We start from the raw sequence: 115343 nt of genomic DNA on the forward strand, positions 1-115343 counted from the left end.
CCACCAGCGCCGCCTCGATTTCCGCGGGCTCGATCCGGTAGCCGCGCAGCTTCACCTGGCGGTCGCGCCGGCCGAGGTAATGCAACGCGCCGTCATGCGCCCAGTAGCCGACGTCGCCGCTGCGGTACATGCGGGCGCCCGGCTCGCCGCCGTAAGGATCGGGCACGAACGCGGCCGCGGTCAGGTCCGGCCGGTTCGCGTAGCCGTGCGCGACGCCGAGCCCTGCGATGTAGATGTCGCCCGCCGCGCCGGGAGGCAGCGGATTCAGCGCGTCGTCGAGCACGTACACCGACGTGCCCTGGATCGGCATGCCGATCGGCACCGTGCGCCCCGCCGCCGGCGCGTCGCGCACCGGGTACGCTGTCGCGAACGTCGTGGTCTCGGTCGGCCCGTAGCCGTTGACGACCTGCCCGCGTTCGAGCAGCGCGCGGGCGCGCTCCACATGCGGCAGCGACAGCACGTCGCCGCCGCAGACGAGGTAGCGCAGCCGCCGCAGCGCGTCCGACGCGTGATCGACCATCGCCGCGAACAGACCGCTCGTCAGCCACAGCATCGTCACGCGCGCGTCGACCAGCAACGGCCCGAGCTGGTCCAGCGACGCGTCGCGTCCGGCCGGCACCACGAGCGACGCACCGTTCAGCAGCGCGGTCCAGATTTCGAAGGTCGACGCGTCGAACGCGGTCGGCGCGAACTGCAGGAACACGTCGTCCGGCGTCACGTCGAGATAGGTCGGCCGGTACGCGAGCCGCAGGATCGCCCGTTGCGGCACGATCACGCCCTTCGGACGATCGGTGGTGCCCGACGTGTACATCAGGTACGCCGGCATCTGCGCCGGCAGCCCGCTCGCGACGAACGCGCCGTCGCGCGCGGCGATCTCGTCGTCGTGGTCCTCGAGGACGATCAGGTTCAGATAGCCGTCACGCAGTGCATCGGTGCGCGCCACCACGTCCTCGCGCGTGACGATCACGCTCACCTGGCTGTCGTCGAGCAGGAATCGCAGCCGGTCCGCAGGATAGCGGCTGTCGAGCGGCACATACGCGCAGCCCGCGTTGAGCACCGCCAGCATCGCGACGATCAGCTCCGCGCCAGGCTCGAGACACAGGCCGACGGTCGAGCCCGGCGACACGCCGAGATCGCGCAGATGATCCGCCAGCCGGTTCGCGCGGGTGTTCAGCGCGTGGTAGTCGAGCGTCGCGTCGCCGTGGCGGATCGCAGGGCGACCCGGATGCTGCCGCGCAAGCGCGTCGATCACCGCGCCGATCGAGTCGGGCAGCGGCTGCCCGAGCGGCCGGCTCTGCCAGCCGCGCAGCGCGTCGAGCGTCGCCGCGTCGCCGCGCGCGAGCGTGCCGAACGGCGCGTCCGGCTGCGCGGTCAGCGCGTCGAGGTACTGCACATAGGTGCGCGACAGCCGCTCGATATCGGCGGCCTCGAACAGGTCGGTGCGAAACACCGTGCAGCAGCGTACGCCGTCGGACGTCAGCTCGGCGAACAGCGTCAGGTCGAACTGGGCGTAGCGGTACAGGTCGTCGCGCACCGTCATCGCCGGCATCCCGGCCGCCGTCGCCCGCTCGGCGGCGCCGGGCACCGCGCCTTTCATGTCCTGCAGCACGAAGTTGACCTGGAACAGCGGGCTGCGCGCGGAATCGCGCGCGACGCCGACCTGCTCGACCACCTGGTCGAACGACACCGCCTGATGCCGCAGCGCGTCGGCGACGGTGTCGCGCTCGCGCTCGACCAGCGCGGCGAACGTCGCGCAACCTTGCCGCGCGGTGCGCAACGCGAGCAGGTTCGCGAAGAAGCCGACGATGCGCTCGCTGCCCGGATGCACGCGGTTCGATGCGGTCGTGCCGATGCAGAAGTCGTCCTGGCCGGCGTAGTCTCCGAGCAGGCAGCGCCACGCGGCCAGCATCACCGTGAACAGCGTGCCGCCCTGCCGCCGCGCCAGCGCCTCGGCCCGCGCGCGCACGGCGGCGGGAATCGCGAAGAACACCAGCTCGCCGTCGTGCGCGCGCCGTGCCGGGCGCGGCAGCGCGAACGGCAATTGGAGCGTCGTCGCGCCCGTCAGCCGGCCCTGCCAGTAGGCGAGGCTCGGCGCGCTGTCCGCGGCACCGCGCGCCTGCTGCCACAGCGCATAGTCCGCATACTGCGGCGCGTCGCTGGCGGGCGGCTCAGGCGCGCGACCCGCCAGCCGCGCCGCATAGGCCGACCACCAGTCGGCCAGCATCAGCTCCAGCGACCATCCGTCGACGATCAGATGATGGGCGGTCAGTACGAGAATCTGCCGGGCGTCGCCGAGACGATGCAGCGACACGCGCAGCAGCGGCCCGTGCGCGAGGTCGAACCGCTGCGCGATTTCGGTCGTGATCGCGCGCGCGATCTCCGCGTCGGTCACATCCGCCGCGTGCCGATGCACCGGCAGCGACGCGGCCAGCTCGGCATGCACGCGCTGGTACAGGCGGCCTTCGCGCTCGTCGAACGTCGTGCGTAGCGCCTCGTGCCGCGCCACCACGTCGCGCAGCGCCGCCTGCAATGCCGCTTCGTCGAGCGTGCCCGCGATCTCCAGCACGTGCGGCACGTGGAAATGGCCGGCGCCGCCGCTGATCGCCATCTGCACCCACATCCGCAACTGCTCCGCCGACGCGGGCAGGTCCGCCGGCCGTGCCTGGCGGGTGATCGCGTCGCGGCTGCCCGCGCCACGCTGCCTGCCGAATGCTTCGAGCAATTGGCGACGCTTGTTTTCGGTGGAATCGTTATGCGACATCAAACCAGCTCTCCCGACGATGAAAACACTGTAAGTAGTTCGTCCATGTCGTCCGGCGCGAGACGATCGAGCAGCGCGTCGAGGCGGTCCTCCTGCTGGGCCTTCTGGCCGAGCGCCACCAGCACTTGCGCGCTGAACCGGTCGAGTTGCGGCGCGCCGAACAGCAGCGGCGGCGACAGCAGCAACCCGTAGCGGCCATTGAGACGCCCGATCAACTGGATCGCTTGCACGGAACTGCCGCCGAGCATGAAAAAATGGTCGTCCGGTCCGATATCGGCGACGTCCAGCACGGCCGACCACTCCGCGGCGACCTCGGCCTGGAACGGCGTCTTCGTGCGCACGTCGGCGCCGTGCGCGCGCGTCTCGAGCGCCGCGTCGGCGAGCTGGGCCAGGCGCTTGCGGTCGATCTTGCCGGCCGGCAGCAGCGCGATGCGCTCCACCACGTCGATGCGCGCCGGACGCATCGCGTCGGGCAGCCGTGCGGCCAGCTCCGCGTGCAACGCGTCGACCGGCCAGTTGTCCCATCCCGCGGCCGGCTCGACGAATGCGTGCAGCAGCCGCACGCGCCCCTGCACCCGCACCGGCACCACCGCGCACTGCGCGATGCCCGGCAGCGCCAGCAGGCACGCCTCGATCTCGCGCAACTCGATCCGGTTGCCGTTGAGCTTGACCTGCTCGTCGCGCCGGCCGAGGTAATGCAGCTCGCCATCCTCGCCGAACATCGCGATGTCGCCGGTGCGGTACATGCGTGCACCCGGACGGCCCGCGTACGGATCGGGCACGAAGCTCGCCGCGGTGAGATCCGGGCGGCCGACGTACCCTTGCGCGAGGCCCGCGCCGCCGATGTACAGCTCGCCCGCGCTGCCGGGCGCGCACGGCTCGAGGCCCGCGTCCAGCACGTACAGCGACACGTTGTCGATCGGCCGGCCGATCGGCACGCCCGCGCACGCATGAGCGTCGCCCGGCGTGCAATGCCACACGGTCACGTCGATCGCGGCCTCGGTCGGCCCGTACAGGTTGACGAGCCGTACCCCCGGCAGCAGCCGGTGGAAGCGCTCGGCCTGCTCGGCGAGCAATGCCTCGCCGCTGCAGACGACCAGTGCGAGATCCGGGAAGACCTGCCCGCACGCCGTATCCAGGAACGCGTTCAGCATCGACGGCACGAAGTGCGCGACAGCGATGCGCGCATCGCGCAGCAGCACCGCGAGCCCGGCCGGGTCCTTGTGCAGCCCGGGCGGCGCGATCACCAGCGCATGCCCGCTCTGCAACGTCCACAGGAATTCCCAGACCGACACGTCGAAAAAGTACGGCGTCTTCTGCAGCACGCTCACCGGCGCGGTATCGGGCAGCAGCGAACCGTGCCAGTCGAGCCGGTTGACCAGCGCGCGATGGGTGTTGGCGACGCCCTTCGGCGCGCCGGTGGAGCCGGACGTGTAGATCACGTACGCGATCCCGTCCGGGTGAATGCGTTGCGGCGGCAGCGGTTCGGCGGCGAGCCAGATCGCGCGCTCGTCGAGCGCATGCCGTGCGACCGGCCCGGCCGGCAGGTTCGCCAGCAGGTGCCGCTGCGTGAGCAGCAGCGCGAGGCCCGCATCGTCGACGATGCGCCTCAACCGGTCCGGCGGTGCAGCGGGATCGAGCGGTACGTAGGCCGCGCCCGCGCGCATCACCGCGAGGATCGCCAGCACCATCTCCGTCGAGCGCTCGCAGCACAGCCCGACGAGCGCCCCCGGCGTCACGCCGCGCGCCGCGAGAAAGCCCGCGAGCCGGGCCGACATCACATCGAGTTCGCGATAGGTCAGTTGCTCCGCGCCGAACCGGACGGCCGGCGCATCCGGCGTCGCGACGCACTGCGCGGCGAAGCGGGCCGGCCAGTCCGTCGCGTCGATCGGGCGCGCGGGCCCGTGCCAGTATTGCGCAAGCCGTGCGCGCTGCTCGGGCGCCAGCAGGTCGACCGCGAGCGCCGGCTGCGCATCGTCGTCCAGGTACGCGCGCAGCAGTCGGCCGAAACGTGCGGCGAATTCGCCGACCCGCGCCGGCGGCAGGCAGCCGGTGTCGTATTCGAGATTCACGTGCAGGCCGTCGTGCGTCAGCTGATACGCGAAGTTCAGGTCGAACGGCCGCTCGGCGGCGACCACCGGCAGCAATTCCGCGTGCACGCCGTGGAAGGCGAGCGGCGCATCCTGCACGAAGAACGCTTCCGTCACGCCGACGTTGAAGACGGGCGTGTCGGCCAGCGAACGCGAGCGCCGCAGCGCCGTCACGAGGTCGGTCAGCGACAGCTGCTGATGGCGCTTGCTTTCCGCGCGCCGGGCGGTGGTACGCGCGACGATGTCGCGGAACGTGTCGCCAGGCCGTAGAGAAAAGCGCATCGGCAGGTTGTTGACGAAGCATCCGCTGGCGTCGTGAAACCCCGGCGAGCGCATGTTGACGGGATAGGTCACGACCAGCTCGCGCACGTCCTGCCAGCGGGCCAGCGCGATCGCGAACAGGCTCGACAGCACGAGAAACGGCGTCGAGCGGCTCGCGCGGGCCCGTGCGCGCAGTCGGCGGATCGTGTCCGCGTCGAAACGCATCGGGTGGATGCGCGCGTCGCGCGGCCCCGCCGATGCCGCCGTGTCGAACTCGACCCCGAGCGGCGCATGCGCGAGCGCGCCGAGCCAATAGGCCAGATCTTCATCGTAGCGCGGCGACGCGCGGTACGCGGCTTCGAACGCGAGCTGCTCACCGAGATCCCGCAACGTGCACGCGGGCGCCGGGCCCGCGCCGAGTGCGTGGTTGTACAGCGCCGTCAGCCGCTGGTTGATGTACACCGCCGAAAACGCATCGGAGATGATGTGCGGAAAGCTGAGCACGAGCCGGTGCGCATCGGCATCCTCGCGCAGCAGCGCGAAGCGGAACAGCGGCGCGTCGTCGAGCGCGAACACGTGCGCCGCCCGCGCGGCGATCCATGCGTCGGCCCCGGCGGCGTCCAGCGACGGCGCCGCCCGCGCGTCGCGGTAGTCGAGCGCGACCGCCACCCGGTCGTGCACGTCCCTCACCACGCGAGTGCCGTCCATCCGGAACGTGCTGCGGCATCCTTCGTCATGCTCATGGACGAACGCGTCCAGTGCGCGCCGCAGCGCATCGCGATCCAGCGGCCCCGACAGGCGGTAGACGAGCGCGGTCGTGTAGGCCGACGAGTGCGGATTGAGCTGCCACTCGAGCCAGAAGCGGTACTGATAGGCTGAAAGCGAAGTGGTACGCATGGTAGCCCCTGTCTGGATACATGAAGGACGTGAAGGACGGCGCGGCGAGTCGATCCCGGCGCACCGCGCGTCAACGGGCCGCGTGGTGCGCGACGTCCGTTTCCGCGAAGTGTTCGGCGATGCAGTGGCGCAGCCGCGGGCCGAACACGGCAGCGATGTCGTCGGCCGAGTACGGCGCAATGACGTCGTCGATGCCGAGCGCACGGTCCACTTCCTGCTGGAGTCGCGTGAAGATTCGCTGCGCGGCCCGCTCGTCGTGCAGGTACGTATTGAGCGCGGCCGCCGTCGCGTGCGCCGCCGCCGCGTCGAGCCCGTGCGCGGCGAACGCGTCGACCGACCATTCGTCCGCGTCGCGCGGCGCGTCGCGCATCGCGTCGACTTCGGCCAGCAGGGCGGACCCGTCGGCGCCGAGCGTCGCCACGCACATGCGGTCCGCCGCGGCGACGAGCTGATTCAGCCCGGCCGTCATCTGGCGCAGCACCGTGCCCGCCGGCCATTGGCGCGCCCGCGCGATCTCGGCTTCGTCCCCCTGCAGCAGCATCGCGAGATCCTCGCGCGCGATCTCGTGCGCGAGCGGGCTCGTGTGTTCGGTGGACCAATCCTCGAAACGCGCCAGCGCGTCGCGGAACGCTTGCGTGCGCGCCTGACCGGGCACCGCGTCGAGCGCGACGATCAGCGCGCGCAACTGCTGCGCCGCACGCACCGCGAACAGGTATTTCTCGGCTTCGAGCTTCAGGAACGCCGTCGCGTAGCGGTAGAAGCCGGGCTCGGCCGCGCTCGCGTCGGCGCCCGCCAGCGACGCCGGCTCGATCATCGCGCGATAGGCCTGCTCGACCATCGTCTGCGGCCCCGCGCACACCGAGTTGCGGCCGACGAGCAGGCCCGCCGCCTCGGCGATCACGTAATACGCGTCGCTGGCGAGGCACGGCGCGGCCGGATCGCCGCCCGATGCCATCCGCTTGATCAGCGAGATATGCACGATCCGGTGCATGCCGAGCGAGATCCGGTAGATGATCGACGGCACGACGGGAATGCTGTCCGGGTCGGCCGGCTGCTCGCGCCGACGGATCAGGTAGGCGGGCAGCAATTGGCACAGCTTGCTGATGAACCACAGGTCGAGCATCGACACCTCGCCGTCGTGGCCGCGCAGCCGGCAATACCCGTCGCGCAGCGTCGAGATGGTCGGCAGCACCAGGTGCCAGTGGTTTCCGAACTGCCGCAGCGACGAGATGTTCATCGGCAGCGCGTGATGAAACCGGCTGCCCTCGTACTCGCAGCGCGCGGCCTCGATCTCGATGCCGTCGCGCGATTCGGCCGGCGCGATCTCCTCGCCGAGCGGGCGAAAGAAGCTGTCGCGATAGGCGACCATCGAGCCCAGCATCGAGCGCCAGTAGAACTCCGGTTTGTCGAGCGCGCGCGGCCCGTGATAGCCGGTCGCGTACAGCGCATCGATGACGGTGAAATCAAACTCGTTCTGCATCATGGCTTCCTGAAGAGACACGGCCGCCGGCACGGCGGGCCGATAGAACGAACGGCGCGGCGACGGCGCGTCAGCGCGGCATCGACATCGGCTTGCCGGCCGTGTCGGCCGCGCGGCGCCACCGGCGCGCGAGCGCCTGCCACAGGCTCGCGAGCTCGACCCGGCAGAAGGTCCGCACGGCGCGCGGCGACCACCACCAGTAGTTCACGTTGATCGAATCGCTCAGCGATTCCACGTAGTGCCACCAGCCGGGCGGCAGGTACAGCACGTCGCCCGCCTCGAGCACGAAGTCGTGGCGCGGCGCCGACTGCACGCGCGGAAACAGCACCGGGTCCGGGTCGCTCATGTCCACCGGGCTGAAGATCACCGGCAGATCGCGGCGCTGCCGGTAATACACGTTGGCGGACTGCTCGGGCGCGAACAGCACCCAGCGCTTGCGGCCGTACACCTGCACGTTCAGGTTCTCGTGCCGGTCGAAATGCATCGGCGACGAAATCCCTTCCGGGCCGAGCCAGAAGCCCGGCCGCAACACCAGCCTGCGCCTCAGCCACTGAGGCATCCAGCCGGGAAAGCCGTGCTGCTCGTGCAGCGGCACGATGTCGTCCTTCAGCTCCGGCGCCGTCGAATAGATCGCCGCGTAGGTGATGTACGCGGTGCGGGCGCTGCCCTGCGCCTGCATCGCGCGGATCGTCGCGCCCAGGCGCGCGGTTTCGTAGCGGCGCGCGCCCAGGTAGAGGTCCGGCCGGGTCGGCGTCGGCGACAGCTGCGACGTCTCCACCGTGATCTCGTGTTCGCCGTAGCGCTCGACGAAGAAATCCGGCGTCCAGCGCGTGCGCGCGGGCCACGCGTCGATGAATCCTTCCAGCACGGCCGGATGCTTCAGTCCGGCCAGAACGTCACGCATGCTCCGGCTGCCGTCGTAGCGAATCCGCGGCATCGGCACAATCTTGCTGCCAGTCATCGTGGGGCTCCTGTCGACAGGAAAATCAGGACACCTGCCAATCGCCGTTGTGCCGAAGCACGTCGCCGGGCAGCCAGCGGATCACGCGGGTGGTGGCGCCGAGCGTGTCGAGGCGCGCGTCGATCTGGTCGAGCGTGTCGGCTTCCGCCGGCTCGCCGTTGATCCAGCCGATGTCGTCGATCTCGGCGGCGATGCCGCAGAACCCGTTCGCATACGGCGCGAACGCATGGGCGCCGGCGCGCGCGCAAAGCTCGCCGATGCCGGACGGGCCGAGCGTGATGGACGGGCCGTCGCCCGCTTCCGCGATGCGCGGCAGGCGCTGCAGGTCGGTCATCGGCAGCACCATCCAGAACGTGAACAGGCCCTGCCAGAACGGCGCCTTGCGCATCTCGCGGCAGCAGCTCAGGACCAGGTCGGGCCGGCCGCGCCGGGCGACGGACCGATCGATCACGTCCATCACCGAGCCCTTCGCGTCATCGCCGCTGTCGACGAGCAGAATCACCGAGAACTGCGGCGTCGTGACCCGGTAGCAATTGCCCCAGTTGCGCACGTCGTGCGGCGGCACGGCCGCGCCGATGGTCGGCTGCTCGCCGTAGAACGGCAGGATGTCGATCTCGATGTCGCCGATCCGCACCGTCTCGCCCCAGCCGGGCGCGAGCACCGTCTGCCCGACGTCGCGCAGCGACTGCTGCATGTCGTCCTGCGCCAGCAGCGATGCGACCGGGATGTGCGGCACGATGACCGGCACCGATCCGTCGCCGCCGTGCCGCAGGATGGTCGGGATGTGCCAATGGTCGAGATGCCCGTGCGTCACGAGCATGCCGTCGATCTGCCGGGCCAGGTTGGACGGCGCGCGATCGAGATCGGGCAGGCCGACGTTGCCGCCGATCGCGAGGCTGATCGGGTCGGTCAGCAGACGGGTGGTTTCGGATGCGATCAGCAGCGACGCGTGTTCGAGCCGCTGGATGCCGGGGCCGTCGAACGCCGGCCATGCCAGCCCCGCGTCGCCTTTCGGCCGTTCACAGCCGAGCAGGCGAGGGTCCGCGTACAGCTCGGACAGCGGCTGCCAGCGGTTGCGCTGCAGCGCGTCGCGCAGCGCATTCGCGAGCTGCGGCACGTCGCCGGCGGCGGTGTCGAGCACGATCGGCTCGCCGCCCTGCGGCGCCAGCGCGAGCGTCCAGCGGTCGCGGCGCTGATGCAGATCGTAGAGCAGCGCACGGCTCGCGATACAGCCGCCGGCCGCCACCGAATCCGGATCGAACAGTTCGGCCAGAAACGGATAGCGCGCAATCGCATCGCGCAACAGCGCGGCACAGGCGGCCGGTTCGAATTTCGCTTCCATGAATTGCTGCATGAGCGCGTCCTGCCGCTCGATCAGCAAGCCCAGATCATGCGCGCGCGAAGCCAGAATGCCTGTATTGAGGAAGACCCCCAGGCGATCATCGACTGACATGGTGTGTTTTACCCTCGGATTCTCTCGGCGAAACGCAAACGTGCTCCCGCGCGCGCCGTTACCGGGCCGCGAAATGCCGCATCGTTCCTTTATCTTTTATTGCGCGCTCGTGGCGCGAAGCGTCGATAATTATCTCGACAGTGCGGCCCGCACGCTCAATGGGCGCATGTCGGTCCAGTTGGCGCCGATCCATTCGAGGCAGGCATCCCGGTTTCCCGACGGGCCCACCGCCCGCCAGCCTTCCGGCACATGCTTGTCGTCCGGCCAGATCGCATATTGTTCCTCGTGATTGACGACCACTTTGAAAACGGCATCGTTTTGCGGCGTTTCGGCTTCCATGTCTCTCTCGTTTCAATAATCGATCACGCGTGTCACACGCACCACATAATTCGATATTTCGATAAGAACAGCGCGCCCGGCAGCACCGGGCGACGACTCAAGCACGCTAAAAATCGAAGCGAACCGACTTTACCATAATCCATCTTAAATCAATTACATTTCTATTGCATGAAAACAGGATAAATAATATTCTTCGGCAACCAATAATCCACCCAATTGTTTCATAAATATGCGAACAGATAGACGGAATATGCCTTTTCGAATAAATCGATAATCGGCCCAATTGTTTTGTATTTTGTTTGATTCGTTTTTAGGCGGAGTTCAGAAGCATGGTCTTGCTAGCCAGTACTCTCACCATTCCGCTCGCGCGCCCGACGGCGCGGCATCGGCTGCTGGTGTTCCATCACGCGTGCGGCGCGGCGGCCAATTACTATCGTTGGGGGGCGTCGTTCCCGGAAGACGTCGAGGTGTGGCTCATCGAGCTGCCCGGCCGCGGCCGGAGTCTGGGCGCTCGCGCGATCGATACGTTGCCCGAACTGATCGACTTCCTGCGCGCGCTGCGCCCGCTGTTGCCGCGCACCTATTCGGTGTTCGGCCACAGCATGGGAGCCTTGATCGCATACTGTTTCGCGTGCGACATGGCGCAACACGGGCATCCGCCCGCCTGGCTCGGCGCCTCCGGCGCCGATGCGCCGTTCTACCCGCATCGCCACGCGCACCGCGATGGCATGCCGGTCCATTTGCGCACCGACGCCGAGATCGTCGACTATGTCGTGTCGCTCGGCGGGACGCCCCGCGAAGTGGTGGAACACGACGCGCTACGAGCCATGCTGCTGAAGCTGGCCAAGGCGGATTTCCGCGTCGTCGAGCGGTTCTTCCCGCTGCCGTCCGCGACCGCGCTACCCTGCCCCGTCACGGTTTTCTCCGGCCGCGACGACACGTTGCTGAGCCCGGCCGGGCAACGTGACTGGTTGCGTGCGTCGCACCACACGGTCAATTTCCGCGAGTTCGATGGCGGGCACTTCTTTCTTTTGGACCATCCGGCCGCGGTTCGGCACGCAATCGGCCAGGCGTTGGCGCAGGCGGGGCAGCGCGACACCGATGATTGCGCGATACCCCAGCCATAGGGCGGGCGACCCGCTTGCCGTCATCGACCGTTGCGGAGATGCGCCGGGCGATCGCGACGCGCCCCGACTCGCGATCACATGCTCTTGATCGCCGTGCCTTGCGCGGTCACTTCGACGAAGTGATCCGCCGGCATCGGACGCCCGAGCAAGAAGCCCTGCAGCGAATTGCAGCCGAGCCGGGTCAGGAACTGCTGCTGCGCGGTCGTTTCCACGCCCTCCGCGACGATCTTCAGGTCGAGTGCCCGACCGAGCGCGACGATCGCGGAAATGATCGCGGCATCTTCGGTATCGTGTTCGAGATCCCGGATGAATCCCCGGTCGATCTTGAGCTCGCTGGCCGGCAAGCGCTTGAGATACAGCAAGCTCGAATAACCGGTGCCGAAGTCGTCGATCGAAATTCGCACCCCCATGTCGTGAAGCTGCTGCAGGATTCTCAGGCTGGCGTCGGCATCGCGCATCGCGGTCGATTCGGTGATCTCCAGCGTCAGGCAGTGCGGCTCCAGCGCGTGCCGCTGCAATGCGGCCTCCACGACCCGGATCAGGCTCGCGTGACCGAACTGCAACGGTGACAGGTTCACGGCCATCGTCCAGTCGGTTCGGCCCGCATCGCGCCACGCGCGCATCTGCCGGCACGCCTCGTCCAGTACCCATTCGCCGATCGGCACGATCAATCCGGTCTTTTCCGCAATCGAGATGAACTGATCGGGCGACATGAGGCCGCGCGTCGGGTGCTTCCATCGCAACAGCGCCTCGACGCCCATGATCGGTCCATCGGGCACTTCGAACTTCGGCTGGTAATGCAGGACCAGTTCATGCCGCTCCAGCGCCAGACGGAGTTCCTGCACGATTTTCAAGTGCTCGCGGACATTCGCGTTCATCGATGCCTCGAAGAAGCAGTACGCATCTCGGCCGAGCGCCTTGGCGTGATACATCGCCGCATCGGCATTGGTCATCAGCTCGCGGAAATCGCTGCCGTTGCCGGGATAGAGCGCGATACCGATGCTGGCCGACACGCGCAATTCGTGTTCGGACACGTGGAACGGCGCCCGAATCACCGCCAATACCTTGTCCGCCACGTCGGCCGCGTCGGCGGGCTCGTTCACGGCCACGACGAGCACGAACTCGTCGCCGCCCAGACGGGCAATCGTGTCCTGCGAGCGCAGGTTCGCGCCGATGCGCCGAGCCACGTCGACCAGCAACAGATCGCCGACATGATGACCATAGGCGTCGTTGACGGCCTTGAATCCGTCGAGGTCCATGAACATCAGCGCGAAACACCCGTGCTCGCGGTCGGTGCTCTGGATCGCCTGGTCGATCCGGTCTTCGAGCAGCACGCGGTTGGGGAGCTTGGTGAGGGTGTCGTGCAGTGCCAGATACGTCAGCTCCTGGTTCGCTTCGGCCAGCGAGGTCGCCAGTACCGCCGTGCGGGCTTCCAGACGCAGGTCGAGGACCGAAACGATCAGCGCGATGGCGAGTATCGCCAACGTGGCCACGACGATGACGAGCGCCAGCCCGCCGGGATCCATGCTGGAGCCGGCGGCCCCGCAGATGCTGCCCAGCGGGAACCGGGCGGCCGCCATTCCCGTATAGTGCATGCCGGCGATGGCGGCGCCCATCAGGACCGCCGCCCCCAGATTGAGCAGGCGCACGCGAGACGAAGCGGTTCGCCGAATGAATACGATCCACAGCACGGCGCCCGATGCGACGACGGCAATCGCGACCGACAGGCAGACGAGCAACGGGTCGTACCGGATACCCGGCGACATGTGCATCGACGCCATGCCCGTGTAATGCATGCCCGCTACGCCAGTCCCCATCAACATCGCGCCGCCGCCGAGCCGGTGCCATCTGAGCGTGCCCCGACAGACGAGCCACAGCGCAACCGTGGAGCAGCCGATGGCGATCAGCAACGAAAGCACCGTCATGGCCGGATCGTATCCCAGTGGAATCGGCAACGCGAAGGCCAGCATGCCGACGAAATGCATCGACCAGATGCCCGCCCCCATCACGCTGGCCGCGCCTACCAGCCACCCATGTGCGGCGCGCCCGCCGGCCGTCTTGATACGCCCGGCCATGTCCAGCACGGTGTAGGACGCCAGGATGGCGATCAGGAGCGAAAGAAGAACGAGCAACGCGTTATAACTTGTCGGCAGCATTGTTATTTACAGATCGCTTTCGATTTGGCGTAACGAGACCCCCGGCCAGCCGGGGGCTTCGCGGATTCGCGGGAAAGTTGGGCACAATCGGAAAGCGGTGTCCGAAGGAATGGACCGGTGGTGTGACGCGTCAGGCGATTCCGACGACGACCGCTTGCAGCGGCGGATCATAAACGCGCCCTCCCGTTCAGGGAAGGATTTAGCGCTGCGGGGCGCTGGAGGAGGCGGGACGGAATCAGAACGTGTGGCGAATGCCGGCCGCGAACGTGTTGCCGGTGGGGCGAGCGCTCAGCTTGTCGTAGGAGTAAATCGCGTAGATGTCCGTGCGTTTCGACAGCAGGTGGTTGTAGCCGACAGACGCGGTGTTCCGCAGGCTGCGGGCCGCTTCGGTCGGGCCGGACCGCTTCGTGCGCGCCCACTCTGCAAGCAGGAAGTCGGCCGGCGACAACGGGATCGACACACCCGCCTCGTAAGTGTGGCTGCCGGTCGGCGTACGCGCGTCGCTTGTCATCGCCCACGCGCCGTAGAGCGTGACGATCTTGAAGTCGTATGCCGCGCCCGCCAGATAGGCGTACTGCGCGCCGACCGGCCCTGCCGCGGTATAGCGCACGCGCTGGCCCGACAACACGGCCGTGAGACCGTGCCCTCGATAGTTCAAGTGAACGCCGAGGTTACCGACGCCAGGCGAGCCCGCCACGCCGCCAAGACCATAGATGACGGTGGCGCCGAACCCGTTGAAGTCCGGCGTCGTGTACTTGACGGTGTTGTTCCACACCGTATCGCCGATGATCGTCCCGCCATAGTTGGTCACGAACGTCTGCAGGACGAGTGGAGAGAAGACGGTCGAGGATCCGAACGGATTGACGACGGATTCGGCCGTATAGGCCGGGTTTCTTTGTCGCCCGAAGGTCAACTGGCCGAAGTCGCCTTGAAAGCCCACGTACGCATTGCGCGACCAGAACGGGTCCGCCGCACTGCGTCCCAGCGCGCCGTTGGCGGGTTGAAAGAAGCTTTCGAGGACGAAAATGGCGCCGACGCCGCCGCCAAGATCTTCCTTGCCGCGGATTCCCCAGAACGACGTGGTCAGCCCGCCGCTTCCCATCAGTACCGTGGACCGCGGCGTATCGCTGCGTTTGATGCTCCCGACGTAGGTGCCGATGAGGCCATAAAGCTGAACCTGGGAGCCGCTGTCTGCGTGTGCGCCGCCGGAGGTCCATACCAGACCGGCGCCGAATATCGCCGTCGCGCCGAGCGTACCGACAACGCGCCGGGCGGCCACGCGCACCACGACCTGTCGTGTCTTTTTCATTTCGGTTGTCTCCATTCATATTTTTTGAGCGGCCTTTTCCGCGGCAATCCTGTCAGCAGTACTGATGGACTACTCTTTGACGGCGGCGCTTGTTGCGAGCATGTCGCTGAAGCCACGGGCGTGACGAGCGACGAAACGCCTTCCCTCGAGGCTTCTCAGGGAAAGGCGCCGTCAGGCATGCAAGTGACTACGGGGAAATCTCTTCGAGCGAACGATTGGTCGTCTCGACCATTCGCGCGGCGACGACGAAGCCCACCGCACTGACCACGGCAAACATGACGAATACCGCGGCGATGCCTCTTCCGGTCAATACGACGCCGACGATCGCCGGCGCGGCGGCAGACGCCGCGCGCAGCCACGAAGTCGCGAGACCGGTGCCGATCGCGCGCATCCGGGTGGGATAGATTTCAGGGGTGTACAGGTACAGAAGGACCGTGGTCGTGGCCATCACCGCATAGGCCGACGATCCGAGCAACATCACGGACCACGCGCTGCCCGCGCCATGAATGCCCAGTGCGGCGAGCAGGGCCGCGCTGATGATGAAGCAGGCCATTGCCCACCGGCGGCGTCCGACCCGATCGATCAGCAGCGCGCAGGCAAGCACGCCGCACGTACTCAGGACGTTCGAGATCGACGCCATCTGAAGCGACGCTTGCAGCGGCAGATGGTAGACCGTCTTGTAGAGGCTCGGCAGCCAGTTGTTGATGCCATTGGCCACGAAATAAGCGCTCGCCCACAGCAGCCACACGACGACGGTGCGGCCCCGGTAGAACGGCGAGAACAGTTCCTTCCACGTTCCCTTCCGCTTCGACTGTCGTCCGGTCATAAGGCCCGACACGCGCGCGTCCACCTCGGCCCTTTGAGTCTGCGTGTCGAGGTTGCGCTTCGTCGTGCTGGCTTCCAGCCGCTCGATGATGCGCTCGGCCTTATCGAACCGCCCGCGTGAAACGAGCCAGCGCGGCGATTCCGGCAGGCGTGCGATCAGGATCGCGACGACCATGCCGGGAATCCCGCCGATCAGGAACATATATTCCCAACCGAAGCGCGGGACGACGAACGCACCGAGCTGCGCGGCCGCGAGCAGGCCCAACGGGAAAATCAGTTCGTACAGGATGAAGAAGCGTCCGCGGCCGTGCGCTTGAGACAGCTCGTTGATGTACGTGGCGGCCACGGGCACTTCTCCGCCCACACCGATGCCTTGCAGGAAACGCATCAGAAACAGCATGTGAAAGCTGCCGGTGAACGCGCATACGACGCTCATGGCCGACATGACGCCCACCGCAATGGTGGCGCTCGGCACGCGCCCCAGGCGCTCGGCCAGCCAGCCGAACACCAACGCGCCGACGACCTGCCCAAGATAGCCGGCAGCGATCAGCACGCCGATCTGGCCGGGAGAAAGATGCCAGAGGCCCACCAGTACGGGCAGCACGAAAGCAAGCGACAGTGCGTCGAACGCATCGAACAGGGTCGCGCTGCCCATGACGATCCGTGCCCGGGTGTGCCACGTGCAAAACGGCACGTTCTCGATGCGGAACAGCAGGTTCGCCGCCCGCAGTTGCTCGCTCATGGGACGCGTTTCGCTCGCGGATCGACCAAGGTCGACGCCGCAGGCGGTCGAAGGGGTGTTCATGCTGTCTCCTGAAAAGCTGCATTTTATGAACCTTCGGCTTGCTTCTTGTTGTGCGGCACCGGTCACGTTTCTTGGTGGTTTTCCGCGACATCGGCGCCCTTTTTATCATTTGCCGAGCCTGTCGGCGGCGGCGTGCGCGACGCGGTTTCGCGCGCCGCCCCGACTGCTCGACGCCGACGGCAAGCGGACGGCGCTGCGCCGTCGTCATCCGGCTATGGACGGGCCACGCCCGAGTCAGTCGACGAGGCCGGCCGAACGAAGCGCGTCCGCGATTTCGACGTCCGCGCCTGGCGCGAGCGGCAGCAGCGGCGAGCGCACGGTGGCGTGCTGGAGGATGCCGCGGGCCACCAGACCGTGCTTGAGCGCGACGGTGCCTTCCATGTGCGACCCGCGGTGATACACGTTACGCGTCACCGGCAGCAGGCGATCGTGAATCGCGCGGGCGGCCGCGTAGTCTTTCGCCTTGCCCGCCTTGATCAGTTCGACGAGCGGCTCGGGAGCCAGGCTGCCGTAGCCGACGAGCGCCCCGTCGACGTCGAACATCGTGTGCAGCAGATACTCGTCGTGGCAGGTGAGGATTTGCAGTTCCGGACGCTCGCGTCGGATGATCGGAATCTCGACGTCCCAGCGACGCATGTTGCGCACGCCGTTTTTCATCGCGAAGACGCCCGGTTGCGCGGCGATCTCCAGCTGCGTGTCGAGGTTGTAGGTCGCCTTGGTGGCGTCCGGGTACTGGAACAGGATGAGCGGCAGCCCGCTGCCTTCGTGGATGGCGCGGTAGCGATCCTGCGGCGCACCTTTCTGATAGCCGAAGCGCAGCCAGCCGTGCGACGGATAGACCAGACCGGCCGACGCGCCGGCCTCGACCGCGCGCTTCGCCTCTTCCACCGCCACTTCCGTGCCTTCGAGCGTGATACCGGCGATCACCGGAATCCTGCCGTCGACGGACTTCACGAAGCTTTCGATGACTTGAGCCTGTTCTTTCTGCGAGAGGAACGTGCCTTCGCCGGCGTGTCCGAGCACCGTCAGGCCTTTGACGCCTTCGATGCCGCCAAGCCACGCGCCCAGCCGTTGAATTGCCGCATGGTCCACCGCGCCCTCGCGGGTGAAAGGTGTAACGGGTGCCGGGACCAAACCGCGCAGATCGATCGCTTTCATGACGTCTCCAAATGTGAGCTTTTCCGCTCCTCTTTCCGGGAGGAGAGCCCGCCGTCCGTTTCGCATCGAACCGGAACGACGGTGCATGCGTTGCAGTGTAGGGACGCACGACCCATGCGAGAACGGCGCAATTGCGCATTTCAGCTATACTGATTTGACATATCTACGGGAGGCTTCGCGGTGGACTATGCGGCCTGGAAGCTGTTCATCGACGCGGCGGAACTCGGGAGCCTGAGCAAGACGGCCATTGCTTACGGGACCAGCCAGCCTCACATCAGCCGGCAGATCGTCGAGCTCGAGCAGTACTGCGGCGGCCGTCTGTTTCAACGGACTGGGCGCGGCGTGGTGTTGACCGAGTTGGGCGCGCGTATCGCGCCGCGTGTGAGGGCGTGGCTTGCCAGCACGGAGCAGTTGTCCAACGACATCCGCAGCACGGCGGGCGAGCCGATCGGCGTGGTCAGGCTCGGGATCCTGCCCTCCACCGCCCATCCCCTTGTCAGCACCCTTTACCATCGGCTTCGCGAGCGTTACCCGCTGGTGCAGTTACAGGTGCGCGAGGGTCAAGGAGCGTTGCTGGAAACCTGGCTGGAGAACGGCAGCGTCGATCTCGCCATCCTGTTTCGAAATAGTCCGACGCCGAGAAACGGCGACGAATATCTGGTCGAGGCCGCGACGTACCTGGTGGGGGCGGAAGGCGATCCGTTGACCAGTCAGCCCACGATCGCTTTTTCGAGGCTCGATGGCATTCCGCTGGTCTCTTTCTGCCGCCCCAATAGCTGGCGCGAGCGGCTCGAACAAATCGCGGGCGAACATCGGGTGTCGCTGAATTTCGCGGCGGAAGCCGATTCTCTCAGCCTGCAGGGGCACATCGTCGCCGATGGCGGCATTCATGCGTTGCTGGGCCCTTACGCGATCGCCAATCTCGAACGGGAATGCCGGTTGCAAGCGTCGATGGTGGTCGATCCGTCCGTGCCGCGCTTCATTGCACTTGCCATGTCGCCGCACGGCGAACTGACGCTGGCTTGCCGCACGGTCATGCAGCTCACGAAGGAAATCGCCCGGTCGCGCACGCTCTCGTCGGATCTTCGGTTGGGTGTGTCCGCCGCGTTCCTGCGGTCAATTTGAGCGGCTCGGCACAGTGCGTTCGCAGTCCGGATCGAGTGAGGATGTCGATCTCGGCGATGCGCTGCGTGTGGTCGGGCGCCGACTTGCGCGGCGAACGGCGCGGTGCGCGATTTCTCCATCCGCGCCGCCCATCTCGCGCCGACCTTTAGTACGACTTGCCGCCCACCGTCGCCGCTTCCAGTTCGCGCGTGATGATCTGCGTGCCGCCGACGTTGGCGACCGACTTGACCAGACCGACGCCCGGCGCGAGCCAGTCGTCCGCGGTCGTGTTGCTCGTCAACGCCGAGTTGGTGAAGGTCTCCGTGGTGTGATAGTGGCAAGCATTCGCGAAGACCTTGCCGTTGCGGAGGCTGACCGTTTCGCGCGCGACGTACGTCCGCTGGATCGAGACGGACGTTTGCGCGCCGCCCGACGGAACGACGGGCGTATCCACGTAATTCACCGTCTCGCTTCCCGCGAGCCCGATCGTCTCGACATAGGGCGGCGAGTTCACGTCCCGCAACACGAGCGTGCTGCCGCTGTAAACCTCGCCGCCGTAGTTCGTGCGTACGCCGTTGCCGACGAGGTAGTAGTGATTGGTCTGAATCGGCGAACCGGGCGTCGTTTCGGCCTGCTGCACGAGCGCCACGCCGTTGAACGTCGCCGGCGCGTAAGTCCGCGTGTACACGCCGTTGTCGACCGACGGGCTCTGCGACGTCGCTTGCGTATACATGTGCAACTGCACGGTATCGCCTTGCTGGTAAATCGGATCACAGTCGACGTTCGACGCGGTCGGCGAGCCCGGATTGCCGCCGGATGTGCCCGTGGTCGGCGTCCCGCCGCTGCCGCCGTTGTTGCTCGTCCCCGATCCGCCTGACGAAGCCGGCGAGGAATTGTCGTCGCCACCGCAAGCGGTGAGCGCGAGGCAGGTCAATGCGATCAGTGCAACGGCTTTCATCGGGATCACCTTCCAAACGAACGGGACGAACGAAGCCCGTACGCGCGAATCACGCCGCGCGCACCGACCATCAAGAATCAAGAATCAAGAATCAAGAATCAAGAATCAGAAATCGGGAGTCGGCCGGCGGCCGGCGGCCTCCGCCGGCCCGGCGACGTCAATTGACCTGCAGTTGCCCACCGCGGCCCAGTCCGCCCTTGACGTCCTGCGCCTTGTAGCTGCGCAGCGCGACGACCATCTTGTTGTAGGCGTCGATGAACGCGACGACCGTCGCCTTGCCTTCCGGCGTCGACGAGAAGCCCGCCAGCGCGCCGCCCACCCCGCCGCCGAAGCCGCCCAGCGCCGCACCGTAGTTGGTCGCCGTCGAGCTGCCTTCCGACGCCGCGATCTGCACCGCCGAGCGCACGTCGAACAGCGTCAGCGTCACCACCGACGCCTTCGTCTGCAGGTGGCCCGCCACCGCCGCCACCGCGCTGTTGCCGATCAGCCCGCCGATCATGCTGCCGATCCCGCCGATCGGCGAATCGTTGATCACGATCTGCGGTTCCATGTAGTAGTCGGCCGCGACGCGCTGGCCCTTCTGCTGCTTCGAGCCCGCGCGGTATTCGCCCGAGTTGCGCTGCAACTGCGTGATGCGCGACAGGCGCGCGTCGCTCTTCTGGTTGCCGATCGACGTGATCACGAAGCAGTTCGACTGCTGCACCGCCAGCCGCAGCAGCGGATCGATGCTCGTCACCTTGGTCGCGCTGCCGAACTGGCCCCACCAGTCGGCGTTGCGGCCGTCGTCGACCGCGATCGTGCCGAGCGGCGACGGGCAGCGCTGCAGTTGCGAATCGGCACCGGCGCTCGCGCCGCCGGCCGCCGCGCCCGTCACGCCGGCGTTCTGCCCGCCGGGCGTCACCACGCCGCCGCAACCCGCGACGGCCGCGCCAAGCGCTGCAACCAGCGCGCCTTGAGTGAGACGTTGGGAAAGGTTGGTCTTCATGTCGTTATCGATCGATTAGCGTCGTTGTTCGGCTTATGTGTTCGTGCGAACTTCGATAAGCCCCCCGGCGTGGCGCGCGATGGTGGTCTCCCCGCTGCCGCCCCGTTGCTCGATACCCGGTCAGTAGTACCAGTACGTCTGCTGCCAGACGCCGTAGTACGGATAGCCCGAGTACCAGTAGCCGTAATAGACGTCACGCCATTGCGTGCGCCATTTCCAGTCTTCTTCGTCTTCCTTCTTGGCCTTGCGTGCAAGGTCGAGCAGCTTCTTCGATTCCTTGTCGCCGCGGCCGGCCGCGATCGACAGCCACTTCTCCGCTTCGCGCGCATCCGAGCCCATTTCCTCGAGACCGAACAGGTAGAAACTGCCGAGCGCCTTCTGCGCGTTCAGGTCGCCGCGTTCGGCGGCCTCGCGCATCCACTTGAGCGCCTGGTAGCTGTCCTGGCGCACGCCGTCGCCGCGGAAATAGCGCAGGCCGAGGTCGTAGGCGGCCTTCGGCTGGGTCTTCGCGGTTTGCTTGAGCGCGGCGATGCGTGGATCGTCCCGGTCTTCCGCATCGTCCCTTTTTTGATAGGAGACCTGATCTTTAGGGCGATAGGAACAACCTGTGTCGTCGCAGATCCGTACCGTGCCGGCGGTAACCGACGGATCCTGCGCGCACGCAGCCAGCAGCAACAGCAGCCCCGGTGCGAGTAAACGGCGATACATGGGTACTTTCCTCACGTTTCATTGGCGCCGTATTGCTTCGCGCGCTCGCCCGCGAGCATGCCCCCGGCGGGGCGACGCGCAGCGAAGACGTTCCGCGGGCTCGCACACCGAGGCTCTCTCAGGTTCTCTTTTCGGCTTGAAACATCGTTGCAGCGTCCGATGCGGCGGAAAGCAGCAAGCGGGACGCAGCCCCGTGTTCCGCCTCCTGAATCCCCGCAATACTGATCGATGCTTTCTGGATTCAAATGATACATATCGGTCTATCCAATAGTCAAGATGACTTGATGACCGGCGCCGCACGCGAAGATCGCCGGGCGACAATGCGATCCGACCGCGCCGGGAGGCCGATTTCGTCGAACAGCATGATGCTAGAATAATCGGTCTATGCTGCTGAAACATCGAGGAGGAAGCCGTTCGTGCGAGCCAACAAACGCCAGCTGGTGGTAGACAAAGCGACCGAACTGTTCTCCAGGCACGGATTCCATCCGGTGGGCGTCGACTGGATCATCGACGATTCCGGTGTCGCCCGCATGACGCTGTACCGGCATTTTGCGAGCAAGGACGAGCTGATCCGCGAAGTGCTGGTCCAGCGCTACGACCTGATCGTCGGCAGCATCGCCGCGCAATTGCAGCACGTCGCCGATCCGGTCGAGCGCGTCAAGACCATCTTCGACTGGTACGCGGCGTGGTTCAGGACACCCGAATTTGCCGGCTGCCTGTTCGAGCGCGCGCTGGCCGAATTCGGCACCGCTTATGCGCCGATCTCGGACGTCGCGATCCGCTATCGCCGCAAAATGGTCGAATGGATCGCGGAACTGATCGAGGCGCTCGTACCGCCCGAAACCGCCAACCGGCTGGCAACGGTCTTCATGATGCTGCTGGACGGCGCCACGGTCGAGGCACGGGCGTTCAACGATTCCGCTGCTGCCGCGCGCGCGTGGCAAGCCGCGCACGCCCTTCTCCAACAGGCGATGCACGCGACGGTTCCGGCCGCCGACGGTGCGGCTAGCCCGACGTAACGCAGGTCGCGCGCCGTCGTATTGCAGGCAAACCGTCGGTGGGAAGGCGCCGGGCAAGGTCGACGCAGGCGACATCGCGAAGTCGAACGGGCCGTAACGCCCGCCCGGGCCGCCAGTGCGCGACGCGCCCGACCAGGCACGGCGATTGCGCCTGCTGGACTCCCGGGAGGCCGCGATCATGAACGACAACGATTTTCTCCAGCCGGAGCCGACGGAGCCCGCCCCGAATGCGGCCACGTGGGTCCGGCGTCTCGGTCCCGGCCTCGTCACCGGCGCCGCCGACGACGACCCTTCCGGCATCGGCACGTATTCGCAGGCGGGTGCGCAGTTCGGCTTCGAATTGCTGTGGGCGCTGCTGTTGACGTACCCGCTGATGACGGCCATCCAGCTGGTCAGCGCGAGAATCGGCCGCGTGACGGGCAAGGGTCTCGCGTCCAACATGCGCACGCACTATCCGCGATGGCTGCTGTACGGGACGGTCGTGCTGCTGATCACGGCCAACGTGATCAACATCGCCGCCGACCTGTCGGCCATGGGCGCGGCCGTCAATTTGTTGCTGCCCGGCCCGCAACAGCTCTACATCGTGTGCCTGGGCGGCGTGTCGGTCGTGCTGCAGGTGTTCGTTCCGTACGACCGCTACGCGCGATTGCTCAAATGGACCGCGCTGACGCTGCTGGCGTATGTCGCGGTCGCCCTCATCGTGCCCGTCAGCTGGGCCGAGGTCGGCCGCGCGATCGTGCAGCCCCATGCGCAACTGACCGCCGCTTATCTGACCACGGTCGTCGCGGTGCTCGGCACGACCATCAGCCCGTATCTGTTTTTCTGGCAGGCGTCTCAGGAAGTCGAGGAATTGCGCGCCGCGCCGAACCAGCGGCCGCTGCGACGCATGCCGCGTCAGGCGCCCGCGCAGTTGCGCCGGATCAGCTTCGATACGTGGTTCGGCATGGGCGTCTCGAACGTGATTGCGTTCTTCATCGTGCTGACGGCGGCGGCCACGCTGAACGCGCATCACATCGACGTCAAGACTTCCGCGGACGCCGCGCGGGCGCTCGAGCCGGTTGCCGGTCACTTCGCGTACGTGCTGTTCGCGCTCGGCATCGTCGGCACCGGCCTGCTGGCGCTGCCGGTGCTCGCGGGATCGGCCGCGTATGCGGCGGCCGGCACGTTCCGCTGGCGCAACAGTCTCGCGTTGCAGCTGGGCGTCGCGCCCGAATTCTATGCGGTGATCGTGTTGGCGATCGTCGGCGGAATCGCGTTCACGTTCACGCATTTCGACCCGATCCGCGCGCTTTACTGGAGCGCCGTCATCAACGGGGTAAGCGCCGTGCCGATCATGGTCGTGATGATGCTGATGGCGCGAAGCAGACGCGTCATGGGGGAGTTCGCCGTCAGCGGCACGCTTGCGTGGGGCGGATGGATCGCGACGCTCGCGATGGCGATCGCGGCGCTGGGCGTGTTCGTACCGGGATAAAGCCTGCGGCGCGGTTGGCACGGCTCGCTGCGCTCACTCCAGTTCGCCCCTGTTTATCGCCGTGCCGACCGCATTGCGCAGCACGTCCGCGAGCCGCTGGTTTTCGTCGATGCGGGCCTGTTCGATCGCGACGTCCTCGGCGTTGCCCGTGCGGCGCGCCCATTCCTGGCGCTCGCGCGCAAAGATCATGCGCTCGTGAACCGCGCGGATGGCCCCCCATATCGCATCCTCCGCTTTCCGGGCCTCGGCGTCGTCGAGTGAAAGCACGGAGAACGCATGCCCGGTATGGCATCGATATCGCAACGGCCGTTCGTCGCGCATGCGCCAGAGCACGCCGTTGCAACTGGGGCACGTGAGGGCGGAACGCGTCCCGATCTCGTCAAGCAGTCCCGGGTCGACGAGGCCGTCCTCTGCTATCCGGCTCTCATGGTCCAGGTCGCGCAAGTCTGCCATTTTCCGCTGCTCCTTCACACATGCGCCGTAGACCGCTGCATGAATGGTCCCCGGCAGTTCCCCGGCTTTTGCGACCGCATCGGCTCCCGTCGCGGCCAGCGCGCTGCGCGGCATCGACGGCGCTTCGCATTCGTCGGGGTCCTGAACGATACCGTAGCCGCCCCGTGCGCGAATCGCCGCCAGGCCGGCCGCGCCGTCATCGAGATCGCCGCTGAGGACGACGCCGATCGCACCGGCGCCATATTCGCGGGCGGCAGACCGGAACAGCGGATCGGCGGCCGGTCGGGCGAAGTTCTCGGCCGCGGTATCGAGCAGCCATAGATTTCCGTCACGCACGATCATGTGCCGGTCGGGCGGCGCCACGTAAATTCTGCCCGCTTGCGGCGGTTCCCCTTGTAGCGCCACGCTCGCATCCAGCGTACCCCATCGCGACAGCAGCTCCGGCAACATCGTCCGATGTCGACCAATATGCTGCACGATGCAAATCGGCACCGGAAAATCCGCGGCGACGCCGGCCACCAGCGTCCGGAGGACCGGGAGACCGCCTCGGGACGATGCGATTACGACGATATCTCGACGATCCATAGACCCCCCTTTGCGGAGATAGCCGCAAATCGGGTTCCTGAACCGGGATTCCGCCACGGGCGGCCCCGCATGCCGCAATGCGGGTCGAATGGCGATTGCCGGAAACGCCGCCGTGGCCAGCCGCGCCCGAACGACCCGCGACGCACGCGCGGGCCGTCGGCCGTCATCGGGTGTCCCGACGCGCGTCGCCGAGTGCCGCGAGCAACATCCCGAAATCGAGCGGTTTTGACAGATGGCTGTCGAAGCCGGCTTCCGCCGCGGCCCGGACATCGTCCTGGCGATTGCGGCCGGTCAGCGCAACGGTCCGGAGCGTGGCCCATCGGGGATCGGCCTTGATGCGGCGAAGCAACTCGTAGCCGTCCATGTCGGGAAGCCCGATGTCGGACACGATCGCATCGACGGACGCCTCCTGCAGCATCGCCAACGCCGCGGCTCCGTTTTTCGCGGTCTGGACCACCGCCCCCGCCAGTTCCAGCAGCGCGGTGAGCGACATCGCCGTCTCCTCATCGTCCTCGACCAGCAGCACGCGCAGGCCGGCGATATTCCCCTCCGGCACGCCGCCGCCCGCTGGCACGGCGCGCTCGATCGGTGCGGCCGGCAGCCATACCGTCATCGTGGTGCCGGACCCCAGGCCAGCGGACGTCGCGGCGATCCGGCCGCCGTGCATTTCGACGAGTTGCCGAACGAGCGCCAGCCCGATACCGAGACCGCCGCGGGTCCGGTCGCGCGGCGCCTGCCGGAACATATCGAAGACATGCGGCAGCGTATCTTCGTCGATCCCCTGCCCGTCGTCGATCACGTCGACACGCAGCATCTTGCCCTCATGCGCGAGACGCACGACGATCTCGCCGTGCGGCTGCGTGTACTTGAGTGCATTGGACATCAGGTTCCAGAAGATCTGCTCGCATCGCACCGAATCGGCAAGCGCGATGGCCGGCTCCGTCGGCAGCTCCGTTTGCAGGATCAGGCCGCGCGCGTGCACGTCGAGCTCGCAGGTATCCGTGATGCTGCGCAACATCGCCGTCAGATCGACCCGGCCCAGCTCGAGCGCGAGCTTGCCGGTCTGGATGCGCGACAGATCGAGCAGGTCGTCGATGATCTGCGCCTGTGCGCGCACGGCCTGCCGAATCGAATCCGCGGCGTCGCGCACGGCGGGAATGTCACGCGTCTCCGGCAGGCGCGGCAGCATTTCCGACTTGACGCCGATCAGGTTGAGCGGATGCCGCAGCTCGTGGGACAACACCGCAATGAACTCGTCCTTCAGCTGACTCGAACTGAGCGCCTGCTCGCGTGCCGCCTGTTCCCGCGCCAGCGCTTCGCGGTTCGCGTCGTCGCTCTGCTTGCGCAGCGTCATGTCGCGCACGATCTTCGCGAAGCCGTTGAACGACGTATCGGAAATCGGCGTGACGACGCCGCTACAGAAAATCCGCCGTCCGTCCTTGGTCCGGTGCCAGCGCTCGTCGTCCGCGCGCCCTTCGCGGGTCGCGATGTCACGCTCGCGCGTCGGCACGAGCGCCTGTCGGTCGCTCGGCTCGTAGATCAGATCCACGTCCTGGCCGATCATCTCTTCTTCCGTATAGCCGAAGATGCGTTCCGCACCGGCGTTCCAGCTCACGATGGACCCGTTGCCGTCCTGGATGATGATCGCGTAGTCCTTGGTCGATTGCGCGACCAGACGCAGGCGCTGCTCGCCTGCCCGCGCCGCCTCTTCCGCGTGATGCCGGTCGGTGATGTCGATCAGCGTGATCACCGCGCCGTCGATGTGATCGTCCGCCGTCCGATAGGGCAGCAACCGCATCAGATACCACCGGCCAGCCTCGCTCTCGATCTCGCGCTCGATCAGCCGCAGCGACTGAAACGACTGCCGGACGTCGTCTGCCAGCGTCGGATACCGCAGTGCGTGGGTAATATGAAATAGCGACCTGCCCAGGTCCGTATCGATCAGATTGAAAATCGCGGTGGCGTTGGGCGTAAACCGCTTGACCCGGATTTCCTTGTCGACGAACACGGTCGCGATCTCGCTCGACGCGATGATGTTGTGGAGGTCGTCGTTCGCTTTCGCGGTGTCTTCGATCCTTGCCTGCATTTCGGCGTTGGCCGTCGTCAACTCCTCGTTGACCGATTGCAGTTCCTCCTTGCTGCTTTCCAGCTCCTCGCTCGTGGAGCGCAACTCTTCGTTGATCGCCTGCAGCTCCTCGTTCGACGCCTTCAATTCCTCGACGGACGTTTCGTACTGCTCGATGATCGTCGCGAGTTGCTCGCGGCTGTGCTGCAGCTCCTGTTCGAGCTGGGCCAGAACCGGGTCCTGCCCGCTCGTCTCGACCTGGTCCTCCTCGGTCATGCGGCCGGCCACCTCGTCAAACACGATGAGCAGGAATTCCGCATTCGCGACCTTGTCGTGAAACGGCCTGACCGTCATGTTGATCCACGACACGCGGGCATCGTGTGCCCATTTCACCCGGCGCGCCTCGACGCTCGTGCCCGTTTGCAGCGCACGGAAAATCGCGGTGCGCAGATCGAGCCGCAGATCCGGCAGCACCAGCGTCATGATGTTGCTCGACAGCTCGCCGCCAACGTGCCGCAGGAACCGGCCCGCGTTATCCGACAGATGAACGACGTTCGATTCCTTGTCGATGATGACGCTCGGCGGCGAATACGTTTCGAGCGCGCGCTGATGGAGCTTCGAATAGGAGAAGTTGCGTTGGGCCGGGCTGGCCGGCACGCGCAACGGCGGCTGCGGCGCGGCCCGCTCGTCGGATGCGCCGGATTCGACCTGGAACAGCGGCGGAAAGCCCGTGGCCGGCTTCGCGCGATGCGTGACGACGCGTGCGCGGTAGATCCGGCGTTTCTTGTCCACGACGACAAACAGATCGTCCGCCGCGTCGGCGGACTCCGCGGTGCCGAGGAACAGATAGCCGTTGGGGCGCAACGCGAAATGGAACAGCTCCAGGATTTGCCGCTGCACCGCCCGCTCGAGATAGATCAGCACGTTGCGGCACGAGATCAGGTCGAGATGCGAGAACGGCGGATCGCGCAGCAGGCTGTGCGCCGCGAACAGGATACGTTCGCGTACCGCCTTCGCGATCACGTAGTGCGCGCCTTCTCGCGTGAAATACCGCTGCAGCAGCGGGGCGGGCACGTCGCTCGCGATCGACAGCGGCTAGGAACCGGTCCGCGCGCGGACGATCGCCGCTTCGTCGATATCGGTCGCGAAGACCTGGATGGCCTGGCTCGACATCGCGGCCTCACGCGCCCGCGCCAGCAGCAGCGAGATCGAGTACGCCTCTTCGCCCGTCGCGCATCCGGCCACCCACACGCGTACCTGCTCCTCGCCGGACTCCGACGCGAACAACGAGCCGATCACTTCCCGTTCGAGGAAATCGAAGGCTTCGCGGTCGCGGAAGAACTGGGTCACGCCGATCAGCATGTCCGCCAGCAGCGCGTTCGCTTCTTCCGGCGTGGCCCGCAAGAAATCCCGATACGCGAGGAGATCGCGCTGGCCGTTGACCTGCATGCGCCGCTCGATACGTCGCAGCACGGTCGCCCGCTTGTACAGCCTGAAATCGTGGCCGGTGCGTACCCTCAGGTGCATCAGAATGTCGGAGAGCGCCCGTTCGGGATCGTTGACCGTCGGCCGATCGACGTTGTGCAGCGATTGCGCGAATTCGAGGCTTTGCTGTTCGATGCGGCGCGCATTCGACCAGAGTTCGAGCAACCGTTGCGGCATCTCGGCCGCCGGCAGCACGATATCGACGCGCGCCATCGCAATCGCGTGCTGCGGCATCTCCGCGTGCTCGGCGTCGTCCGGCGTTTGCGCGAGCGTGATGCCGCCCGCCTCCTTGATGCGGCTCAAGCCCGCGGCGCCGTCGGAGCCGGTGCCGGACATCACGATGCCGACCGCGCGCCAGTCGTGCGCGTCCGCCAGCGTCCGAAAGAAGTGGTCGATCGTGAACGGAACCTCGTCGGACGGGTCACGGCTGCGGCAACGAAGGCAACCGTCCGACATCTCGAGCTGCATGCCCGGTGCGATCACGTAGATATGGTTTTTCTCGATCGGTACCGTGGACGTCACCTGATGCACCGGCATGCCCGTCGTGCGCTGCAGGACGGCGTCCATATGACTGACCTGTTCCGGCGCGAGATGGACGACGACGACGAACGCCATGTCCATGCCCGTCGGCGCGCTCTCGAAAAAGGTCTGCAAGGCCATCGTGCCGCCTGCCGACGCACCGATGCCCACTACCGGAAACGACAGATCGCTCTTCAACGTCGCGGGCGATGGAGGCCGCTCCTTGTGCGTAGGCGCTTGCCGTGCCATTGAATTCTCCTGATGGTGTTGCGGAACATGATGCGCCAGGCGCCGATCGGTGCCGGGTCGCATCGCCCTCGTCCGGCCGTCCCACGATCCCGCTGGCGATACTTCCCTTCGCTTCCATGCGCATTGTACGGCACCGGAAAGCGCGACCGGGCGCCTGACGCGAGGCTTGCAACCCTCGTGCGGCGGAGCGCCACGCCCGCACGCGGGTGTGTCGCCGGAACGTCATTCGTGCCGACATACCATTTCCGTCGGTTGGCGCAACACGATGCCTCCCGCCGATCCCCACCGGGAACGAATCGTGCTCGTGCGTCGGCCCGTCGGATTCAATTTATCTCCTTTGACGGATGCCGTATTACCGGCGAATATTCGCGTCGATCAAGTGGTTAGTACCGCTCAAAAACAAGACGAAACGATGCTCGCCCACGCAATCGGGGACGTTACGCTGCTTCGCCAACAGATACTGAATCGAAGGGGAAGAAATGACGCCGTTTTCCCAGGATGTGAGCAAGCAAACCGCCGCCGTCTCCAAGGCAGCCACGCCGTCGCCCGTTTTCTGGAAAGCGGGGCCGATCGTCGAAGCCACTCCGCCGGAGCCGAAATCCGCGACGCCGGACCTCCGCGATTTCTTCGCCGCCGCCGCGCTGCAAGGCTTGCTGTCGCGCGACGCCGGGCGCAACGTGTCGACGATCGCCGACTACGAATCGAAGCGCGCGGTCAGCGCCTATCGGCTCGCCGACGAAATGCTGAAAGCGCGCTGAACACGGGCTGCCACGATCGTCCGGACGCTGACACTCGGGCCGTTCAGTTGCCGCCCAACCGCAACGCCATCGCGCCGATCGGCCCCGCCAGCAACACGGCATTCAGCCCGACGACGACGGCAGTCGCGCCAAGCGCGGCGCAGCGCGCGATACGTCCGCTCGCGAAGGCGCCCATGACGTCACGCCGCCCGCAGAAGTAAATCAGCGCCAGCATCGGCACCGGCAGGACGACGGACAGCACGACCTGGCTGATCACGAGCGCCTGCATCGAATCGACGCCCATCCCGACGACGACGAACGCGGGCGCCATCGTGACGAGCCTGCGCAGCCAGACCGGAATCCGGAACCCGACGAAGCCCTGCATGATCATCTGCCCGGCCATCGTGCCGACGACGGAACTCGAGATGCCGGCGCTCATCAGCGACACGAGAAAGCAGGTCGCGGCGGCCGGGCCGAGCAACGGGGTGAGCATCCGGTACGCCGCTTCGATTTCCACGACATCGCGATGGTCGGCATGAAACGCCGCGCTCGCGCCCGCTGTGGGCGGCGCCGTACTCGACGGGGGGCGGCCATGCTGAGCCCGCATGAATTCGCGACGCTGATGCTGGTGTGCCAGGCGCCGGATCAGCTCGACATGAATCGCGCCGAACTCGATGCGTTGCTCGAACGGCAACTCGTCATGCTCGAACATGGCGCCCCCGGCCGCCGACGCGCGTATCTGACGAAGAAAGGCCGATCGATTCTCCATGCGCTCGGGGCCGACATCGCTTCCCGCCTGAGCCATGGGTCGACGACGGAGCGCGGCGGTCAAGGCGAAGCGCCTGCCGCGCCATCGGACGACGCCGGATGACGCGGCTCGGTCGCCGACTCGGCGACCGAACTGCTTACGATGTCATTCGCCTTGGCAATGACAGGGGTGTCCACCATTTTTCCATCGACGCTAATGGCCGAGCCGTCGCTTTCCTGAACGGCAGAAAGGACGCGGTGCGCCCACTCGATCTCTTCCAGGCAAGGGCGGAGAGCCGCGTGTACATGCTCGATTTGTTTGGGGTGGATGCACAGCTTGCCCCTGAAACCAAGATTGCGAGCTCGAACCGTATCCCGACGGATCCTCTGGGCATCATCGATTGCTGCAGTGACTCCGTCCACGGGCGCCGCGATGCCGGCAATCCGTGACGCTATGGTCAGTTGCGAGCGGAAGTACACGAGCTCATCGCCATCACCTTGAATACCGGTGTCGACCTGAAAGTCCAAGGTTCCGAACAGAAGGCGCTCGACTTTCGGCACCTTCGCAAGCGAGCGGAGGTCATCAAATGCAACCGCGGTCTCGATGAGCGGCAGCAGTGCCGCTTCATCGGAGATCTCGTTCGCAAGGTTCGACAGCAGGTCGGCTCGCTCAGCCTTGGGGACGACGATGCCCTGGAGGCTCCGACACGTCCGAAGAGCCGCTATATCGTCCTTGTACCACTCGGTATCCACCGCGTTCGCTCTCACATACGCTCGTCCACCATTCCTGAGCCACGACATGACGGCATCACGAGCCTGCGCTTTTGCGGTGGGTGGCACCGCGTCTTCGAGGTCAATGATTACCGCGTCTGCGCCCGCAGCGCACGCTTTGTCGAATCGTTCCGGTCGATTGCCGGGAACGAACAAATAGGATCTCGGATACATACGATTTGTCCAGGGGCTGAGCTTGCGTCTTGCAAGCCGCAAGAGGCATCGGTCTTCCGACGCGAGCATCGTGATGAGCTTAGCGAGCGACCTCTACGAGACGCTCTGATACCGACTTCTGTTCGACAGTCTTTTGCCTGCCAAGGAAGAACGCCGCGCACGCGCTGACGACAGACATGGCCGCGAGAAAAGCGGCAACGGCGTAGGCGGAATGGAACGTCTGAAACAGCCAGAGCGAAATCATCGGTGCGGGGCCGCCGGCAATAATCGACGCGCCTTGGTATCCAAGCGACGCACCGCTGTAGCGAATGCCGGGAGGAAACGACTCGGCAATGAAAGCGGCCTGCGACCCGTAGAGCGCCGCGTGAATGACCATGATGACGACCGTGCCTGCAATGACGGCGAGCGGAATCTTCGTATTGAGCAAGGCGAAGTACGGGAAAGCGAACAACATCATGCAGATGGCTGCCGACATGTAGGTCTTCCGACGGCCGATACGGTCCGCCAGATGCCCAAAGTACGGCAACGCAAAACACGCGACGACAGCAGCAATCAACACCGCGTTCAGGATGAACGCCTTGCCGAGGCCAAGGTTCTTCGAACCGTACAGCATGGCAAACGACGTGAGCATGTAGAACGCGGCCTGTTCGCCGGGACGGACGAGCGCCGAAAGCAATATCGCCTTCCACTCGGTTCTGATGGCTTCCCGAATCGGACTCCTGGTGCGATCGATCGACTTGTTGGCCTCGACGAAATCCCGGGTCTCCGGCACGCCCATACGAATCAGCAGGCCGAACACCAAAAGCACGCCGCTTGCATAGAAGGGAACGCGCCAGCCAAATTCCATCAGCGAGTCGCCGCTCCAGCGGCTGCAGACGCTCCACACGAGCACCGAGATAACGAGGCCGAGAGGAACGCCAACATTCGGCAACGACGCCATGAAGCCGCGACGCTTGCCTTGATGACTTTCCATTGACAGGAGGACAGCGCCACCCCACTCGCCGCCCACGCCGATTCCCTGGAGGAACCGAAGTCCGATCAGAAGCCAGCCGGCAGCGGGTCCAATCTGTTGCGAGGTGGGCAGTAACCCCACGAACAACGTCGCAACGCCCATCAAGGTCAGCGTGGCGACGAGCGTCGATTTGCGGCCGACACGGTCACCCATGTAACCGAAAATGGCTCCGCCCAACGGGCGCGACAGAAAGCCCACGAAAATCGTGGCGAACGACTCCATGAGGCCTTCCGAGCTACCGTGTGCAAAGAAAAGCTTCGGGAAAACGAGCGCGGCTGCGGTGCCGTAGATGAAGAAGTCGTACCATTCGATCGTGGTGCCAATGACACTTGCGATTGCGGCGCGGCGCTCGATGCGCTTTGAGTCTTTCGACCGGGTCGAGGCATCGGCCTGACCGAGAGGGGCGTTCGGGTGCATCCATGTCTCCAATCTTGAAAAATTTTGTCGAGGCAAATTTGTGTGCGTTCAGAACGAGGCTTCGGCTCGCATGGACACTGCACCGCCGGGCAGGCTCACCCAAACGACGAGTGGGTCGCCGTCTGGCGCGGCGTTGAACTCCAATTCGTTGCCCAGCACCGACGGCTGAATGCCGCGATAACGAAAGTGCTTCAGGCGACGTCCGCTCACTTCCTCCGCGAAGCTTGCAAGGAGCGTTGCATTGAGGGGCCCGTGAATCACGAGATTCGGATAGCCCTCGACCGCTCGGCAGTAGTCCGCGTCGTAGTGAATGCGGTGGCCATTGAACGTCAGCGCGGAGTAGCGGAACAGCATCGTCGAATCGGGTTTCACTCGACGCGTCCGCTGCGGTTGGGGCATGTCCGTTTGCGCAGGCGTGGCGCCGCCCTTCGACGCTTCCTTGTAGACAATGTCGTGGTGCTCGGTGACAAGCACCTTCCCTTCGCGCACGACTTCATGCAGGACGGTCACGAAGACGAGTTCGCCGCTTCGTCCTTGTTTGTGCTCGACCGATGCGATGCTCGAACGCTTTTCAACTTCCGCGCCAAGCGGCAGGTCGCCATGAAATTCGAGCTTGCCCCCGGCCCACATGCGGTTCGGCAACGGGACGGGAGGCAGGAAGCTGCCTCTTGCGGGGTGCCCGTCTCGACCGAGCGCCGAAGGTGCGTCGCCACTCAGGAAATAGAGCCAATGCCAAAGCGGGGGCAATCGTGCGCCGTCGACGAAGTCGGACTGAGGCATTCCGAGGGTCGCGGCCATCAGTCGCGCGTGACGCGACGACAGGACGTCACGGTCGGACTGGCTCTTGCCGATCCATTCGCGGAGGTGGGCAATGTCGACGCCGCTCATGCGAATTCTCCCACTTGTTTCGTGGCGAACTCGGCGCGAATCCGCTCGGTGTGTTCTCCCAACTTAGGTGCTGCATCAAAGTGTTGGCTGTCCCACGGCGCGCGAACCGCCGGCGCAATCATTCGCAATGCTTCGCCGTCGACTGTCATCGGCCACGTCCGCAACGCAGGGTGTTCAGCCATCTGGGCAACCGAGCGAACCTGACCATACGCGGTGTTCGAGATTGACAGGCGTTGAAGCGCTTCGCTGGAGTCGACCTTCGCGAATGCGTCGGCAATCACCCGTTCGAGGGCTGCGCGGTTTTGCACGCGATTCGTGTTGGACGAGAAGCGCGCGTCTTCCGCCACGTCCGGTTGCTGGAGGAACGCCGAGCAGAACTGACGCCACTCACGCTCGTTTTGAATGCTGATGACGATTTCGTCACCGTCCTTGGTCTTGAACGCGCCATACGGCGCAATGGAAGGATGCTTCAGACCCTGGCGTGCAGGTGCTCCATTTCCGTAAACGTGGTGTACGTAGGGGATCGTCATCCAGTCCGCCGCACCGTCGAACAAGGAAACCGAGACACCCGATCCCTTGCCGGTGCTCGAGCGAAGCGCGAGAGCCGACAGCACGGCAATGGTCGCGTTCATCCCCGCGCCAATGTCGCAGATGGAAACGCCAACGCGCCCACATGCATCCGGTGCGCCAGTGATACCCGCCAGACCGCTTTCGCACTGCACGAGAAGGTCGTACGCCTTGAGATGGCTCGCAGCGTTGTTCGTGCCGTAGCCGCTGATATCGCACGTGATCAGACGCGTGTGCATTTCACGCAGTCTTTCACTGCCGAATCCGGCTCTATCCAATGCGCCGGGGGCCAGGTTTTGAACGAAGACATCGGCCTCCGCGATAAGCCGATGCAGGAGTGCGGCGTCATCGGCGTCCTTGAAGTCCAGCACGACCGATTCCTTGCCGCGATTTGTCCAGACAAAATACGACGATTGACCGTTCGCGGCCGCGTCGTAGCCACGCGCAAAATCGCCTTCCGCGCGTTCGATCTTGATGACCCGCGCCCCCATTTCCGCCAGGCGTCCTGTGCACAAAGGCGCCGCCAGCGCTTGTTCGATGGAGACGACGACGACGCCGGCGAGTGGCTTCGCCGAGGATGCTTCACCCACTGATGCGACCATCACTGCCTTCCCGAGTTAGGTTGATGGCTACCAGTATCGGAAAACGCGGCGGTCGATTACAGCGAGATTTCACGAAAGGATCGTTCGGAATTAACGAAATCGTGCAATGCAGCAATTTGCGTACCGCAAGCTGGCGAGTGCTGCTGTGCTATAAAGCCGGCGTCATCTTCGCCAAATTCGAACACGATGAGCTATGACTTGACTGACCTGAAGGTGTTCGTCGCCGTCGCCGAGGAAGGCAACGTCTCGCGCGGCGCTGAACGCTGCCACCTTGCGCCATCGTCTGCGAGCCTTCGCGTGAAGAATCTTGAAGACTCGGTAGGGGTGACGTTGCTGAGTCGACATCCGAGAGGCGTCGCGCTGACGGCGGCGGGCCAGGTTCTCGTGGAGCACGCACGGCGTTGTCTCGCTCAACTCGACCAAATGCGCTCGGATCTTTTGCCTTTCACCCAGGGAATGACCGGGCACGTCACCGTATTCGCCAACAACAACGCGATCAGCTCCCATCTGCCGGACGACCTCGCTCGTTTCTTCGCGGCGTTCCCGAGCGTGCGCATCACACTGGAAGAACGACTGAGTCACGACATCGTCGCCGCGGTGGTGGCCGGTCGAGCGGATGTCGGTGTCGTGGCCTTGGATTCCGGGCATTCGGCGCTGCGATTCGTACCGTACAAGAAGGACCAATTGGTCTTGCTCGCGCCTGTGACGCACGCGCTCGCCAGGCAGAGCGAAGTCAGCTTCGAGGCCTGCCTGGGTCAGCCGTTCATTAGTCTGCAATCAGGGGCTGCGCTGCACACGTTTCTGGTGAACCATGCCGCCGCGCTGGATGGACGACTCGACATTCGCGTGCAGGTATCCGGTTATCGGGCTATCGCTCGCCTCGTATCGTCGGGAGCTGGAATGGGTATCGTTCCGCGAACGGCGATCGAATCATCGGATGAGGGAAAGATCGCGGTCATCCCGCTGATTGAGCCTTGGTCCCAGCGCAACCTGCACGTATGCGTACAGCGCAGTCCGGCGGAGAAGAACCTGTACCGAGACAAGTTGGTCGGCATGCTGTGCCATGCTTCGGAGTGATTCGCCGAAAAATAAAAGCGCGCATCCCAAGCGTGATGCGGAGGCGATCCATTCGCGCTCGTCGTCCTGCACATCGTCGAACGACGTGCCGATTTGCCAGCGTCTCGATCGGGATCGGCAAGCGCCGGAAAGCTTCCGATCCCCCAACACCTTCAGTCCACGCCAGTTTGGCTGCTTCGTCGCGAAGCGCCTTCGTATCGACCGCTCGTGGAATGCGATTCATCCATGCCTCCGTTTCCCGATTCTACGAAACGTTGACATCCATTTTTTCCGACCGGCCTCACTCAGCCCTCCGTGACGGCTCAGAGATCCAGCACCAGCCGTTCGCCGCGGCATCGCGACACGCACGGCATCATGCAGTCGTTGCGGGCCTTTTCCGCCGCGCTCAGGAACGCGTCCCGATGATCGGGCGTGCCCTCGAGCACGGTCGTCCGGCATGCGCCGCACACGCCCGCCTCGCACGACGTGGCGACCGCGATGCCGTGCTCGTACAGCACATCGGTGATCGACTGCCCCGGCGGCACGAGCAGCGCGCGCTGCGCGCGCGCGAGCTCGATCCGGAACGCGTCGGCCCCGCCGTCGGCAGGCTCCGCGGCTGGCGCGGAAAAATACTCGTGATGAAGCCGCGCATCGCCGAGCGCCGGGCGCGCGATCGCGTCGACGGCCGCCATGAACGGCGTCGGTCCGCAGAAATACAGATGCGAGCGCGAATCCATCGCGCCGACGATCGTCGCGATCGCGTCGCGGGTCGCGTCGGGCGTCAGCCCCGTGTGCACCGTCGCGACGTCCGCGAGCCGCGACGCGAGCGTCGCCCCGTACGCGGCCGCGTCGGCCGAACGCACGAAGTAGTGGAACGCGAGCGGCCGCCCCGCGCGCACCAGGCTGTGCGCCATCGCGAGTAACGGCGTCACGCCGATCCCGGCGGCAAGCAGCACGGCCGGGCTGTCGTCCGGCGCGAGCGGGAAGTAATTCAGCGGCGCGCCGATCCGCAGCACATCGCCTACCCGGATCGCCTCGTGCACGTGCGCGGAGCCGCCGCTCGACGCCGGCTCGCGCTTGATCGCGATCTCGTACACGCCGTGCTCGACCGGATCGTTGCACAGCGAATACTTGCGCGTGAGCCCGTCGCGCAGATGCAGGTCGATATGCGCGCCGGCCTCGAACGCGGGCAGGGGGAGACCCGGCGCGTCGCTGACGAGCCGCAGCGAAATCACGTCGCACGCGACGCGCTCGCGCGCAATCACGCGCGCGGCAAGCAGATCGTTTTCGATCATTGGATTCACCGTTCAGGAAAACTCACAGCAGCCCGATCAGCCGCCACCACAACGCATTGATCGGGATCACGAACACCACGCCCAGCAGCGCCGTCGCGATGCAGTACCGGAGCACCGCCCTCCGGTCCAGCTGCGCGAGCGCGTTGCCGAACACGATCGGCGGCGACTGGTACGGCAGGACCGTGGTCGCATAGCCCATTACCTGCGCGAGCAGGCCGGCCTTCAGGTGCAGCCCGTGCGCGAGCAGGCGCGACACGATCGGCACGTATAGCGCCGGTTCCGCATTCGACGTGACCGCAAAGCAGACGACGATCGACAGCGCAGTCAGCGCGAAGTACATGAGCATCGGGCTGTCGCGCAGCGCGTCGAGCGCGAGCGTGTCCGGCACGCGCATGTCGAGATGGTTGACGAGCGCGGTCAGCCCGATGATCGCCGCGATGAACCACAGCAGGTCCATCTTCAGCGTCGCGGTGAAGCGCTCGAGCTGTGCGGGCGGCGACGTGCCGAAGTAGACGAGCGCGAAGCCGAGCCCGACCCAGCCGGGCGCGATGCGATGCACGGCGTCGGTGAACCAGAACGCGAGCGTGATCGCCAGCAGCACGATCGCGTGCCATTCGCGGCGGCCGAGCGCGACGCGCGCCGCCGGTATCTCGACTTCGCCGACCGTATCCGCGAACAGCCACCAGGACGCGAACACCAGCACCGCGCCGCGCACGATCACGCCGGCCGGAAAGAACAGCAGCAGATACTCGGAGAAGCGCAGATGCATCCCGTGCGACTGCTCGAGAATCCCCGCCATGATCACGTTCGGCAGGTTCGCGGGCAGCACCGCGGCAGCCAGCTCGTACGAGCCGACGATCACGAGCAGCAGGATGCCGCGCCGCCCGTTCGCGTGCGCGCCGAGCTTCACGACGTCGCAGTAGCCGATCGCGATCGGAATCAGGATCGCGATCCGCCCGAACGTCGACGGCATCACGAGCGACAGCAGGAAGCTCAGGATCGCGAATGCGAGCAGCGCCTTCAGATACGAGCCGCCGATCCGGCGCGCGAGCGCGATGCCGATCCGTTCGCTCAGGCCGCTCTCCTTCAGCGCGAAGCCGATCGCCGCGCCGCTGAACACGAGCCAGAACGCGCTCGACCCGAAGCCGGAGAAGATCTCGGCGGTGGGCACCGGCGTGCAGGTCGCCGCGAGGAAGAAAAACAGCAGCGACACCCACAGGCTCGCGACCGCGCCCGTCGCCCACAGCACGATGCAGGTGAACACGATCGCGACGATGCGTGCGTCGCCGGCCGACACCGTGCCGCGCGCGCCGAGCGCGGCGACGCTCGCGAGCCCCGCCGCGAGCAGCGCGACCGTGACGCGGCCGGCCGTCAGCATGCCGGCGCCGCGGCCCGGCCCGCCGAGCGCACCGCCGCTCAAGCGCGCATCACCGGCGAGTTCGCCGGGATCTCGTACTCGACGTGCGACTCGTCGAAGATGTCGCCGAATTCGCGCTGCTGGCGGAACGTCGGGTCCGGCGCGCAGCTCATCGGCAGATAGCCGCCCATCCACGCGCGCAGGTCGGTCACGTCCGGCGCGCCGCCGTACACGTTCGCGACCGGCCGCTCGCCGCGCGCGACCGCGTCGATCTGCTCCTGCAGCATCTGGCGGAACATCACGATGCCGCGATCGGACGCGCCGAGGTTCTCGCGCGAACGATCGAAGATCGGGCCCTGCGTCTCGACCGCCATCGCATCCTGGCTCATGAACGTGTCCATCAGGTAGCGGCCCGCCGCGTCGGTGCGCGCCGGCTGCCGGACGATCTTCGGCGCCTCGTGAGCGGGCGGCTGCGCGCCGTCCGCGTTCGGCGTGAACGACACCCAGACGATCCGCGTCGTCGTATCGTCGACCGGCACGCGCCAGTGCATCTCGGTCATGATCCGCAGCATGTTCGGGAACACCATCAGGTTGCCCCAGCCGCGGCCCTCGCCTTCGTATTCCCAGCTCTTCACGATGCCCCAGTCGAAGCGCTGGAAGCCGAACCGCTTGAACGGCTTGCCGAACCCGGACGCGTCGCGCATGCCGAGGCGCTCGAAGTATTTCGAGTGCGTATAGAAGGTGTGCGTGACGTCGACCGCGTTTTCCTGCACCTGGAACCAGTTGCACGCGAGATCGTCCTGCACCTCGAAATGGCGGAGGCCGTCGTTGCGCACGAGGATGTCCCAGTTCGGAAACGCGGGCTTCTGCTCCGCCGGCCCCATGTAGGCGAAGATCAGCCCGCCGCATTCGTGCGTCGCATAGCTGTCGATCAGCTTCTTGCAGACGCGGCTCGCCTTCGCCGATTCGAACGGCCGCTCCACGCATTCGCCGGCCGCGTTGTACTGCCAGCCGTGATACGCGCAGCGGATCGTGGCTTCCTCGACGAAGCCGTACAGCAGCGATGCACCGCGATGCGGGCAACGCTCCTGCACGAGCAGCACGCCGCCGTTGCCGGTGCGCGCGAGCACCAGATCCTCGCCGAGAATCCGCACGCGTTTCGTCTGGCCGGCTTCGGCCAGCTCCGACGAATAACCGACCGGATGCCAGTAGCGACGCAGCAACTCGCCGCACGGCGTGCCGGGCCCCACGCGGGTCAGCAATTCGTTGGTGGCGTGGTCAAGCATGAATACACCTCTCTCTCAGGTTGTAGCGGGCTGTATCGCCCCGGAGACGGCTGCGTACCGGCGAACCCTCGAGTCGCGATACGTCCGTCGATAAATCTATTTTTTTAGACTAAATAAAGTGAAGGAAAAATGCAAGGCGGGAAAATCCACAATTTTCAGCCCGTCATCGCCGCCGCATCACCAGAAATCGGTCGATGTGTATAATTAAAAAGACGAACGGTGCGCGCGATCGCCGAGATCGACACGCCGCGCGTCGGCCAACCAGGAGGACAAGATGGCGATCATTGGCGTGATGGGCTCGGGCAAGAACGAATGGCCGGAGTGGGCGACGCCGCTCGGAACGTGGATCGCCGCGCAAGGATTCGACCTGCTGACCGGCGCCGGCCGCGGCGTGATGCTGTCGGTCGCGCGCGCCTACGCGACGACGCCGGGGCGCCGCGGCCGCTCGATCGGCATCGTGCCGAGCGAAGCGCACCCGCTGTTCGGCTTCGTGCCGATCGCCGGCTATCCGAATCCGTTCATCGACCTGCCTATCGTCACGCCACTGCCGCGCAAGGAAGCTGACGCGCCGGACGACGCATTGAGCCGCAACTACGTGAACGTGCTGACGAGCGACGTCGTCGTCGCGCTACCGGGGAGCAAGGGCACGCTCGACGAGATCCGCCTCGCGACGCGCTTCGCGAAGCCGTTGATCTGCACCGGGCCCGCGAGCGCGTTCGATGGCGTCGCGGCCGGCACGCGCATCGTGTCGGCGCTCGATGACGTCTATGCATTCGTGCTCGCGCACGTGAACCGCGCGGCGGGCGGCGCAGGCGCACACGTTCCGTCGGCGTGAACCGCACGCGTTCCGGCTCCACGGCGCGTCGGCCGCCATCGCTTCCCGTCGCTTCCCGTATTGCCGGTCACAGCCGCGCAATCGTGTCGGCGAGCACGCGCACGCCCAGCATGAAATCATCGATCGACATCGCCTCGTGCGGGTTGTGCGACCCGTGATCGTTGCGCACGAACAGCATCCCGCTTGGCACGCCCGCGTTCGCGAACAGCGCCGCGTCGTGGCCCGCGCCGCTCGGCAGCGTCGCATACGGCACGTCGAGCCGCGTGCACGCGTCGGCAAGTGCGGCGCGCAGGGTGGCATCCATCCGCGCCGGCGCGCTCGCCAACCGCCGGTCGAAATCGAATCGCACGCCACGCTCGCGCGCGATCGAATTGCATTCGGCGATCAGCAATTCGTGGAAGACGTCGAGCGTCTCCGTGCTCTCGCTGCGCGCCTCGAAGCTGAAATGCACCTGGCCGGGAATCCGCGAAATCGAATGCTCGTCCTGGTCGGTCGACACGATGCCGGTCGTCACGACGAGATCGATGTTGCGTTCGAGCAGCCGGCGCCAGTGCTCGTCGAGCCGCGTGATCAGCTCGGCGACCGCGAAGATCGCGTCGTGCCGCAGGTCGCGCGGCACCGCGCCGGAGTGGCCGGCCTCGCCGATGCAGCTGATGGAGTTGTGCCGCACGTTGCCGCGAATGCCGGACACGACCGCGACCGGCAGCCCGCGCGCGACCATCACGGGCCCCTGCTCGATGTGGAGCTCCAGATACGCATGCGCGCGCCGCACGTCGAACAGCGGCTTGCGCGCCCGCACCGCGTCGATGTCGACGCCCGCCGCCGCCATGCAATCGGCCAGCGGGCGGCCGGTGCTGCGATGCTTCATCGCGAGATCGTCCGGCGTCAGCCGGCCGAACAGCGCGCTCGATCCCATGTAGGCCTTGCCGAACCAGGCGCTCTCTTCGCCGCGCAGCGCGATCACGTTCAACGGGTGCGGCGACGCGCGGCCGCCGCGCCGTTGCGCGACGAGGCACAGCAGCCCCGCGACGATGCCCGCGAGCCCGTCGTAGTTGCCGCCATGCGGCACCGAGTCGAGATGCGAGCCGACCCAGATCGCACGCGCATGCGGGTCCGCGTCGGGCAGGCTGAAGACCAGGTTGGCCGCACGGTCCACGCGCACCGCGATGCCCTCGCGTTCGGCGTGCGCCGCCAGCCGCTGCGCGGCCGCCGTTTCGCTGTCGCCGTAGCTCTCGCGCGTGACGCCGACGCCGTCCGCCGACAGCACGCGGATCTCGTCGAACCACTGCTCGGCGAGCGCCGTCAGTTCGGCAAGCGGCAGCGCCGCCGCGTCGTGCACGTCGAGGTCCGCTGGCGCGTCCGGCCTGTCGGTATGCGCGTTCATCACGCCCCCGCCGTCGTGCCGCGCGCGCGCGCCGGCGCCGCGCAAAAGCGCTGCCAGCGCTCGCTCAGCGCCGCGTCGAGCCTGACCTGCCCGGTCAGCGACGCGATCGCGCCGACGCCCTCGTCCGCGCAAAACTGCTCGAGCCCGTCGATGATCGTGCGCATCACGCCCGGATCGCGGAACGACGCCGTGCCCACCTGCACCGCGCTCGCGCCGGCGAGCAGGAACTCGATGGCGTCGGCGGCGCTCCGGATGCCGCCGCAGCCGATCACCGGAATCGACACGGCGCGATAGCACTGGTGGACGAGCCGCAGCGCGATCGGCTTGATCGACGGCCCGGACAGGCCGCCCATCACGTTGCCGAGCGACGGCCGGCGCGTGCGCACGTCGATCGACATGCCGAGCACCGTGTTGCCCATCACGATCGCGTCGGCGCCCGCGTCCTGTGCCGCTTGCGCGATCTTCGCGATGTTGCCCGCGTTCGGCGTCAGCTTCACCCACAGCGGATGCCCGGTGCGCATGCGGATCGCGTCGACGACCTGCCACGTCATGCCCGCGTCCATCCCGAACGCCATGCCGTCCGCCTCGAGATTCGGGCACGAGATGTTCGCCTCGATCGCCGCGACGTCCGGCCGCGACAGCGCCTCGCACGCGCGCGCGAACGCGTCCGCCGTATCGGCGGACACCGACGCGACGACCGGCGTGCCGTGGCCCGTGTACGCGGGCAGCACGTGTTCGAGATAGTCGTCGATGCCGCGGCTCGGAATGCCGATCGAATTCAACATGCCGTCACCCGCGTCGGCGACACGCGGCGTCGGGTTACCCGGGCGGCTGACGGGCGACACGCTCTTGATCACGAGCGCGCCGAGCCCGGTCAGGTCGAGCGCATCGCGATACTCGATCGCGAAACAGCCGGATGCCGGCATCACGGGATTGCGCAGGCGCAGTTCGCCCACGCGTACGCTCAGGTCAGCCAACTTCCACCTCCCCCTCCGTCACCACGTCGCGAATCGCGAATACCGGGCCCTCGCGGCACACGCGCCGGAATGCGCGGGTCGCGCCGTCGTCGAACATCCGCACGCACGACAGACAGACGCCCATCCCGCATGCCATCCGCTGCTCGAGCGCGACCTCGCCGCGCATCGACGGATGGTCGGCGAGCACGCGCTGCAGCAGCGCGAGCAACCGTTGCGAGCCGCACGTGTAGACCGCGTCCGGCCGATCGCGCGCGATTCTCGCGCGCAGCAGCGCGTCCACGTTCGCGACCGCCGACGAGCCGTCGCTGTCGAACACCGCATGCACGTCGGCCGGCGCGCCGCGCAGGAATTCCGCGGTCATCAGGTCGTCCGGCGTGCGCGCCGACATCACGACCGTCAGCGCGAGGCCCGCCCGCGCCGCGCGCTGCACGAGCGGCGCCATCGTCGCGAGACCGACGCCGCGCGCGACGAGCAGCAGCCGTCGCGCATCGGCGTCGAGCGTGAACGGGCGACCGAGCGGCCCGACGATCGACAGCCGCGCGCCGACGCCGAGCTGCGCGAGCGCACGCGTGCCTTCGCCGGTGACGTTGTACAGGAACTCGATTTCGCCAGCGCCGGGGCCGACGCCGTACACGCTCATCGGGCGCGGCAGGAATGGCCGATGCAGATCGCTGACGGGGCAGACGAGCTGATAGAACTGGCCGGCCTGCGTGACGCTCGCGAGCGGTGCGTCGCCGCGCACGCGCAGATAGCGATAGCGCCGGTTCACCGCGCGATGCGCGACCACGTCGCACGCGTGCGTGGCGACCGTGGCCGCCCACGGCTGCGCGCAGGCGCGCGCCCCGTCGATCACGTCCATCGTTCTCTCCTCGTTACGGTTGGGCGGAGGCACGCGCGTCAGTCGAGCGCGCGGTCCTTCAGTTCCGGAATCAGCGTGACCGTGACGATCATGTCGAGCACGTAAAGCGCGGCCAGCATCGCGATCGCGATCTGAAACGAATAGCGCGCGGCGAGCGCGCCGACGACGAGCGGCCCGAGCCCGCCGATCGCACGGCCGACGTTCCACAGCACGTTCTGCGCGGTCGCCCGCACCGCGGTCGGATACGCTTCGGACATCAGCGTGCCGTAGCCGCCGACCATGCCGTTCACGAACATGCCCATCAGCGCGCCAGCCCACAGCATCGTGGCCGGGTCCGTCAGCCGCGAATACACGAATACCATCGCCACCGCGCCGAGCTGGTACAGCAGGAACGTCGGCTTGCGGCCGATCCGGTCGGCCAGGTGTCCGAACAGCCAGACGCCGGCCATCATCCCGAGCACGGTCACCGCGGTCCACACTCCGGATTTCGTCAGCGAGAAGCCGAGCTGCTTCGACAGGAACGTCGGCATCCAGATCATGATCCCGTAGTAGCCGAAGTTCTGCACCGCGCACAGCACGACGATGCCGATGCTCGTGCGGGTCGTGCGCGCATCGGCGAACAGCAGCCGGAAACGCGCGCCCGTGCGCGCCGGCTGCTGGCTCCGGACGAACACTTCCGGCTCGTGCAGCTTGTTGCGCAGCACCCAGGCGACGATCGCGGGCAGCACGCCGATCGCGAACATGCCGCGCCAGCCGACGCTCTGCAGCAGCAGCGGCGTCAGCAGCGACGCCGCGAGCACGCCGCTCTGCCAGCCGAGCGCCACGTACGACGACACGCGGGCGCGCTTGGCTGCAGGCCACGCTTCGGCCGCGAGCGCCATGCCGATACCGAATTCGCCGCCGAGGCCGATGCCGGCGATGGTCCGGTACGCGAGCAGATCCCAGAAGCCCTGTGCGAACGCGCATAGCCCGGTGAACACCGCGAAAAGCAGGATCGTCCAGGTCAGCACGCGTACGCGGCCGTAGCGATCGCTGAGCGTGCCGAAAATCACGCCGCCCGCGACCGCGCCGACCAGCGTCCACGTGACGAGCGCCCCCGCCTGCTGCGCGCCGAGCTGCAGCGACGCCGAAATTGCCGGCAGCATGAAGCCGAGGATCAGCAGGTCGAAGCCGTCCATCGCATAGCCGATGGCCGAGCCGGCCAGCACTTTCCACGCGTAGCGCGACACCCGTTCGGGCGGTGCGCCGGCGGGCGCGGCCGCGGAGGATCGAAGGTTCGCTTCCATGATTGTCCGTATCGTGAGGAGGAAATATCGATGCCGGCGGTCCGTTTCGCGGTCGTTTGTCGTTTTTTCTAGACGAACTGACCGCGACCCGATCGTCGGCATCGCACAGCTTAAGGGCGCGGCCCGGGCAGATTCGCGCCGGCGTCGCGCATCAGACGACCAGTTCCTTCGACACCTGCGCGGCGAAGCCGTTGAGCGCCGCGAGCAGCGCGTCGTCCGAGCGCCCGCTCGCATCGCTCAGCCGCCGCGCGTGCTCGCGCAGTTCGGCGAGAAACGCCTGCACCGTCTCCGTGCAGACCGCCACGCCCTCCTGCCGTTCGGCGAACGTCGCGGCCGCCTGTGCGAGCAGCACCAGCGCCGCCGATTCCCGCCCGTGCGGCGCCGCCGCGTCCCGGCAGCGCGTTGCGAACCGGTGAATGTCGGAAAAGCCGACGACGTCCTGTGCCAGCCACTGCGTGGCGTCCATAAGGTTCATGCTTTCCTCCTCGTCTAAATATTTAGACTACCCGCATCAAAAACGGAATGCAAGCGTCCGATGTATCGGGGTAAACCGCGAAGTCTCGCATCGCGATGCCTGCGTCAGAAACGCGTGCGCAGGCCCGCGCCGTACGTGATGCCGGTCGATAGCCCGCCGACGTGATCGACCTTGATCGCCGAATAGAGGTCGGTGCGCTTCGACAGCAGATAGTCGTAGCCGAGCGCACCGGTGCTGCGATGCGCACCGTCGGCGAGCGCCCCGCCCGAATGCGTATACGCGTAGCTCGCCAGCAGCGAACCCACGCCGATCGGCACGCTGACGCCGGCCTGCAGCGTATCGCCGTGGAAGTTGCCGCGCTGCGCGCGGTTCGCGACGTTCATGTACTGCGCGAACAGCTTCACGACACGCCAGTCGTACCACGCGCCGACCTGCACCGTGCGCTGGCTCGACAGGCCCGGCGCCGCGGCGAGCGCGCCGTCGAGATCGCCAGGCGTCGCGCTGAAATTCACGTACTGGAAGACCACGGCGGCCGCGAACGCGCCGCGCGCGTAGTTCGCGTTGACGCTCCATTTCTTGGCGCCGTTCCGGCCGGCCGTATTGCCGAGTGCATACAGCAGCCCCGCATTGAAGCCGCCGAACGTCGGGCTCGTATAGGCGAGCGCGTTGTTCCACGCCGAATCGCCGACCACGCCCTCGGCGCCCACGCCCTTGAACGTGTGGAAGATCATCGGCGAGAACGTGTACGAATTGAACAGCGGGTTGAACTGGATCGTCGCGAGATACAGCGGCGTCGTGATCCGGCCAAGACGAAGCTGGCCGAACCGCGTCTGCAATCCCGCGTACGCATTGCGCGAAAACAGGCTGTCCCCGGCGTAGCGGCCGTACGCGCCGCTTTGCGGTTGAAAGTAGCTTTCGAGCACGAAGAACGCCTTGTTGCCGTTGCCGAGATCCTCGCTGCCGCCGAGGCCCCAGAACGACGTCGTCATCCCGCCGCCCGACTGCACGAGCGCCGTGCGAGCGCCGGGTTGCTTCACCGAACCGACGAAAGCGTCGGCAACGCCGTACAGCGTCACGCTCGACTGCGCGTGCGCGAGCGGCGCGATGCCAATGGCGCCTGCCGCGCCGGCCATCAGGAATCCTGCCCGAAATCGGGCGCACGGGGTGCGCAACGTCATGCTTTTCTCCTCCCGGCGCAATGGGCCGGCACGTGGGAATGTCTGGAAGGTGCGATGCCTCTATCGCCGACACGTCTGCGCGCGCGCCGTTCGTCCAAATATTTAGACGGCGTGCCCGCGCACGGACACGGGCCGGTCGCAGGCCGTTACCGCGCACAAGACGAGCGCAAGCCGCGGGTGTGCGAGCATCCGTCGTCGGCTACGTTAAAATACCCGATACAAAAAAATAGACAAACATCGATCTTCGCGATGCCCCCGGCAGGATGGCGGCGCGGTCGCGCAACCGGTGTCTGTCGATTTTTCACCCGCCACCTAGAGGTACTTCATGTCCACCGCCGGTTCCCGAAAAACACGTCTGCGCGGCGCGCGCTTCGACTTCGACAGCATTGGCGAGCGCTTGCGCGCGTACCGGATGGCTGCCGAGTTGCGCAGCGAGGATGTCGCCGAGCGCCTGAACATCTCGCGCGCGGCGGTCTACAAGCTCGAACGTGGCGAGATCGTCAAGATCGATACGCTCGAGCGGCTCGCCGCGCTGTTCGGCGTGTCGCTCGCGAACCTGATGGGCGTCGAGGTCGAGTATCACGATTCGGCGATCAGCTATTTCGAGCGCATGCGGCAGATCGAGAGCCGCTCGCAGCGGATCTTCGCGCATTTCGATCCGTTCTCGTTCCTGCTGACCTCCGACGATTACGAAGGCTGGCTGCGCCAGATGCTCGAGGAAAGCATCCCGCCGTCGCTGACCGATGCCGCGTGGCGGCAGACGCTGTCGAAAGTGATGGCGATCCTCGCGGACCGGAAAGCCGCGTTCCGACGCGCACCGCTGAACGTGACGAGCCTGATCGGGCTGCGCCAGATCGAGCAGTTCCTGCACCACGGCCTGGTCGGCCGCCTCGGGCTGCCGCCGGGCGTGCAGCTCGAGCGCAAACTGGCGGCGCGCCGGGAAGTGATGCGAATCGTCGGGATGCTCGAGGACGATGCGAAAGGCGTGCGTATCGGCATCGTCAGCGACAACCTGCCGAACGAGACCTTCCAGATCTTCGAGGACGACGACAGCGCGCATATCGCGGTATCGCCGTTCCGGCTCGGCGAGCTGCCGAACATCCGTACCGGCATCGCGACGATCACCACGTCGGCGGATGCCGTCGCGATGTACCGGAAGATGATCGACCGGCTGTGGACCGATTCCACGAAGGGGGCCGCCGGGGCCAGGCTGCTCGCCGACCTGCTCGACCGGGCGTAGTGCGGCGTCGCATCGACCATGCGCGGTCCGGTGGACCCGCATCGCGTGCGTTCCTGCACCGTTCTTCCTGACCTGGCCCCCTGAAGTTTCTACATAAAAACCGTCAAACTTCCGCGTCCACACGCGCATCGGCCGCCCGACGTGATGCGCGACCGCGATCGAACAACGCTCACATCCCGATCCGATTCGATCGGCAAGCCCAAGTCCGGATTCATCACGCGGCTCGACGAACACTAAAAAGACAATAAAAACCGCGTCTCGAACAGAGGCTCGGCCACCGTCGGCGGCTCACCCGCTCGATGGCCGTAACCAGCCGGCGCTTCGGCAAATTCCAGCGCACCTCGACGGACCATCCCGATCATCACGTTTCATTTAACTTTGAATTGTGGCTGTGTACCGAGGCAATGCCAGCAAGGCTTTGCACTCCGGCCCCCAAAGCCAAACTTCCCTTACCCCAGTCTGAACACTAAAAAAACACTAAAAGGCGGACGCGGGTCGGGGGCGTGACGCGCCTGATCGCGCTCACACTTCCGATTTCGACATTCATTGTGATGTTCTCGATCGGCTCTATGCTGGGGCACGCGATGCCGAAGAACGGGATCGCGGCCTTTCTGACGCTTACTGTTGCATACCTCGCAGCAACGGTGTTCACCGTAACCGCCTGGAACGAAGACGGTCCATTGAGAGAGCGCGATCGGATCGTCTTGATCGCTTCCGCAACCGTCAGCGTGGCGCTGGGCCTCCTTGCCGCTTCGTACTTCTGGGTTATGTAGCCGGTGGACGGAGTAACGGCACGGAAAATCAGTCGGATATGGTCTTTCATCTAGGGACCCGTATTAACAATTTCGCTTATCTACGCAAGCGCGGCTGCAGCTGACCTCTATCCGGCCTACCGTGACCCTGCGCTTATGTTAGTGGCCTCAGCTTGGCTTTCCGTTCCGGTATCGACGGTCATCCATGAGCTTGGGCATCTGCTGATGGGGATCGCATTCGGCGTACCCGTTTCGGAGCTCAGACTTGGTGGTGGAAAGCAGCGCTTGGTCCTTCAGTTCGGCCCGAATTTCCGGCTCCTGCATGGTTGGTTACCATTCACCGGTCACGTCGAATTCAAATGGTTGCCGATATCCCGGCCACGGCGTGTCGCGGTGTACGCTGCAGGCGTGGGTGCAACGTTTCTGGCAGCGGCGGTAGTTTGCGTCTTTCCTCTCCAGGGACAGACGGCCTCACAAGCGGGGGTCCTGCTTGTTGTCGTTCTGTCAGGGCTCGAGAACCTCGCAACGCGCCATCCAGAGATTGGTCGTTGGTCAGATGGAGAGGCGATGCGGGGACTGCTGGCGTACAAAAAAGCTCCCTGAGCGCGATTGGGAACCCGCGCACAGTCAGCGAAGGCAATAACGGCGCGGCAATCCAGGGCGAACTGCATCGCTATGTCGCCATCCCCGATCCCGGTCGCTGCCATCGATCTGGATCAGTTCGCCCAGGCACGCCCGGCGCGCTCGCGGCTGATACACCTTCGGCGGTCGTTGCCGGCGCGGAATCCACAAGCCAGCGTCCGTCATCAGCTTCCTGACTGGTTTCCTTGGCCAGCCGAATGCCGTGGCATTCCAAGAGCTTCTCGCAGGCCGGCGTCGGCCCAAAATCGGCGTAGCGATCGGGGATGAACGACAGCGCCCGGTCGGCGGCTCCCGGGTCGAGGCGACGATTGCCAGGCTTCGCTCGGTGTCCAGACACCAAATCCGCCGGGCCATGCTCACGCAGCCGGGCGACCAGCCGGCGAGCCTGCCGCGTCGTCAACTCCAGCCGTGCTGCCGCACACCAAAGCGGACATTTCAATCTAGCTGCTACAACAAAAAATTCGCCAGATACAATTATGTAAAATGAATTCCTAACGAAATCAGCAGACAGTGGGCGCGTGTGGAAAGGAATGGTTCAGCCCCTGCTGTGAGCCGCCGGATTTCGGTGAGCTACCGAAGGTGACCCGCCGGCTCGAATTCATTGCGGAATCAAGAAGCGGTCTCGATTTCTGGCCTTGGCAATCCACGAAGGCGGCTTGCCTAGACCGCTCCAGGTGGCGCCGCTCTTCGGATCCTGATATTTCGGTACGGAGGGAGTACGCAAGTGCAGAGGCGCCGCGAATGAAGGCATCCCGTGCCATGGTGTCACACCAGAAGGCGTCTATCTACTTACGGTTACGCTCTTCGCCAGAAGAACAATCCAACCTCCATATACAGGCTCGATTTCAAGGAAGACTTTCTCGCCGCGCTTGATCGCAGCGATCTCGCGCTCAACTGCCGGTAGCCAGATGGCCTCATTCATTTGGTCACGGGGTACCCCTGACAGCAGAAGCGCTAGCGAGGTCCGATAGTCATTCGGATCACTCATTAAGTCCCATAGAAAAGCCCTGTCAACGATGCTCTTGTCGCGGAACTTTTCAGCGACAAAACGCTCCACTCCTTTCGCAACTAGGGTGAAACGCTGCTTGGCTTGTCCGCGGAAAGAAATGCTGACACCATTATCGTCCTCGGTCAGGACGATCCCAGTGACATGCGCTTCTACGAAATCAGAGAAATCGATCATTGGTGAACTCCTGTTTGTCATGGCCTGCGGGGCCATGGAGAATAAGGGCGCCCTGGCTCCTCGCGCTCTCCCCCCGGCCACTCATGCACATGGTCGACCTCATTGCCTTGATGCGGTTTGTCATAATCGCGCAGTGGCAAGCCATCCGGTCCGTATTCACGTCCTCGACGCGGCCCCTCAATCCAACCATTCTCGGGACCCTCATCGGGAGGATTTTTTGGCCTATTAAACGTCGGCCCATTAAACAGATCCATGAACCAGTTCGGAACACCTCCTGTATCAGGACTGCAACCCGGCGCAGGCATTGGCGGCAGAATGGGAATTGGAATTGCCTGCAACCCCGTCGGGTCGCTGAACTGCACCGGATCCCCACTGACATAAGCGTACAGGTTTCCTTCTGAGTCGCTTGTCTCGCCACTCGGATCGCGTGAGAGCCATCGCCCCGTCACGGGATCGTAGGCGCGGAACATTGTCAGGTACAGACCGCTATCCGCGTTCGCGAACATCCCCGCATATCCATAGTCGGTCAAGGGGGGATTCGATTGCAACGCGGCACCGTATGCGTCATAGTCGTAAGCCGGTGCGCTACCGCTCGTAAAGGCCCGTCGAACTGATCCGATTTGATCGACCCCGTAATAGGCGTATTGCGCCGGACTCCCCGGTTGGAATTCGCCCTCCGCGTAGTAGCCGCGTGTCACGGCGTTGCTGATGCCTCTTGCTTGACAAGGACGCAGACCACACCAGATGTAGGAAGTCGTTACCGTTCCGCCAGCGCCCGCGGGCGTACTGCTAATTGATGTTCTGCGTCCCAGCCCGTCATAGGTGAAACTGGTCGCCTTGCCAGACTGGCCAGGATACGCGATCGCGACCAGTCTGTTCTCGGCGTCCCAACTATACGTGCGCCCTCCATCCGATAGGAGATTTCCGTTGGCGTCGTACGTCAAAGGCTGGCTTGCTGCGGGCGGATTTGACAGCGTCGTGAGTTGGTTGAGCGTATTGTAGTTCGCTGTCTGCGTCGTCGCGCTTGACGGATAGGAAATCGTTGCGTCACTCGTTTGAGTGGTGCCCGTCGTCATGTCCTCGTCGTTTGACGTATATTGAAACGTTGTGTACTGGCCAGACGACAATCCGGTCGTATTGACACCGGAAAGACGCCGATCACCCGAATTCGGAAGATAACTCCATGTCGTTCCGAGCGAGGCACCCGCAAGCTGGCGTGACGCGATCTGACGGGTCTGTCCGAGGTAACCAAGTGTGAAAGAACCCAGATCACTTGCATGGGTCACCGGTCGACCAAGCGCGTCGTACTGGAAAGTTTCTGGCCCCGCACCTGCAACTGTTCGGTTGCTCAATCTACCGAGCGCGTCATAAGCATAGGAGATTGTCCCGCTCGCAAACGGCGTGCTCTCCTGCTGACGTTGGAGTGCGCCGTATGTTCCGACTGGCACGTAGCTATACTGGTTCGTGCCCGTACCATCACTCATCGACACGATGCGAGGCCAATACGCATCGTAGGAAAACGAAACGTTCGGCGTCGGATTTACCGCACCGGTGTATGTGATCGCCGTAACCGCATTGTCCTTCGCATAATTGAATTGCTTGGTCTGTCCGAGCGCGTCGGTAATTGACTTCACGCGACTCGTCGTATTCTCGTAGGTATAGGTGACCTTGCTTGTATCCGCGTAGGTTTTCGTCGTTAATCGGCCTTGCACGTCATAGTCCCAGCTTGTGACGTTACCCTTGGGATCCGTTCGGCTGACAAGCCGCCCGCTTGGATCATAGTTCAGAAGAGTCTGTTGACCGCCCGGATCGACTATCGAGGTCCGTCGACGATTCGCATCGTAGGTATAGCGCCAGACGCGACCAATTCGATCGGAATATGAAACAAGGTCCAGCTTGTCATATGTGAACCTCTTGTACGTCCCATCGGGGTAGGTGACCCGCGTAACACGATCGGCATTGTCGTAGCTATACGATACTTGCCAGCCTTCAGAGTCGGTAAAAGTCGCAACGCGATTGAACGTATCGTACGTATAGGATGCCGAGGTTACCCCGTTGGCATTCACAATCGATGTCAGATTTCCGTTCGGATCGTATTGATAACGCGTTGTCTGACCAAGCGGGTTAGTCTTCGCGGTCAACTGTCCCGCCGCGTTATACGCGCTAATCGTCGTCTGCCCCGCCGCATCTGTATGTACGATCGGGCGGTGCAGATAGTTGTAGGTGTACTGGTCAACGGTTGTCCGAGCACCAGCTGTCGTCTGCACCACTGCAGCTAGATCGATCTGGTTTGGAATGCTGAACCCAGTTACCCGGCCTACTGCATCACTCGATTGGATCTGGTTGAAGAAGCCGGAAGTGTCATATGACGCTTGCGTCAGCTGGGTTGAGCCGTCATCCAGGACGCGGCCAGTCGCTATGGGGCTACTGTAGATTCCCGCGGCGATACTCTGGGTCTGCCCTGGATAGGCGAACCAGATGCGATTCTCGAGCGGATATTTGATACTCTCGATCGTGGTCGACTTTGTTGCGGCCCCGCCCGACACGTGGGCAAAATGCGTATCCCGTGCCTTCGTGTAGTCGCAGCCGCCCGTCGGAGTACACCCCGCCGTGACGTATGCACTCTTGTCCCAATGGAAGCTGCTTCGATACGAAAGATACTGGTTGGTCAAGGTAATCGGCATACCCTGCGGCACGGTGGCAGCCGGATCGCTGTCCGGTATCGAGGCCGGCTCCACCCACTCCTCCCTCTCGTGATAGCCTAACGGATCCGTTACATCGACGAATCTCGGTGGCCCACTCGAGGTCGGCGCCGTATACGAAAAACTCGTCGTGCCGTAAGGCGTCGTCATTTTGTTAATCAGTGAGTTGGCGTCGTAGCCGAAACTCGAAGTTAATCCGATGACGTCTGTAATCGAGGTGAGCCGGCCAGAGTTGTCGTAACGCAGAATTGCACTGCGCCCGAACGGATCGGTAATTTGGGTGACAGCCAACGGCGACGAGGGCCGTCCATATGCGAACGTTGTTTGCCTACCCGTCGCATCCGTAATCGATGTCAATCGCAGACTACTGTCATAGTTGAGCGTGACCACATTCCCCTGCGGGTCAATCACTTGGCTCAGGAAGATTCTCCGCGGATACGCGGCGCTACCATTGGACTGCGAGTAAACTTCGACGCCGCCGTTCGCGAGCATGCGACGGTAGGTGATGGGCGATTGCGATGCCAGCAGCAGTATCGAGCCGTCATCACTCTGCTGAGTGAAGCGTCCAGTGCCAGCACTGTACCCGGTATAGTAGTACGCTCCTCCGCCGGGAAGGTAGCGTGACACGTTCCCGCCCGCATTTGTCGGGTCGTCAGTCACGTAGGTTAGCCAATTCAATGTCCACTTCTGACCAACGTTGAAGAATGTGAAATTGGCGGGCTGGCTGTCTTCGCGCTGGTTGTACGTCACCTTCACTTTCATCGACGGGCCGATTGGTGGCACGTAACCGACCGGGGTGTCCGACAGCGTAACGCCGACTGTCCCTTCCTTGATGTCATAGCCACACATCGGGCTATTGCAATTGTTCGGTCCGTTGTTGGCGGTCGGATCGTTGGCGTCACCCGGTTGGGTCGCGCTCGTGGGCCCCTTTCCCCAAATGGACTCGGCCTCACCCTTGGCGACAACTCGCCATCCCGGCTGCAGCGGCGTACTAGATGGAATTAGGAAATAACCGCTCGCTTCGGCATCAAGAGCCTTGTCTTTTGCCCATAGACCGTCACCAGGGAACACAGGATCCTGCACGTGATACCGGCCATTGGCGCGACCAAGGATCGCCCCATAATGTCCGACCTTCCAATGAACAATCGACGGCACCGGAACCGCTTGGCCTGGTTGGCGGTACACGACACGAGACGCAAACTTCGCGTTGCCGGCGAGCTGCTCGAGCTCCGCCAGATTCGTCCCGTTTGAGCCCGCTCGGTAGTATTGCAGCCGGTCTGCTTGCCGATTGTGCGAGTTACGCGAGAGGATCATCAGCCTCAGCGCGACCGGGCCGCAATTGAATAGGTGCCGCGGATCCTTGTTCACCAGAGCCAGTTGCTCATGTGCCTGTTGGATTCGCTCGGTCGCGGATCCCGCGATCGCACGGTCGCCCATGTCATCGAAGAGATTCGACAGGTTTTGCATTTGGCCCAGCGACGCATACAACGCGGCAAGCTCAGCACCCGCGCGATCGACAACCGCCTTGGCTTGCGGATCGTTCGCCCGCTTGCCGAGCGCCCATGCCTGCTGCCAGGCGTCGATCGCCTTCGATAAGAAGCCATCGTGCAGATAGGCAAAGCCCAAATTCGCGTAGATGGCCGGTGCCCAGCCGGAGTGTGGATAGTGCGCGAGAAACGTCGTCAAACTGCGGATGTCATCTGGCTCGCTGCGGGCCCGATACGTCGACAATGCGTTCGACAACGCACCATCTTCGGTCGGTGTTGTAGCGCCAGCGCGTACAAGCGGCTCGGCCAAGCCCGCGACGCGAATGGCATCGGAGCCGCCAGATTGGATTCCCCCTGGCAAAACTTGCTCCGGGTGCGATTGCCCGTGGCCCGCGAGCGGCAAGAGTGCAAAGACTGTGGCGAGGAGCGCGACGACGTATCGCATATTCGTTATTCTCATACCCAACCTCGGATGTCTTGTCCGGAAACGGCGGCTATGCAGCCGTTATCTGAAGGCAATGTCTTCCGTTTGGCAAACGGAGTAGCGAAGCAAGTAGGGTTAGGAGGGTGTCCAGGGTACGCAACCCCATACTCCGGTCCCCCACGTCATTGGGGGCACCCCATTGCCCGCAGTATTGGTTTGAGAGGTCCGATTCCCGTTGGCATCATAGCTATAGACGACGCAGATCCCATTGTCGTATAGCGCGGTCGTCACTCGTCCGAGCGGATCGTAGGTGTACTGCGTGGTGGCGCTCGCGGCTTCTACGGGCACGCTCCCGAACAGACCAAAGACAATCACCGTGAAATAGATTGCGAGTTGCCAATTTCTGGAGAACATGCGCCGCCTCCAATAGGATTGACCGGAGCATCATCACGGTCAATTTCCGACGGTTGGATGGTTATCAGTTCGGTGCTGTAAAGCTGAACGACTGAACGAGCATGATGGATTGCCCTTGTGCCCAGACGCCAAGCCCCACCATGTCCAGTCCCCCGCCAAGTGCGGTCAGGAACGTGCCAAGTGGCTCAGAACCTCCGGGCACGGGAACCCAATCGTATCCGTCCGAGCTGACATAAAACGTGAGTGTTGTTCCATCGTTCGACACGCGGAGCCAGGGTGTCCACGCTGCGGCCGACGCTGGAAAGCCGCTCAGCGTTTGGGACCAAGTGGTGTTATTCGTCCACCGTTGCGCGATGAGTTGGGCCGGCCAAGCTGTGCCGGAATTGTAGTAACCAAAAAATATCATCCGCCCGTTCGACGAATTACGCAGCCAAAAGCCTGCTTGGTTATTCGATGCCTGAAAAACGGGCACCTCGATGCGCATATAGACGTCCCATGGCGCGTCTGGTGCAGGCTGCTCGAGCGATTCAACATTGGATGTCGCATTGACTGGATTGAGGATGAGAGATGCCTTGCCGTCTGTCGCGACTGCTGAACCTTGGTTATTCCAGGTGAATTGAGCGATCTTCGGAAGCGTCCGTGCAGCCTCAACAGCGTTCCCGCCAGTGGCCGATATAACACCACCGCTCGATACAATGGTGTGTCCGTCGACTTTGGTGACACCGAACTGCGCCGAGGATGCCTTGTTGCAGGTTAGGGTCGTCGTCCCCGATGTGGAGCAATCGCCGGACAGGTCGCCGCTGGTGATGGACTTGGGGCCAGAAAATACCGCCAAATTCCCGCTCACGGGAGCACCTGAAGACGCCACGGCGGCATTCGCGCAACCCGCCACCGTATTGAAATTATCCATCACCTTAGACGCGTCAGCAGTCTGGCCGTTGACCAACTGGTTTGGCAGCGTACATTGTGCTTGTCCCACGGATGGGCCGGCACCCGCGATGAGAAAAATAAGAGAGCCGATAGTCGCGAAAAGACGTGATGTCATATTCGATTCCCCGTGCCGCACAACGTTAGTGGTGAGAGAGATTAATGCGATCCGCCGTGTGTGGGCGCGGCGAAATTTCACATCCGTCTCAGTTGTGTTTATGTCTAAACTGCGGGCGCCTGCCTCTCCGTTGCTGGCCAGTAACAAGCGGAGCAGGATTTGTGTTGATTATGATTCTAAGTGGGACCCTAGTCCAAGAAATAGTCTAGTCCAAAATTGGAGAAATTCCCATGTTGTGCCTGGGCGGACAGGAAGGCCAGAATTTTCCAGATATTGCCGGGGCGGACATTTGGTAGATAGCGTCAAGCAGCTTGGCCGGTTTACCGACAACCATCTTGGCCGGTCGACCGGGTGATTGTCGGTGGTTATTCGGCCATGTTTGTCGCTCCTTCCTGATGATTGTCGCTGGATGATTGTCGGCGCCGGCTGGTCTGTTTGTCGCTGGCCGTGCGGCGGCGGTAGCTTTCGACGTTCATCTCGAAGATCGTCGAGTGATGGACGAGCCGGTCGATTGCGGCGACGGTCATGCCGGGATCCGGAAACACGTCGTTCCAGCCCGAGAACGGCTGGTTGGCCGTAATCAGAAGGCTGCGGCGCTCGTATCTTTCGGCGATCAGTTCGAACAGCACGCTGGTTTCGGCCTGATCCTTGCGGGCGTACGACAGGTCGTCCAGGATGATCAGGTCGAAGCGATCGAGTTTGGCGAGCGCTGACGGCAATTGCAGGCTCTGACGCGCAGCCTGCAGTTTCTGCACGAACTCACTGGTCCGCGTGGCCAGCACGCGGTAACCGGCGTCGATCAGCGCGTGTCCGATGGCTGCCGCAAGGTGACTCTTGCCGACCCCGGGCGGGCCGAACAGGAGCACGGTGGCGCCCTTCTCGAGCCACGAATCGCCGGTAGCCAGTGCCATCACGTGGGCTTTGGAGACCATCGGCACCATGCCGAAGTCGAAGGTGGCCAGTGTCTTGGTCGGATCCAGATGGGACTCGGTGCGGTGTCGTTCGATGCGCCGCTTGGCGCGCTCGGCGAGTTCGTGCTCAAGCAGTGCACCGAGCAGTCGTGTGGCCTGCCAGCCTTCCTTGTCGGAGCGTTGGGCAAACTCGGGCCACAGGCGAGCGATGGTCGGCAGGCGCAATTCATTGAGCATCAGGGCCAGACGGCCGGCATCGTAAGCGGGCGTATTCATGCTGCCACCTGCTTGCCCAGCAGCGCGTCATAGCAGCTTGCAGGCGGAATCTCGACATTGACCACCGGGCAGTCGACCTGGCGCGGCGCAAATTCCTCGCGCAACGCCTTGAGATCCGGCAACCTGCCGTCCACCAGCAATGCGTTGAGGCGTGCGGCCAGCACGGCTTCGACGCCATCGAGTGCGGCAAGCTCAAGCAGACCGACCATCGTCTTGCACGCGTCGCGCTGCGTCAGCCGTGCCTCAAGCTGTTCCCACGTCCGGCGATAGGCCTCACGCGGAAACAGCTCGTCGCGAAACGCGAGTCCCTTGAAGGCCTGCGGCTTGCGCTTGAGGCCCTCGATGAAGTGCCGGTAATCGAGGGCGCGGCGGTTGTCGCCGGCACGCGAGCCGCGTGGGGTGCTGTGCACCAGCGCGCCGGACAGATAGCAGTCGAGCCGGTCGCCGTAGACCCGCACCTTCAGGCGGTGGCCGATCAGTCGCGACGGCGCGCTGTAGAGGATGCCGCGCACGGTGAAGGTGCTGCAGCGTGTGACACGTGCTTCCTCCTCAACGAAGTCGGTCGTGCGCCGCAGCGGTAGATCGATGAGCTGCTCGCGCTCCAGGCGGAACGCCGCCGCGTTGCGCCGGTTGCGGCGCATGACGATCTCGCGCAGAAACTCGTCGTAAGCCGCGCGATCGGCGAAGTCCCGGTGCCCGCGCAACATCAACGCCTGATCGACGGCCTCCTTCAGATAGCGATGCGACGACTCCACGCTGCCGTTCTCGTGGCCCTGACCGCGATTGTTGCGCGTGCCGACCATGCCGTAATGCTCGAGCAGCGCGGCGTAGCGCACCGTGAAGTCCTCTTCATCCTGCAGATTCTTGAACGCCGCCGACAGACTGTCGGTGCGGTGTTCACGCGGGCAACCGCCGGCTTGCCAAAGCGCGTTCTGCAGGCCCGTGGACAGCGCTTCGAAACTCTCGCCGCCTTCGACGACATTGGCGTATTCCCAGTGCGAGAAGGCCAGCACGAAGTGGTACAGCCGATGAGCGAATGGCGCGCTGGCGATGGTCACGCGCAGTTCAGCCATGTCGGTGAAGTCCGACAGGCCACGCACGCCGGGCTCATGCTGCTGCGGGAAGAAGACTTCCTTCGGCGGGCCGGACATTGCCCGCCAGTGCCTGACGCGCCGCTCGAGCGTGCGGCGTGTGCTGTCGGGATACTGATCGGGATGATCGTCCTGCAGCTTGCGCAGGATCGTGATCGCCTGCAGTTGCGGTGCGTTCATGAGCATCGGAACGACTTCGGTGTCCCAGACGTCGGCGAACGGATCGGGGCGCGAGCGCCAGTAGCGACGTGGCTTCTGGGACGGCAGCGAGGCTTCTCGTTCTATGCGCCGGGCACTGCGCACGCTGATGCCGGCCTTGGCGGCGGCGATCTCCTGAGAGTGTTGTTTGCGTTTGGACATGTAGAGGCGAACCTGTTGGTCGGTAATGCGGGTTCCGGACATGCGGCTGATCGCTTCTTCTTGATTTGATCAGCCATCGTAGAACCCGGCCGACTCGGCGCCGCCGGGGGGGAGAAGTCTCCGGCGGCTACGCCGCCTCCGACTTCTCCCCACCGGCCAAAACCTCTGTCGCTATACCGGCCAAAATGATTGTCGCCGCGCACATTTGGTTTGCTTCCGACGCGATTACGGAAAAATTGTAGCGAACTCGGGAGAATGGTTTGCCAAATCTGAGTTTGGTTGCTACCTGTACCTTGCGCGATAGATCGGCCGTGCTGGGGGCCGGAAATCTCCATGTCCGACCGGGATTAATTCTGGTCCGGGGTCAGCGGTACCTCGCAACGCTGGCACGATCTCACACACCACAGGAACTGAAATGCGGGACGCGGTCGGCGCCGAGCGGACTGCACGACCAGCTCGACATCTCGTGTTATCCGTCGTCTTGCCCAACTCGAGCGCTGCATTGATGCCGCGTTCGGTTGCCAGCGGGACCTCGACACACAATTCGTGTGGGGGTTTCGTTGATGAAGCCCCAAAGCACAATCAGCTGGAGTAGAACAGCCAGCCCCATGCACCGAGCCGCGACCCATGCGCAGGGCCTGGAATGCCGCGTGATACTGCAATACGCGTTCTCCTGCTTTCTGTCGGGGCATTGGCAGCGACAAGGTCTGGGCGACCTTCACACGTCGGGGCAGTCCGAGCCAGCGCGCGAGAATATTGAGCGTGCGCTCGTGAGGTCAATTGCGATCGGCTATCTCTCCATCGCGGATATAATTCGTGAGCCGAAGTTTCGTGACTACCGCTGACTTCGGAACGATTAACCTACCGAAACATTTCGAAAAAGGATCCTACACTCTCATGCCTACATATCTCGAGCTCAAAGCGCAGGCAGAAGCGCTGGCACAACAAGCAGAAGAAGCTCGACTTGCCGAGCTGGACGCCATCATTTCCTCCATGCGCGAACAGATTGCAGAATACGGGATCACGCCGGAACAACTTTTCGGTCGACGTCGCGCCGTTGCACCGAGCCCTCGCGCGCCGATTGCGCCGAAGTATCGCGATCCGAAGACAGGTGCAACCTGGAGCGGCCGTGGCAAGGCTCCCCAGTGGATTGCGAACGCGAAGAACCGCGATCGCTTTTTGATCGAACAGTAAGCCGATCGGCAGTTGGGCACAATGTCGTCATCTTTACCAGATGGGACATACTGGGCGACATGTCGGGAGCGGACGGTATTTGCGGCCTCGGCAAACGGTCACGGCGACGTATTTCCGCACGCAGAGATGATCGTGAAAGATGGATGGGCTACGTTCACCCGTGACGGCGTCGAAGTGTGGAACTGCAGCGCGCGCTACGCCGCTGCGCACTTCGACGTTCAGTCCGCTTAGGAAGACCTGCCGATGAGCCAGTTTGTTCAGATTGCGCCGGGTGTCGTGTTCTCCGCCGATGTACTCGGGGCCGACTGGGCGCGTAAGTATCAGCAGATCACCGAAATTGAAGTGCCAAACGGGCATGCGCAATCCGCAACTCGGCGGAACCGGCCCGCCAAGGAAACCGGTCAGACGATCGACGAAAGCACTTCGAGCCAGATGTCGTTGTTGTAGACGACGACCGGCCCTCCAGCCTATGCCCGTCCGCCTCGCACAGAGAAGATCAAGCGGCGCATGTTCATTGTTCGGCCAGCCGCTCGAGCTCGTCGAATTCACCAAAGAAGTCCTGCTGCCCTGGCAGTGCCGCCGGCGACCGACGTGCTGCTCGCGGCCGCGGATGCCCCGCTCTCTTCAACGTGCGCGCAATCGCATGAAGCTGCGCCCAAATCTGATCTGCTTCGGCGCTCGACAAAGTGTCGGCCGCCACTTCGAGCGCACCAACGAGCCTCTCGAGCTGTTCGGGTGCGCCGGCCAGCACGGGGCGCACTTGATCGCGCGCCTTGCTTTCCCGATATGCTTCAAGCCATCGCTCGAGCAGCTTGCGCTCGTCGCGGGACAGAGTGTCAAGCAGCCCAGTCGGGACAGGTTCATCGACACGAAACGTACCGATGACGCATTCGCGCGCCCGCGCCCTGATGGAAGGCCGCTTCGGCGGCACGGCACGAAGCAACTTGATGAGGCGCCCTTGTTCTCGAATGAGCATCGTTCGTCTCTGATTCCATACGATCACACCAGAGCATAACAAAACAGGACGTCATGAGCGATTGAGCAACGGCCCATATCCTATCGCGTCATTGCCCGCCAAAGACGTCCTCACTGAGCTGAAACGCGCCGGCGCGCCGCACATCTGGTTGAATAGCTCACCTCCCGACCGCTTCATGTCGCCGCTTGCGGCGAGTCGTTTCGGTTGTCGTGATACTGATGAAATAACACCGAGCACACCAGTGGCCACGTCGAATCGTATTCGGTGTGGCGAGCCATCGATGTCCTCGGGCACATTCCCATTCAAGTCTGGTCGCGCTATTCACATAGGTCGCTGAGACACACTTCCCACCACGCTCAAGCGCAATGCTTTTCATCAGCTCGAGCCCAAGCCTGGACCCGTCGCGGCTGCACACTGGGCACCAATGCCCCCGAACAACAGCCCCAGGAGCGGCCTCCCAGCGATGCCCGTGTCGCACTCCCATTTCAGGCGCGTCGCCGCGTTTCGGTATGTTTCGGACAAGCACCGCCCGCCGAGTTCCCTCGCCCACAGGCGCATGCGCTCGATCCCAAAGCGCATTGCCTCCCGCTGACACTCCGGGCACCAAGCGCCACGAAAGATCCTCGCGCCTTGCGTCTCCCACTCGTGGTCTGCACCACATCGGAACCTATAGTAGGCCTTGCTGCCCTCGTAGACCTTCGAGAGACAGACTCCACCATGGCTCCTCGCGCGTTCACGTAACCTTGCCAGGCCGTCCTTGTGACGATATGCGTGTACCTTCTCTCGGTCCGCGCAAATGCGGCACCAGGCGCCCCGCACGATCCCACTACCTGAAGTCTCCCATTCATGGCCTGCAGCACACCGGAAACGATAGCGCGCTGTCAGTTTCGTGTAGCCGGTCGACAAACACTTGCCGCCTCTCGCGTTTGCAGCCCCTCGCATGCGTGTCATCCCGTCCGGATCGGCCATGCGTTTCGAATGTTGCGCCCTCGCGCAGAGCGCGCACCAAGAGCCCTTTCGCAGATTCTCGGCGGTCTTCTCGAAAACGTGCCCTGCCTTACATACAAACTGGAGTGGTGTGCCGCGGCCCGCATACTGCTCCGAAAGACAGCGCCCGCCGGCCTGCCGCGCGAGTTGGTGGATCTGACGAAGTACCCCGTCAACGCGACATGCCGGGCACTGGACCATCGTGTAGAACAGATAGGAGCCGCATCGGCTGGATTCGTGTCCCTTGCGACATCGAAATCGATATTGCGCGTGCCAACCTTTCCATTCTGATTCCAGCAACTTCAGTCCGTATGGACGAAGTGCCTCTCGCATTCGCTTCAACTGATCGAGTGACAACGTTGCTGCTCCGCTAAATTCCTTTCGTTGGCGTACCCGCGCATAGAGGCCTAGAAGTCCACCACCCCGATGTATGATTCTCACACGTTACTCTCGTGAAATCGAGGACACCCGGGCCATTCTCTGACCAGTCACCGGGAGTTGCGAAATCCTACTTCTCAGATTGCGAAATGACCCCTCCGAAATCGAACCCTTTTAATTCATTTTGCTCTACAAGCTCCCTAAAACGCTCGGATACAAATACTGAAGCAGGACTTTCTTTTAGGCGAAATATATCAACCCCTTCAATGCGACTCTTCAGAAGGAATATTTTATTAAAAACCGTCGCCTGAGGGTAGACTTTGAATTTTGATGCGTCCATATCGACGGCATTCTCGATCACCCGGGTTACATGAAATCCGAGCATGTCTTTTATCGGGGCCTCGACCTGCAATATCTCCCCGCTGCCACGAAGTACCGGCGCCAATACATCAAGCGCCCTCTCACTAAACAGGAGAAACGGAGATAGCATCGTATGAACGTCGCTGGTCTTTTTTCTGCGCGAAGTACCCCACGTAAGCTTAACGGGGTCATAGTCTTGGCCAAACCCTCGCCCACATAGAGCGGTTGCTCGTATAGCTACGCTCTTGTCATATGCGATTTCACCGTCATCATCGACTTGAACGAGAGGCTGAAATGCTTCATCCTGCCTCAAACCGTAAACGTTACTCACGCACCGCCCCACATCCAAATTCCATAAATACCGAGAATCCATCAGCTATTATGGCGCGGTGCAACTCCTCGTGCATCCCGGCCTCACACGGCTCAAGAAAAAATGTCGGCGTGTTACTCTCAGCACCCACGACATCCAGACCGATACTATTTACCTTTCTGCACGGAACCAAAGGGTGCGCCATTCCGTCCGGCTTGACAACGCCCAATCAGAAAAACGGGGCGAACGACGTTGTTAGAGAACTGAACGCTGCCATTTGTCGTTAAAATTAAGAAACTCTTTTTTCTTCACCATCCATTTACCCGCCTTTTCCTTCATCGTGAATCGGGATATCGTCAACATTCCCAATGTCTGGCGAATGGCGAAAACTACCTCTCCATTCACGGATTCGATGCTATCTTCAACGTCGGTTTCAGGATCGTATGTCGGTGGCTCCGAACAACCCAAGTCAATTAAACGACCTTGGTTTGTTTTTTCTTGGAACGCCCATTTCTCTAAAATAGCAGAAAGATCTTTCCGTGCACGGTCATCAATACCAGAAACATCGCCACCACTTTTCAGAGCACTATGCTTTTTCTCGTAAAAATCCTTTTCCCATTGATTCATTTCCAACATGAATGATCGCAATGCCGTTCGCGCTTGCTCAAAATCGTCATTCATCGCCTTCAACCCTTAATCATTGAAAATACCGCCCTAGTGCGAGACCTCAGCGACGATGACATCCATATTTTAGCCAGGCCAGTCGTCGACCGCGACAAACTGCATCTGTTTTGTTCCGGCGACGATCATATCCAGAAATGCCGAGAATCCATCGGCTATATTGTAGAGGTTGCCACATTCTGACACCTCTGCAATATCCGGCTTCGCTGTGTCATTCGCATGCAGATGCGTTCTATCCCAATACAGGACCTTTTCAACGCTATCGAGTCGCGCCAGCGCGTAGTAATTACCCCCCGGGTCATCTCCAATCACAAAGAAATCGTTTAGAAAATCGACCTCACCTCTGACACGCTCGTTTTGCTCTATTAAATCAAAATTCTCGTTACTCGTTCCGACTCCAAAAAGCGAAGCAAAGGAAATCATTCCATTATCGACACCAAGAAAATCAAAATCGAGATAGTCGGCGCCGCCAATGAATATGCCATTCCACTTCTTCAAAAAATCCTTGTAATCCGTCGGAAGAACGAATCCGAGTTCCGCCTCCAATTTACCGAGGAGCGGCTGTGCAGGTTTTGCTCCATACAGAACTGGCACCTTACCTCCTTAACACGACGATTGATTCTTCAAATTAGAGACGCCACCCCTATGGGTGAATTCACTGTGAATATCCTTCGGAATTTCCTGCATCGTTACCATGTTCTCGTGGTGGTGCCAAGTATTTTTCGTGTAGTCGGCGGGGCTTCCTGCCTTTGCATCCGCCAATCCAAAGTCCCCTGCTGGCGCCCTACTGTGATTTCCTTTCAGCCCCTCAACGTCTACAGATCTGACCTCATACGGCTTGAAATCAGGATAACCATTTGGATAACGGACAACCGTACCTTTTGCGTTGGTATATACCCACGTCCCCGACTCCACCTCAACGTGAACGGTACCACCTTTTTCAAGCCATTTCGTCACATCCGGAGAGTTCAACGGCTTCTCCCCAAACCAGCCCCACGGATCGATCCATCCTGTAGGATTGGGGGCATACGCATACAAATTGTCGCCACCCAGCAGCCCGATCGGATCGTGGTTAATGAACCGGCCTACATCAGGGTCGTAGAACCTGAAAGTATTATAGTGAAGGCCCGTGCTTTCATCGGCATATTGTCCGGCATAGCGGAGCGGCTGATCCGTGCGTGCCGAAGTCAGTTCTCCACTGTTCGGCTTGACCTTGCCCCACGCCGTATATTGCCCCGCCCACGCTAGCTCTCCAGCTTCGTCTGTAACTTCCAATGGGGCGCCCACCAGATCCGTATGGAAGTGGTATATCCGCGACGCCAGCTTCGCCGTGTCGATCGCTGCCGCCGCCAGTGCGTTCGCGATAACCGCATCAACGCGTGCCGCTGGAGAGTACGACGCATCTGGACTGTATATGTAACTGCTCACGCCAGTCTCGCGCACCTCTTGGGCGAGCCGTAGCCCCTCCCATACGAACCGCTTCGTCTCGCTGCGCAGTTTTACGCCACGCAGGTCGTAACTGGTATCCGTCTTCGCAATCCGCCTCCCGATCGGGTCGTATTCGAACCGAGATTCGACCGTGCCACGCGCGTCGTGCGTTCGGACTGCGATCAGTCGGTTCTGCCCGTCGTAGGTGAACCGCTGCGTCTGGTTCGCTCCGCGCAGCTTCGTCGTGAGATTGCCAAACGGATCGTACTCGAAACGGAGATCTTGCCACATGAGCAGGCGATTGCCTTCGACGTACCCCCGGCTACTGCGCTGCGCATCGTCAAGCAGGTTGCCGGCACCGTCCCACGCGAATTCTTCAACTTGCCGATCCATCGTGTTCACCCGCCGGGTCAGCTGCCCGGCAGGATCGTAGTTGTACTGCGTACTGCCACGGAGGCCGTCGCTCATCTCGATGAGCTCGCCAGCGGCGTCGTAGCCGTAATTCCGCCACAAGTGCCCGCGCCCACGACCCAGCGCTTCGGGTTGGAATCCTGCCGACTGCCAGACTTTCCGACCAAGCGGATCGTATGCGGAACGCTGAGTCAACCGCCCCTGTGTGCGCATCACTTCACGATGCAAATCGTCACGCTCGAAGTCACTCACCACCTGATCGCCACAACGGATCTGGTGAACGTGGCCTGAACCATACCGCAGGATCTGCAAGCTCTGGTCGTGCGGCAGCGCTAGCTTTGTCACGTTGTCGAGCGCATCGAGCACATATTCCACTGTGCCGTTCACGCCGTGCTCGGCCATAAGGCGACCCGCTTTGTCGTATTCGAAACTCACGACGTCCGGAGTGATGCCAAGCGCAATACCGGCTGGAGTTGGCGTACGCTCAACTTTCACAGTCCGGTCGCCCTTGTCGCGCTCAAAGCGGGTTACCTCGGTCGGCGTATGCTGAACCTTCAGATTGCCCATCCGGTCGCGCTCAAAGCGAATAGTGCGAATCGGGCGATTCGCATTAGCGCCATTGACCGGGGCCCCTACGATATCAAGTGTGAGCAATTCGCCAGCGTCCCCATACCCGAACCGCCGTTCCACGCCGTCCGGTCGCGTCTCGGTCAAGAGCCGACCGCCGGCACTGTACGTGAACGCATAGCATGCGCGGTCCTGCAGTAGCTCTCGAAGCCGCCCGTCGGCATCGTACCGATAACGGGTCCGGCGCCCTGCTGGATCGCTTATCTCGACGACCTGGCCACGCGCATTGCGCAGCGACTGTCGGACCCTTCCGCCGAGGCCAACGTGCCGAACCATAAGCCCGGCTGCATCGTATTCGAAGGCCTCCGAACTTCCGTCGGGATATGTGATGCGGCGCGGCTCGCCGGTCGGACGCACATCGTACGTGATGCGCTGACCAAGCGCGTTCTCACGCATAACCGGCAGACCGAACGGATCAAAAGTGGTTCGCGTCGCTTTGCCGGAACAGTCAGTGCGCGCGACGAGCTCGCCGAGGCTATTCCACTCCAGAGTCTTACGTCCCCCCAGTGCATCAATGTGCACGAGCGGGAGCGAGGTCAGCCCTTTCGGATACTCGTAACGGTTTTCGCGGCCAAGCGGATCCTGACTCACCAGCAGCCGACCCTGCGGATCGTATTCTGCACGCCAGGCACCACCGTCAGGCCCGACAATCTCCACAGGCCGCCTGCTGTTGCCGTCATAGCGAGTGCGTGTCGTGCGGCCAAGCGGATCAGTCTCGGCGACGATCCGGCCCGCGTCGTCGTACTCGAACTCGGCCGTGCGCTCACCCGGCAGCATCAGCATCACCGGCATGCCGGCGTCGTTGTACTTGATCCGGTAGAGTCCCCCGTCGAAGTCGGTGTACTCGACAATCTGAAACTGTGCGTCGAAGCGCCAGTGCGCGGTGCGACCATCGGCGTGCCGGACGCGCGTCTGCCGGCCATCGACGTCGTATTCGAACGACCAGTCCTCGCCCTCGCTGGTGCGCGTTGCGACGACCCGCGGCTGTCCTTCGATCGTCGACCACACATAACTGGACGTGAAACCCAGTGCGTTCACGTGGCTCGCCATCAGGCCGTTGGTATATGCGAACTGGCGTACAACCGCTCCATTTGCATCCGTCACCGACGCCAACTGGCCGTTCTCATCGTATCCGTAAGCGACGGCCAGGCGGCGCTCATTGCCATGAACGAGCGTGACCGCGCTAAGCCGTCCGTGTTCCTGCTCGTAATCGAGCACGGCATTCAATCCGCCGCACGTCAGAATCTCGGTGACGCGGCCGCGGCTATCGCGCTCGAACTGGCACCACTGTCCCGCCTGATCCTCGATGCGGCGCACCCAAGCAATGCGGCCGGAGTCCGGCTCATATCGGCCGAAGTCGTAATACGTCTCGCCAATGTCATGCAGGATGTAGCGGCCGTCGGGCGTACAGGTCAGATACCGTTGCTCGGCCTCGCTGAATGCGGCTTGCCCGGCACGCAGCAACGGAAATCCGCTCTCGCGCCCTTGCGCGTCGGTGTACCAAAGGCGTCCGTCGCGAGCGTGCAAACGAAGCTCCCACGGGGCGACCCAGCCGCGCCCGAGCGTCCCCGCATAGTCAATGCTGCTCGAATAGAACCGCTTGATCGCAACCGGCATCGGGCTCGGGATCACGAAGTCTGTTTCCGATTCGGCCAACAGGATCTTTCTTCCGGTCGTGACGTCGACTGGGTTGCCGAACATCCCGCCGAGCGCCTTGTTGATCGCGGGCCCGGCGACGTACCGTCCGAACGCCTCACCGAGCACGTACCCGCCGATGAACTTCGCAGCGCAAGGAAGGACCGCGCGCGACAGCCCGCCAGCCTGCTTCAACAACCCACCTAAGCCGCCGACCAGCCCCGCCAGCACGAACGCCCATTCCGTCGCCGTTCGCAGCCACGGCGGCACTTCGTCGTCGACCGGCAGGTAAGTCTGCGTGCCGCCGTGAAAGAACGTATCGTGCGAACCGCCGGAGATTGTCGCGCCGCACTTGATCTTGTCGTCCTTCCGCGCCGCTGGCCGCCCGTTGATGAAGATGTTCGTCGATCCTTGCGCGACAAGCGGAATGGGATTGTGCTTGCTGCATGCCACGCCGCTCAGCGTCGCATAGGCCGCCGAAAGGGAATTGACGTAGACGTCCGGCGAACCTGTGATGATGTTGCCGGATTGCGAGCTGAACATCTTCCCGATCGACTCCCCTATTGATAGGAGAGCCTGCGCTCCGATACCGGCCATCATGCCGGCCAGCAAGGCCACGCCGAATCCGCATGTGAATGTGGCGAAGGCGACTGCGGCGATTAGGGCAATGCCCAGCACGGCGCCGACCAGAAAGCCCGCGAGCGCGCTGGTGTGATCGATCGGGTCAGTGACTCGTGCGGCTTCGTACACGATGATGGTCCTTTGCTGTTGTTATGCCGACTCTTGTTCTGCCGGACGATAGCCGTCGAGCCAGTCGCGCCACAATGCGTCGAGCGTTTCGCCGAAGCTCTTCGCGCTCGAAGCGGTAAAGATCAGCACGCGTCCTGGGGCAACAATGAATGCGCCTTGCCGTTGAAAAACGGTCTTGGGGCCGTTCCGATAGGCAGCGTCGATGCGCTCCCCCGGCATTCCATCGGTTTCAGGTCCAAGCCGTTCAGCCTGGCGCGAAAGCACCCGGTGTCCCTGCAACCTCGATTTGAGCAGCGCGATCTGCCGATCGATATACGGCGCAAGGGTCTCTCCGTCCTTGAGCCAGTCGCGTGCGACACTGAGGTTCGGTTGCGCAGCCGTATCGGCCGGCACGAAGAGGTTGGTCGTGCGATCCTCGAAACCGTCCGGCAGAACGATGCTGCCTTCGTGAATCCGAATACGGTTTTCGGAATCCGTCATGCTAGTTCTCTCGTGATGTGTAGTTGTTGGAATGGGTTGAAATCAACGCGCACACGCGCCGACGCTCATTTTCCCTGCAACGCGACGATGCTTTCCCGGTGCAAGCGCAAACTGCCCGCGAGCAATACGATATGCGCGACGAGCCACACGTAAAACGCGACGCCGTAGCCGGATATCGGCGTCGCGTCTGCTTCGTTGAAGTACCACTTTGTCGTGAACAATGAACAGAGCGCACACGCGAGCCCAGCGGCCGAAAGCTGACTCGCGCGGGTATATCGGTTCCGGGCGAGCTGGACAGCCGCAACGACGTAGAGCGGATTGGCGAGCCATGCCGGATTGAGCATGAACAGTCCCCACCAGCCCTGAGCGAGAACCGACAGCCCGCTAAGCGACGCTTCTTTCTCGAAATGCATCGCCGGCATCGTCAGCGAGAGCACGTACAGCGCCCCGGATACGCCGAGGACCACCTCTCGCCTGACACGCGGCGTCGAATCAAGAACGTTCGTCATTTCCCGAATCCATTGCACGACACTTCAACGGTCGCGCATGCGTTCAATCCGTCTGGCCGGCAGGTGTCACGACCTTCTCGCCGCGTGCGCGCATCGCTGAGCGTTGCGCCTTCGGATCGAGTGGCGGCCAGGGCGCGCCGGCCGTAACGATCTTGCGACGAATCTCTTCGATACGCGTACGCGCCGGCGAGTCCGCAGACGTATGGTTCTTCAACTCGTTCTGCAGCACCCATCCGTACGACACGCCGAGCTGGCTGGCAATCTTCGGATCCGCGCCGTGCGCGAGCAGGTAATCGACGACATCCCACTGCTGAATCATCGTCGCCTCGAAGAGTGCCGTCTTTCCGAGCGAATCACGAGCATTCACGTTCGCCTTGTGCTCAACCAGCAGCTTCAGCTGGGGCAGCAGCCGGTTCTCTGCAACTGCAAAAATCATCGGCGTGTCGCCGTTGTATTGCCAGTTGGGATCGAGCCCGCTGTTCAACAACACGCGCAGGAGGTTGGGCGTATCGGCCCGCAATGCGACGTCGACTACCGATCCGCCGCTGGCACCGACCGGCGCCTTGGGGTCCGCGCCGTTCTTCACGAGCACCGAAATGATCTGGAAGCGCGGATTAGACGCGTCGTTCTTGACCGGAACGATTTCCTGAACTGCATACGACAGCAGCGTCGTATTCTTCGCGCCCGGCGCATTCAGATCGGTCTTGTGCGCGAGCTGCTGAACGCGGGTGAGATCGCCGTCATGAATGGCCTGAGCCAACGTGAGTTGCTGCCCCGAAAAGAAATCTTCCGGTGCGTAACGCTTGAAGCCAGTCATGTTCGTCCCTTGGGCTTGAGTGGGCCACCACAGCGGCGAGGACACTCCAACGAGTGCGGCAATCGCGCCGGCGGTTATCGCTTTCTTGTATCGCATCAGTGAGATGAATTCAGTTGGGAGACCAGGTCGAGCTGATCCTTCGCGACCTGCTGGTTGATCCCGTTCGTCACGTCACCCATCAGGTGACGGCCGACCGTGGTCACGCTTTCGCCGTCGAGCGTGACGGGGCTGCCAACCGCCTTGGGCATCAGTGCCGCCGTACCGTCGCTGATCGGCCCGAGTCGGCCTTCCTGCAGACCGGTCAGGATATCGCCGTCGACGCGATAGGCCGTGATGTTGGCCGGCTGGGCTGTTCCGCCGTATTGCGCGACCGTCTCCGGATTGAGGCCTGCAGCATTGAAGGTCACAGCCGAACCGCCGCTGGCCTCGGCTGCAGCGGACGCCAGGCCACCGCCGAGCGAATGCCCGGTGAAATCGACGCCGGCCGACGCGCCCGTGGTCTCGATGTTCTTGCCGATCGTGACCGCATTGCGGTAGTACGGCGCATCGGCGCCGAGCCCTTGCGCCATGTTGTTGCTCATGTCTTCGCCGAAGAGCTGCTGGGTACCCTTGAACGCGATCGTCGGCTTCATGCTGTCGCCGAAGACATTCGGATCCGGGATATACATCTGCGACCCGAAGTTGCTACCGCTTTTCTCGAAATCGCTCGGCTTGAGGCCGAACGCCTTCAATGCTTCCGGATCGTTGGTCGCCATCTTCCACCCGGTCGGCGGCGGATCGTTCGGGTGATACACGTGATCCGCGAGTTTCGCCAGTTGCTGCGCCTTCAGCGAGCTCGCCAGCTTGGCCGCCGCCGCGCGCGTCGCCGGGTCGGGGCTCGCCAGCCCCTTCGCGATCGTCGCCTGCTCTGCCGCCCACTCGAGCGCGAGCGCCTGTTCCGCGGATTGCGCACTGCCGCGATTCAGATGGATGACAGGCCCGTCGAGATAGATGCCGTTCGCGTTGATGACGATCGTTGACGGACCGAAGGTCAGCTTGATGCTGTCCGGCGTCATTGTCACGACGCCATCGCCGACACGATGCTCGATGCCGTCGCTCGCCTGATGGCTTTGCATGCCGGGCCCGGCCTTGCTCGCGATGGCCTTCGTATTGATCACGTTCGCCGTGGTGTCGCGCGTCAACGCGATGGTTTCCTTCAATCCGCCCTGCGCGATCTGCTTCGTCTCGCTGCCCTTGAGCAGCGACACCGTGCGACCGCCGGCTTCGACCGTGTGCGTTTCCGAATCCTTGATGACCGTGTTCATATCCTTCTGCGCGTGCAGAAAGACTTCTTGTGCGCCGTTCACGTCGGAGAATCGCAATTCGTTTGAGCCCGCGCCCTTGTGGGTCTGGCTCTTGATCCCCATCGTCTGTCCGGCAGCACCGTGATAAGGGTTGCCCTGCTGGCCGTTGTAGACGCGGCCCACAATGACCGGATTGTCGGGATCCCCTTGATTAAACGCGACCAAGACCTCCTGATTGATCCGCGGGATGGCGGCCGCCCCCCACCCGTCACCCGCCCACGGTTGGGACACGCGGATCCACATCGAATCCGAGCCGTCCAACTTGCCGCGGCGATCCCACAGGAAGTGCACCTTCACGGCACTGCCGTTCGTGTGAATTTCTTCGCCCTTTGGGCCGACCACGATTGCCGACTGCGTGCCATGAATGACGGGCTTCGGCGTATTTCTGGGTGAACGATACGGAAACTTCTTCGGGAGCAGAGAAAATGTATTGCGGTACGGCAGCTTTGCGTTGTGTTCCGTGTAATCGTTCACGGCCTCGTGACGAACATGCAGGATGGCGTATTCCTGATTGTTGGCCATGACTGGATGGTTCATCACCGTCACGCTGCCTGCAGTGGTCATCCGCCACGCATAGCCGCTGCCCGTATACCGATGCGCGCTTGCTTCTTCTGCTTGCATCGCAATGCGAGCGTAACGGTCGCCATCATCGCCGTGATCGAACAACGACTGGTGTTCGAAACGCTCCGTTGTCTCGAGCCCCGCATGCCGCAGATTCTCCGGCTCGGCCTGCACCAGCATCAGCGGCGACGATGGGTTCTGGTGATTGAAGTCGCGAAAGGCGATCTTGCCGACGCCGAAGCGCCGACCTTCATGCAACTGGTCGATGCCGTTGTCTTCACTCGCCGCAGTGGCGGCATACGGCAAATTGGCCAGCCCGTCGATCGGACGGAAAACGAAATTCGTATCGCCAACGACAAGGAAGTGCTTTTCCTTTTCGTAGCGGTGCGTCCAGATCAGGCCTTCCTGCTCCATCAGCCGCGCGCAGAAGTTGTAATACGACTCCTGATACATCACGATATATTCGAGCGGCTTCTGCGCAGTCCGGATGTCGAATTCGAAATCGGTGAACCCGTGATCCTGGAAAATCTCGGTGAGGATATCCTGCGCGGTCTTGTTCTGGAAAATCCGGCAGTCGGTCGAGCGCGTCAGAAACCAGAACCACGGCGCCACCGTCATTTGATATTGCGTCACCTTGCCCGGATTGCCCGCCCGATCGAACGACGTGACGTAGCCGTCGAAGTAACGGATGCTGTCGGTGGCGCCTGACGACACGATGCGCTCAAGCGTGGACTGCCGTGCGCTCTGGTCGAATCGGATCTTGATCGGTTGCCCGATCAGTTGGTCGGGCACCAGATCATGCTGGTGTGACAGCAAATCCAGGTGGATCTCCGGCAACCGATTGACGTGTTCGTCGATAACCGCGGTGCTGACCAGCAGCACGTCCGGACCGAGCGGCGAATCGATGGTCACGTATCGATTTAGCTGAGTCAGTCGAGCAACGCCGCCGGCCGCATTGTTGAGCGCGTCCGCAATCGCGGCCGGCGTCTTGTTCATCAGCGAGAAACCGGTCTGCGCGAGCTGGACGGCGCGTTGCACGGTGTCGATATGACTTGCGACGCCGGCGAGCGGGCCAATCTGGCCTGCTACCGTGGACGCAACCGGCCCGGCAAGGCCGCCGAGCGCGCTCAGAGAGCCGAACAGATTCCCGCCGGAACCAGCCGGAATACCGCCATTCGGGGCGAAACTCATTTGAATTCCCTTTATTTTCGTCTCAGGTTCTGTCCCCAATTGGCTCACCAACTTGAGGCCCCGCTACTGTAGGACAAAACGTTTGCCAGCGAAAGATACCTGAAATTCCTTTGCAATTTCCCTGCTGATACCCTCTCCACCCGCCAATCAAATAAGTGGTTGGGTGCCGGCGCAGGGTTCACCGCGTCGCAATACCGCACAGGTCTCCGCCGAGACCAAGACGATTTGCACGAAGCTGGTGACAGGAACGTACGGGGAAAATAATCGATCCATCACGCGCCCCAATCCGGCGAGACTGAATTGGACGAAACGCGGCTCGTCAATCACGAGCCGGATCTCCAATCCTTGGACGAACGCTGAAGCCGGCTTGCCCGGCATCCAGCGCCGCACCCGTTCAGTCGACAGGGATACGAGCGCGTCGAAACGCCGCCCGGCGTCGGGGGCAAACTTGCCGAAGCGGGTGCACAGCCGCTTGAATTCATTGAGGCCTTCGGCGTTCAGCCGCACTGCCTGCGGAACCAGCCACGACATCAATTCCCACAGCTCGCCGCGACGAAGCATCGGCGCGGGACTTGCGCTGGGCTGCGCCAATAACTCGATTTCGTCACCGGCGTCTCCATCGCGCACGGCCAACTGGCGTTCGCGTATGTCCACCAGGTTGCCATTTGTGCAAGACAGCACGATGTCGAGTTGGCGCTGCGCGGCCGGATCAACGGGCTCGCCGCGAGCATTCACAAGTGCGAGTTCCAAGCCACGCAACCCGTCTGCGCGCGCTCCAGTTGCCTGTCCGCGCGGCGTTTCCTGTCCCGTCTTCCCGGGCTCGGAAGGCGGCTTCGGCGCGCGCCTGGCTTCGTCGCGCAAAACAACCCAATACAGGCCTGGCGCTGCGCCAAACGCGTGCTGCAAAGATTCGAAGGGCGGCAAAATCGCGGTGCCCCGGGCGGTCGTTATGCGAACCTGGTCAACTGACCACACCTCGCTCGTAGCTGCGGTCTTGAGCGAAAACGGTTTCAGCGGATAGTACGCTTGCCCGGCCTTCGTTTCGATCGGCTCCGCATTGCTCGAGAACAAGTTGACTACTGGTGTGCAAAATAGCCGGAGATTGTCGGCCGACGCTCCGACCAACCGTTGAGCGCGACGTGAGTCCGGATGGATGCCGGCAAGGGCCAAATGCAACGTGATCCGGCGCGCGCCAACCGCCAACCGTTTCAACCGCGCCAAATTCAGATCGAGGTTGTCAAATCGAGCGGGAAACGCGCCGTACTCCATCAACAGATGAAACGGAGCAATCGTGTTGTCGGGAGGCGGCGGAAGCAGCGCGTCGGCATCGTCGAAACCTGCGGCCGCCAGCGGCATGTCCACCCGACGCCAGCGCCCGTTGCCGTCCAGTTCAACAAAGGCACGCGTGGCGTGCAACAGCACGCCGTCGGCGAGCGCGGCCACCACCTCCCTCTCCCCCGCCAAATGCAGCCGCAGCATGTCTGGAGCATCCGAGAACTGGGTTGACGGCGATGTGAGCTCAAGGGTGAAAGACAAAATCCCCGTCGTGTCGGGCGGCAGTGGGGTTTGCATCGGCGCGACGGTCGACGTCGCGTAACGTACGCCGGAGACAGCCACCGGCACCAACGTGACGTCGGCGGCGGTGCGGAACACCTGACGGCTATTCGGCGCCACCAGCTGCGTGCCGCGTGGAACAAGCCGCGGCTCAGTCTGCTTGCTGTCTCGATCCACGCGAAATTGGGCCATCGCACAAGATGGAAACGGCCGCAGGAACGCTCCGTGGATCGTGTCAATCAACGCGTGCGTAAACTCCGGCACCTCATCTTCGAGTCGGATGTCGTGCCGAGCGCACATCAACGCGAACGATTGCAGCAGCCGTTCGACATATGGGTCATCCGAGTGCTCACCGGACATCGCAAGACGAGCCGCGACTTTGGGGTAAAGCTCGGCGAATGCGCGCGTCGAACGGCGCAGCAGACCCAGCTCACGCTCAAAATGCGGTAGAAGATCCTCGGGTTCGATGGCCATACGCGTTTCAGATGGTCACGCCGATCTGTCAATCGGTACCGTGCTCATAGGTAGACGCGCCGATTCTAACCGGGCACCGCGCACGCTTATCTCGAATTTATCGAGTCGGGGGCGAATAAATGAGAATGCTCGAAATACGCAAGCCCTGAGCACCGCCGATTTTATGAAGCGAGGGCAGCCACTATGGCCCTCGTGACAGCCCTCTGGGCTTCGGTGGTGTCAAAACTGGAGTTGCCCCTGTAATACCGGACACGGCATCACACTAAGGTTGCTGAATCCATCGAGCGCCGGAACTCGCGAGGCGAGCGGTATTTCAGCGCGCTATGAGGATGCTTCTCGTTGTAATGCTCGAACGCGATGGCCAAGTTGCGTGCGGCAGTCGCTGCGTCCGGCTTCGGCATGAAGGCGACGTAGTCGCGTTTCATCGTCTTCACGAAGCTCTCGGCTATCCCGTTACTTTGCGGGCCGCACACCGGCGTGGTCAATGGCTTCAGGCCGATGGCCACTGCGAACCGGCGCGTGTCGTCGGCCGTGTAGCCCGAGCCGTTGTCACTCAGCCACTCGATTTCGGACGGGGTGTGCAGTTCGTTGCCAAACCGATTTTCCACTGCAGCCAGCATCACGTCGCGCACGATGTCACCGCTGTGGCCTGCCGTCGTGGCCGCCCAGCTCATCGCCTCACGATCGCAACAGTCCAGCGCAAACGTCACGCGCAGCGGCTCGCCGTTGTCACAGCGAAACTCGAATCTATCGGAACACCATCGCTGATTCGAAACTCTCGCGGACCATCGCCAGCTTCTGCTCCGCCGTCCAGCGCCGCCGACGCACCGGGCCCGTCAACACTTCCATCACTTCCTGCCTGGTGTTAGTCAAAAACACAGTCTTATGCCTACCCGTTATTGTAAGTGGGTGACTGTGTCCGGCGTTTCAGGGGGCTGCTCCATCGAGCCATCCGGGCCGATGCGCAGGAACAGTCCGCGCCCATCCGAGAGGAAATACAACTTCCCGGTCGCCTTCTCGGCTTCGATTTGTCTAACCGTCAGAGCACCCATGATCGCCCTCCTTTGATATTGCAACCGGGTTGGCCCGCGCATCTCTACGCAGAGCCTACCCCACATCGCAAACACTAAAAAAACACTAAAAAGTTGCGGCTCGTGGAGAATTTCCGCAGAAGTTGGTGGACCACCAACTTCCCGCAACCCCTTGATGGATGGGGCTTTGACGGATTTCAACGGACCTGGCCGGATCACCCAAAAAACAATCACGATTCGTTTAACTTTCCGTGAGGACTTCGACACCGGCCGCCGCCTACGATGGGCGCATGTTTTCAGCACCTGCTTCCAGGAGCCCATCATGCCCACCCGCAGACATCTGCTGTTCGCCGGCGCCACCGGCCTCGCCGCGCTCGCGGCGCTGTCGTCCGCCGGCCACCGCGCGCTGGTCGGCCGCGCGTTCGCCGCGCCGCCGGCCGGCTCGCCGAAGGCCGCCCCGTTCGAGATCACGCTCAGCGACGCCGAATGGCATCGCCGGCTCACGCCCGCCCAATACACGGTCCTGCGCGAAGCCGGCACCGAGCGGCCGTTCACCAGCCCGCTGAACGACGAGCACCGGCACGGCACGTTCGCGTGCGCCGGCTGCGACCTCGCGCTGTTCTCGTCGGCCACCAAGTTCGACAGCCATACGGGCTGGCCGAGCTTCTGGAAACCGCTCGACCATGCTGTCGGCACCGACACCGACGCGTCGTTCGGGATGGTCCGCACCGAGGTGCACTGCCGCCGCTGCGGCGGCCATCTCGGCCACGTGTTCGACGACGGCCCCGCGCCGACCGGTCTGCGCTACTGCATGAACGGCCTCGCGCTCGCGTTCCACCCCGCTGCCGCCTGATCCGGCCCCAAGCCCATCCGACTGGAGAACGCCTCATGCTGCTCATCGTCCTTGCCTATCTCGGCGGCGTGCTCACGATCCTGAGCCCGTGCATCCTGCCCGTGCTGCCGTTCGTATTCGCGCGCGCCGACCAGCCGTTCGTGCGCACCGGCCTGCCGCTGCTCGCCGGCATGGCGCTCACGTTCGCCGTCGTCGCGACGCTCGCCGCCGTCGGCGGCGGCTGGGTCGCGCAGGCCAACCAGGCCGGCCGCTGGATCGCGATCGTGCTGCTCGCCGTGTTCGGCCTGACGCTGCTGATGCCGCGTTTCGCGGAACACCTGACGCGCCCGCTCGTCGCCGCCGGCAACCGGCTCACCGGCTTCGCGCAACGCGACGGCCGCCCGGCCGGCCCGGCGTCGTCGCTGCTGCTCGGCGTCGCGACGGGCCTGCTGTGGGCGCCGTGCGCGGGCCCGATCCTCGGCCTCGTGCTGACCGGCGCCGCGCTGCGCGGCGCGAGCGTCGGCACGACGCTGCTGCTCGTCGCATATGCGGCCGGCGCGGCGACGTCGCTCGGCGTCGCGCTCGTGATCGGCGGCAAGGTGTTCGCCGCGATGAAGCGCTCGCTCGGTGCCGGCGAATGGATCCGCCGCGGGATCGGCGCGGCGCTCCTGGCCGGCGTCGGCGCGATCGCGCTCGGCCTCGATACCGGCGCCCTCGCGCAACTGTCGACGGTCACCACGGGCGGGCTCGAAACGAAGCTCGTCGACCGCCTCGGCGGCCGCTCGAACGGCGCGCCGCCGGCACCGGCGGCGCCGGCTGCGACCGCCGCTACCGACGACGCGACGGGCGGCGCGATGATGGCCGCCGCAGCCGATGGCGCACCGGCCGGCGGCGGTGCGATGGCCGGCAGCGCGATGATGCGCGCGGCCGGCGCCACCGCGTCCGCGCTGCCGGTCGAAGGCACGCTGCCGTCGCTCGACGGCGCGGTGCAGTGGCTGAACTCGCCGCCGCTGACGGCGGCCGGGCTGCGCGGCAAGGTCGTGCTGGTCGATTTCTGGACGTATTCGTGCATCAACTGCCTGCGCACGCTGCCGTACACGACTGCGTGGGCACGCAAGTACGCGCCGTACGGGCTCGTCGTGATCGGCGTCCACGCGCCGGAATTCGCGTTCGAGCGCGACATCGGCAACGTGAAGAAGGCCGTGCACGACCTCGGCATCGACTACCCGGTCGCGATCGACAACGGCTATTCGATCTGGCGCGCGTTCAACAACGAATACTGGCCCGCGCACTACTTCATCGATGCGCAAGGGCGGATTCGCCATCACCACTTCGGCGAAGGCGAATACGCGCAGTCGGAACGCGCGATCCAGTCGCTGCTCGCCGAAGCCGGCCACCCGGACGCGCTGAACGTGCCGCTCGGCCTCGCCGGCGCGCCCGCGAAGGGTGCGCTCGCGGCGGCCGACAGCGCGGACGTCCGCTCGCCCGAAACCTATGTCGGCTATGCGCGCGCGGAAAGCTTCGCGTCGCCGGGCGGCGTCGTGCGCGATGCGGCGCACCGCTACGACGCGCCGGCCGGCCCGGATCTGAACGGCTGGGGCCTCGCGGGCACGTGGAACGTCGGCGCCGAGCGCGCGTCGCTGGCCGCGCCGGATGGCCGGATCGTCTACCGCTTCCATGCACGCGACCTGCACCTGGTGCTCGGCCCGGGCACGAGCGGCCGGCCCGTGCGCTTTCGCGTGACGCTCGACGGCGCCGCGCCCGGCGCCGCGCATGGCACGGATGTCGACGCGCAGGGCTACGGCACCGTCACCGGCCAGCGCCTGTACCAGCTCGTCCGGCAGACCGGCACGATCGCCGACCGCACGTTCGCGATCGAGTTTCTCGATCCGGGGGTCGATGCGTACGCATTCACTTTCGGCTGATCGCGCGCGCTACCGCCATCCCGGCGCCGCTTTTCCCAACGCATTCCGAAGGAGCAAAACATGAACCCGATCCCTATCCGCGATGCCGCCGGACGCCGGCGCGCCGCCATGCTGCGCCGCATCGGCGCCATCGCCGTCGCGGCGGCCGCCGTGTTCGGCTACCAGCGCATCGTCAATTCCGCGGAGCCGATGCGCACCGTGCCCGCGCCGACGCTCGACGAAACGCCCGGCGCGTCGCACGACGAGACGGCCGTGTTCGCCGGCGGCTGCTTCTGGGGCGTGCAGGGCGTGTTCGAGCACGTGAAGGGCGTGAAGCAGGTGACCGCCGGCTACGCGGGCGGCGCGTCCGAAACCGCGCACTACGCGCTCGTCGGCTCGGGGCTCACGGGGCACGCGGAATCGGTACGCATCGTCTACGACCCGACCCAGGTCACGTACGGCCGGCTGCTGCAGGTGTTCTTCTCGGTCGCGCACGATCCGACGGAGCTGAATCGGCAGGGCCCCGACGAAGGGTCGCAGTACCGCTCCGCGATCTTCCCGACCACCGCGCAGCAACGCACGGTCGCGACCGCGTACATCGCGCAGCTCGGCGGCGCGCATGTGTTTCCGGCGCCCGTCGTCACGCGCGTCGAAGCCTACAAGGGCTTCTATCCGGCCGAGGCCTATCATCAGAACTACCTCGAACTGCACCCCGACGCGCCGTATATCGCGTTCAACGACCTGCCGAAGGTCGCCGGGCTGAAGCAGCGCTTCCCGGCGCTGTACCGCGCCGACCCGGTGCTATGGCGCGAAGCCCGCTTATGATTCGTTCATGAATCGCTTGCGACCGTCTGTTCGCTGCATGACGGGGCTGCCGCCCGTCGCCCGGCAGAGCCGCCGGCACCACGCACCAGCGGCGTCCCGTTTGCGCCGGATCAACGAACCGGCGGACGCGATGCCGGGGCAAACCCGCATCGCATCCGCCGCGATCGGCAACTTCGCGTAGACTCTCCTGATTCCCGCCGCTTCTTGCGGCGTTCGACATTCAGTCCCGCCAGGAGGCGTCACGCATGCGCGCAGTGCCTTTGCCTGACAGCAACACCCTCGAAGAACCGTCCACCGGCGCGGTCGCGCGCGACCTGCGCCGCGTGCCCATTCACCCGGATCACTGGTACCCGCTCGCGTGGTCGCGCGAGCTCAAGCGCGGCAAGACGCTCGGCGTGCGCTTCGCCGGCGATCCGATCGTGCTCGTGCGCACCGAATCGGGCGCCGTGTATGCGCTCGAAGATCGTTGCGCGCACCGCCAGGTGCCGCTGCACGCGGGCGTCGTGAGCGGCGAAACGCTGCGCTGCTGCTATCACGGCTGGACCTACGCGTGCGACAGCGGCCGCTGCGTCGACGTGCCCTACCTCGGCCGCGAGCGCTTGCCCAACGGCGTGCGCGCGTATCCGTGCCGCGAAGCGCATGGGCTGATCTTCGTGTTCCCGGGCGACGCGACGCTCGCCGACGAACGGCCGTTCCCCGCGCTCGAATCCGCGGACAATCCCGCGTACAAGACGCGCCGCTTCGGCCGCGAGGTCAAGTGCCACTACTCGTTCATGCACGAGAACCTGATGGACATGAACCATCAGTTCCTGCATCGCAAGCAGATGGGGCAGATGCGCGCGCGCTCCGTGGGCCGCCGCCGCGGCGACGACTGGGTCGAAGTCGACTACACGTTCGCGCGGATGGAGGGCAAGCAGCCGGTCGGCGAGGCGCTCGTCTTCGGCGCGAGCAAGAAGCCGGCCGACCAGTCCGACAAGAGCGTGATGACGGTGCGCACCGGCTACCCGTACCAGACGCTGCAGATCCGCTCGAGCGAAGGCACGCTCGTGATGGACCTGTGGATCGTCTACGTGCCGCTCGACGCCGAACAGCGCACCAACCGCACGTTCGGGCTGCTGTCGATCCACAAGCCCGGCATCCCGTTCGCGCTCGATCTCGCGTGGCCGCTGCTCGTGTGGTTCACCGAGCGGATCTTCCGCGAGGATCGCTGGATCGTCGAGCGCGAGCAGGAAGCGCACGACGCCCAAGGCGCCGACTGGAACCACGAGGTGTTTCCGGTCATCAACGAGCTGCGCGACCTGCTGCGCCAGTGCGGCGCGCGCACCGTGATCCCGATCCGCGACGCGCGCGACAGCGCGTGACGTGACGCATGCGACGCGCGGCGGCTCGCCGCCGCGCGTGTCGTTACAGCGTGAACGCGCCCGGCAGCAACGCGCTGGCCGTCGTGACCTCGACGGCCCCTTTCAGGTTCGCGAGGATCACCTCGATATCGGGCTTGCCGATCTCGATGATCACCTGACGACATGCGCCGCACGGCGCGATCGGGCCGTCCGTGTCGCCGACGACCGCGAGCCGCGCGAAATCCCCCGGCCGATGGCCGGCGGCGATCGCCGCGAACAGCGCCGTACGTTCCGCGCAATTGCACAGTCCATACGACGCGTTCTCGACGTTGCAGCCGTGGAACACCGTGCCGTCGCGCGCCAGCAGCGCCGCGCCGACCTTGAAGCGCGAATACGGCGCATACGCGCGTTCGCGCGCCGCCTTCGCCTGTTCGATCAGTTCGTCTCGTTCCATCGTGGTGATGCCTCCGGGAGCAGGGTCAGCCGATCTGCTGGTAAAGGGTCGGCGGCGCTTCGCCGGTCTCGCCGAGCACGTAGCTGTGGCGCACGGCGTCCGCCGCGTGGGCCGCGGCCGCTTCGTCGCGGGCATGCACGAAACCGAGCGGCTCGCCCGCCTCGATGCGCTGCCCGATCTCTGCAAGCGCCGTCAAGCCGACGCTGACGTCGATCGCGTCCTCCGCGCGCGCGCGGCCGCCGCCGAGCGCGACCACCGCCAGCCCGAGCGCGCGGCAATCGACGCGCTGCACCACGCCGCTCGCGGGTGCCGCCACCGGCACGATCACGGCCGCCCGCGCCAGATGCCGCGCGGGCGCGTCGATCAGGTCGGCCGGGCCGCCGAGCGCGACGACCATCCGCGCGAAACGCTCGGCCGCCGCGCCGGAATCAAGCGCCTGCTGCAGCTTCTCGCGTGCGTGGGTGGCATCGCGCGCCAGCCCGCCGGTCACGAGCAATTCGGCCGACAGCGCCATCGTCACGTCGTGCAGACGCGCGGGACGCGACTTGCCCGTCAGGTAGTCGATCGCGCACGCCACTTCGAGCGCATTGCCCGCGCACGGCGCGAGCGACTGGTTCATGTCGGTGAGGATCGCGGTCGTCTTCATGCCGGCGCCGTTGCCGACGTCGACGATGCTGCGCGCCAGTTCCGCCGATTTCTCCGCGGTCGGCATGAACGCGCCGGAGCCGACCTTGACGTCCATCACGAGCCCGTCGAGCCCTGCCGCGAGTTTCTTCGACAGGATCGACGCGGTGATCATCGCGACCGACTCGACGGTCGCCGTCACGTCGCGGATCGCATAGATGCGCTTGTCGGCCGGCGCGAGCCGCGCGGTCTGCCCGATGATCGCGACGCCGACCTCGCGCACCGTGCGGCGAAACGCGTCCGTCTCGGGCATCACGTCGTAACCGGGAATCGCGCTGAGCTTGTCGAGCGTGCCGCCGGTGTGTCCGAGCCCGCGCCCCGAAATCATCGGCACGTAGCCGCCGCACGCGGCGACCATCGGCCCGAGCATCAGCGACACGACGTCGCCGACGCCGCCCGTCGAATGCTTGTCGATCACCGGCCCGCCGAGATCGAGCGCACGCCAGTCGAGCACGTCGCCGGAATCGCGCTGCGCGAGCGTCAGCGCGACGCGTTCGTCCGTGCTCAGGTCGTTGAAATACACGGCCATCGCGAACGCGGCCACCTGGCCCTCGGTCACGCTGCCGTCGGTCACGCCGCGCACGAACGCGGCCATCCCGTCGCGATCGAGCGGCTGCCCGTCGCGCTTCCTGCGAATGAATTCCTGCGGTAGAAACATCGTTGCCTCGCGTCAAACGGTCGGAGTCTGCTGCACGGGTCAATGCAGCGAAAAGAACAGCCCGGCAATCGCCGCGCTCATCAGGTTCGACAGCGTCGCGGCCGTCAGCGCGCGCAAGCCGAGCCGCGCGACGTCCGAGCGGCGCTCCGGCGCGACCGCGCTGAAGCCGCCCGCGAGAATCGCGATCGACGAGAAGTTCGCGAAACCGCACAGCGCGAACGACACGATCGCGAGCGTCTTCGGGTCGAGCACCTGCAGGCCGGCCGCCGCCGCGTGCGCGCCGCCCTTCAGGTACGGCGACAGGTCGCCGTACGCGACGAATTCGTTGAAGATCAGCTTCTCGCCGATGAAGTTGCCGGCCAGCGTCGCATCGTGCCACGGCACGCCGATGATCCACGCGAGCGGCGCGAACAGGTGGCCGATGATGCCGACCAGCGTGACCTGCGGAAAGCCCGCGAACGCGGCCGCGCCGCCGACGATCAGGTTCATCAGCGCGATCAGCCCGACGAACGCGATCAGCATCGCGCCGACGTTGATCGCGATGCGCAGGCCGACCGACGCGCCGGATGCAGCCGCCTCGATCACGTTGGCGGCGCGCTTGTCGTCGAAATCGAGGCCGTCGACCACCACGCGGCTCGGCTCGACGGTCGGAAACAGCAGCTTGCCGAACAGCAGCCCGCCCGGCACCGCCATGAACGACGCGGCGAGCAGGTACTCCATCTTCACCCCGAGGCCGGCATAGCCGACCAGCACCGAGCCCGCGACCGACGCCATCCCGCTCGCCATCACCGTGAAGATCTCGGCGCTCGTCATGTTGCGCACGAACGGCTTCACGAGCGCGGGCATCTCGCTCTGCCCGAGGAAGATCGTCGCGACGGCCGAGCACGCCTCGATGCGGCTCACGCCCAGCACTTTCGCGAGCCCCGCGCCGAGAATCGCGACGATCCACTTCATCACGCCGATGTAGTACAGCACCGAGATCAGCGCGGTGACGAAGATGATCATCGGCAGCACGCGCAGGCCGAATACGAACCCGCCATCGCCGAACAACTGGAACATCCGCGCGTCGACGAGCCCGCCGAACACGAACGCGATGCCGTGATTGCCCATGTCGAGCACGCGATTGACGCCGTTCGCGGCCGCGGCCAGCGCTGCGCGGCCGGACGGCACGAACAGCACGAGCGCGCCGATCGCGAACTGCGTGAGCAGCGCGGCGATCATGGTCCGCGCGCTGACCGCGCGGCGGTTGTTCGACAGTAGATACGCGACCAGCAACAGAAACAGCATACCGAGGAGACTGCGCAGAATATCCACCTTTGTGCTCCTTTCTCACTATTTGAACTGTCCGGCGGGCGGCCCGTGCCCGCGACCCGCGTGATCGGGTGGGTGGATGTTACTCGCTCGATATGCACGCCCGCAACGTCGCCAAAATCGCCGCGATCAATGGCATCGATCGTTTCTGTTTTCGTCTTCGAGAACTTGATCAGTTGTTCTATCTACGCCGCTAAAACACGCGCGGGGCGTGCCGTCAGAACGGACACGCCCCGCGCGACAGGCATCGTTCAACCCGCGCGCTCGACCGGATGCGGCTCGCGCAGCCGGTTCGCGATCCGCGCGGCCTCGTAGTAGCCAGCCGCCGGCGGACGTTTCAGATAGCGGCCCGCGCCACGCACCGCGCGCAAGTCGCCGTCGGCCCATGCGAGTGCGCCGCGCGTGAGCGTGTGCGTCGCGACGCCCTGCACCGTCATCCCCTCGAACACGTTGAAGTCGACCTGCTGGTGATGCGTCTTCACCGAGATCGTCTTGGTCGCGGCCGGGTCCCACACGACGAGATCGGCGTCGGCACCGACCTGCACCGCGCCCTTGCGCGGATACAGATTGAAAATCTGCGCGGCATTGGTCGACGTGATCCGCACGAACTCGTTCGGCGTGATGCGGCCGTGATTCACGCCGTGATGCCACAGCACCGACATGCGATCCTCGACGCCGCCGCAGCCGTTCGGGATCTTCGTGAAATCCTCGCGGCCCATCGCCTTCTGCGATGCGCAGAATACGCAGTGATCGGTCGCCGTCGTATGCAGCTGCCCCGACTGCAGCCCGCGCCACAGCGCCTCGCGATGCTCGGCCGAGCGGAACGGCGGGCTCATCACGTGGGCCGCCGCGCGCGTCCAGTCCGGATCGCGATAGACGGCCTCGTCGATGACCAGATGCCCCGGTAGCACTTCGCCGAACACGCGCAGCCCTTCGCTACGCGCGCGCGTGATCACGTCCACCGCGTCCTTCGCCGACACGTGCACGATATACACCGGCACGCCAAGCACCTGCGCGATGCGGATCGCGCGGTTCGCGGCCTCGCCTTCCACCTCGGGCGGCCGCGATAGCGGATGCGCCTCCGGCCCCGTGATCCCGCGCGCAAGCAGCGCCTTTTGCAGCTGGAACACGAGCTCGCCATTCTCCGCGTGCACGGTCGGCAGCGCGCCGAGTTCGAGCGAACGCTTGAAGCTGTTCACGAGCACCTCGTCGTCGGCCATGATCGCGTTCTTGTACGCCATGAAGTGCTTGAAGCTCGAGACGCCATGCTCGCGCACGAGCGTGCCCATGTCGCGGTGCACGCTCTCATCCCACCACGTCACGGCCACGTGGAAACCGTAATCGGAAGCCGCCTTCTCGGCCCAGCCGCGCCATGCGCGGAACGCGTCCATCAGCGGCTGCTTCGGGCTCGGAATCACGAAGTCGATGATGCTCGTCGTGCCGCCCGACAGCCCGGCCGCCGTGCCCGAATAGAAATCGTCGCTCGCGGTCGTGCCCATGAACGGCAGTTCCATGTGCGTATGCGGATCGATGCCGCCCGGCATCACGTACTGGTCGTGCGCGTCGACGACGGTTGCGCCGGCCGGCGCGTCGATCCGCTCCGCAATCTGCAGGATCGTGCCGCCGTCCTGCGGGTCCGCGCAGAGCACGTCCGCGCGATAGGAGCGGTCCGCATCGACCACGGTGCCGCCACGAATCAGGATTGCCATGTCGTTGCCTCCTCGTTGACTGTCGGGTGCCGCATGCCGCGCGCGAGTCGCATCCGGCTCGCGTGTCATGCGCTCGCGATCTGCGCGCGCGGTCCGGCGCGCCACTTCATCCAGGTGCCGTACACGCCGGACGCCAGCACGAGGCCGACGAACCACGCGTACGTGTAAAGCGTGTTGAAGAACGCCGGCACGTTCGGAAACGACGCCGGAAACGCCGTATGCAGGAAGCCCGGCAGGTTCGGCAGCACGCCGACCGCGAGCGCGACGAGCGCGGCCGGGTTCCAGCCGCGCGCATAGCTGAAGCCGCCGCGCTCGTCGAACAGCGCGCGCGTGTCGAGCTGCGTGCCGCGGATCAGGAAATAGTCGACCATCAGGATGCCCGCGACCGGCCCGAGCAGCGCCGAATAGCCGACGAGCCAGGTGAAGATATAGCCGTCCGTCGTCGCGAGGATCTTCCACGGCATCATCACGATCGCGATCGTCGCGGTGATCATCCCGCCCGTGCGGTACGAGATCGCCTTCGGCCACAGGCTCGAAAAATCGTACGCAGGACCGACGAGATTCGCGGCGAGGTTGCAGCACATCGTGTCGAGCGTGAGGATCACGAGCGCGATGCCCACGCCGATGCCGGTCATCCGGCTCGTCAGATCGATCGGATCCCAGATCGCATTGCCGTAGATCACGACGGTCGCCGACGTGACGACGACCGACACCACCGACAGCAGCGCCATCGGCAGCGGCAGCCCGATCGACTGACCGATCATCTGGTCGCGCTGCGAATGCGCGAAGCGCGTGAAGTCGGGAATGTTCAGCGCAAGCGTCGCCCAGAAGCCGACCATCGCGGTCAGGCCCGGCCAGAAGGTCGCCCAGAACAGCCCGGCCTTCTTGCCGCCCGCCGCGAACTGCGACGGCGCCGACAGCATCGAGCCGAACCCGCCCGCCTTCGACGTCGCCCACCACACGAGCGCCACGCACATCACGACCTTGATCGGCGCGGACCAGCTTTCGAGCCAGCGGATCGAATCGGTGCCGTGCCAGATGAAGTACAGCTGCAACACCCAGAACACGAGAAAGCACGCGAGTTGCCCGAACGAGATGCCGACGAGCGGCAGCGTCGCGCCGTGCAGCGCGTTGCCGGTCAGGATGTTCAGCAGCGTGTAGATCGCGCTGCCGCCGAGCCAGGTCTGGATCCCGTACCAGCCGCATGCGACGATCGCGCGCAGCAACGCCGGCAGCTTCGCGCCCTGCGTGCCGAACGACGCGCGCACGAGCACCGCGTACGGAATCCCGTGCTTCGCGCCCGCATGGCCGATCAGCAGCATCGGCACGAGCACGATCAGGTTGCCGAGCAGTACCGTCATCACCGCCTGCCACGGCGACATGCCTTCCTGGATCAGCCCGGCCGCGAGCATGTACGACGCGATGTTCATCACCATCCCGACCCACAGCGCCGCGAAGTGGTACCACTTCCACGTGCGCTGCGCCGGCGTCGTCGGCGCGAGGTCGTCGTTGTACAGGCTGCCGCCGTGCGCCGCGGCGCTGTCGGGATCGGCGGGAATCGCTGCGTGATTCATCGAACACACTCCACGAAAACGTCAACGCCGGCATCGTGCGATGCCGGCCCGGGTGGAACGAAAGGCGGCGGTGCAGGATGCCCCGCATCGCCGGACGCCGGTCAGGCAGCCTGCTTCGCGTGCTTCTCGGGCGCCGCGGCGCCTGCACTCGGCCCCGCCTCCGCGCTCGCCGGATTGTTCGGGTGCGTGGTCCAGTTCGCGTAGTCGCCCGCGTCGACGCGCTCCATCGTGATGCATTGCTCGACCGGACACACATGCATGCAAAGATTGCACCCGACGCACGCCGAATCGATCACTTCGAAGTGCCGCACGCCGTCCTTCGTCGCCGTGATCGCCTGATGCGACGTGTCCTCGCACGCGATATGGCACAGCCCGCACTGGATGCAGCGGTCCTGGTCGATGCGCGCCTTGATGTCGTACTTCAGGTTCAGGTATTTCCAGTCGGTCACGTTCGGCACCGCGCGGCCGCGAATGTCGTCGAGCGTCGCGTAGCCCTTCTCGTCCATCCAGTTCGACAAGCCGTCGACGAGATCCGACACGATCCGGAAGCCGTAATGCATCGCGGCGGTGCACACCTGCACGCTGCCGGCGCCGAGCACCATGAACTCGGCCGCGTCGCGCCACGACGAGATGCCGCCGATGCCCGAGATCGGCAGGTTCGGCGTTTCCGGATCGCGCGCGATCTCGGCGACCATGTTCAGCGCGATCGGCTTGACCGCCGGCCCGCAATAGCCGCCGTGCGTGCCCTTGCCGTCGACGGTCGGCATCGGCGCCATCTGGTCGAGATCGACCGCGACGATCGAGTTGATCGTGTTGATCAGCGACACGCCGTCTGCGCCGCCCTTGTACGCGGCGCGCGAGCCCATCCGGATGTCGCTGATGTTCGGCGTGAGCTTCACGAGGCACGGCAGCTTCGTGCCTTCCTTCACCCAGCGCGTGACCATCTCCACGTATTCGGGCACCTGCCCGACCGCCGCGCCCATCCCGCGCTCGCTCATCCCGTGCGGGCAGCCGAAGTTGAGTTCGACCGCGTCGGCGCCGGTATCCTCGACGAGCGGCAGAATCCATTTCCAGTCGCGCTCGTTGCACGGCACCATCAGCGACACGATCAGCGCGCGGTCCGGCCAGTCGCGCTTCACCTGCGCGATTTCTCTCAGGTTCACGTCGAGCGGACGGTCGGTGATCAGCTCGATGTTGTTCAGCCCCGCGATGCGCTGGCCGTTCCACTGCACCGCGCCGTAGCGCGAACTGACGTTGACGACGTGCGGATCGAGCCCGAGCGTCTTCCACACGACGCCGCCCCAGCCCGCCTCGAACGCGCGATTGACGTTGTAGGCCTTGTCGGTCGGCGGCGCGGACGCCAGCCAGAAGGGATTCGGAGAAGTAATGCCTGCGATGGTGCAGCGGAGATCGGCCATGTTCGGCTCCGTGAGAAGGGGGTCGTGTTCGGTGTGCGTGCGGTGCGTCGCGCGTTCAGGCCGCCTTCGCGTCGCGCGCCGCGAGCGTCGCGTCGATCGACGCGGCCGCGCGCTTGCCGTCCTGCACGGCCTGCACCGTGAGGTCGATGCCGCCCGTCGCCGCGCAGTCGCCGCCGGCCCATACGTCCGGCAGCGCCGTGCGCCCGTCCGCATCGACCGCGATACGCGAACCGTCCGCGGTCAGCAATTCCGCCGCGATGCCGTCCGGCACGAGCGTCTGGCCGATCGCCTTCAGCACCATGTCCGCGTCGACGCTGAAACGCTCGCCCGACGCGGCCTCGAATTCGACGCCCGTGACCTGCCCGTCCGTACCTGCGATACGCACCGGCTTCGCGTGCGTGACGAGCGTGACGCCGCTCTTCTGCGCGAACTCGCGCTCGGCCCACGTCGCGCTCATCGCATCCACGCCGCGCCGGTACACCATCGTCACGCGCTCGGCGCCGAGCTTGCGGCTCTGCACCGCCGCATCGATCGCCGTGTTGCCGCCGCCGATCACGACCACGCGCCGCCCGACCGGCACGTTCTCCAACCCGTCCGCCTGCCGCACCTGCTCGATGAAATCGACCGCGTTCATCACACCGCCCAGTTGCTCGCCGTCGATCGCGAGCGTGCGCACACCGCTGAGGCCCATCGCGAGAAATACCGCGTCATGCTGTTCGCGCAATGCGTCGAGCGTGACGTCGCGTCCGAGCGCCATACCCGTTTCCAGCGTGATGCCGCCCACCGACAGCAGCCATTCGACTTCGCGTTGCGCGAAATCGTCGACGGTCTTGTACGCGGCGATCCCGTATTCGTTGAGGCCGCCGGCCTTCGGCCGCGCGTCGAACAGTGTGACGCGGTGCCCGGCGAGCGCGAGCCGGTGCGCACAGGCGAGCCCGGCCGGCCCAGCGCCGACCACCGCCACGTGGCGGCCCGTCTCGGGCGCGCGCCGGAACTGAACTGCGCCGGTCTCCATCGCCCAGTCGGTCGCGTGCCGCTGCAACGCGCCGATCGCGACCGGCTGTGCATCCTGATGGTTGCGCACGCAAGCGCCTTCGCACAGGATCTCGGTCGGGCACACGCGGGCGCACATCCCGCCGAGCGGATTCGCGGACAGGATGTCGGTCGCCGCGCCTTTCAGGTTGCCGTTGCCGATCTTGCGGATGAAGCTCGGGATGTCGATCTGCGTCGGGCACGCGTGCACGCACGGCGCGTCGTAGCAGTAGTGGCAGCGGCTGGCGGCAGCCGCCGCGGCGGTCGGATCGAGCAGCGGCGCGATATCGGCGAATTCGCACGAGAGTTGCGTGAACGACAGGCGATGCGCGGCGATATCGCCGGTTGGCTGGGTGGTCATACGCGTTCCTTCGACTGGGTGGAGACAAAGCCGTCCCCGCCGGCTGCGAATGCACAGTCGGGGCGGTCATGCTTAGGAATGCTACGGTCTAACTGTGCGCGGTCTACTGGCCGCGCTATACCCGATCCGTCATGAAGCCGGCTCGCACGCACGCGACAGCATCGCGTGCAGCAGCACATTCGCGCCGGCCTCGATCCATGCGGGCGTCGCGTCCTCGATCTCGTTGTGGCTGATGCCGTCGATACAAGGCACGAACACCATCGACGTCGGCGCGACCTGCGCCAGATAGCACGCGTCGTGGCCCGCCCCCGACACGATGTCGCGATGCGAGTAGCCGAAGCGGTCGGCCGCATCACGCACGGCCGCCACGCAGGCGGGGTCGAACGCGACCGGCTTGTAGTAGAAAATCTGCTCGAGTTCGGTGTCGAGCCCGATGTCGCCCGCGATGCGCGCGACGCCGTCGCGCAGCGCCGCGTCCATCTTCGCGAGCACGGCATCGTCCGGATGACGGAAATCGACGGTGAAGAACACGCGGCCGGGAATCACGTTGCGCGAGTTCGGGTGGACCTGCATCATGCCGACCGTCGCGCAGCCGAACGGCGCATGATCGAGGCCGATCCGGTTGACGAGATCGACTACCCGCGACGCGCCGAGCAGCGCGTCGCGGCGGCGCGGCATCGGCGTCGGTCCCGCGTGCGCTTCCTGGCCGGTGAACGTGATCTCGTACCAGCGCTGCCCCTGCGCGTCGGTCACGACGCCGATCGTCTTGCACTCCGCTTCGAGAATCGGCCCCTGTTCGATATGCAGCTCGAACGCCGCGTGCAGCTTGCGCCCGCCGCACGGCACGTCGCCCGCGTAGCCGATGCGCGCGAGCTCCTCGCCGATCGTCTTGCCGTCGACGTCCTTGCGCGATAGCCCGTAGTCGAGCGTGAACACGCCCGCGAACACGCCCGACGCGACCATCGCCGGCGCGAAGCGCGAACCCTCCTCGTTGGTCCAGATCACGACCTCGACCGGATGCTCGGTCTCGATGCCGTGATCGTTCAGACTGCGAATCACCTCGAGGCCGCCGAGCACGCCGTAGATGCCGTCGAAACGCCCGCCGGTGGGCTGCGAATCCGCGTGCGAGCCCGTGACGACCGGCGCCGCGTCGGCCACGCGGCCCGCGCGGCGCATGAACACGTTGCCCATCGTATCGACCGTCACCGTGCAGCCAGCGGCCTTCGCCCAGCCGACGATCAGGTCACGGCCAGCCTTGTCGAGATCGGTCAGCGCGAGACGGCACACACCGCCCTTCGGGGTCGCACCGATTTTCGCGACTTCCATCAGGCTGTCCCACAACCGCCTGCCGTCGACCTTGATCGACGTGTCGAAAGCTGCCCGCTTCACTGTTTCCGATACCGCGTTCATTCGTATCGCTCCTGTGGGGTCGGTGATGTCGTCGGCCCGGTCTGTGCCGGTGCATGTGAGACCTGTTTCGGGGCACACCGCCCAGATGCCGTGCATGCCCTGTCGGTTCGCGAAACGCGTTAAATCCTGTCCGATTGGACAGGTTTTAGACGATCAAAATGACCAGCGCAACGTCTTTCTTGCGCGACGCACCGGAGCGAGAAACGTGCCATCGCAACGCAGCATCGCCGCGGCGTGGCGGCATCCATCTGCGTGCGCGCGACGCGAATCAGCGGCTAGAATGAAGCCCAACGCGGCATGGCCGCCGCGCGAGGGTAACGATGAGACATGACGAGGCGACGATCGAAGCCACCGACCGGGACGAAGCGCCGGCGCCTTTGCGGCGACGCAAGGCGCACATCCGCGAGTCCAACGAAGCGCATCTGCTCGCGTGCGCGGAGGCCGTATTCGCGGAACGCGGGCTCGCCGGCGCGAGCACCGCGATGATCGCGGAGCGCGCGGGTCTGCCGAAGGCGAATGTGCACTACTACTTCCCGACCAAGCTCGCGCTGTACCGCCGTGTGCTCGACGACCTGTTCGAGGACTGGCATCGCGCGGCCGGCTCGTTCGAGGCCGGCGACGATCCGGTCGAGGCGATCGGCGGCTACGTGCGCGCGAAGATGGCGCTGTCGCAGCGACGCCCGCTCGGCTCGAAGGTGTGGGCCAACGAGATCATCCACGGCGCGGAGCACATGCAGGACATCCTGTCGCAACGCGTGAAGCCGTGGTTCGACACCCGCGTGAAGGTGATCGAAGGCTGGATCGCACGCGGGCTGCTTGCGCCGATCGACCCGCATGCACTGATGTACCTGATCTGGGCGACCACGCAGCACTATGCGGATTTCGATGCGCAGATTCGCGCGCTGAGCGGCAAGCGCGCGTTCACGAAGAAGGCGTTCGACGAAAAGACCGAGCAGGTCGTGCAGCTCGTGATTCGTGCGTGCGGCGCGGTGTCGCCGAACGCGAAGCCGTAGCGCGACACGACGATCCGCCGAATAAAAACGGGCGGCGCGCACCACACGGGATGTCCCGTGCGATACGCGCCGCCCGTGATGCCGCGAGCGTGCGAGCGTGCGAGCGTGCGAGCGTGCGATGCGATGCGTTACGCGATGTATTACGCGACCCGCTCGATCGCAACCGCCGTCGCTTCGCCGCCGCCGATGCACAGCGAGGCGATGCCGCGCGTCAGGCCGTACGTTTCGAGCGCGGCCAGCAGCGTCACCATCACGCGCGCGCCCGATGCGCCGATCGGATGCCCGAGCGCGCACGCGCCGCCGTGCACGTTCACCTTCTCGTGCGGCAGGTCGAGGTCGCGCATCGCGGCCATCGGCACCACCGCGAACGCTTCGTTGATCTCGAACAGATCGACGTCGCGCAGGCTCCAGCCGGTTTTCTCCGACAGCTTGCGCAGCGCGCCGATCGGCGCGGTCGCGAACAGGCCGGGCTTGTCCGCATAGGTCGAATGCCCGACGATCACGGCCTTCGGCGTGAGGCCGAGGCGCTCGGCTTCCGAGCGGCGCATCATCACGAGCGCGGCCGCGCCGTCCGAGATCGACGAGGCGTTCGCGGCCGTCACCGTGCCGCCGTCGCGGAACGCGGGCTTCAGTGTCGGGATCTTGTCGAGTTTCGCCTTGCCCGGCTGCTCGTCGATCGACACGACGCTTTCCGTCTTGCCCGCCTTCACGGCCACCGGCGCGATCTCCGACACGAAATGCCCTTCCGCGATCGCGCGCTGCGCGCGCGTCAGCGACGCAATCGCGAACGCATCCTGCGCTTCGCGCGTGAACTGGTAAGCCTGCGCGCAATCCTCGGCGAACGTGCCCATCAGGCGGCCTTTTTCATACGCATCCTCGAGCCCGTCGAGGAACATGTGGTCGAGCACCTGCCCGTGCCCCATTCGCATGCCCGCGCGCGCCTTCGGCAGCAGGTACGGCGCATTCGTCATGCTCTCCATCCCGCCCGCCACGGCCACGCCCGCCGAACCCGCCAGCAGCAGGTCGTGCGCGAACATCGCCGCCTTCATCCCGGAACCGCACATCTTGTTGACCGTGGTCGCGCCCGCCGCGAGCGGCAGCCCAGCCTTCAGCGCGGCCTGGCGCGCGGGCGCCTGACCCTGGCCGGCCGGCAGCACGCAGCCGAACACGATTTCATCGATGCGTTCGGCCGGCACGTTCGCGCGCTCGAGCGCCGCGCGAATCGCCACCGCGCCGAGGTCGCTGGCGCTGGCCGCCGCCAGGTCGCCCTGAAAACCACCCATCGGCGTGCGCGCCGCGCCCACGATTACGATCGGATCCTGAGTCGTCATGATTCGCTTCCTCCAGTGTCAGCGCGGTGCCATGCGCAACGCGCCATCGAGACGGATGACTTCGCCGTTCAGCATCGTGTTCTCGGCGATGTGGCGCACCAGCGCCGCAAATTCTTCCGGGCGGCCGAGCCGCGGCGGAAACGGCACGCTCTTGCCGAGCGCGTCCTGCACGTCCTGCGGCATGCCGGCCATCATCGGCGTCGCGAAGATGCCGGGCGCGACCGTCACGACGCGAATGCCGAAGCGCGCGAGCTCGCGTGCGATCGGCAACGTCATGCCGACCACGCCGCTCTTCGACGCCGCATACGCGGCCTGTCCGATCTGCCCGTCGAACGCCGCGACCGACGCGGTGTTGACGATCACCCCGCGCTCGCCTTCCGCGTCGGCGTCCTGCTTCGACATCGCTTCGGCGGCCAGCCGGATCATGTTGAACGTGCCGACCAGGTTGATCGATACCGCCCGTGCGAAGCGGTCGAGCGAATGCGGGCCGTCGCGGCCGACGACCTTCTCGCCCGGTGCGACGCCCGCGCAATTGACGAGCGCATCGACGCGGCCGAACGTGTCGCGTGCTGCCGCGACGGCCGCCTGACCGTCGGCTTCACTCGTCACGTCGGTCTTCACGAAGCGCGCGGCCGCGCCGAGTTCGTTGGCGAGACTCGCTCCCGCCTCGTCGTTGACGTCCAGCAGCACGGCCTTGCCGCCTTGCGCAACGACCATGCGCGCCACCGCGGCGCCGAGGCCGGAACCGGCGCCCGTAATCAGAAAAACGCGATCCTTGATATTCATTGGCAGTCCGTATTCAGGGTTGAGCGGCCTTCTCGGCTTCCATCTTGCGCAACACGAAGCGCTGGATCTTGCCGCTCGGGGTTTTCGGCAGCGCGTCGACGAAGTCGATCGCGCGCGGATAAGCGTGAGCGGACAGCCGCCGCTTCACGTGCAGACTCAATTCCTCGGCCAGTTCGGGCGTGCCGTCGAACCCTTTCGACAGGACGACGAACGCCTTCACGATTTCCGTGCGCTCCGGGTCGGGCACGCCGATCACGGCGGCCTCGCTGACGGCCGGATGCTCGATCAGCGCGCTCTCCACGTCGAACGGGCCGATCCGGTAACCGGACGACGTGATCACGTCGTCCGCGCGGCCGATGAAGCTCACGGCGCCGTCCGGCTCCAGCTCGACGTTGTCGCCGGTCCGGTAGTAACCGCCCGCGATCGCCGGCGTGTCCTGCTGCCAGTAGCCGCGGAACCACAGCAGCGGCGAGCGCCCGATGTCGATCGCGAGGTTGCCGGGCTCGCCGGGGCCGAGCTCGCGGCCCGCTTCGTCGAGCACCGCGACGCGATAGCCCGGCATCGCGAAGCCGGCTGAACCGACGTGCACCACGTGCGCGAGGCCGTGATGGTTGTTCACGACCATTCCGAGCTCGGTCTGGCCGTAGTGATCGTGGATCGGCGCACCGAGCGCCGCGTGGAACCAGCGCACGACTTCCGGATTCAGCGGTTCGCCCGCGCTGCTCACCACGCGCAGCTGGCCCTTCATGCGCGCGGCCGCTTCCGGCCCGGCCGCCATCAGCATCCGGAACGCGGTTGGCGAACCCGCGAGGCTCGTGATGCCGAGCCGTTCGATCACGTCATACGTGCTGTCGACCGTGAAGCTGCCCTCGTAGAGCGTCGTCGCATGGCCGAGGAGGAGCGGGCCGGTGATCGCGTAATAGAGGCCGTACGCCCAGCCCGGGTCGGCGATATTCCAGAACCGGTCAGTGGGGCGCAGATCGACCGCTTCGCGCATGTACGCGCCGAACGCAAGCAGCGCGTACAGCGGCACCGGCACGCCCTTCGGCAAGCCCGTCGTGCCCGACGTCGACATCATCATGAACAGGTCCGACCCCTTGCGCGGCACGGGCTCGAACGTATCGGACCGCGCGTCGAGCGCCGCGCGGAAATCGATGTCGTGCGCCGACAGCGTCTCGCCTGCTTCGCGCACCGTCGCCACTGGCGGGCACTCGGCAATTTCGTCGAGCTTCGCGCGATTCGCGACGTTGGTCACGATCAGCCGCGCATCGCTCATGCGCAATCGGTGCTCGATCGCCTTCGGGCCGAACGCGGTGAACAGCGGCTGATACACGGCGCCCGCGCGCCACGTGCCGAGGATCGTCGCGACGAGTTCCGGCGTGCGCGGCAGCAGCCCGGCCACCACGTCGCCCGGCTTCACGCCCTGCGCAACGAGCAGGTTCGCGACCCGGGCCGAGAGCGCCTGCATCTGCGCGAACGTGAAGCGATGGTGCTGCCCGCCGGCGTCGATCCAGTCGAGTGCGATAGCGTCCGACTTCGCGTGCCGGTCGCAGCATTCGATGCACGCGTTCAGGCCGCGCTCCAGGTCGCCGCTCAGTTGCGCGGCGGCGGTCTCGATACTGAATCGGGCCACGGCGTCGGCGTAAGCCGGCACCGCCCGGGCGGTAGCTCCTTCTGGCATGCGTGTCTCCTGTGCGTTATGGCCGCCGGCGAGCCAGGGGCGCGACGGGGATACATCGATAGTAGACAGCCCATACATTGCAATCAATGACAAACGGAATCTAGAATCGTGATCGTTTTTGCCATGTCGGGAGGACGCAGGAAAATGGGGCCGCAGATGATTTCGCCGGATTTCGTCGACGATGCGCTCGCGTGCCTGCGCCGGCACGACCTGCCGACGGCGCCCGTGCTGCGCACCGCCGGGCTGCCGGCCGTCGTGCGCGAGCCCGTCACGCCGCAGCAGTACGGCCGACTGTGGCTCGCGATCGCGGGCGTGCTCGACGACGAATTCTTCGGCCTCGCCGCGCGCCCGATGCGGCGCGGCAGTTTCACGCTGCTGTGCCACGCAGTACTGCATGCGGGCACGCTCGATAAGGCGCTGCGGCGCGCGCTGCAGTTCCTCCGGGTCGTGCTCGATGAACCGCACGGCGAGCTCGTCGTGGCCGACGGGCACGCGCAGATCGTGCTGGCGCAATCGGGCACGCCATACCCGGCGTTCGCATACCGGACGTTCTGGCTGATCCTGCTCGGCGTCGCGTGCTGGCTGATCGGCCGGCGCATCCCGCTGCAGCGCATCGATTTCGCGTGCCCGAGCCCCGGCCAGCGCAGCGACTATCACCAGTTCTTCGGCGTCCCCGTGCATTTCGACCGGCCCGACAGCCGGCTCGCATTCAACGCCGCCTATCTCGCGCTGCCGACGATCCGTTCGGAGCAGGCGCTGAAGACCTTCCTGCGCGGCGCGCCCGGCAACCTCCTCGTGCGCTACCGGCACGACACGGGCTGGGTCGCGAAGACGCGCGCGTACCTGAAGGCGCTGCCGGCCGCCGAGTGGCCCGACTTCGACACGCTGGCCGCGCGCCTCGACACGACGCCCGCGACGCTGCGGCGGCGTTTGCGCAGCGAAGGGCAAAGCTTCGCGGCGATCAAGGACGAGTTGCGCGGTGCGCTGGCCCAGTCGCTGCTGCGCGGGCACGCGCTCAGCGTCGCGGAGATCGCGGCCGAACTCGGCTTCACCGAGCCGAGCGCGTTTCATCGCGCGTTCCGGAAATGGACGGGCACGAGCCCCGGTGCATTTCGGCGCGACGTGCATGCGGCGAACGCGGAGTCTTGAGTGGCATGCAGGCGCGGAGCGTCTCGCCACGCGCCGCTGATACGATGCACCCACGTGGCTGCCGTCCGTTGTCCGCGGACCGCGGCGAACACCGATCTACCATCACCGCTCACGCTCCGATGCAAGCCACCCACTTTTCCGACACCGAACTGGCCGTTCTGCGCGCGCACGGTATCGTGCTGTTTGCCGGCCGCGTGATCTTCGACGCGCAACCGGCGATGGCGGCCGACCAGATCGCGGCCGTGCAGGCCTGCTGTCACGGCGACATTCCGCTCCCGTTGCTCGAGCTATGGCGCGTCACGGCCGGCGGCAGCCTCGACTACGACCTGACGCTGGAGATGAACGGCAATGTCGAAGCGATCAGCTGGAGCGAGTTGTTCTACAACGGCAGCGACGGTTACCGCGACCTGCAGGGCTGGATCGACCATGAACTCGAACTGGCCGAAGAAGCCGCGGAAGAGAACGCGCGCACGTGGAACGGCAAAATCGGTGCGCTGCCGTTCGGCGGCTTCGAATATTGCGACCGCATCTACGTCGTGACGGAGCCCGGCGCCCACGACTATGGCCATGTACTTGCGTGGAAACAGGGGTTGCCGCCCGCGTGGCGCGGCGCGATGCACGAGGACGGTGTCGCGACGATCGCCCCCGATCTGTACGCGGCATTCGGCGCGCTGCAGCTTCATGTCGACCCGCTGGCGCCCGGCGGCGAACCAGGCACCGGTGTCACGCTGCTCGAATACGTCGATGAACGCCGCGACGATCATGGCCTGTCGGCATCGCTGGCGGACAAGCTGATCGCGTTCTATCGACAAGCGGTGATCGACTGGCGCACGCCGCTCGCCGACGGCACACTCGGCGCGCAGCCGGTGCTCGCACGTCACGCATTGCGCCATGCGATCGATCACGACGATGCGGCACTCATCGCGCGATTGGCGCCGCTTGTCGCCGATCTCGGCGTGGCGCTCGCCGGCAGTTCGATTCCGACGGATTACGCGCTGCGACGCCAGAAGTTTTCCGCCGCCGCCGCGTTGCTCGCAGCGGGCGCACCGGTCGTGCCCGATGCGCTGGCATCCGTGTCCGGCGCCATACCCGCCATCCTGATGCGCATGCTGCTTGACGCCGGCGTGCAGCCGGATGCCGACGCAATGGCGCGTTGCGTCGCGGGCGGCGGCACCGATAGCGCACGGCTGATCGGCGCAGCGCTGTCGGCCCATGGCGTCGATACAGCAGCTGCCTACCGCGCGGCGAGCGAGAAACTGCTGGACAAGCTGCAGGCCGACATCCGCAAGGTTCGCGCCGGCAAGCTCAGCCACTATCTCGGGCTCGACGGGCTCGAAGAACACGCCGAGCGCCTGCGGACATTCGATTGCTGACGTCAAGCAGGCGCCGATGCGCCGTGGGTTTGCCTGCAGCATCGCCGTCCGGGTGCCGTTTGTTTGGATCGGATTTCTCCCACGTTCCGGTGCGAATCTGCATGAAGCTCGCCGCACCGCAGCGCGCGTATGACGTTGCACCCCGATCCGTCAGACCACATACTGGTCGGCCGGTCTGAACGAGGTTGCGCCGATGGTGAATGTCGATGGGAGCGCCGCTTCGATCTTCGGCGTGATCGGAACGGCCGTGTCGTTGCTGGCAGCGATCCCTTACGCGCTCGCGATCTACCGGCGCACCGTTCGCCCGCATCTGTTCACGTGGCTCGTGTGGTCGGTCGTCACGGCGATCGCGGCCGCCGGCCAGTTCGTCGCGGGCGCGGGGCCGTCCGCGTGGTGCACGGCGGCGATTGCCGTCACGTGCTTTTTGACGCTGATCGCCAGCCTGTTTCGCGGCGAGCGTGGCTGGACGGGCCTCGACTGGTTGTTCCTGTGCGTGGCACTGTCGGCCATTCCGCTGTGGATGCTGACCGACGATCCGACGGTGTCGATCTGTCTGGTCACGCTGATCGAGCTTGCCGGCCTTGGCCCGACCGTGCGCAAGACGATCCGCGATCCGTGGAGCGAGAGCTTCGCCTATTTCGCGCTGTGCGTGCTCAAGTACGCACTGGCGTTGCTGGCATTGAGCACGTGGAGTGTCGCGGTCGCGTTCTATCCGGTCGTCAATCTCATCGCGTCGATCGGCATCTGCCTGGTGATGCTGGTCCGACGTCAGTCGTTGTCAAATGCGCGGTAGGCTGCGTTTGTCGCCGCCGTGCCGCTTCCCTTCCGAAATGATGCGAGGTCTGACATGGATGCAATCCGTACCGTCATCGAACCCTGCGAAACCGCGCTCCGCGCAGCGATGCTGGCCAACGATGTCGAAGCGCTCGACGCGCTACTGGACGACGATCTGGTATTCACCGTCCCGACCGGCCAGATCATCTCGAAGGAGGACGACCTCACCGCGCATCGCGCGAAGCTTCTGCGTCTCGACGCACTCGACGTCCACGAAATGCGTGCATGCGCGATCGACGAGATGATCCTGACCACGACGCGAGCGAAGCTCGCAGGCCATTTCGATGGCGCGGCATTCGCCGGTACGTTTGCCTATACGCGACTTTGGCGTCGATCGGACGCCAAATGGCGGGTCGTTGCCGGACATGCATCGCAGGTCATGTCATTGCGCCGGCCGTGCGGGGATCAATAGTGTCGGGCAACGCCCCCGCGAGCATGCTGGCCATCAATCGGGCAATGCTACGCCGCGGTTCTGACGATGCACTGATGAAGACGCCGGCCGACGTGGTGTCGGCAGTGATGAGAGACGAAATGCACAACCTATTTGCCGTGCGTTCTGCGCGTGCCGCGGACGCGGACGAACTCGCGCGACTGGCGCGCCTGTCGAAAGCGCACTGGGGCTATCCAAAGGAATGGCTCGACTTGTGGCAAAAAGATCTTACGATTTCGCCGGAGACGATCGAAGGGGCGATTGGCTACGTCGCGGAATCAGGCGAGTCGATCATCGGGTTCTGGATCCGAGCATCATTGGATTCGGATCTGCCGACACCCGGATGGCTGTTCGTTCATCCCGATCATATGGGCCAGGGCATCGCCCGTGCTCTGTGGGAATCAGTTCGGACCGAAGCCGCCGCGAGAGGAATTAAGCGCTTTGTGATCGAAGCCGATCCCAATGCTGCACCGTTCTATCTGGCGTTGGGAGCCGAAAAAATCGGCGAAAAAGAATCGGGTGTCATCCCGGGTAGATTCTTTCCGATCTTGCGGATTCCGGTCTGATAGGAGCAGATGGCAGCAAGATCGCTCACCGCGTGCAATTGATGGGATTGAGCTACCGACTGCGGTAACAGAGGTTGCAGCGGAAACAGCGGAGTTGGATCAGTCCGGCCAGCGGGCCTGATAACGCCGTTTACGCCCCAGCTCGTGTCGCGAGGCACACCGAACATTTCCGCCGCCGAAATGCAAAAACCCCCGCCTTGTCGGGCGGGGGTTTCTGGCTAAGGGAGCCTGACGATTACCTACTTTCACGCGGGAATCCGCACTATCATCGGCGTAGAGTCGTTTCACGGTCCTGTTCGGGATGGGAAGGGGTGGGACCGACTCGCTATGGTCATCAGGCAAAGGGGGTTGTCGCGTTGCTTCGCAGCGCAACCAATCTTGGAAGAAGCAGTAATTTAGGTGGGTTGTGAGGTTGTATCTCACACATACGCGGTAGTTCAACCGTCGTACGTCGAGTGCCTCGCACTCGACGCTCGATGTCCGTAAGCGCTAAAGCGCTAACGGGCATCGAGACAGACTTGTTATAGGATCAAGCCTTACGGGCAATTAGTATCGGTTAGCTGAACGCATTACTGCGCTTACACACCCGACCTATCAACGTCCTGGTCTCGAACGACCCTTCAAGGGGATCTAGTCCCCAGGGATATCTCATCTTAAGGCGAGTTTCCCGCTTAGATGCTTTCAGCGGTTATCTCTTCCGAACATAGCTACCCGGCGATGCCACTGGCGTGACAACCGGTACACCAGAGGTTCGTCCACTCCGGTCCTCTCGTACTAGGAGCAGCCCCCTTCAAATATCCAACGCCCACGGCAGATAGGGACCAAACTGTCTCACGACGTTTTAAACCCAGCTCACGTACCTCTTTAAATGGCGAACAGCCATACCCTTGGGACCGGCTACAGCCCCAGGATGAGATGAGCCGACATCGAGGTGCCAAACACCGCCGTCGATATGAACTCTTGGGCGGTATCAGCCTGTTATCCCCAGAGTACCTTTTATCCGTTGAGCGATGGCCCTTCCATACAGAACCACCGGATCACTATGACCTGCTTTCGCACCTGCTCGACTTGTCGGTCTCGCAGTTAAGCACGCTTATGCCATTGCACTATCAGCACGATTTCCGACCGTACCTAGCGTACCTTCGTACTCCTCCGTTACGCTTTGGGAGGAGACCGCCCCAGTCAAACTGCCTACCATGCACTGTCCCCGACCCGGATCACGGGCCAAGGTTAGAACCTCAAACAAACCAGGGTGGTATTTCAAGGACGGCTCCACCGAAACTAGCGTTCCGGTTTCATAGCCTCCCACCTATCCTACACAGATCGGTTCAAAGTCCAATGCAAAGCTACAGTAAAGGTTCATGGGGTCTTTCCGTCTAGCCGCGGGTAGATTGCATCATCACAAACACTTCAACTTCGCTGAGTCTCGGGAGGAGACAGTGTGGCCATCGTTACGCCATTCGTGCAGGTCGGAACTTACCCGACAAGGAATTTCGCTACCTTAGGACCGTTATAGTTACGGCCGCCGTTTACCGGGACTTCAATCAAGAGCTTGCACCCCATCATTTAATCTTCCGGCACCGGGCAGGCGTCACACCCTATACGTCCACTTTCGTGTTTGCAGAGTGCTGTGTTTTTATTAAACAGTCGCAGCCACCAGTTTATTGCAACCCCTTCACCCTCCTGGCGCAGGCCAGTCAAGCTACAAGGGCGTACCTTATCCCGAAGTTACGGTACCAATTTGCCGAGTTCCTTCTCCCGAGTTCTCTCAAGCGCCTTAGAATACTCATCTCGCCCACCTGTGTCGGTTTGCGGTACGGTCATCGTTAGACTGAAGCTTAGAGGCTTTTCTTGGAACCACTTCCAATTGCTTCGCTCCCTAAGGAGCTCGCGCCACACCCTTGAATTGCGCGCCCGGATTTGCCTAAGCGCCTTCTCCAATGCAGCGACCGGGACTTCCAACACCCGGACAACCTTCCGCGATCCGTCCCCCCATCGCATCTAACAATGGTGCAGGAATATTGACCTGCTTCCCATCAGCTACGCATTTCTGCCTCGCCTTAGGGGCCGACTCACCCTACGCCGATGAACGTTGCGTAGGAAACCTTGGGCTTACGGCGAGGGGGCCTTTCACCCCCTTTATCGCTACTCATGTCAGCATTCGCACTTCCGATACCTCCAGCACCCTTTACAAGGCACCTTCGCAGGCTTACGGAACGCTCTCCTACCATGCGAGCAAGCTCGCATCCGCAGCTTCGGTATATAGCTTAGCCCCGTTACATCTTCCGCGCAGGACGACTCGATCAGTGAGCTATTACGCTTTCTTTAAAGGGTGGCTGCTTCTAAGCCAACCTCCTGACTGTTTTAGCCTTCCCACTTCGTTTCCCACTTAGCTATATTTGGGGACCTTAGCTGGCGGTCTGGGTTGTTTCCCTCTTGACACCGGACGTTAGCACCCGATGTCTGTCTCCCGTGATTGCACTCTTCGGTATTCGGAGTTTGCTATGGCGGGGTAATCTGCAATAGACCCCCCAACCATGACAGTGCTCTACCCCCGAAGGTGAGACACGAGGCACTACCTAAATAGTTTTCGGAGAGAACCAGCTATTTCCAGGTTTGTTTAGCCTTTCACCCCTATCCACAGCTCATCCCCTAACTTTTCAACGTTAGTGGGTTCGGACCTCCAGTACGTGTTACCGCACCTTCATCCTGGCCATGGATAGATCACCTGGTTTCGGGTCTACGCCCAGCAACTGAACGCCCTATTCGGACTCGCTTTCGCTACGCCTGCCCTATACGGTTAAGCTTGCTACTGAACGTAAGTCGCTGACCCATTATACAAAAGGTACGCCGTCACCCCTTGCGAGGCTCCGACTGTTTGTATGCATGCGGTTTCAGGATCTATTTCACTCCCCTCCCGGGGTTCTTTTCGCCTTTCCCTCACGGTACTGGTTCACTATCGGTCGATCACGAGTATTTAGCCTTGGAGGATGGTCCCCCCATCTTCAGACAGGATTTCACGTGTCCCGCCCTACTTGTCGCACACCTAGTTCTTTCATACTGTTTTCGCCTACAGGGCTATCACCTGCTATGGCCGCACTTTCCAGAGCGTTCGGCTAACAATACAAATAAAGAGTGCAAGGCTCATCCCATTTCGCTCGCCACTACTTTGGGAATCTCGGTTGATTTCTTTTCCTGCGGTTACTTAGATGTTTCAGTTCACCGCGTTCGCTTCACTGGACCTATGTATTCAGTCCAGGATGACCCAAAAGGGCCGGGTTTCCCCATTCGGACATCTACGGATCAAAGCTCGTTTGCCAGCTCCCCGTAGCTTTTCGCAGGCTACCGCGTCCTTCATCGCCTGTGATCGCCAAGGCATCCACCACATGCACTTGTTCGCTTGACCCTATAACGAGTCTGTCTCTCGACAGCCGCTACAGGTTGAGTTCTCGCGTTGTGCCGTATTCCAATTGAGTCGAACATAGAGTTCGAATCATCTTGAGATACATCGATACAATCACAACCCGGATAACTTCCACGTCCATCTCGAGACGCTTCCGCTATCCAAATTACTTACTTCTTCCAGATTGTTAAAGAACGACAGCCGATACATACTACGTATCACTCTGACTGGCTCAATCGCCAATGACAAAGACTCGAACAACGCTTCGTTCGAACGCTTGTCATTGAAGATTGGTGGAGGCAGACGGGATCGAACCGACGACCCCCTGCTTGCAAAGCAGGTGCTCTCCCAGCTGAGCTATGCCCCCATTGAGTACAGATGACCTCAGGTACTACAGCCTATCGGCATGGGCTGCTCGTAAGCGCTAAAGCGCTAACGATCACCGACACGTCAGACAATGGTGGGTCTGGTTGGATTCGAACCAACGACCCCCGCCTTATCAAGACGGTGCTCTAACCGACTGAGCTACAGACCCCTGAGTCTGTCTTTGATTTACAGCCGATAAGCGTGAGCGCTCAACTTCGCGAGATAGCTCTGGAAAGGAGGTGATCCAGCCGCACCTTCCGATACGGCTACCTTGTTACGACTTCACCCCAGTCATGAATCCTACCGTGGTGACCGTCCTCCTTGCGGTTAGACTAGCCACTTCTGGTAAAACCCACTCCCATGGTGTGACGGGCGGTGTGTACAAGACCCGGGAACGTATTCACCGCGGCATGCTGATCCGCGATTACTAGCGATTCCAGCTTCATGCACTCGAGTTGCAGAGTGCAATCCGGACTACGATCGGTTTTCTGGGATTAGCTCCCCCTCGCGGGTTGGCAACCCTCTGTTCCGACCATTGTATGACGTGTGAAGCCCTACCCATAAGGGCCATGAGGACTTGACGTCATCCCCACCTTCCTCCGGTTTGTCACCGGCAGTCTCCTTAGAGTGCTCTTGCGTAGCAACTAAGGACAAGGGTTGCGCTCGTTGCGGGACTTAACCCAACATCTCACGACACGAGCTGACGACAGCCATGCAGCACCTGTGCGCCGGTTCTCTTTCGAGCACTCCCGCCTCTCGGCAGGATTCCGACCATGTCAAGGGTAGGTAAGGTTTTTCGCGTTGCATCGAATTAATCCACATCATCCACCGCTTGTGCGGGTCCCCGTCAATTCCTTTGAGTTTTAATCTTGCGACCGTACTCCCCAGGCGGTCAACTTCACGCGTTAGCTACGTTACTAAGGAAATGAATCCCCAACAACTAGTTGACATCGTTTAGGGCGTGGACTACCAGGGTATCTAATCCTGTTTGCTCCCCACGCTTTCGTGCATGAGCGTCAGTATTGGCCCAGGGGGCTGCCTTCGCCATCGGTATTCCTCCACATCTCTACGCATTTCACTGCTACACGTGGAATTCTACCCCCCTCTGCCATACTCTAGCCTGCCAGTCACCAATGCAGTTCCCAGGTTGAGCCCGGGGATTTCACATCGGTCTTAGCAAACCGCCTGCGCACGCTTTACGCCCAGTAATTCCGATTAACGCTCGCACCCTACGTATTACCGCGGCTGCTGGCACGTAGTTAGCCGGTGCTTATTCTTCCGGTACCGTCATCCCCCGACTGTATTAGAGCCAAGGATTTCTTTCCGGACAAAAGTGCTTTACAACCCGAAGGCCTTCTTCACACACGCGGCATTGCTGGATCAGGCTTTCGCCCATTGTCCAAAATTCCCCACTGCTGCCTCCCGTAGGAGTCTGGGCCGTGTCTCAGTCCCAGTGTGGCTGGTCGTCCTCTCAGACCAGCTACTGATCGTCGCCTTGGTAGGCCTTTACCCCACCAACTAGCTAATCAGCCATCGGCCAACCCTATAGCGCGAGGCCCGAAGGTCCCCCGCTTTCATCCGTAGATCGTATGCGGTATTAATCCGGCTTTCGCCGGGCTATCCCCCACTACAGGACATGTTCCGATGTATTACTCACCCGTTCGCCACTCGCCACCAGGTGCAAGCACCCGTGCTGCCGTTCGACTTGCATGTGTAAGGCATGCCGCCAGCGTTCAATCTGAGCCAGGATCAAACTCTTCAGTTCAAACCTGTTACTGTTTTCGGTTCCGTAGAACCGGTCGCTCACTCAAAGCTGACAGGAATATGAATCACTTCATAAACCTGACTTACTTTAGTGTGAGACTCTTGATACTTTCGCTATCTGATCCGAGGATCAGCTCGCTTCCATCAAGCGCCCACACTTATCGGCTGTTAATTTTTAAAGAGCATTCTGCGAGGAACTTCGTGTTTCCCGGCAGCGCTGCGTTTTCAGCAGCAGAGAAGCGAGATTATGAACCGTGTTTCGCAGCTCGTCAACAACTTTTTACACTACATCGTTGCGACTGCGGGGCTCAACTTCCTGTACCGCCAAGGCTCGCTACGACCGAACCCCAACAGCACCGCTTTCCTTCCTCCCGCGCCGCGTTTCCGTTAGCGCGAAAGAGGCGTGATTCTAAGCACCTGCCCCCATCCGCGCAAGCCCTTTGTGAAGAAAGTTTGAAAAAGCCTCCGTGCGGTGGCGCGTACGGAGGCTTCTGGCTCGACGGACCGTAAAACGCAACGCCCGCCGCCCTCCAAAGATATGACGAAGGCGCCGCTTCCCTTCTATATAAGAGGACGCGGAACAAGCAAGGAAACGGGCGCGGTCGAGTATCATGCCGCGACCGAACCACGCACTCATATTGATGATGGACAGCACGACTCAATCCGGCGACAGCGACCTTCGCGACGAATATGCGGCACTGCGCGAACGCGCGATCCTGCTGGAAGAACAGGTGCCGCCGCTTCTGCAACGCATCTCGGACATGTTGCCGCGCATCAGCGGCGAATCCGAACTGGCCGACACGCATCGCGAGCGGCTCGTCGGCGCACGCAATGCGGCGCTGGTCTCGATCGAAAACTATCAGCAGGCCATTCCGTTCCTGCAGACGGCCGACTCGATCATCGAGCAGCTGGACAAGGCGCCCGAACGCGACGAAGACATCGAGTGGCGCGAATCGCTGCTGCAACGGCTGGACGAGCTGATCGACGTCGCGGTCGTGATGATCGACGATGCGGACAGCTACTTCGAACACGCGCAAGCCTGCGACCTGTCCAGCGTGCCGAAATCCATCCTCGATAATTGAGCAGGCTTACCCGAAATCGCGCGATGCAGAGGCGGCGCGCCACGCCCGCCGACAGTCGCTAGCTGACCTCTTCGTCGCCGGGCCTGCCGCATCCCCTCACGAAACGCCCCCTGCGATCGCCATCATCCCGCGCAGAGCAGCACGCCGCTCCTACGGCGAATCGAGCACGATCGATCGTCTCGCTCACCATCGGCACACGGATGTATCCGCCCGCCGCATCGCCGTACGCATGCGCGTTCCCGTCGATCACGTATTGCGCGGTCAACGCACACAGCGTCGCGTCGCGCGCATCGACGGAACGCAGCGTCGATACGTCGATGCCCAGCCGCTCCAGCAAGTGCCGGCGCTGGTTGCGCTTCTGCTTCGCCGACGCCACGGCCTTGCCCAGCATCGCGCAGGTAATCGCATACGGATAGGTTTCGAAGCTCACGCGTCCGCCCGCGTAGCGCGCGTCGGTCAGCAGCGGATAGGCGCCGGCGAGCGCGCGGTAGACGCGCTCGCCCATGAACATCCAGTCGAAGAAGCCTGACGTGCTCGCGACGGCCTGCGCCCGCGACGGTGTCGGAAAGCACGAGATCCGTTCACGCGCGAGCGCCTGTTCGGCCGCGCGGCGGCCGCTCCCCGCCCACCACAGGCTCGGCGCGTCGACGCCGATGGCGACGACATCATGAGCGAGGCACAGGGCGGGCAGCGACTCGGGCACGATCCGCGCTTCCCGGCAGACGACCGTCGACCCACGCAGGATCACGAGATCGCACAGCTTCCTGTCGCCGCCGACGTCGACGCCCGCCACGGCAGCCGCTTGCCGTGCGGCGGATCGGGCCGATCGCATAACGCGCGCGTCAGTCCGCCGGCCGCGCGGCGTACGCGGTGTCGAAGATCGCCTCGAGACCGGGATGAACGCCGCGCATCGGATCGACGACCGACTTCGCCCAGTCGAAGTACGCCTGCTTGCGTTCGAGCGGCCAGTCCGCGGGCGGATGCCGGGCGATGTCGCGCAGGTTGCAGATCTTGTCGGCCAGCTTCACGAGCTTCGCGCGCCGGCTGATGGTGGCCGCGTGTTCGACCTGCAGACGCTTGCGTTCTTCCTTAGGCAACGACTTGTCGTCGGTGACTTCCATCACGATGTCCGCCACGTCCTTGCCGAACAGCCGCAGCAATTCCTGCTCGGTCGTCTCCGTATCCTCGACCGTGTCGTGCAGCACCGCCGCGACGATCACGCGTTCGTCCTCGACGCCGGCTTCGTTGGCCAGCACGTCGGCGAGCGCGATCGGATGATTGATGTACGGCGACGCCTCTTCGTCCTTGCGCCGCTGATTGCGATGCTTGTCCGCCGCGAACGCAATCGCGGCTACCAGCTTCTTCATATTCCCCCCCTCGTGTGGCCAGACCCGCGACCGTTGAACCGGCCGCATGCGTTTCGGAACTACTCATACTACCTGTACGCGATGACCCTTCCCGCGCACCGACCCTCCGGCATACCGCGCATCACGCGCCGGCCGGCGCGCGCTGCAACTCGACCACGTTGACCCGCGCGCCGAATACGTCCCGCACGAGCGGCAGCAGGTGGTCGTGGTGCGTCAGGAACAGCACCTGGGTGCGCGTCGACAGATCGCGCAGCGCATCGAGCCCCGCCTTCGCGCGCGCATCGTCGAAATTGATGAACAGGTCGTCGGCGACGAACGGCAGTGCGGTGCGGCTGCCGAGCTGCAACTCCAGCGCCGCGATCCGCAGCGCGAGGAACAGCTGATCGCGCGTCCCTTCGCTCAGCCCGGCGACCTCGACCGACGTTCCCCTCGTGCGGCGCGCATACAGCGCGGGCGGCGCCCGCTCGGTATCGACGGTCAGCTTCGCGAATTCGCCCAGCGTGAGCCCCGCGAAAATCTCGCCCGCGCGCCGGAGCATCGGCCCCTGCTTCTGGTCGCGGTAGCGATCCGTCGCCCACTTCAGCAAGCGGCTCGCGGTGGCTGCCTCCAGATACTGTTCGGCCGTGTCGCCCATCGCCGCCAGCGCCTCCTGCCGTTTCGACTCGGCAACCGCCGCGTTCGCCTGGCCGTCGATCGCGCCGAACGCCTGGTCGGCCACGACCTGCTGCTGCGCCAGCTCGTTCAGCCGCTTGCCGACATCGCCGAGCGACTGCTTCACCGCTTCGAGATGCGCGGGCACGTCGGCAATGTCCTGTTCCGCCACCTCGGCCTCGACGGCGGACCGGGACAGCCCGTCGCCGTCGCGCACCAGCGCTTCATGCGCGGCATCGACCGCCTGCCGAAGCTGGCGCTGCCGATCCGAGCGCTCGGCCAACGGCAGCGCCGCGTCGATCGACGCGACGCCGGCCAGTTGCAGCAGCGGCTGGATCCGCGCATCGGCGCCCGCGACCGCGGCGGCCGCGTCCGCGACCTTGGCGTCGGCCTGCCGCACGGCCTCGTCGGCACGATCGATCGCCCGCGCGACTTCCCTGGCGGCCGCGAGGCGCATCGTCAGCCGGCGCGCCACGTCCGGCCAGTCGCCGCTCGCCAGCCATTCCGGCGCGAGCGCTTCGGCAAGCCGCCGCGCGCCGGCCTCGAGCGCGGCCAGCTCAGCGCGGATCGCGGCGATCCGGTTGCGCGGCGCGTCGGCATCGGCCAGTTCGGCCGTCACCGTGTTCGCGAGCCCGAGCGCGCCTTCCGCCGCGGCCAGCGTCGTCGCGCTCGCGGACAGTTTCGCGTCGGTCAGCGCGTCGCGCCATTGCGCTTGCCACGCGTCGTAAGCCGCTTGTGCAAGGTCGGCTCGCGACTGCGCGGTCGCGCACCCGCGTTCGGCTTCCCGCGCGCGATCGTCGAGACTGTCCTTTCGTGCGGCCGCTTTCTCGGCCGACTGGACGAAGGTCTCGGCAACGGCGACGAGCGCGGCCAGCCCGTCCGACTCGCCGCCTCGCGATACCGTCGACAGCGCCGCACGCAGCGCGGCTTCCGCGCCGGCGCGGGCAGCACGCATCGTGTCGAATTCGCGGCGCTGGCGATCGAGATCGGCCTGCGCGGCGAACACCGCGTCGCGCTTCGCCAGCCAGTCGCCCATCGCCGCCAGCGGCATGCCTGGCACCGCGGCCGCCGTCGCGAGCGCGGCCCAGGCGTCGCGATGCGCGGCGCGTTCGCGCTCGCGTTCGTCGAGCGCGGCCTGCCGGCGCGCCACGCCCGCACGCGCGGATTCGACCTGCTGACGCAGCGACTGCAGCGTCGCCGCGGCCTGGGTCGCGCCGAGCTGTGCATCGACGAGTTCGTCCGCGAGACGAATCGCGTCGTCGACCGCCGGTGCGCCCGTCACGAGATCGACGGCGCCGCGGCGGATATCGCCCCACGCGCCATCGCGACGCGCGCGTGCCGCCAGCACGTCGGCGGTCGTGACGACCTTGTGGTTCTCCGCGAAATGCCTTTCCTGCAATTCAAGCCGCTCGAGCTCTTCGAGCGCACCGTCCCGCGCGTCGCGCGCGGCAGCGACGGCGCTCGCGCGTTCGCTGTCTTCCTTGAGCAGCGCGGCAAGCCGCGCCGCCGACGGCACGTCGAGCGCACGCAGCGCGTCGACCGGCATGCGCCATTGGCCGAGTGCATCGAGCGCGCCGGACAGCGTGCGTTCGGCAGCCGCGATGTCGTGCGCGAGCGCCTGCTCGCGCGGGCCGCTGTTGCGAAAACCCTGCGCGTCGGCCAGCGCCGCGCGCAACGCTTCCGGCACGTCGACGGTCGACAGGCGCGCCTGTTGTTCGCGGACCTGCGCCAGTTCGCGCGTGCGTTCGTCGAGCGATTCGCGCGCGCCGGCAAGCGCCTGGTGCAGCGCGCCATGTTCGCGCAGCAGGTTCGCGACGGTCTTCAGCGACAGCGCCGTCGGCAACGCGGCGCGCAGCGACGCCTCGTCCGTCGGCCAGCCGAGCTGCGCGGCCGCCGACGACGCGGCGCACAGGTGCCGCTCGACGTCCGCGCCGAGCAGCAACAGATCCTGCGCGTGATTCATGCATGCGCCGCGCAGCCGATCGAGCGCCTCGATATCGGCTTCGAGCGCCAGCGCGTCGGCGTCCGCGGCGATCGCGTCGCGCGCCTGCCGCTTCGCGAGCAGGTCCGCACGCCGTTCCTCGAGCACCTTCCGCTCGGCCGCGAGATCGCCCTGCGCCTTCAGCAGATCCGCATACGCGGTCGGCGGCAACTCGACGACCGCGCCCAGTTCGGCCAGCGCCGCGTCCTTGACCGTCAGCTCCTTCAGGTACGGCGCGAGCCGCCGCACGCGTTCGAGCTTCGAGCGCAGCGCTTCGAGCCGGCGCTGTTCCGCGCGCGCCTGCTCGATCTGCTGCTCGACCGCTTCGCGCGCGTCCTTGCGATCGACCCAGTCGCGCGTGCGCACCTGGACCGTCTTCAGCTCGGCCACCGCTTCGTTGAATGCCGTTTCGGCCAGCGCGAACGCGCTACCGCTGCGACGCGGCGCCCACAATTCGAGCGCGCGCGCGTCGAGTTCCTCGCGCACCGGCCCGAGGCTGCCCACCCCGGCAGCCGATTCGAACAGCACCTGGCCGAGCTTGTCCGAGGCATCGAGAATGCTGCGGCCGCCATCGACCAGCCGCCCGTGATCGAGCCCGAACATCTGCTCGAAGAATTCGCGCGTCGCGCCATCGAGAATCGACGCCAGATAGTCGTCGGGCAGCTTGTCGTCGGCGGGCGTGCGCAACGGACTGCGCCCGCGCGCACGGTGGAACGCGAGTTCGCCCGTGCCGCTCTCCAGTACGCCGCCGATCCGCAACTCGGGCGTGCTGTGCAGGAAATCGAGCGGCGTCTGCAGCTTCATCCCGAACAGCAACTCGGACACGGCCGTGCGAATCGTCGACTTGCCGGCCTCGTTCGGCCCGACGATCACATGGAAATCCTCGGCGGCCGACGGGAACCGCAGCGTCTCGTCGGTGAACTTGCCGTACTTGATCAGATCGAGCTGACTGATGCGCATCGCTTATTCCCCCCTCGCGAGCCGCGCGAGCAACGCGGGCCCGACCTGCTCGACCAGCGCCGTCAGCTCGCCCGCCCGCGCCATCGTCAGCAACGGCACGTCCTCCTTCACGTCGCTGCGGACCTTGCCGACGAACGGCTTCAGGTCGCGCTCGAGCAGCGCGAGGAAATCCGGATCGTGCGCGGCATCGGCCAGGATCTGCTTCAGGTCCTCCAGCGCTTCAAGTTGCTCGCTCTCGCCCGGCTGATGATCGGCAGCGGACGTCGCGAGCCGGACCTTCTCGAGCCACAGCCGCTCGTTGCCGATGATGCCGATCTGGTTCAGCACTTCCGCACGCAACTGCGGCGCGCGGCCGAAAAAGAGGCCGTGCGCGGGCGTGCGCCCCGTGACGGTGACGCGCACCGCGCGCGGCACGTGGCCGTCGACGGTCAACAGCGCCTCCAGCGACTGGCCGATCTTTCGCGACAGATCGGCCACCGACAGGCAATCGGACGCATCGACCGACACGGCTTCCCAGCGCAGCACGTCGAGATACAGACGTTCGACCTGCGTCCTGCCTTGCTCGACCGTGACGAGCACCGCGCCGCGCCGGCCCGTCTCGCGGATATGACGTCCCTGCAGGTTGCCGGGAAACACGACGGTGGAGGAGCCCGTCCATTGCTGGAATTCGTGCACGTGGCCGAGCGCCCAGTAGTCGTAGCCTTTCGCGTGCAGTTCGGCCAGCGTGCATGGCGCGTAGTTCGGATGCGCCGCGTAGCCTTCAAGCGCCGTGTGCAGCACGCCGATGTTGTAGTGCCCGGGCACCGGGTCCGGATAGCCGATCGCGAGATTGTCGACGACGGCCTTGTCCTTGAAGCTCTGGCCGTGCAGCGCGACGTCGAATTCCGGCAGCCTGACGGTTTCCGGCTTGCGGTGGCCGAACACGGTGACGTTGTCGGGCAGCGTCAGCTTCTTCGTCATCTCGCTTTCGGCATCGTGGTTGCCGCCGAGGACGAACGCGCGGATGCCGGCCTTGCGCAGGCGCCCCATCTGCTGGCCGAAGAAGATGCCGGTGTTGTGATCCTTCCAGTCGCCGTCGTACAGGTCGCCCGCGATCACGAGGAACGCGACTTCCTCTTCGATCGCACGATCCACGAGTTGCCGCAACGCCTCGCGCGACGCGTTGCGCAACTGCGCGGCCGGCGCGTCGGGATACGCGCTCAGGCCGTGCAACGGGCTGTCAAGGTGAATGTCTGCCGCGTGGATGAACTTCACGAAGGTTCCTCTGTTTCATGGCGAACGGGCGACGCCGCTCGCACGGGCCGTGCCGTCATGCGTCGTCCCGGTAGCCGCCGGGCTTGCCGCCGCACATGCGACACGCGTCGGACCGGATCATGCTGCCCGCTGCAAGCGGGTCGGGATGGTACCTGAAAGCGGGTAACGACATGCGCTCTCCGTCGGTCGGGATGACGGGGAAGCACGCGATACCGATGCGAACCGACATTGTGCCGCAGCACGAGCGAGCGACGGCGATACCGCGCCGCTGAAGAACGGGCAGCGCACGACATGATGGCCGCGCGATCGCCCAATAGCGCGGACGCGCGCCGAATCGTGTGTCGGGCGAAACCAAACGGGAACGGCGTTGAACGGGCAGCAGGAAAGCACACAGGCTCGCCCCGCGTGCGTCACGATGCACGCGAGCGCCCGGCTACCTGCGCTCACTCGCCGCGCGGGACCGGCGGCGGCGCATAGCCGTTGTCGTTGC

At 64.4% G+C, this 115343-nt stretch carries 84 protein-coding genes, 2 tRNA genes, 3 rRNA genes and 6 pseudogenes (2 of these 95 running past the window's edge); 25 read left to right on the plus strand and 70 right to left on the minus strand.

Features of this window, described 5'->3' with window-relative positions; translation table 11 throughout:
• The 6 genes from JYG37_RS33470 to JYG37_RS33495 all read right to left on the minus strand — a co-directional run.
• Positions 1-2761 carry the 5' portion of a non-ribosomal peptide synthetase gene (locus JYG37_RS33470; RefSeq protein WP_213346778.1) on the minus strand. 5234 nt of this gene lie to the left of the window's left edge, so 2761 of the gene's 7995 nt are visible here — the first part of the coding sequence; the start codon lies at positions 2759-2761; its stop codon lies off the left edge, out of view.
• A complete protein-coding gene (locus tag JYG37_RS33475) occupies positions 2761-6009 on the minus strand; it encodes a non-ribosomal peptide synthetase (protein ID WP_124631916.1) in 3249 nt (1082 codons plus the stop codon). The genes JYG37_RS33470 and JYG37_RS33475 overlap by 1 nt, the downstream gene beginning before the upstream one ends.
• Positions 6010-6079: 70 nt before the next feature.
• On the minus strand, positions 6080-7489 hold the full coding sequence (locus JYG37_RS33480) for a hypothetical protein (protein ID WP_089490460.1): 1410 nt from the start codon (positions 7487-7489) through the stop codon (positions 6080-6082).
• Between the two features lie 70 nt (positions 7490-7559).
• Positions 7560-8450, minus strand: coding sequence for a cupin-like domain-containing protein (locus tag JYG37_RS33485; protein ID WP_050016058.1), 891 nt, complete (start codon positions 8448-8450; stop codon positions 7560-7562).
• 25 nt (positions 8451-8475) lie between these two features.
• Entirely contained in the window at positions 8476-9804 is a 1329-nt protein-coding gene (locus tag JYG37_RS33490) for an MBL fold metallo-hydrolase (protein WP_235356261.1), read from the minus strand.
• Between the two features lie 228 nt (positions 9805-10032).
• A complete protein-coding gene (locus tag JYG37_RS33495) occupies positions 10033-10242 on the minus strand; it encodes an MbtH family protein (protein WP_050016062.1) in 210 nt (69 codons plus the stop codon).
• A gap of 329 nt (positions 10243-10571) precedes the next feature.
• Here JYG37_RS33495 and JYG37_RS33500 point away from each other — a divergent pair, with 329 nt between their 5' ends.
• On the plus strand, positions 10572-11369 hold the full coding sequence (locus JYG37_RS33500) for a thioesterase II family protein (RefSeq protein WP_089490238.1): 798 nt from the start codon (positions 10572-10574) through the stop codon (positions 11367-11369).
• Positions 11370-11443: 74 nt separating this feature from the next.
• Here JYG37_RS33500 and JYG37_RS33505 read toward each other — a convergent pair whose 3' ends face one another.
• The 4 genes from JYG37_RS33505 to JYG37_RS33520 form a co-directional block, all read right to left on the minus strand.
• Positions 11444-13525: a putative bifunctional diguanylate cyclase/phosphodiesterase gene (locus tag JYG37_RS33505; protein WP_089490237.1), complete on the minus strand. Its 2082-nt coding sequence runs from the start codon at positions 13523-13525 to the stop codon at positions 11444-11446.
• 235 nt (positions 13526-13760) lie between these two features.
• The gene (locus JYG37_RS33510; RefSeq protein WP_124639521.1) at positions 13761-14834 is read right to left on the minus strand and encodes a porin; all 1074 of its coding nucleotides are present in this window, start codon (positions 14832-14834) and stop codon (positions 13761-13763) included.
• Positions 14835-15021: 187 nt separating this feature from the next.
• Positions 15022-16464, minus strand: a complete 1443-nt coding sequence (locus tag JYG37_RS33515) for an MFS transporter (RefSeq protein ID WP_089490236.1) — start codon at positions 16462-16464, stop codon at positions 15022-15024.
• A 234-nt stretch (positions 16465-16698) separates the two neighbouring features.
• Positions 16699-17622, minus strand: a complete 924-nt coding sequence (locus JYG37_RS33520) for a dihydrodipicolinate synthase family protein (RefSeq protein ID WP_213346780.1) — start codon at positions 17620-17622, stop codon at positions 16699-16701.
• Between the two features lie 180 nt (positions 17623-17802).
• Between JYG37_RS33520 and JYG37_RS33525 the strand changes: the two genes are divergently transcribed.
• Positions 17803-18747, plus strand: a complete 945-nt coding sequence (locus JYG37_RS33525) for a LysR family transcriptional regulator (protein ID WP_124639517.1) — start codon at positions 17803-17805, stop codon at positions 18745-18747.
• Between the two features lie 145 nt (positions 18748-18892).
• On the opposite strand, the gene JYG37_RS33530 is transcribed toward JYG37_RS33525, so the two are convergent.
• The 3 genes from JYG37_RS33530 to JYG37_RS33540 all read right to left on the minus strand — a co-directional run bounded on the left by JYG37_RS33530 (position 18893) and on the right by JYG37_RS33540 (position 21377).
• A complete protein-coding gene (locus JYG37_RS33530; protein WP_050016071.1) occupies positions 18893-19684 on the minus strand; it encodes a hypothetical protein in 792 nt (263 codons plus the stop codon).
• Between the two features lie 157 nt (positions 19685-19841).
• Positions 19842-20669 carry a hypothetical protein gene (locus JYG37_RS33535; protein WP_124655273.1) on the minus strand — a complete coding sequence of 276 codons (828 nt, stop codon included), beginning with the start codon at positions 20667-20669 and terminating at the stop codon, positions 19842-19844.
• A gap of 120 nt (positions 20670-20789) precedes the next feature.
• Positions 20790-21377 carry a tetratricopeptide repeat protein gene (locus JYG37_RS33540; protein WP_089490233.1) on the minus strand — a complete coding sequence of 196 codons (588 nt, stop codon included), beginning with the start codon at positions 21375-21377 and terminating at the stop codon, positions 20790-20792.
• A 416-nt stretch (positions 21378-21793) separates the two neighbouring features.
• Here JYG37_RS33540 and JYG37_RS33545 point away from each other — a divergent pair, with 416 nt between their 5' ends.
• Both JYG37_RS33545 and JYG37_RS33550 read left to right on the plus strand, forming a co-directional pair.
• Positions 21794-22396, plus strand: a complete 603-nt coding sequence (locus JYG37_RS33545) for a TetR/AcrR family transcriptional regulator (RefSeq protein ID WP_124632015.1) — start codon at positions 21794-21796, stop codon at positions 22394-22396.
• 178 nt (positions 22397-22574) lie between these two features.
• A complete protein-coding gene (locus tag JYG37_RS33550; protein WP_089490232.1) occupies positions 22575-23867 on the plus strand; it encodes an NRAMP family divalent metal transporter in 1293 nt (430 codons plus the stop codon).
• A 33-nt stretch (positions 23868-23900) separates the two neighbouring features.
• Here JYG37_RS33550 and JYG37_RS33555 read toward each other — a convergent pair whose 3' ends face one another.
• A complete protein-coding gene (locus JYG37_RS33555) occupies positions 23901-24905 on the minus strand; it encodes a chemotaxis protein CheB (protein WP_050016084.1) in 1005 nt (334 codons plus the stop codon).
• A 163-nt stretch (positions 24906-25068) separates the two neighbouring features.
• Positions 25069-29223, minus strand: a pseudogene (locus tag JYG37_RS33560) (CheR family methyltransferase).
• A 479-nt stretch (positions 29224-29702) separates the two neighbouring features.
• Here JYG37_RS33560 and JYG37_RS33565 point away from each other — a divergent pair.
• Complete coding sequence (locus JYG37_RS33565; RefSeq protein WP_089490231.1) at positions 29703-29981, plus strand: hypothetical protein; 279 nt, start codon at positions 29703-29705, stop codon at positions 29979-29981.
• 43 nt (positions 29982-30024) lie between these two features.
• On the opposite strand, the pseudogene JYG37_RS33570 reads toward JYG37_RS33565, so the two are convergent.
• A pseudogene (locus JYG37_RS33570) lies at positions 30025-30513 on the minus strand (Nramp family divalent metal transporter); the annotation flags it as partial.
• 39 nt (positions 30514-30552) lie between these two features.
• On the opposite strand from JYG37_RS33570, the gene JYG37_RS33575 reads away from it, so the two are divergent.
• A complete protein-coding gene (locus JYG37_RS33575) occupies positions 30553-30831 on the plus strand; it encodes a hypothetical protein (RefSeq protein ID WP_089490227.1) in 279 nt (92 codons plus the stop codon).
• Here the strand turns inward: JYG37_RS33575 and JYG37_RS33580 are convergent.
• The 4 genes from JYG37_RS33580 to JYG37_RS33595 form a co-directional block, all read right to left on the minus strand.
• Positions 30789-31652, minus strand: coding sequence for an HpcH/HpaI aldolase/citrate lyase family protein (locus JYG37_RS33580; RefSeq protein ID WP_213346782.1), 864 nt, complete (start codon positions 31650-31652; stop codon positions 30789-30791). The two genes, JYG37_RS33575 and JYG37_RS33580, sit on opposite strands and share 43 nt — an antisense overlap.
• Before the next feature lie 79 nt (positions 31653-31731).
• Entirely contained in the window at positions 31732-33081 is a 1350-nt protein-coding gene (locus tag JYG37_RS33585) for an MFS transporter (protein WP_213346784.1), read from the minus strand.
• A gap of 48 nt (positions 33082-33129) precedes the next feature.
• Positions 33130-33969, minus strand: a complete 840-nt coding sequence (locus JYG37_RS33590) for an HTD2 family dehydratase (RefSeq protein ID WP_213346786.1) — start codon at positions 33967-33969, stop codon at positions 33130-33132.
• Positions 33966-35138, minus strand: a complete 1173-nt coding sequence (locus JYG37_RS33595; RefSeq protein ID WP_124639504.1) for a CaiB/BaiF CoA transferase family protein — start codon at positions 35136-35138, stop codon at positions 33966-33968. The genes JYG37_RS33590 and JYG37_RS33595 overlap by 4 nt, the downstream gene beginning before the upstream one ends.
• A gap of 23 nt (positions 35139-35161) precedes the next feature.
• On the opposite strand from JYG37_RS33595, the gene JYG37_RS33600 reads away from it, so the two are divergent.
• The gene (locus JYG37_RS33600; protein ID WP_160300523.1) at positions 35162-35335 is read left to right on the plus strand and encodes a hypothetical protein; all 174 of its coding nucleotides are present in this window, start codon (positions 35162-35164) and stop codon (positions 35333-35335) included.
• Between the two features lies 1 nt (position 35336).
• The gene (locus tag JYG37_RS33605; protein ID WP_235356263.1) at positions 35337-36215 is read left to right on the plus strand and encodes a LysR family transcriptional regulator; all 879 of its coding nucleotides are present in this window, start codon (positions 35337-35339) and stop codon (positions 36213-36215) included.
• 302 nt (positions 36216-36517) lie between these two features.
• Here the strand turns inward: JYG37_RS33605 and JYG37_RS33615 are convergent, their stop codons facing one another.
• From JYG37_RS33615 to JYG37_RS33625, 3 genes are read right to left on the minus strand one after another with little or no spacing between them, the layout of a single operon-like run.
• Entirely contained in the window at positions 36518-37489 is a 972-nt protein-coding gene (locus JYG37_RS33615) for a PDR/VanB family oxidoreductase (protein WP_213346788.1), read from the minus strand.
• A 22-nt stretch (positions 37490-37511) separates the two neighbouring features.
• Positions 37512-38909, minus strand: coding sequence for an SLC13 family permease (locus JYG37_RS33620; RefSeq protein WP_124557027.1), 1398 nt, complete (start codon positions 38907-38909; stop codon positions 37512-37514).
• On the minus strand, positions 38906-40132 hold the full coding sequence (locus JYG37_RS33625) for an aromatic ring-hydroxylating dioxygenase subunit alpha (protein ID WP_050016111.1): 1227 nt from the start codon (positions 40130-40132) through the stop codon (positions 38906-38908). The genes JYG37_RS33620 and JYG37_RS33625 overlap by 4 nt, the downstream gene beginning before the upstream one ends.
• Before the next feature lie 274 nt (positions 40133-40406).
• Here JYG37_RS33625 and JYG37_RS33630 point away from each other — a divergent pair, with 274 nt between their 5' ends.
• On the plus strand, positions 40407-40967 hold the full coding sequence (locus tag JYG37_RS33630; protein ID WP_050016115.1) for an SLOG cluster 4 domain-containing protein: 561 nt from the start codon (positions 40407-40409) through the stop codon (positions 40965-40967).
• A gap of 67 nt (positions 40968-41034) precedes the next feature.
• Here JYG37_RS33630 and JYG37_RS33635 read toward each other — a convergent pair whose 3' ends face one another.
• The 6 genes from JYG37_RS33635 to JYG37_RS33660 all read right to left on the minus strand — a co-directional run bounded on the left by JYG37_RS33635 (position 41035) and on the right by JYG37_RS33660 (position 47126).
• Positions 41035-42351 (minus strand): hydantoinase/carbamoylase family amidase, encoded by a 1317-nt coding sequence (locus JYG37_RS33635; protein WP_050016194.1) that lies wholly within the window; start codon positions 42349-42351, stop codon positions 41035-41037.
• The gene (locus tag JYG37_RS33640; RefSeq protein WP_176016397.1) at positions 42351-43328 is read right to left on the minus strand and encodes a dihydroorotate dehydrogenase; all 978 of its coding nucleotides are present in this window, start codon (positions 43326-43328) and stop codon (positions 42351-42353) included. Before JYG37_RS33640 ends, JYG37_RS33635 begins: the two co-directional genes overlap by 1 nt.
• The gene (locus JYG37_RS33645; protein ID WP_213346789.1) at positions 43321-44187 is read right to left on the minus strand and encodes a dihydroorotate dehydrogenase electron transfer subunit; all 867 of its coding nucleotides are present in this window, start codon (positions 44185-44187) and stop codon (positions 43321-43323) included. Before JYG37_RS33645 ends, JYG37_RS33640 begins: the two co-directional genes overlap by 8 nt.
• 38 nt (positions 44188-44225) lie before the next feature.
• Positions 44226-45473, minus strand: coding sequence for an MFS transporter (locus JYG37_RS33650; protein WP_050016119.1), 1248 nt, complete (start codon positions 45471-45473; stop codon positions 44226-44228).
• A gap of 151 nt (positions 45474-45624) precedes the next feature.
• Positions 45625-45948, minus strand: coding sequence for a hypothetical protein (locus tag JYG37_RS33655; protein ID WP_011660795.1), 324 nt, complete (start codon positions 45946-45948; stop codon positions 45625-45627).
• 104 nt (positions 45949-46052) lie between these two features.
• Positions 46053-47126, minus strand: coding sequence for a porin (locus JYG37_RS33660; protein ID WP_089490218.1), 1074 nt, complete (start codon positions 47124-47126; stop codon positions 46053-46055).
• A 325-nt stretch (positions 47127-47451) separates the two neighbouring features.
• On the opposite strand from JYG37_RS33660, the gene JYG37_RS33665 reads away from it, so the two are divergent.
• The 3 genes from JYG37_RS33665 to JYG37_RS35200 all read left to right on the plus strand — a co-directional run bounded on the left by JYG37_RS33665 (position 47452) and on the right by JYG37_RS35200 (position 49721).
• Positions 47452-48366 carry a helix-turn-helix domain-containing protein gene (locus tag JYG37_RS33665; RefSeq protein ID WP_050016122.1) on the plus strand — a complete coding sequence of 305 codons (915 nt, stop codon included), beginning with the start codon at positions 47452-47454 and terminating at the stop codon, positions 48364-48366.
• Between the two features lie 503 nt (positions 48367-48869).
• The gene (locus JYG37_RS33670; RefSeq protein WP_050016127.1) at positions 48870-49139 is read left to right on the plus strand and encodes a hypothetical protein; all 270 of its coding nucleotides are present in this window, start codon (positions 48870-48872) and stop codon (positions 49137-49139) included.
• Positions 49140-49274: 135 nt separating this feature from the next.
• A complete protein-coding gene (locus JYG37_RS35200) occupies positions 49275-49721 on the plus strand; it encodes a site-2 protease family protein (RefSeq protein WP_221624147.1) in 447 nt (148 codons plus the stop codon).
• Between the two features lie 93 nt (positions 49722-49814).
• Here JYG37_RS35200 and JYG37_RS34955 read toward each other — a convergent pair.
• From JYG37_RS34955 to istA, 7 genes and pseudogenes are all read right to left on the minus strand, one after another.
• Positions 49815-50238: pseudogene (locus JYG37_RS34955) on the minus strand (ISNCY family transposase); the annotation flags it as partial.
• Positions 50239-50358: 120 nt separating this feature from the next.
• Positions 50359-50481, minus strand: a pseudogene (locus tag JYG37_RS33675) (H-NS family nucleoid-associated regulatory protein); the annotation flags it as partial.
• Between the two features lie 60 nt (positions 50482-50541).
• Positions 50542-50943 carry a hypothetical protein gene (locus JYG37_RS33680; protein ID WP_050016129.1) on the minus strand — a complete coding sequence of 134 codons (402 nt, stop codon included), beginning with the start codon at positions 50941-50943 and terminating at the stop codon, positions 50542-50544.
• Positions 50944-50960: 17 nt separating this feature from the next.
• The gene (locus tag JYG37_RS33685) at positions 50961-55577 is read right to left on the minus strand and encodes an RHS repeat-associated core domain-containing protein (RefSeq protein ID WP_160300524.1); all 4617 of its coding nucleotides are present in this window, start codon (positions 55575-55577) and stop codon (positions 50961-50963) included.
• A 457-nt stretch (positions 55578-56034) separates the two neighbouring features.
• The gene (locus JYG37_RS33690; protein WP_124631880.1) at positions 56035-57015 is read right to left on the minus strand and encodes a hypothetical protein; all 981 of its coding nucleotides are present in this window, start codon (positions 57013-57015) and stop codon (positions 56035-56037) included.
• 365 nt (positions 57016-57380) lie between these two features.
• On the minus strand, positions 57381-58202 hold the full coding sequence (gene istB, locus JYG37_RS33695) for an IS21-like element helper ATPase IstB (protein ID WP_213345850.1): 822 nt from the start codon (positions 58200-58202) through the stop codon (positions 57381-57383).
• Entirely contained in the window at positions 58199-59695 is a 1497-nt protein-coding gene (gene istA / locus JYG37_RS33700; RefSeq protein WP_124618155.1) for an IS21 family transposase, read from the minus strand. Before istA ends, istB begins: the two co-directional genes overlap by 4 nt.
• An 855-nt stretch (positions 59696-60550) precedes the next feature.
• Between istA and JYG37_RS33705 the strand changes: the two genes are divergently transcribed.
• Positions 60551-60847, plus strand: coding sequence for an H-NS histone family protein (locus JYG37_RS33705; protein ID WP_060733711.1), 297 nt, complete (start codon positions 60551-60553; stop codon positions 60845-60847).
• 243 nt (positions 60848-61090) lie between these two features.
• Positions 61091-61294: a hypothetical protein gene (locus JYG37_RS33710; protein ID WP_050016135.1), complete on the plus strand. Its 204-nt coding sequence runs from the start codon at positions 61091-61093 to the stop codon at positions 61292-61294.
• 64 nt (positions 61295-61358) lie between these two features.
• On the opposite strand, the gene JYG37_RS33715 is transcribed toward JYG37_RS33710, so the two are convergent.
• The 13 genes and pseudogenes from JYG37_RS33715 to JYG37_RS33775 form a co-directional block, all read right to left on the minus strand.
• Entirely contained in the window at positions 61359-61823 is a 465-nt protein-coding gene (locus JYG37_RS33715; RefSeq protein ID WP_050016137.1) for a hypothetical protein, read from the minus strand.
• A 1495-nt stretch (positions 61824-63318) separates the two neighbouring features.
• Positions 63319-63879 carry an imm11 family protein gene (locus tag JYG37_RS33720; protein ID WP_235356264.1) on the minus strand — a complete coding sequence of 187 codons (561 nt, stop codon included), beginning with the start codon at positions 63877-63879 and terminating at the stop codon, positions 63319-63321.
• Positions 63872-64063 carry a hypothetical protein gene (locus tag JYG37_RS35205; RefSeq protein ID WP_493381705.1) on the minus strand — a complete coding sequence of 64 codons (192 nt, stop codon included), beginning with the start codon at positions 64061-64063 and terminating at the stop codon, positions 63872-63874. The genes JYG37_RS33720 and JYG37_RS35205 overlap by 8 nt, the downstream gene beginning before the upstream one ends.
• A 50-nt stretch (positions 64064-64113) precedes the next feature.
• Complete coding sequence (locus JYG37_RS33725) at positions 64114-64539, minus strand: NTF2 fold immunity protein (protein WP_080334341.1); 426 nt, start codon at positions 64537-64539, stop codon at positions 64114-64116.
• A 69-nt stretch (positions 64540-64608) separates the two neighbouring features.
• A complete protein-coding gene (locus JYG37_RS33730) occupies positions 64609-65133 on the minus strand; it encodes an SMI1/KNR4 family protein (protein ID WP_080334338.1) in 525 nt (174 codons plus the stop codon).
• A 9-nt stretch (positions 65134-65142) separates the two neighbouring features.
• Complete coding sequence (locus JYG37_RS33735; protein ID WP_089490215.1) at positions 65143-69390, minus strand: RHS repeat-associated core domain-containing protein; 4248 nt, start codon at positions 69388-69390, stop codon at positions 65143-65145.
• 21 nt (positions 69391-69411) lie between these two features.
• A complete protein-coding gene (locus tag JYG37_RS33740; RefSeq protein WP_050016142.1) occupies positions 69412-69870 on the minus strand; it encodes a DUF1795 domain-containing protein in 459 nt (152 codons plus the stop codon).
• A 65-nt stretch (positions 69871-69935) separates the two neighbouring features.
• On the minus strand, positions 69936-70379 hold the full coding sequence (locus JYG37_RS33745; RefSeq protein WP_050016144.1) for a hypothetical protein: 444 nt from the start codon (positions 70377-70379) through the stop codon (positions 69936-69938).
• A gap of 43 nt (positions 70380-70422) precedes the next feature.
• Entirely contained in the window at positions 70423-71292 is an 870-nt protein-coding gene (locus JYG37_RS33750; protein WP_050016146.1) for an ankyrin repeat domain-containing protein, read from the minus strand.
• A complete protein-coding gene (locus JYG37_RS33755; protein ID WP_050016148.1) occupies positions 71292-74291 on the minus strand; it encodes a type VI secretion system Vgr family protein in 3000 nt (999 codons plus the stop codon). The genes JYG37_RS33750 and JYG37_RS33755 overlap by 1 nt, the downstream gene beginning before the upstream one ends.
• A gap of 147 nt (positions 74292-74438) precedes the next feature.
• Positions 74439-76319 carry a type VI secretion system baseplate subunit TssF gene (gene tssF / locus JYG37_RS33760; protein WP_213346791.1) on the minus strand — a complete coding sequence of 627 codons (1881 nt, stop codon included), beginning with the start codon at positions 76317-76319 and terminating at the stop codon, positions 74439-74441.
• Between the two features lie 257 nt (positions 76320-76576).
• Positions 76577-77092: pseudogene (locus JYG37_RS33765) on the minus strand (integrase core domain-containing protein); the annotation flags it as partial.
• 123 nt (positions 77093-77215) lie between these two features.
• Positions 77216-77617, minus strand: coding sequence for an Arm DNA-binding domain-containing protein (locus tag JYG37_RS33775; RefSeq protein ID WP_124631976.1), 402 nt, complete (start codon positions 77615-77617; stop codon positions 77216-77218).
• A gap of 55 nt (positions 77618-77672) precedes the next feature.
• On the opposite strand from JYG37_RS33775, the gene msrB reads away from it, so the two are divergent.
• The 4 genes from msrB (at position 77673) to JYG37_RS33795 (ending at position 82272) form a co-directional block, all read left to right on the plus strand.
• Complete coding sequence (msrB, locus tag JYG37_RS33780; protein WP_050016152.1) at positions 77673-78203, plus strand: peptide-methionine (R)-S-oxide reductase MsrB; 531 nt, start codon at positions 77673-77675, stop codon at positions 78201-78203.
• A 35-nt stretch (positions 78204-78238) separates the two neighbouring features.
• Positions 78239-80107 (plus strand): cytochrome c biogenesis protein DipZ, encoded by a 1869-nt coding sequence (locus tag JYG37_RS33785; RefSeq protein WP_124631975.1) that lies wholly within the window; start codon positions 78239-78241, stop codon positions 80105-80107.
• 60 nt (positions 80108-80167) lie between these two features.
• On the plus strand, positions 80168-80911 hold the full coding sequence (gene msrA / locus JYG37_RS33790) for a peptide-methionine (S)-S-oxide reductase MsrA (RefSeq protein ID WP_213346793.1): 744 nt from the start codon (positions 80168-80170) through the stop codon (positions 80909-80911).
• A 245-nt stretch (positions 80912-81156) separates the two neighbouring features.
• A complete protein-coding gene (locus tag JYG37_RS33795) occupies positions 81157-82272 on the plus strand; it encodes a Rieske 2Fe-2S domain-containing protein (RefSeq protein WP_213346795.1) in 1116 nt (371 codons plus the stop codon).
• 43 nt (positions 82273-82315) lie between these two features.
• On the opposite strand, the gene JYG37_RS33800 is transcribed toward JYG37_RS33795, so the two are convergent.
• The 8 genes from JYG37_RS33800 to JYG37_RS33835 all read right to left on the minus strand — a co-directional run bounded on the left by JYG37_RS33800 (position 82316) and on the right by JYG37_RS33835 (position 92862).
• On the minus strand, positions 82316-82705 hold the full coding sequence (locus JYG37_RS33800; RefSeq protein ID WP_089490211.1) for a cytidine deaminase: 390 nt from the start codon (positions 82703-82705) through the stop codon (positions 82316-82318).
• A gap of 25 nt (positions 82706-82730) precedes the next feature.
• On the minus strand, positions 82731-84047 hold the full coding sequence (deoA, locus tag JYG37_RS33805) for a thymidine phosphorylase (RefSeq protein WP_050016163.1): 1317 nt from the start codon (positions 84045-84047) through the stop codon (positions 82731-82733).
• 39 nt (positions 84048-84086) lie between these two features.
• A complete protein-coding gene (locus JYG37_RS33810) occupies positions 84087-85361 on the minus strand; it encodes a NupC/NupG family nucleoside CNT transporter (protein ID WP_027786234.1) in 1275 nt (424 codons plus the stop codon).
• A 248-nt stretch (positions 85362-85609) separates the two neighbouring features.
• Positions 85610-87067 (minus strand): dihydropyrimidinase, encoded by a 1458-nt coding sequence (hydA, locus tag JYG37_RS33815; RefSeq protein ID WP_213346797.1) that lies wholly within the window; start codon positions 87065-87067, stop codon positions 85610-85612.
• Positions 87068-87132: 65 nt separating this feature from the next.
• Positions 87133-88641, minus strand: coding sequence for an NCS1 family nucleobase:cation symporter-1 (locus JYG37_RS33820; protein WP_176017048.1), 1509 nt, complete (start codon positions 88639-88641; stop codon positions 87133-87135).
• A 101-nt stretch (positions 88642-88742) separates the two neighbouring features.
• Positions 88743-90059 carry an NAD-dependent dihydropyrimidine dehydrogenase subunit PreA gene (gene preA / locus JYG37_RS33825; protein WP_124557666.1) on the minus strand — a complete coding sequence of 439 codons (1317 nt, stop codon included), beginning with the start codon at positions 90057-90059 and terminating at the stop codon, positions 88743-88745.
• 55 nt (positions 90060-90114) lie between these two features.
• Positions 90115-91452, minus strand: a complete 1338-nt coding sequence (locus JYG37_RS33830) for an NAD(P)-dependent oxidoreductase (RefSeq protein ID WP_213346799.1) — start codon at positions 91450-91452, stop codon at positions 90115-90117.
• A gap of 129 nt (positions 91453-91581) precedes the next feature.
• A complete protein-coding gene (locus tag JYG37_RS33835) occupies positions 91582-92862 on the minus strand; it encodes a Zn-dependent hydrolase (protein ID WP_050016174.1) in 1281 nt (426 codons plus the stop codon).
• 320 nt (positions 92863-93182) lie between these two features.
• On the opposite strand from JYG37_RS33835, the gene JYG37_RS33840 reads away from it, so the two are divergent.
• Positions 93183-93875: a TetR/AcrR family transcriptional regulator gene (locus JYG37_RS33840; protein WP_089490206.1), complete on the plus strand. Its 693-nt coding sequence runs from the start codon at positions 93183-93185 to the stop codon at positions 93873-93875.
• Between the two features lie 140 nt (positions 93876-94015).
• Here the strand turns inward: JYG37_RS33840 and JYG37_RS33845 are convergent, their stop codons facing one another.
• From JYG37_RS33845 to JYG37_RS33855, 3 genes are read right to left on the minus strand one after another with little or no spacing between them, the layout of a single operon-like run.
• Positions 94016-95206, minus strand: a complete 1191-nt coding sequence (locus JYG37_RS33845) for an acetyl-CoA C-acyltransferase (protein ID WP_089490205.1) — start codon at positions 95204-95206, stop codon at positions 94016-94018.
• 18 nt (positions 95207-95224) lie between these two features.
• Positions 95225-95992, minus strand: a complete 768-nt coding sequence (locus tag JYG37_RS33850) for a 3-hydroxyacyl-CoA dehydrogenase (protein ID WP_050016180.1) — start codon at positions 95990-95992, stop codon at positions 95225-95227.
• 13 nt (positions 95993-96005) lie between these two features.
• Positions 96006-97673: an acyl-CoA synthetase gene (locus tag JYG37_RS33855; RefSeq protein WP_089490204.1), complete on the minus strand. Its 1668-nt coding sequence runs from the start codon at positions 97671-97673 to the stop codon at positions 96006-96008.
• A gap of 144 nt (positions 97674-97817) precedes the next feature.
• Here JYG37_RS33855 and JYG37_RS33860 point away from each other — a divergent pair, with 144 nt between their 5' ends.
• The 5 genes from JYG37_RS33860 (at position 97818) to JYG37_RS33880 (ending at position 102025) form a co-directional block, all read left to right on the plus strand.
• Positions 97818-98822: an AraC family transcriptional regulator gene (locus JYG37_RS33860; RefSeq protein ID WP_089490203.1), complete on the plus strand. Its 1005-nt coding sequence runs from the start codon at positions 97818-97820 to the stop codon at positions 98820-98822.
• Between the two features lie 68 nt (positions 98823-98890).
• Positions 98891-100195 carry an SMI1/KNR4 family protein gene (locus JYG37_RS33865; RefSeq protein WP_349631912.1) on the plus strand — a complete coding sequence of 435 codons (1305 nt, stop codon included), beginning with the start codon at positions 98891-98893 and terminating at the stop codon, positions 100193-100195.
• A gap of 193 nt (positions 100196-100388) precedes the next feature.
• A complete protein-coding gene (locus tag JYG37_RS33870) occupies positions 100389-100988 on the plus strand; it encodes a hypothetical protein (RefSeq protein ID WP_050016186.1) in 600 nt (199 codons plus the stop codon).
• A gap of 54 nt (positions 100989-101042) precedes the next feature.
• Positions 101043-101441, plus strand: a complete 399-nt coding sequence (locus tag JYG37_RS33875) for a nuclear transport factor 2 family protein (protein ID WP_050016188.1) — start codon at positions 101043-101045, stop codon at positions 101439-101441.
• 119 nt (positions 101442-101560) lie between these two features.
• Positions 101561-102025: a GNAT family N-acetyltransferase gene (locus tag JYG37_RS33880; protein WP_050016196.1), complete on the plus strand. Its 465-nt coding sequence runs from the start codon at positions 101561-101563 to the stop codon at positions 102023-102025.
• A gap of 226 nt (positions 102026-102251) precedes the next feature.
• Here the strand turns inward: JYG37_RS33880 and rrf are convergent.
• The 5 genes from rrf to JYG37_RS33905 all read right to left on the minus strand — a co-directional run bounded on the left by rrf (position 102252) and on the right by JYG37_RS33905 (position 107559).
• A 5S ribosomal RNA gene (gene rrf / locus JYG37_RS33885) occupies positions 102252-102364 on the minus strand.
• 186 nt (positions 102365-102550) lie between these two features.
• Positions 102551-105431: ribosomal RNA gene (locus JYG37_RS33890) — 23S ribosomal RNA — on the minus strand.
• 288 nt (positions 105432-105719) lie between these two features.
• Positions 105720-105795, minus strand: a tRNA-Ala gene (locus JYG37_RS33895).
• A 91-nt stretch (positions 105796-105886) separates the two neighbouring features.
• A tRNA-Ile gene (locus JYG37_RS33900) sits at positions 105887-105963 on the minus strand.
• A 63-nt stretch (positions 105964-106026) separates the two neighbouring features.
• Positions 106027-107559: ribosomal RNA gene (locus tag JYG37_RS33905) — 16S ribosomal RNA — on the minus strand.
• The 16S, 23S and 5S rRNA genes sit together here with 2 tRNA genes alongside, the layout of an rRNA operon.
• A 610-nt stretch (positions 107560-108169) precedes the next feature.
• On the opposite strand from JYG37_RS33905, the gene JYG37_RS33910 reads away from it, so the two are divergent.
• Entirely contained in the window at positions 108170-108640 is a 471-nt protein-coding gene (locus tag JYG37_RS33910) for an ATPase (protein ID WP_213346802.1), read from the plus strand.
• Positions 108641-108812: 172 nt separating this feature from the next.
• Here JYG37_RS33910 and JYG37_RS33915 read toward each other — a convergent pair.
• The 5 genes and pseudogenes from JYG37_RS33915 to JYG37_RS33935 form a co-directional block, all read right to left on the minus strand.
• Positions 108813-109472: pseudogene (locus tag JYG37_RS33915) on the minus strand (DUF429 domain-containing protein); the annotation flags it as partial.
• A gap of 10 nt (positions 109473-109482) precedes the next feature.
• Complete coding sequence (locus JYG37_RS33920; protein WP_006489846.1) at positions 109483-110007, minus strand: HD domain-containing protein; 525 nt, start codon at positions 110005-110007, stop codon at positions 109483-109485.
• A gap of 121 nt (positions 110008-110128) precedes the next feature.
• A complete protein-coding gene (locus JYG37_RS33925) occupies positions 110129-113599 on the minus strand; it encodes an ATP-binding protein (protein WP_213346805.1) in 3471 nt (1156 codons plus the stop codon).
• Positions 113600-113602: 3 nt separating this feature from the next.
• Positions 113603-114853: a metallophosphoesterase family protein gene (locus JYG37_RS33930; RefSeq protein ID WP_050016601.1), complete on the minus strand. Its 1251-nt coding sequence runs from the start codon at positions 114851-114853 to the stop codon at positions 113603-113605.
• Between the two features lie 443 nt (positions 114854-115296).
• A protein-coding gene (locus JYG37_RS33935) for a hypothetical protein (RefSeq protein WP_050016603.1) crosses the window boundary here: on the minus strand, positions 115297-115343 show its final stretch. Its footprint extends 724 nt past the window's final position; the window shows 47 of its 771 coding nt (coding positions 725-771); its start codon lies beyond the right edge, outside the window; the stop codon is at positions 115297-115299.

Origin of the sequence: Burkholderia sp. LAS2, assembly GCF_018417615.1 — a bacterium.
Classification (GTDB): domain Bacteria; phylum Pseudomonadota; class Gammaproteobacteria; order Burkholderiales; family Burkholderiaceae; genus Burkholderia; species Burkholderia sola.

Coding starts and splice junctions, on each gene's coding strand:
- JYG37_RS33475 (WP_124631916.1), bottom strand. CDS start 6,009: ATGCGTACCACTTCGCTTTCAGCCTATCAGTACCGCTTCTGGCTCGAG.
- JYG37_RS33480 (WP_089490460.1), bottom strand. CDS start 7,489: ATGCAGAACGAGTTTGATTTCACCGTCATCGATGCGCTGTACGCGACC.
- JYG37_RS33485 (WP_050016058.1), bottom strand. CDS start 8,450: ATGACTGGCAGCAAGATTGTGCCGATGCCGCGGATTCGCTACGACGGC.
- JYG37_RS33490 (WP_235356261.1), bottom strand. CDS start 9,804: ATGCAGCAATTCATGGAAGCGAAATTCGAACCGGCCGCCTGTGCCGCG.
- JYG37_RS33495 (WP_050016062.1), bottom strand. CDS start 10,242: ATGGAAGCCGAAACGCCGCAAAACGATGCCGTTTTCAAAGTGGTCGTC.
- JYG37_RS33500 (WP_089490238.1), top strand. CDS start 10,572: ATGGTCTTGCTAGCCAGTACTCTCACCATTCCGCTCGCGCGCCCGACG.
- JYG37_RS33505 (WP_089490237.1), bottom strand. CDS start 13,525: ATGCTGCCGACAAGTTATAACGCGTTGCTCGTTCTTCTTTCGCTCCTG.
- JYG37_RS33510 (WP_124639521.1), bottom strand. CDS start 14,834: ATGAAAAAGACACGACAGGTCGTGGTGCGCGTGGCCGCCCGGCGCGTT.
- JYG37_RS33515 (WP_089490236.1), bottom strand. CDS start 16,464: ATGAACACCCCTTCGACCGCCTGCGGCGTCGACCTTGGTCGATCCGCG.
- JYG37_RS33520 (WP_213346780.1), bottom strand. CDS start 17,622: ATGAAAGCGATCGATCTGCGCGGTTTGGTCCCGGCACCCGTTACACCT.
- JYG37_RS33530 (WP_050016071.1), bottom strand. CDS start 19,684: ATGAAAGCCGTTGCACTGATCGCATTGACCTGCCTCGCGCTCACCGCT.
- JYG37_RS33535 (WP_124655273.1), bottom strand. CDS start 20,669: ATGAAGACCAACCTTTCCCAACGTCTCACTCAAGGCGCGCTGGTTGCA.
- JYG37_RS33540 (WP_089490233.1), bottom strand. CDS start 21,377: ATGTATCGCCGTTTACTCGCACCGGGGCTGCTGTTGCTGCTGGCTGCG.
- JYG37_RS33550 (WP_089490232.1), top strand. CDS start 22,575: ATGAACGACAACGATTTTCTCCAGCCGGAGCCGACGGAGCCCGCCCCG.
- JYG37_RS33555 (WP_050016084.1), bottom strand. CDS start 24,905: ATGGATCGTCGAGATATCGTCGTAATCGCATCGTCCCGAGGCGGTCTC.
- JYG37_RS33565 (WP_089490231.1), top strand. CDS start 29,703: ATGACGCCGTTTTCCCAGGATGTGAGCAAGCAAACCGCCGCCGTCTCC.
- JYG37_RS33575 (WP_089490227.1), top strand. CDS start 30,553: ATGCTGAGCCCGCATGAATTCGCGACGCTGATGCTGGTGTGCCAGGCG.
- JYG37_RS33580 (WP_213346782.1), bottom strand. CDS start 31,652: ATGTATCCGAGATCCTATTTGTTCGTTCCCGGCAATCGACCGGAACGA.
- JYG37_RS33585 (WP_213346784.1), bottom strand. CDS start 33,081: ATGCACCCGAACGCCCCTCTCGGTCAGGCCGATGCCTCGACCCGGTCG.
- JYG37_RS33590 (WP_213346786.1), bottom strand. CDS start 33,969: ATGAGCGGCGTCGACATTGCCCACCTCCGCGAATGGATCGGCAAGAGC.
- JYG37_RS33595 (WP_124639504.1), bottom strand. CDS start 35,138: ATGGTCGCATCAGTGGGTGAAGCATCCTCGGCGAAGCCACTCGCCGGC.
- JYG37_RS33600 (WP_160300523.1), top strand. CDS start 35,162: ATGGCTACCAGTATCGGAAAACGCGGCGGTCGATTACAGCGAGATTTC.
- JYG37_RS33615 (WP_213346788.1), bottom strand. CDS start 37,489: ATGATCGAAAACGATCTGCTTGCCGCGCGCGTGATTGCGCGCGAGCGC.
- JYG37_RS33625 (WP_050016111.1), bottom strand. CDS start 40,132: ATGCTTGACCACGCCACCAACGAATTGCTGACCCGCGTGGGGCCCGGC.
- JYG37_RS33630 (WP_050016115.1), top strand. CDS start 40,407: ATGGCGATCATTGGCGTGATGGGCTCGGGCAAGAACGAATGGCCGGAG.
- JYG37_RS33635 (WP_050016194.1), bottom strand. CDS start 42,351: ATGAACGCGCATACCGACAGGCCGGACGCGCCAGCGGACCTCGACGTG.
- JYG37_RS33645 (WP_213346789.1), bottom strand. CDS start 44,187: ATGGACGTGATCGACGGGGCGCGCGCCTGCGCGCAGCCGTGGGCGGCC.
- JYG37_RS33650 (WP_050016119.1), bottom strand. CDS start 45,473: ATGGAAGCGAACCTTCGATCCTCCGCGGCCGCGCCCGCCGGCGCACCG.
- JYG37_RS33655 (WP_011660795.1), bottom strand. CDS start 45,948: ATGAACCTTATGGACGCCACGCAGTGGCTGGCACAGGACGTCGTCGGC.
- JYG37_RS33660 (WP_089490218.1), bottom strand. CDS start 47,126: ATGACGTTGCGCACCCCGTGCGCCCGATTTCGGGCAGGATTCCTGATG.
- JYG37_RS33665 (WP_050016122.1), top strand. CDS start 47,452: ATGTCCACCGCCGGTTCCCGAAAAACACGTCTGCGCGGCGCGCGCTTC.
- JYG37_RS35200 (WP_221624147.1), top strand. CDS start 49,275: ATGTTAGTGGCCTCAGCTTGGCTTTCCGTTCCGGTATCGACGGTCATC.
- JYG37_RS33680 (WP_050016129.1), bottom strand. CDS start 50,943: ATGATCGATTTCTCTGATTTCGTAGAAGCGCATGTCACTGGGATCGTC.
- JYG37_RS33685 (WP_160300524.1), bottom strand. CDS start 55,577: ATGCGATACGTCGTCGCGCTCCTCGCCACAGTCTTTGCACTCTTGCCG.
- JYG37_RS33690 (WP_124631880.1), bottom strand. CDS start 57,015: ATGACATCACGTCTTTTCGCGACTATCGGCTCTCTTATTTTTCTCATC.
- istB (WP_213345850.1), bottom strand. CDS start 58,202: ATGAATACGCCCGCTTACGATGCCGGCCGTCTGGCCCTGATGCTCAAT.
- istA (WP_124618155.1), bottom strand. CDS start 59,695: ATGTCCGGAACCCGCATTACCGACCAACAGGTTCGCCTCTACATGTCC.
- JYG37_RS33705 (WP_060733711.1), top strand. CDS start 60,551: ATGCCTACATATCTCGAGCTCAAAGCGCAGGCAGAAGCGCTGGCACAA.
- JYG37_RS33710 (WP_050016135.1), top strand. CDS start 61,091: ATGAGCCAGTTTGTTCAGATTGCGCCGGGTGTCGTGTTCTCCGCCGAT.
- JYG37_RS33715 (WP_050016137.1), bottom strand. CDS start 61,823: ATGCTCATTCGAGAACAAGGGCGCCTCATCAAGTTGCTTCGTGCCGTG.
- JYG37_RS35205 (WP_493381705.1), bottom strand. CDS start 64,063: ATGGCGCACCCTTTGGTTCCGTGCAGAAAGGTAAATAGTATCGGTCTG.
- JYG37_RS33725 (WP_080334341.1), bottom strand. CDS start 64,539: ATGAATGACGATTTTGAGCAAGCGCGAACGGCATTGCGATCATTCATG.
- JYG37_RS33740 (WP_050016142.1), bottom strand. CDS start 69,870: ATGACGGATTCCGAAAACCGTATTCGGATTCACGAAGGCAGCATCGTT.
- JYG37_RS33745 (WP_050016144.1), bottom strand. CDS start 70,379: ATGACGAACGTTCTTGATTCGACGCCGCGTGTCAGGCGAGAGGTGGTC.
- JYG37_RS33750 (WP_050016146.1), bottom strand. CDS start 71,292: ATGCGATACAAGAAAGCGATAACCGCCGGCGCGATTGCCGCACTCGTT.
- JYG37_RS33755 (WP_050016148.1), bottom strand. CDS start 74,291: ATGAGTTTCGCCCCGAATGGCGGTATTCCGGCTGGTTCCGGCGGGAAT.
- tssF (WP_213346791.1), bottom strand. CDS start 76,319: ATGGCCATCGAACCCGAGGATCTTCTACCGCATTTTGAGCGTGAGCTG.
- msrB (WP_050016152.1), top strand. CDS start 77,673: ATGCCCACCCGCAGACATCTGCTGTTCGCCGGCGCCACCGGCCTCGCC.
- JYG37_RS33785 (WP_124631975.1), top strand. CDS start 78,239: ATGCTGCTCATCGTCCTTGCCTATCTCGGCGGCGTGCTCACGATCCTG.
- msrA (WP_213346793.1), top strand. CDS start 80,168: ATGAACCCGATCCCTATCCGCGATGCCGCCGGACGCCGGCGCGCCGCC.
- JYG37_RS33795 (WP_213346795.1), top strand. CDS start 81,157: ATGCGCGCAGTGCCTTTGCCTGACAGCAACACCCTCGAAGAACCGTCC.
- JYG37_RS33800 (WP_089490211.1), bottom strand. CDS start 82,705: ATGGAACGAGACGAACTGATCGAACAGGCGAAGGCGGCGCGCGAACGC.
- deoA (WP_050016163.1), bottom strand. CDS start 84,047: ATGTTTCTACCGCAGGAATTCATTCGCAGGAAGCGCGACGGGCAGCCG.
- hydA (WP_213346797.1), bottom strand. CDS start 87,067: ATGGCAATCCTGATTCGTGGCGGCACCGTGGTCGATGCGGACCGCTCC.
- JYG37_RS33820 (WP_176017048.1), bottom strand. CDS start 88,641: ATGAATCACGCAGCGATTCCCGCCGATCCCGACAGCGCCGCGGCGCAC.
- preA (WP_124557666.1), bottom strand. CDS start 90,059: ATGGCCGATCTCCGCTGCACCATCGCAGGCATTACTTCTCCGAATCCC.
- JYG37_RS33830 (WP_213346799.1), bottom strand. CDS start 91,452: ATGACCACCCAGCCAACCGGCGATATCGCCGCGCATCGCCTGTCGTTC.
- JYG37_RS33835 (WP_050016174.1), bottom strand. CDS start 92,862: ATGAACGCGGTATCGGAAACAGTGAAGCGGGCAGCTTTCGACACGTCG.
- JYG37_RS33840 (WP_089490206.1), top strand. CDS start 93,183: ATGAGACATGACGAGGCGACGATCGAAGCCACCGACCGGGACGAAGCG.
- JYG37_RS33845 (WP_089490205.1), bottom strand. CDS start 95,206: ATGACGACTCAGGATCCGATCGTAATCGTGGGCGCGGCGCGCACGCCG.
- JYG37_RS33850 (WP_050016180.1), bottom strand. CDS start 95,992: ATGAATATCAAGGATCGCGTTTTTCTGATTACGGGCGCCGGTTCCGGC.
- JYG37_RS33855 (WP_089490204.1), bottom strand. CDS start 97,673: ATGCCAGAAGGAGCTACCGCCCGGGCGGTGCCGGCTTACGCCGACGCC.
- JYG37_RS33860 (WP_089490203.1), top strand. CDS start 97,818: ATGGGGCCGCAGATGATTTCGCCGGATTTCGTCGACGATGCGCTCGCG.
- JYG37_RS33870 (WP_050016186.1), top strand. CDS start 100,389: ATGGTGAATGTCGATGGGAGCGCCGCTTCGATCTTCGGCGTGATCGGA.
- JYG37_RS33875 (WP_050016188.1), top strand. CDS start 101,043: ATGGATGCAATCCGTACCGTCATCGAACCCTGCGAAACCGCGCTCCGC.
- JYG37_RS33880 (WP_050016196.1), top strand. CDS start 101,561: ATGCACAACCTATTTGCCGTGCGTTCTGCGCGTGCCGCGGACGCGGAC.
- JYG37_RS33910 (WP_213346802.1), top strand. CDS start 108,170: ATGCCGCGACCGAACCACGCACTCATATTGATGATGGACAGCACGACT.
- JYG37_RS33920 (WP_006489846.1), bottom strand. CDS start 110,007: ATGAAGAAGCTGGTAGCCGCGATTGCGTTCGCGGCGGACAAGCATCGC.
- JYG37_RS33925 (WP_213346805.1), bottom strand. CDS start 113,599: ATGCGCATCAGTCAGCTCGATCTGATCAAGTACGGCAAGTTCACCGAC.